109 protein-coding genes (2 of these 109 cut by a window edge) are annotated in these 113,661 nt (G+C 58.0%); 44 read left to right on the top strand and 65 right to left on the bottom strand.

Annotated features, from left to right (window positions below; all coding sequences use genetic code 11):
• The 6 genes in view from ACP7BE_RS10125 to ACP7BE_RS10100 are tightly spaced (at most 15 nt apart) and all read right to left on the bottom strand, a layout consistent with a single transcriptional unit that may run on beyond the window.
• A protein-coding gene (locus tag ACP7BE_RS10125; protein ID WP_338660614.1) for a sigma-54-dependent transcriptional regulator crosses the window boundary here: on the bottom strand, positions 1–971 show its 5' portion. 421 nt of this gene lie to the left of the window's left edge; only the first 971 of its 1,392 coding nucleotides appear in the window; its start codon is at positions 969–971; its stop codon lies beyond the left edge, outside the window.
• Complete coding sequence (locus ACP7BE_RS10120; RefSeq protein WP_095001420.1) at positions 968–2,728, bottom strand: sensor histidine kinase; 1,761 nt, start codon at positions 2,726–2,728, stop codon at positions 968–970. Before ACP7BE_RS10120 ends, ACP7BE_RS10125 begins: the two co-directional genes overlap by 4 nt.
• Positions 2,728–3,852: a GNAT family N-acetyltransferase gene (locus tag ACP7BE_RS10115; protein WP_095019470.1), complete on the bottom strand. Its 1,125-nt coding sequence runs from the start codon at positions 3,850–3,852 to the stop codon at positions 2,728–2,730. Before ACP7BE_RS10115 ends, ACP7BE_RS10120 begins: the two co-directional genes overlap by 1 nt.
• A gap of 15 nt (positions 3,853–3,867) precedes the next feature.
• On the bottom strand, positions 3,868–4,734 hold the full coding sequence (locus ACP7BE_RS10110; protein ID WP_095001418.1) for an alpha/beta hydrolase: 867 nt from the start codon (positions 4,732–4,734) through the stop codon (positions 3,868–3,870).
• Positions 4,731–6,125: an aspartate aminotransferase family protein gene (locus ACP7BE_RS10105; protein ID WP_426105716.1), complete on the bottom strand. Its 1,395-nt coding sequence runs from the start codon at positions 6,123–6,125 to the stop codon at positions 4,731–4,733. The genes ACP7BE_RS10110 and ACP7BE_RS10105 overlap by 4 nt, the downstream gene beginning before the upstream one ends.
• Positions 6,118–6,813: an MtnX-like HAD-IB family phosphatase gene (locus ACP7BE_RS10100; RefSeq protein ID WP_095031948.1), complete on the bottom strand. Its 696-nt coding sequence runs from the start codon at positions 6,811–6,813 to the stop codon at positions 6,118–6,120. Before ACP7BE_RS10100 ends, ACP7BE_RS10105 begins: the two co-directional genes overlap by 8 nt.
• Positions 6,814–7,041: 228 nt before the next feature.
• Between ACP7BE_RS10100 and ACP7BE_RS10095 the strand changes: the two genes are divergently transcribed.
• A complete protein-coding gene (locus ACP7BE_RS10095) occupies positions 7,042–7,806 on the top strand; it encodes a MipA/OmpV family protein (protein WP_095001415.1) in 765 nt (254 codons plus the stop codon).
• A 62-nt stretch (positions 7,807–7,868) separates the two neighbouring features.
• On the opposite strand, the gene ACP7BE_RS10090 is transcribed toward ACP7BE_RS10095, so the two are convergent.
• The 14 genes from ACP7BE_RS10090 to ACP7BE_RS10025 form a co-directional block, all read right to left on the bottom strand.
• Entirely contained in the window at positions 7,869–8,288 is a 420-nt protein-coding gene (locus tag ACP7BE_RS10090) for a transporter (RefSeq protein WP_095038558.1), read from the bottom strand.
• Between the two features lie 11 nt (positions 8,289–8,299).
• Entirely contained in the window at positions 8,300–8,674 is a 375-nt protein-coding gene (locus ACP7BE_RS10085) for an EamA family transporter (RefSeq protein ID WP_095001413.1), read from the bottom strand.
• Positions 8,665–9,591, bottom strand: a complete 927-nt coding sequence (locus ACP7BE_RS10080) for an arginase (protein ID WP_426105713.1) — start codon at positions 9,589–9,591, stop codon at positions 8,665–8,667. Before ACP7BE_RS10080 ends, ACP7BE_RS10085 begins: the two co-directional genes overlap by 10 nt.
• Positions 9,592–9,770: 179 nt before the next feature.
• Complete coding sequence (locus ACP7BE_RS10075; RefSeq protein WP_169844883.1) at positions 9,771–10,097, bottom strand: GlpM family protein; 327 nt, start codon at positions 10,095–10,097, stop codon at positions 9,771–9,773.
• Between the two features lie 8 nt (positions 10,098–10,105).
• Positions 10,106–11,431: a sigma-54-dependent transcriptional regulator gene (locus tag ACP7BE_RS10070; RefSeq protein ID WP_095001411.1), complete on the bottom strand. Its 1,326-nt coding sequence runs from the start codon at positions 11,429–11,431 to the stop codon at positions 10,106–10,108.
• On the bottom strand, positions 11,428–13,332 hold the full coding sequence (locus ACP7BE_RS10065; RefSeq protein ID WP_095001410.1) for a sensor histidine kinase: 1,905 nt from the start codon (positions 13,330–13,332) through the stop codon (positions 11,428–11,430). Before ACP7BE_RS10065 ends, ACP7BE_RS10070 begins: the two co-directional genes overlap by 4 nt.
• A gap of 168 nt (positions 13,333–13,500) precedes the next feature.
• On the bottom strand, positions 13,501–14,235 hold the full coding sequence (locus tag ACP7BE_RS10060; protein WP_016779681.1) for an amino acid ABC transporter ATP-binding protein: 735 nt from the start codon (positions 14,233–14,235) through the stop codon (positions 13,501–13,503).
• Positions 14,232–14,906, bottom strand: a complete 675-nt coding sequence (locus tag ACP7BE_RS10055; protein ID WP_019823564.1) for an amino acid ABC transporter permease — start codon at positions 14,904–14,906, stop codon at positions 14,232–14,234. The genes ACP7BE_RS10060 and ACP7BE_RS10055 overlap by 4 nt, the downstream gene beginning before the upstream one ends.
• A complete protein-coding gene (locus ACP7BE_RS10050; protein WP_016779683.1) occupies positions 14,906–15,652 on the bottom strand; it encodes an amino acid ABC transporter permease in 747 nt (248 codons plus the stop codon). Before ACP7BE_RS10050 ends, ACP7BE_RS10055 begins: the two co-directional genes overlap by 1 nt.
• Before the next feature lie 202 nt (positions 15,653–15,854).
• The gene (locus ACP7BE_RS10045; protein ID WP_095001409.1) at positions 15,855–16,784 is read right to left on the bottom strand and encodes a glutamate/aspartate ABC transporter substrate-binding protein; all 930 of its coding nucleotides are present in this window, start codon (positions 16,782–16,784) and stop codon (positions 15,855–15,857) included.
• Positions 16,785–17,113: 329 nt separating this feature from the next.
• A complete protein-coding gene (gene glpD / locus ACP7BE_RS10040; protein ID WP_150629285.1) occupies positions 17,114–18,652 on the bottom strand; it encodes a glycerol-3-phosphate dehydrogenase in 1,539 nt (512 codons plus the stop codon).
• Between the two features lie 286 nt (positions 18,653–18,938).
• A complete protein-coding gene (locus ACP7BE_RS10035; protein ID WP_019823558.1) occupies positions 18,939–19,694 on the bottom strand; it encodes a DeoR family transcriptional regulator in 756 nt (251 codons plus the stop codon).
• A gap of 124 nt (positions 19,695–19,818) precedes the next feature.
• The gene (gene glpK / locus ACP7BE_RS10030) at positions 19,819–21,324 is read right to left on the bottom strand and encodes a glycerol kinase GlpK (RefSeq protein ID WP_095001407.1); all 1,506 of its coding nucleotides are present in this window, start codon (positions 21,322–21,324) and stop codon (positions 19,819–19,821) included.
• An 89-nt stretch (positions 21,325–21,413) separates the two neighbouring features.
• Complete coding sequence (locus ACP7BE_RS10025; RefSeq protein ID WP_095001406.1) at positions 21,414–22,265, bottom strand: MIP/aquaporin family protein; 852 nt, start codon at positions 22,263–22,265, stop codon at positions 21,414–21,416.
• 370 nt (positions 22,266–22,635) lie between these two features.
• Here ACP7BE_RS10025 and ybaK point away from each other — a divergent pair, with 370 nt between their 5' ends.
• Positions 22,636–23,106, top strand: a complete 471-nt coding sequence (ybaK, locus tag ACP7BE_RS10020; RefSeq protein WP_426105707.1) for a Cys-tRNA(Pro) deacylase — start codon at positions 22,636–22,638, stop codon at positions 23,104–23,106.
• Between the two features lie 16 nt (positions 23,107–23,122).
• Here the strand turns inward: ybaK and ACP7BE_RS10015 are convergent, their stop codons facing one another.
• Both ACP7BE_RS10015 and argF read right to left on the bottom strand, forming a co-directional pair.
• On the bottom strand, positions 23,123–24,232 hold the full coding sequence (locus ACP7BE_RS10015) for an ABC transporter ATP-binding protein (RefSeq protein WP_095001404.1): 1,110 nt from the start codon (positions 24,230–24,232) through the stop codon (positions 23,123–23,125).
• Entirely contained in the window at positions 24,229–25,149 is a 921-nt protein-coding gene (gene argF, locus ACP7BE_RS10010) for an ornithine carbamoyltransferase (protein ID WP_095019465.1), read from the bottom strand. Before argF ends, ACP7BE_RS10015 begins: the two co-directional genes overlap by 4 nt.
• A 511-nt stretch (positions 25,150–25,660) precedes the next feature.
• Between argF and grxD the strand changes: the two genes are divergently transcribed.
• Positions 25,661–26,002, top strand: a complete 342-nt coding sequence (grxD, locus tag ACP7BE_RS10005) for a Grx4 family monothiol glutaredoxin (RefSeq protein WP_016779691.1) — start codon at positions 25,661–25,663, stop codon at positions 26,000–26,002.
• A gap of 91 nt (positions 26,003–26,093) precedes the next feature.
• On the opposite strand, the gene bfr is transcribed toward grxD, so the two are convergent.
• Both bfr and ACP7BE_RS09995 read right to left on the bottom strand, forming a co-directional pair.
• On the bottom strand, positions 26,094–26,564 hold the full coding sequence (gene bfr, locus ACP7BE_RS10000; protein WP_016779692.1) for a bacterioferritin: 471 nt from the start codon (positions 26,562–26,564) through the stop codon (positions 26,094–26,096).
• A gap of 198 nt (positions 26,565–26,762) precedes the next feature.
• Positions 26,763–26,981, bottom strand: a complete 219-nt coding sequence (locus ACP7BE_RS09995; protein ID WP_016779693.1) for a bacterioferritin-associated ferredoxin — start codon at positions 26,979–26,981, stop codon at positions 26,763–26,765.
• Between the two features lie 278 nt (positions 26,982–27,259).
• Between ACP7BE_RS09995 and ACP7BE_RS09990 the strand changes: the two genes are divergently transcribed.
• Positions 27,260–27,862 (top strand): peroxiredoxin, encoded by a 603-nt coding sequence (locus tag ACP7BE_RS09990; protein ID WP_095001402.1) that lies wholly within the window; start codon positions 27,260–27,262, stop codon positions 27,860–27,862.
• Positions 27,863–27,939: 77 nt separating this feature from the next.
• On the opposite strand, the gene rnt is transcribed toward ACP7BE_RS09990, so the two are convergent.
• Both rnt and pyrC read right to left on the bottom strand, forming a co-directional pair.
• Positions 27,940–28,614 carry a ribonuclease T gene (gene rnt, locus ACP7BE_RS09985; protein ID WP_016779695.1) on the bottom strand — a complete coding sequence of 225 codons (675 nt, stop codon included), beginning with the start codon at positions 28,612–28,614 and terminating at the stop codon, positions 27,940–27,942.
• Positions 28,611–29,657 (bottom strand): dihydroorotase, encoded by a 1,047-nt coding sequence (pyrC, locus tag ACP7BE_RS09980; protein ID WP_095001401.1) that lies wholly within the window; start codon positions 29,655–29,657, stop codon positions 28,611–28,613. The genes rnt and pyrC overlap by 4 nt, the downstream gene beginning before the upstream one ends.
• 155 nt (positions 29,658–29,812) lie before the next feature.
• Between pyrC and ACP7BE_RS09975 the strand changes: the two genes are divergently transcribed.
• Both ACP7BE_RS09975 and ACP7BE_RS09970 read left to right on the top strand, forming a co-directional pair.
• Positions 29,813–30,718: a flagellar protein MotY gene (locus tag ACP7BE_RS09975; RefSeq protein WP_095001400.1), complete on the top strand. Its 906-nt coding sequence runs from the start codon at positions 29,813–29,815 to the stop codon at positions 30,716–30,718.
• A gap of 127 nt (positions 30,719–30,845) precedes the next feature.
• A complete protein-coding gene (locus ACP7BE_RS09970; RefSeq protein ID WP_016779698.1) occupies positions 30,846–32,063 on the top strand; it encodes an argininosuccinate synthase in 1,218 nt (405 codons plus the stop codon).
• Between the two features lie 57 nt (positions 32,064–32,120).
• On the opposite strand, the gene ACP7BE_RS09965 is transcribed toward ACP7BE_RS09970, so the two are convergent.
• Positions 32,121–32,912, bottom strand: a complete 792-nt coding sequence (locus tag ACP7BE_RS09965; protein WP_141228152.1) for a hypothetical protein — start codon at positions 32,910–32,912, stop codon at positions 32,121–32,123.
• A gap of 992 nt (positions 32,913–33,904) precedes the next feature.
• Here ACP7BE_RS09965 and ACP7BE_RS09960 point away from each other — a divergent pair.
• Positions 33,905–34,531 (top strand): response regulator transcription factor, encoded by a 627-nt coding sequence (locus ACP7BE_RS09960; protein WP_095002959.1) that lies wholly within the window; start codon positions 33,905–33,907, stop codon positions 34,529–34,531.
• A gap of 85 nt (positions 34,532–34,616) precedes the next feature.
• Here ACP7BE_RS09960 and ACP7BE_RS09955 read toward each other — a convergent pair whose 3' ends face one another.
• The 4 genes from ACP7BE_RS09955 to metG all read right to left on the bottom strand — a co-directional run bounded on the left by ACP7BE_RS09955 (position 34,617) and on the right by metG (position 38,851).
• Positions 34,617–34,799: a PA3496 family putative envelope integrity protein gene (locus ACP7BE_RS09955; protein ID WP_016779702.1), complete on the bottom strand. Its 183-nt coding sequence runs from the start codon at positions 34,797–34,799 to the stop codon at positions 34,617–34,619.
• A gap of 106 nt (positions 34,800–34,905) precedes the next feature.
• Positions 34,906–35,544: an endonuclease III gene (gene nth / locus ACP7BE_RS09950; protein WP_095002960.1), complete on the bottom strand. Its 639-nt coding sequence runs from the start codon at positions 35,542–35,544 to the stop codon at positions 34,906–34,908.
• Between the two features lie 58 nt (positions 35,545–35,602).
• Entirely contained in the window at positions 35,603–36,595 is a 993-nt protein-coding gene (gene rsxB, locus ACP7BE_RS09945) for an electron transport complex subunit RsxB (RefSeq protein ID WP_426105700.1), read from the bottom strand.
• A 204-nt stretch (positions 36,596–36,799) separates the two neighbouring features.
• A complete protein-coding gene (gene metG / locus ACP7BE_RS09940) occupies positions 36,800–38,851 on the bottom strand; it encodes a methionine--tRNA ligase (RefSeq protein ID WP_095019461.1) in 2,052 nt (683 codons plus the stop codon).
• Positions 38,852–39,032: 181 nt separating this feature from the next.
• Between metG and apbC the strand changes: the two genes are divergently transcribed.
• Positions 39,033–40,127, top strand: a complete 1,095-nt coding sequence (gene apbC, locus ACP7BE_RS09935) for an iron-sulfur cluster carrier protein ApbC (RefSeq protein ID WP_095002963.1) — start codon at positions 39,033–39,035, stop codon at positions 40,125–40,127.
• A gap of 198 nt (positions 40,128–40,325) precedes the next feature.
• On the opposite strand, the gene ACP7BE_RS09930 is transcribed toward apbC, so the two are convergent.
• Positions 40,326–40,535: a cold-shock protein gene (locus ACP7BE_RS09930; protein ID WP_002554837.1), complete on the bottom strand. Its 210-nt coding sequence runs from the start codon at positions 40,533–40,535 to the stop codon at positions 40,326–40,328.
• A 352-nt stretch (positions 40,536–40,887) separates the two neighbouring features.
• Here ACP7BE_RS09930 and dcd point away from each other — a divergent pair, with 352 nt between their 5' ends.
• Both dcd and ACP7BE_RS09920 read left to right on the top strand, forming a co-directional pair.
• A complete protein-coding gene (gene dcd / locus ACP7BE_RS09925) occupies positions 40,888–41,454 on the top strand; it encodes a dCTP deaminase (RefSeq protein WP_016779707.1) in 567 nt (188 codons plus the stop codon).
• Positions 41,455–41,547: 93 nt separating this feature from the next.
• Positions 41,548–41,754, top strand: a complete 207-nt coding sequence (locus ACP7BE_RS09920) for a hypothetical protein (RefSeq protein WP_095002964.1) — start codon at positions 41,548–41,550, stop codon at positions 41,752–41,754.
• 12 nt (positions 41,755–41,766) lie between these two features.
• Here the strand turns inward: ACP7BE_RS09920 and ACP7BE_RS09915 are convergent, their stop codons facing one another.
• The 7 genes from ACP7BE_RS09915 to ACP7BE_RS09885 all read right to left on the bottom strand — a co-directional run bounded on the left by ACP7BE_RS09915 (position 41,767) and on the right by ACP7BE_RS09885 (position 48,144).
• Complete coding sequence (locus ACP7BE_RS09915) at positions 41,767–42,888, bottom strand: succinylglutamate desuccinylase/aspartoacylase family protein (RefSeq protein WP_426105696.1); 1,122 nt, start codon at positions 42,886–42,888, stop codon at positions 41,767–41,769.
• Positions 42,889–43,053: 165 nt separating this feature from the next.
• The gene (locus ACP7BE_RS09910) at positions 43,054–45,516 is read right to left on the bottom strand and encodes a penicillin acylase family protein (RefSeq protein WP_426105694.1); all 2,463 of its coding nucleotides are present in this window, start codon (positions 45,514–45,516) and stop codon (positions 43,054–43,056) included.
• 80 nt (positions 45,517–45,596) lie between these two features.
• Positions 45,597–46,238 carry a glutathione binding-like protein gene (locus ACP7BE_RS09905; protein WP_095002967.1) on the bottom strand — a complete coding sequence of 214 codons (642 nt, stop codon included), beginning with the start codon at positions 46,236–46,238 and terminating at the stop codon, positions 45,597–45,599.
• A gap of 202 nt (positions 46,239–46,440) precedes the next feature.
• Positions 46,441–46,650: an SEC-C metal-binding domain-containing protein gene (locus tag ACP7BE_RS09900; protein ID WP_086795965.1), complete on the bottom strand. Its 210-nt coding sequence runs from the start codon at positions 46,648–46,650 to the stop codon at positions 46,441–46,443.
• A gap of 7 nt (positions 46,651–46,657) precedes the next feature.
• A complete protein-coding gene (locus ACP7BE_RS09895; RefSeq protein ID WP_095002968.1) occupies positions 46,658–47,143 on the bottom strand; it encodes an LEA type 2 family protein in 486 nt (161 codons plus the stop codon).
• A gap of 22 nt (positions 47,144–47,165) precedes the next feature.
• Positions 47,166–47,642, bottom strand: a complete 477-nt coding sequence (locus ACP7BE_RS09890; protein ID WP_426105691.1) for a YchJ family protein — start codon at positions 47,640–47,642, stop codon at positions 47,166–47,168.
• 4 nt (positions 47,643–47,646) lie between these two features.
• Positions 47,647–48,144 (bottom strand): DUF6231 family protein, encoded by a 498-nt coding sequence (locus tag ACP7BE_RS09885; protein WP_095019457.1) that lies wholly within the window; start codon positions 48,142–48,144, stop codon positions 47,647–47,649.
• Positions 48,145–48,301: 157 nt separating this feature from the next.
• Between ACP7BE_RS09885 and ACP7BE_RS09880 the strand changes: the two genes are divergently transcribed.
• The 3 genes from ACP7BE_RS09880 to ACP7BE_RS09870 all read left to right on the top strand — a co-directional run bounded on the left by ACP7BE_RS09880 (position 48,302) and on the right by ACP7BE_RS09870 (position 50,150).
• Positions 48,302–48,994 carry an OmpA family protein gene (locus ACP7BE_RS09880; RefSeq protein WP_095002971.1) on the top strand — a complete coding sequence of 231 codons (693 nt, stop codon included), beginning with the start codon at positions 48,302–48,304 and terminating at the stop codon, positions 48,992–48,994.
• 126 nt (positions 48,995–49,120) lie between these two features.
• Positions 49,121–49,399, top strand: a complete 279-nt coding sequence (locus ACP7BE_RS09875; protein WP_315262324.1) for a DUF1145 domain-containing protein — start codon at positions 49,121–49,123, stop codon at positions 49,397–49,399.
• A complete protein-coding gene (locus ACP7BE_RS09870) occupies positions 49,392–50,150 on the top strand; it encodes a hypothetical protein (protein ID WP_095002973.1) in 759 nt (252 codons plus the stop codon). Before ACP7BE_RS09875 ends, ACP7BE_RS09870 begins: the two co-directional genes overlap by 8 nt.
• Before the next feature lie 744 nt (positions 50,151–50,894).
• On the opposite strand, the gene ACP7BE_RS09865 is transcribed toward ACP7BE_RS09870, so the two are convergent.
• Positions 50,895–51,359 (bottom strand): CopD family protein, encoded by a 465-nt coding sequence (locus ACP7BE_RS09865; protein ID WP_095002974.1) that lies wholly within the window; start codon positions 51,357–51,359, stop codon positions 50,895–50,897.
• Between the two features lie 98 nt (positions 51,360–51,457).
• On the opposite strand from ACP7BE_RS09865, the gene dinG reads away from it, so the two are divergent.
• The 7 genes from dinG (at position 51,458) to ACP7BE_RS09830 (ending at position 61,350) form a co-directional block, all read left to right on the top strand.
• Positions 51,458–53,602, top strand: coding sequence for an ATP-dependent DNA helicase DinG (gene dinG, locus ACP7BE_RS09860; protein WP_095002975.1), 2,145 nt, complete (start codon positions 51,458–51,460; stop codon positions 53,600–53,602).
• A gap of 95 nt (positions 53,603–53,697) precedes the next feature.
• Positions 53,698–56,049: a beta-galactosidase gene (locus tag ACP7BE_RS09855; RefSeq protein ID WP_426105687.1), complete on the top strand. Its 2,352-nt coding sequence runs from the start codon at positions 53,698–53,700 to the stop codon at positions 56,047–56,049.
• A gap of 113 nt (positions 56,050–56,162) precedes the next feature.
• Positions 56,163–57,308 (top strand): serine hydrolase domain-containing protein, encoded by a 1,146-nt coding sequence (locus ACP7BE_RS09850; protein ID WP_426105685.1) that lies wholly within the window; start codon positions 56,163–56,165, stop codon positions 57,306–57,308.
• Positions 57,309–57,649: 341 nt separating this feature from the next.
• Positions 57,650–58,795 (top strand): serine hydrolase domain-containing protein, encoded by a 1,146-nt coding sequence (locus ACP7BE_RS09845; RefSeq protein ID WP_095020407.1) that lies wholly within the window; start codon positions 57,650–57,652, stop codon positions 58,793–58,795.
• 110 nt (positions 58,796–58,905) lie between these two features.
• Positions 58,906–60,024, top strand: coding sequence for an OmpA family protein (locus tag ACP7BE_RS09840; protein ID WP_095002979.1), 1,119 nt, complete (start codon positions 58,906–58,908; stop codon positions 60,022–60,024).
• Between the two features lie 23 nt (positions 60,025–60,047).
• The gene (pdxH, locus tag ACP7BE_RS09835) at positions 60,048–60,695 is read left to right on the top strand and encodes a pyridoxamine 5'-phosphate oxidase (RefSeq protein ID WP_095002980.1); all 648 of its coding nucleotides are present in this window, start codon (positions 60,048–60,050) and stop codon (positions 60,693–60,695) included.
• Between the two features lie 190 nt (positions 60,696–60,885).
• Positions 60,886–61,350, top strand: a complete 465-nt coding sequence (locus ACP7BE_RS09830) for a glycine zipper 2TM domain-containing protein (RefSeq protein ID WP_095002981.1) — start codon at positions 60,886–60,888, stop codon at positions 61,348–61,350.
• Between the two features lie 73 nt (positions 61,351–61,423).
• Here ACP7BE_RS09830 and ACP7BE_RS09825 read toward each other — a convergent pair whose 3' ends face one another.
• From ACP7BE_RS09825 to ACP7BE_RS09805, 5 genes are all read right to left on the bottom strand, one after another.
• Positions 61,424–62,023, bottom strand: coding sequence for a hypothetical protein (locus ACP7BE_RS09825; RefSeq protein ID WP_095002982.1), 600 nt, complete (start codon positions 62,021–62,023; stop codon positions 61,424–61,426).
• Between the two features lie 74 nt (positions 62,024–62,097).
• Positions 62,098–63,276, bottom strand: a complete 1,179-nt coding sequence (nhaA, locus tag ACP7BE_RS09820) for a Na+/H+ antiporter NhaA (RefSeq protein ID WP_095002983.1) — start codon at positions 63,274–63,276, stop codon at positions 62,098–62,100.
• 358 nt (positions 63,277–63,634) lie between these two features.
• Positions 63,635–65,245, bottom strand: a complete 1,611-nt coding sequence (locus tag ACP7BE_RS09815; protein WP_095002984.1) for an NAD(P)/FAD-dependent oxidoreductase — start codon at positions 65,243–65,245, stop codon at positions 63,635–63,637.
• A gap of 90 nt (positions 65,246–65,335) precedes the next feature.
• Positions 65,336–66,007, bottom strand: a complete 672-nt coding sequence (locus ACP7BE_RS09810; protein WP_191623812.1) for a COG3650 family protein — start codon at positions 66,005–66,007, stop codon at positions 65,336–65,338.
• A 60-nt stretch (positions 66,008–66,067) separates the two neighbouring features.
• Entirely contained in the window at positions 66,068–66,667 is a 600-nt protein-coding gene (locus ACP7BE_RS09805) for a short chain dehydrogenase (protein WP_095002986.1), read from the bottom strand.
• 104 nt (positions 66,668–66,771) lie between these two features.
• Here ACP7BE_RS09805 and ACP7BE_RS09800 point away from each other — a divergent pair, with 104 nt between their 5' ends.
• Entirely contained in the window at positions 66,772–67,680 is a 909-nt protein-coding gene (locus ACP7BE_RS09800; RefSeq protein ID WP_095002987.1) for a LysR family transcriptional regulator, read from the top strand.
• Here ACP7BE_RS09800 and ACP7BE_RS09795 read toward each other — a convergent pair.
• The 9 genes from ACP7BE_RS09795 to ACP7BE_RS09755 form a co-directional block, all read right to left on the bottom strand.
• On the bottom strand, positions 67,677–68,180 hold the full coding sequence (locus tag ACP7BE_RS09795) for a DoxX family protein (protein WP_095002988.1): 504 nt from the start codon (positions 68,178–68,180) through the stop codon (positions 67,677–67,679). The two genes, ACP7BE_RS09800 and ACP7BE_RS09795, sit on opposite strands and share 4 nt — an antisense overlap.
• Positions 68,177–68,950: a putative DNA-binding domain-containing protein gene (locus ACP7BE_RS09790; RefSeq protein ID WP_426105679.1), complete on the bottom strand. Its 774-nt coding sequence runs from the start codon at positions 68,948–68,950 to the stop codon at positions 68,177–68,179. Before ACP7BE_RS09790 ends, ACP7BE_RS09795 begins: the two co-directional genes overlap by 4 nt.
• A complete protein-coding gene (locus tag ACP7BE_RS09785; protein WP_095002990.1) occupies positions 68,947–69,825 on the bottom strand; it encodes a DUF692 domain-containing protein in 879 nt (292 codons plus the stop codon). Before ACP7BE_RS09785 ends, ACP7BE_RS09790 begins: the two co-directional genes overlap by 4 nt.
• A 22-nt stretch (positions 69,826–69,847) precedes the next feature.
• Positions 69,848–70,150 (bottom strand): BufA1 family periplasmic bufferin-type metallophore, encoded by a 303-nt coding sequence (locus tag ACP7BE_RS09780; protein ID WP_095002991.1) that lies wholly within the window; start codon positions 70,148–70,150, stop codon positions 69,848–69,850.
• 294 nt (positions 70,151–70,444) lie between these two features.
• On the bottom strand, positions 70,445–71,146 hold the full coding sequence (locus ACP7BE_RS09775) for an ABC transporter ATP-binding protein (protein ID WP_095002992.1): 702 nt from the start codon (positions 71,144–71,146) through the stop codon (positions 70,445–70,447).
• A gap of 1 nt (position 71,147) precedes the next feature.
• Positions 71,148–71,915: a high-affinity branched-chain amino acid ABC transporter ATP-binding protein LivG gene (gene livG, locus ACP7BE_RS09770; RefSeq protein WP_095002993.1), complete on the bottom strand. Its 768-nt coding sequence runs from the start codon at positions 71,913–71,915 to the stop codon at positions 71,148–71,150.
• A complete protein-coding gene (locus tag ACP7BE_RS09765; RefSeq protein WP_426105676.1) occupies positions 71,912–73,168 on the bottom strand; it encodes a high-affinity branched-chain amino acid ABC transporter permease LivM in 1,257 nt (418 codons plus the stop codon). The genes livG and ACP7BE_RS09765 overlap by 4 nt, the downstream gene beginning before the upstream one ends.
• Complete coding sequence (livH, locus tag ACP7BE_RS09760) at positions 73,165–74,088, bottom strand: high-affinity branched-chain amino acid ABC transporter permease LivH (protein ID WP_016779736.1); 924 nt, start codon at positions 74,086–74,088, stop codon at positions 73,165–73,167. The genes ACP7BE_RS09765 and livH overlap by 4 nt, the downstream gene beginning before the upstream one ends.
• Positions 74,089–74,337: 249 nt before the next feature.
• Positions 74,338–75,465 carry a branched-chain amino acid ABC transporter substrate-binding protein gene (locus tag ACP7BE_RS09755; protein WP_095002995.1) on the bottom strand — a complete coding sequence of 376 codons (1,128 nt, stop codon included), beginning with the start codon at positions 75,463–75,465 and terminating at the stop codon, positions 74,338–74,340.
• 360 nt (positions 75,466–75,825) lie between these two features.
• Here ACP7BE_RS09755 and ACP7BE_RS09750 point away from each other — a divergent pair, with 360 nt between their 5' ends.
• Positions 75,826–76,131 (top strand): DUF2288 domain-containing protein, encoded by a 306-nt coding sequence (locus ACP7BE_RS09750; protein WP_095002996.1) that lies wholly within the window; start codon positions 75,826–75,828, stop codon positions 76,129–76,131.
• 155 nt (positions 76,132–76,286) lie between these two features.
• Here the strand turns inward: ACP7BE_RS09750 and ACP7BE_RS09745 are convergent, their stop codons facing one another.
• On the bottom strand, positions 76,287–78,275 hold the full coding sequence (locus ACP7BE_RS09745) for a putative bifunctional diguanylate cyclase/phosphodiesterase (RefSeq protein ID WP_426105673.1): 1,989 nt from the start codon (positions 78,273–78,275) through the stop codon (positions 76,287–76,289).
• Positions 78,276–78,537: 262 nt separating this feature from the next.
• On the bottom strand, positions 78,538–81,384 hold the full coding sequence (rapA, locus tag ACP7BE_RS09740) for an RNA polymerase-associated protein RapA (protein ID WP_095002998.1): 2,847 nt from the start codon (positions 81,382–81,384) through the stop codon (positions 78,538–78,540).
• Positions 81,385–81,556: 172 nt separating this feature from the next.
• Between rapA and ACP7BE_RS09735 the strand changes: the two genes are divergently transcribed.
• The 3 genes from ACP7BE_RS09735 to ccoM all read left to right on the top strand — a co-directional run bounded on the left by ACP7BE_RS09735 (position 81,557) and on the right by ccoM (position 82,370).
• A complete protein-coding gene (locus ACP7BE_RS09735; protein ID WP_095002999.1) occupies positions 81,557–81,871 on the top strand; it encodes an aspartate-semialdehyde dehydrogenase in 315 nt (104 codons plus the stop codon).
• A 79-nt stretch (positions 81,872–81,950) separates the two neighbouring features.
• Complete coding sequence (locus ACP7BE_RS09730) at positions 81,951–82,112, top strand: hypothetical protein (RefSeq protein ID WP_095003000.1); 162 nt, start codon at positions 81,951–81,953, stop codon at positions 82,110–82,112.
• A gap of 147 nt (positions 82,113–82,259) precedes the next feature.
• The gene (gene ccoM, locus ACP7BE_RS09725; RefSeq protein ID WP_016779744.1) at positions 82,260–82,370 is read left to right on the top strand and encodes a cytochrome c oxidase subunit CcoM; all 111 of its coding nucleotides are present in this window, start codon (positions 82,260–82,262) and stop codon (positions 82,368–82,370) included.
• 255 nt (positions 82,371–82,625) lie between these two features.
• On the opposite strand, the gene ACP7BE_RS09720 is transcribed toward ccoM, so the two are convergent.
• Together ACP7BE_RS09720 and ACP7BE_RS09715 are read right to left on the bottom strand one after the other, a co-directional pair.
• A complete protein-coding gene (locus ACP7BE_RS09720) occupies positions 82,626–84,098 on the bottom strand; it encodes an inorganic phosphate transporter (protein ID WP_095003001.1) in 1,473 nt (490 codons plus the stop codon).
• A 352-nt stretch (positions 84,099–84,450) separates the two neighbouring features.
• Complete coding sequence (locus ACP7BE_RS09715; protein WP_095003002.1) at positions 84,451–84,651, bottom strand: hypothetical protein; 201 nt, start codon at positions 84,649–84,651, stop codon at positions 84,451–84,453.
• Between the two features lie 701 nt (positions 84,652–85,352).
• Between ACP7BE_RS09715 and pcaR the strand changes: the two genes are divergently transcribed.
• The 9 genes from pcaR (at position 85,353) to pcaC (ending at position 94,834) form a co-directional block, all read left to right on the top strand.
• On the top strand, positions 85,353–86,195 hold the full coding sequence (gene pcaR / locus ACP7BE_RS09710; RefSeq protein ID WP_095003003.1) for a pca regulon transcriptional regulator PcaR: 843 nt from the start codon (positions 85,353–85,355) through the stop codon (positions 86,193–86,195).
• Positions 86,196–86,460: 265 nt separating this feature from the next.
• Positions 86,461–87,807, top strand: coding sequence for an MFS transporter (locus ACP7BE_RS09705; RefSeq protein WP_426105667.1), 1,347 nt, complete (start codon positions 86,461–86,463; stop codon positions 87,805–87,807).
• Between the two features lie 156 nt (positions 87,808–87,963).
• Positions 87,964–88,821: a CoA transferase subunit A gene (locus tag ACP7BE_RS09700; protein ID WP_150628633.1), complete on the top strand. Its 858-nt coding sequence runs from the start codon at positions 87,964–87,966 to the stop codon at positions 88,819–88,821.
• On the top strand, positions 88,818–89,600 hold the full coding sequence (locus tag ACP7BE_RS09695; RefSeq protein ID WP_169916892.1) for a CoA-transferase subunit beta: 783 nt from the start codon (positions 88,818–88,820) through the stop codon (positions 89,598–89,600). The genes ACP7BE_RS09700 and ACP7BE_RS09695 overlap by 4 nt, the downstream gene beginning before the upstream one ends.
• A complete protein-coding gene (gene pcaF / locus ACP7BE_RS09690; RefSeq protein WP_170943755.1) occupies positions 89,597–90,802 on the top strand; it encodes a 3-oxoadipyl-CoA thiolase in 1,206 nt (401 codons plus the stop codon). The genes ACP7BE_RS09695 and pcaF overlap by 4 nt, the downstream gene beginning before the upstream one ends.
• A gap of 134 nt (positions 90,803–90,936) precedes the next feature.
• On the top strand, positions 90,937–92,229 hold the full coding sequence (locus ACP7BE_RS09685) for an MFS family transporter (RefSeq protein ID WP_016779752.1): 1,293 nt from the start codon (positions 90,937–90,939) through the stop codon (positions 92,227–92,229).
• Between the two features lie 46 nt (positions 92,230–92,275).
• Positions 92,276–93,628 carry a 3-carboxy-cis,cis-muconate cycloisomerase gene (locus ACP7BE_RS09680; RefSeq protein ID WP_095003007.1) on the top strand — a complete coding sequence of 451 codons (1,353 nt, stop codon included), beginning with the start codon at positions 92,276–92,278 and terminating at the stop codon, positions 93,626–93,628.
• An 11-nt stretch (positions 93,629–93,639) separates the two neighbouring features.
• Positions 93,640–94,431, top strand: coding sequence for a 3-oxoadipate enol-lactonase (gene pcaD, locus ACP7BE_RS09675; RefSeq protein ID WP_426105664.1), 792 nt, complete (start codon positions 93,640–93,642; stop codon positions 94,429–94,431).
• 10 nt (positions 94,432–94,441) lie between these two features.
• A complete protein-coding gene (gene pcaC / locus ACP7BE_RS09670; protein ID WP_095003009.1) occupies positions 94,442–94,834 on the top strand; it encodes a 4-carboxymuconolactone decarboxylase in 393 nt (130 codons plus the stop codon).
• Positions 94,835–94,916: 82 nt separating this feature from the next.
• On the opposite strand, the gene ACP7BE_RS09665 is transcribed toward pcaC, so the two are convergent.
• From ACP7BE_RS09665 to ACP7BE_RS09655, 3 genes are read right to left on the bottom strand one after another with little or no spacing between them, the layout of a single operon-like run.
• Complete coding sequence (locus tag ACP7BE_RS09665; protein WP_016779756.1) at positions 94,917–96,368, bottom strand: AdeC/AdeK/OprM family multidrug efflux complex outer membrane factor; 1,452 nt, start codon at positions 96,366–96,368, stop codon at positions 94,917–94,919.
• Positions 96,365–99,526: an efflux RND transporter permease subunit gene (locus tag ACP7BE_RS09660; RefSeq protein ID WP_095003010.1), complete on the bottom strand. Its 3,162-nt coding sequence runs from the start codon at positions 99,524–99,526 to the stop codon at positions 96,365–96,367. The genes ACP7BE_RS09665 and ACP7BE_RS09660 overlap by 4 nt, the downstream gene beginning before the upstream one ends.
• A gap of 3 nt (positions 99,527–99,529) precedes the next feature.
• The gene (locus tag ACP7BE_RS09655; protein ID WP_095003011.1) at positions 99,530–100,681 is read right to left on the bottom strand and encodes an efflux RND transporter periplasmic adaptor subunit; all 1,152 of its coding nucleotides are present in this window, start codon (positions 100,679–100,681) and stop codon (positions 99,530–99,532) included.
• Positions 100,682–100,946: 265 nt separating this feature from the next.
• Here ACP7BE_RS09655 and ACP7BE_RS09650 point away from each other — a divergent pair, with 265 nt between their 5' ends.
• From ACP7BE_RS09650 to ACP7BE_RS09640, 3 genes are all read left to right on the top strand, one after another.
• A complete protein-coding gene (locus ACP7BE_RS09650) occupies positions 100,947–101,603 on the top strand; it encodes a TetR family transcriptional regulator (protein WP_095003031.1) in 657 nt (218 codons plus the stop codon).
• 393 nt (positions 101,604–101,996) lie between these two features.
• Positions 101,997–102,695, top strand: a complete 699-nt coding sequence (locus ACP7BE_RS09645; RefSeq protein ID WP_095020417.1) for a CoA transferase subunit A — start codon at positions 101,997–101,999, stop codon at positions 102,693–102,695.
• Between the two features lie 2 nt (positions 102,696–102,697).
• A complete protein-coding gene (locus tag ACP7BE_RS09640; RefSeq protein WP_095003013.1) occupies positions 102,698–103,327 on the top strand; it encodes a CoA transferase subunit B in 630 nt (209 codons plus the stop codon).
• Between the two features lie 135 nt (positions 103,328–103,462).
• Here ACP7BE_RS09640 and fdxA read toward each other — a convergent pair whose 3' ends face one another.
• Positions 103,463–103,786 carry a ferredoxin FdxA gene (fdxA, locus tag ACP7BE_RS09635; protein WP_016779762.1) on the bottom strand — a complete coding sequence of 108 codons (324 nt, stop codon included), beginning with the start codon at positions 103,784–103,786 and terminating at the stop codon, positions 103,463–103,465.
• A 129-nt stretch (positions 103,787–103,915) separates the two neighbouring features.
• On the bottom strand, positions 103,916–106,495 hold the full coding sequence (gene mutS / locus ACP7BE_RS09630; protein ID WP_095003014.1) for a DNA mismatch repair protein MutS: 2,580 nt from the start codon (positions 106,493–106,495) through the stop codon (positions 103,916–103,918).
• Between the two features lie 188 nt (positions 106,496–106,683).
• On the opposite strand from mutS, the gene ACP7BE_RS09625 reads away from it, so the two are divergent.
• From ACP7BE_RS09625 to recX, 5 genes are all read left to right on the top strand, one after another.
• Positions 106,684–107,409, top strand: coding sequence for a LexA family transcriptional regulator (locus tag ACP7BE_RS09625; protein ID WP_426105659.1), 726 nt, complete (start codon positions 106,684–106,686; stop codon positions 107,407–107,409).
• A 280-nt stretch (positions 107,410–107,689) separates the two neighbouring features.
• Positions 107,690–108,034 carry a phage holin family protein gene (locus tag ACP7BE_RS09620; RefSeq protein ID WP_095003016.1) on the top strand — a complete coding sequence of 115 codons (345 nt, stop codon included), beginning with the start codon at positions 107,690–107,692 and terminating at the stop codon, positions 108,032–108,034.
• Between the two features lie 22 nt (positions 108,035–108,056).
• Entirely contained in the window at positions 108,057–108,587 is a 531-nt protein-coding gene (locus tag ACP7BE_RS09615; RefSeq protein ID WP_186348334.1) for a CinA family protein, read from the top strand.
• A gap of 83 nt (positions 108,588–108,670) precedes the next feature.
• The gene (gene recA, locus ACP7BE_RS09610; protein ID WP_016779767.1) at positions 108,671–109,777 is read left to right on the top strand and encodes a recombinase RecA; all 1,107 of its coding nucleotides are present in this window, start codon (positions 108,671–108,673) and stop codon (positions 109,775–109,777) included.
• Between the two features lie 8 nt (positions 109,778–109,785).
• On the top strand, positions 109,786–110,253 hold the full coding sequence (recX, locus tag ACP7BE_RS09605) for a recombination regulator RecX (RefSeq protein ID WP_095003018.1): 468 nt from the start codon (positions 109,786–109,788) through the stop codon (positions 110,251–110,253).
• 167 nt (positions 110,254–110,420) lie between these two features.
• On the opposite strand, the gene ACP7BE_RS09600 is transcribed toward recX, so the two are convergent.
• Complete coding sequence (locus ACP7BE_RS09600; protein WP_095003019.1) at positions 110,421–111,536, bottom strand: TIGR00730 family Rossman fold protein; 1,116 nt, start codon at positions 111,534–111,536, stop codon at positions 110,421–110,423.
• A gap of 207 nt (positions 111,537–111,743) precedes the next feature.
• Positions 111,744–112,154: a PA3611 family quorum-sensing-regulated virulence factor gene (locus ACP7BE_RS09595; protein WP_095003020.1), complete on the bottom strand. Its 411-nt coding sequence runs from the start codon at positions 112,152–112,154 to the stop codon at positions 111,744–111,746.
• A gap of 207 nt (positions 112,155–112,361) precedes the next feature.
• Here ACP7BE_RS09595 and ACP7BE_RS09590 point away from each other — a divergent pair, with 207 nt between their 5' ends.
• Both ACP7BE_RS09590 and erdR read left to right on the top strand, forming a co-directional pair.
• A complete protein-coding gene (locus ACP7BE_RS09590; protein ID WP_095003021.1) occupies positions 112,362–113,117 on the top strand; it encodes a tRNA-uridine aminocarboxypropyltransferase in 756 nt (251 codons plus the stop codon).
• Between the two features lie 303 nt (positions 113,118–113,420).
• Positions 113,421–113,661, top strand: the 5' portion of a protein-coding gene (erdR, locus tag ACP7BE_RS09585) for a response regulator transcription factor ErdR (RefSeq protein ID WP_095003022.1). The gene runs 410 nt beyond the window's last position; the window shows 241 of its 651 coding nt (coding positions 1–241); its start codon is at positions 113,421–113,423; the stop codon falls past the right edge of the window.

The raw sequence follows: 113,661 nt of genomic DNA, 5'->3' as shown, positions 1-113,661 counted from the left end.
AGCGAGGCGATGTCTTCAACGCGTTCGCGCAACGCGGGCAGCGGAATCGGGAAGACGTTCAGGCGGTAATACAAGTCTTCGCGAAACTCCTTGTTGGCTACGGCTTGCAGCAGGTTTTTGTTGGTCGCGGCGATGACCCGCACATCCACCTTGCGCTCTCGCGGATCCCCCACTGGCTCGATCACCCGTTCTTGCAGCGCCCGCAGGATTTTTGCCTGCAAGGCCAGGGGCATATCGCCCACTTCATCGAGAAACAGGGTGCCCTTGTCGGCCTGCATAAAGCGCCCGACCCTGTCTGCTACGGCGCCGGTAAACGCGCCTTTGCGGTGGCCGAACATCTCGCTTTCAAGCAGCCCCTCAGGAATCGCCGCACAGTTGACCGCGACAAAGGGTTTGTCGGCGCGGCTGCCGTGTTTGTGGATGGCGCGGGCGACCATCTCTTTGCCGGTACCGCTTTCGCCAGTCAGCAGGATCGTGGCGTTGCTCTCGCGTACCGAGTCGATGGCCTGCAGCACCCGGCGAAAGCTTGGGCTGTCGCCAATCAGGCTGTCGATGTGCTGGTGCTCGTCCAGCTCGGCGCGCATGCGCGCGTTGTCGCGCAAAATGTCGCGAAACTGCAGGGCTTTGCTGACCGTAATATCCAGCTCGTCGATATCAAAGGGCTTGGCGATGTAATCGTAGGCGCCGTTACGTATGGACTGTACGGCGTTTTTTACCGTGCTGTAGGCGGTCATTACAATCACTGGCAGGTTCGGGTAACGCTGTTTGATCTCGGCCAGTAACTGCGGGCCGTCCATGCCGGGCATGCGCCAGTCGCTGATCACCAGGTCGATATCTTCCTGCTCCAGAACTTCAAGTGCCTGCAGGCCGTTGCTGGCAGTGAAGACCTGAATCCGGTTCTGGCTCAGTGCCGAGCTGAGCAAGTCGCAGAGTTTGGGCTCATCGTCGACCACCAGCACGTTATGACTCATGTTTCATCCCCTCCGTGGGCCGGAATGTACAGGTTGAAGGTGGCACCGACGTCTTTCTCGCTGATGCATTCTATGCGTCCGTCGTGGCTGTCCATGATGGAGAACACTTTGGCCAGGCCCAGCCCCGTGCCTGAGGCTTTGGTCGTCACAAAGGGCGTGAAAATACGCTCAAGCATATCGGGTGCGATTCCTTCTCCGGTATCAGCAATGCCTATTACTGTGTAGTCCTCTTCGCGGGAAATGCGTACGGTCAGGCATCCGCCCTCAGGCATGGCGTCGATGGCGTTGATGATCAGGTTCAGGCACGCCTGTTTGAGTTGTCCGGCATCGGCGTACAGGGTCGCACCGGGCGCCTGATCGTCGATGTGGGCATCAATAGTGTGGCTTTCCAGCTCCGGTTTGCAGAAACCCAGAATGTCTTCGACCAGAGGCCGCGCCAGCTGCGGCGCACGCACGGGGGCGCTGGGCTTGGCGAATTCGAGAAACTCGGTGATCAGGTCGTTGATGCGGGTCACCTCGCTGACCACGTACTCCAGATGGCGCTTGTCGGTTTCACCCAGATCGGCCCGGCGGTGCAACAGTTGGGTCGCGGTTTTGATAATGCCCAGCGGATTGCGGATTTCGTGGGCCAGGCCCATAGCCACCTCGCCCAGGGCATGCAGGCGGTCGCGGCGACGCAATTGGGCTTCGAGATGATGCAGCTCGCCCAGTCGTGCGGTCATATGGTTGAAGGTGCTGCTCAGCTCGGCCAGTTCGTCGTTGCCCGACACCGCCACGCGTTGGTTGTAGTCCCCGGCAGTGACGGCGCGTACCCCTTCGGAGAGGTCGCGCAACGGCCGGGTAAGGCGTTCGGAAACCAGCCAGCCGACGGTCAGCGACAGTACCGAGCCGACCAGGAAGATCAACGCGAACAGGTTGCTCTGGTTGACCAGCCCCACCAGGCTGCTATGGCGCAGCAGGCCACTGTAGATCACCCCTTGCAGCTCACCGGTGTCGTTAAGGATGGGCCAGTACAAGCCGCTGTAGCGGCTGGTGAATTGTTCGCTGGGCTGACGGGTTTCCCGCAGGGTTTGTTCGATGGCGCCGGGCACCATCAGCTGGCGGTCTTCGAAACGCTGGCTGGAGAATATCTCGGCAAAGCCTGCCGTATTGGACAGGTACAAACGCAAGTCGAGGGAGTGCACGTCGGCCACGCTGGTCAGAAAGCTGCTGTCCATATAGGTAGCCACCAGCAGCTGATAGTTCACTCCATCCTGGCTGGTGGCAAAGGTCGAGACTACGGTGCCGGTTGGCACACCGCCGACATTGATAGTTTGCAGTACAGCGTTGGGGCTCAGGCTGATCTGGTCGACAATGGTGTCGCTGGCGGTACTGAAAATCACTTTGTGGTCGCTGTCACGGATCAGCGCGACCACGTCTATGCCCATGGCTTCGGCGATATCGGCAGTCAGCCGGTCATGGCGGATGGCCTTGCTGGAGGACGGCGGGTGGGCGTGTTGGAGAAGCAGCTTGGCGGCGCGGGCGTTGTCCGCGAGGATTTCGCTGATCTCGTCCTTGACGATTTTGGTCGACTCCTGCAGCCAGACCCGTACGTTACTGTCGAAAATCTGCGACAGGGTGGTCGCTGCCAGTTCGGCAGCAATCATGGTCGGGATCACGCTGACCAGCCAGAACGCCAGCACCAGTTTGCGCTGTACGGTCCAGCGCGACACTTTGAAGGGTTGTGGCTGGCGCGGTGTTTTGGGCGTGGTGGGCATTAGTACTCGCTTATCGCAGCCGCCAGTGCCGGGTCGTGGCGGTCAGGGCGAATGAACAGTTTGACCAGTTTGAGTGCGTTATTGATCAGCCAGTTGCGATGCCGGAAAAACAGCGTATTGCTTTGAAAGGTGCAGCCCAGACGAATCTTGCTCGCGTAGCCGGCCTGACCGCATTCGTACAGGGCAATATTGTGACGTATGCAGTAATCGACATTCACCAGCCAACTCCTGAAGTACAGATTGTAGTCACGGGTGAGCTCAAGGTCGTGACCAAAAAACTTGTCGATCAGACGGTGTTCGTCAATCAACACCAGATTGAACGCCACCAGTTGATCGTCGAGCCAGTACAAAACGCACACTGCCCGGTCGCCGAGTTGTTGGAGGATACCGGTGAAATAGGTCGCTGGTAAGCGCTCCAGTTGCAGATCACTGCGCGCCAGGCTGGCCTCGTACAGGCGCATGATTTCAGGCAAGACGTCGTCAATTGCGTTGCGCCATTCCACCCGTGGGCCAGGCGTACGCAGTTTGCGGCGCATGTCTTTGCGGGTGGACTTGCCCAGCGAGCCAAGGTAGCCGTCCACTGACCCAAAGGGCACGGGCAGCGTCGCGCTGGGCAAGCCGGGCATGGCCTGAAAGTCCGCCGCCTTGCAACTGTGCGCCCAGTCAGCGTCATGGCTGGGGACGTCCTTGACGGCAATCAGGCCGATACCCAGGCGGGCTGCATCGGTCTGGGCCAGGGTCAGCAACCGGGCGAGCAGGGCAGGGCGCTGCGCCGCCTGTACATGACTGGCCGTTCCCGCACTGCATTGTTCGGTCACCGGTGAGCCGATGGCGTAAAGCTTTAGCTGCACCAACCCCGGGAGTGCGCGATTGAGTTTTTCGGTAAAGCGTTTGCCGATGCCCTGGACCGTGGTGTCGAGGCGATAGCACGTGGTGAACGCAGTCGCTGCGGCAATCAGGGTGGAACCTTCGAACAGCGTCAGGTAACGCCATGCAAAGCCTTCAATCCCGGCTTTTTCGACGGCCATAATGTAATCCCAATCCTCCAGGGCATCTGGAAAACAGTCATTCCAGGCTTCACGGTCGATTGCCTGAATGGATGAAAAGACTTGGGCTGTAATCATGGGGCGTCCTTGGGCTCAGGCCTGCTTGAGGTACTCGACAGGGACCGGTGCCGTGCGGCTGTTTTTCTTGATAAAGGCGTCACTCAGTTCGATCACGCGGCGGTATTGCAGGTCGACGGTGATCATGTGATAGCAGTTGTCGAGCAGCACCTTGGTCACCGGCCCGCCCAGATGGCGTTCGACGTAATCGGCGTTCCAGCGGCTGGTGATATCGTCTTCAATGGAGTGCAGCACCAGGGCTTTGGTGGTGATCGAAGGCATGCGTTTTTTCACCACGGCATTCATCCGGTGCAGTTCACGCACGGTGATCCCTTCCATCGTCAACAACCCGGCATTGCTGCTTTCGCCGGCTTTCATCTGGCGCTCGACAATGGCCCTCAGGCGCTGGTTTTTAATACCGTAGGGCGGCTTTTCCTCAAAGCTGCACAGGTGCACACCAAAGGGGATCTTCATCAGCAGCGGGGTCATAAAGGCCAGCTTGTTGATGCTCCAGCCGTCATAGCGCAAGGTCGTGGAGTACATCAACAGCCCGGCGACCTGGCCCGGGTGTTCGGAGGCCAGGTACATCGACATTACCGCACCCATCGACAGCCCGCCGACGAACACCTGCTGGTGGCGCTGGCGGATCCCGGCAAAGGTCTTGCGCACGCCTTCATACCAGTCCAGCCAGCCGGTGGCCTGCAGGTCGCTGTTGTCACCGCAGTGCCCGGCCAGGGTGGGGACGTACACCGTGCACGTCCCGTCTTTTGCCAGCCCCTGGGCAACCCGACGCAACTCCGTCGGGGTGCCGGTAAGGCCGTGGATCAACAAGACCCCGACCTCACCCGTGCCGAGAACGAAACCGGTGTTGCCTTCGCCCAGATCGATCTCTGCCCCGTTCACCGTTTCATGGCCCGAGCCAGCAGGCGATCGAGCAGGGCGATGCCCAGGTCGATTTCGGCGTAGCTGATTTCCAGCGACGGCGCCAGGGTGATAACGTTCTTGTAGTAGCCGCCCACGTCGAGAATCAGACCCAGACGTTTGCCGTCGATTTCGATATCCCCCTTCATGCCTTCCTCAACCATGAAGTCGAGAGTGGCCTTGTCCGGGGTAAAACCGTCCGGGCCGCAGATTTCGCAGCGCAGGGCCAGGCCCAGGCCGTCGACGTCACCGATGATCGGGTAGCGTTTTTGCAGATCTTGCAGGCCGTCGAGGAAGTACTTGCCCTTGGCCATGACCATCGCGCCATAGTCGACTTCGCTGGTCATCTTGAACATTTCCAGGCCCACCGCAGTACCCAGCGGGTTGGAGGCGAAGGTGGAGTGGGTCGAGCCCGGCGGGAATACCTTGGGGTTGATCAGCTCTTCACGGGCCCAGATGCCGCCCAGCGGGTTGAGGCCGTTGGTCAGTGCCTTGCCGAACACGATGACGTCGGGTTTGACGTCGAAGTGTTCGATCGACCACAGCTTGCCAGTGCGCCAAAAGCCCATCTGGATTTCGTCAACCACCATGAGAATGCCGTGCTGATCCAGTACGTGCTTGAGCTCGCTGTAGAAGTTCATCGGCGGGATCACATAGCCGCCGGTGCCCTGGATCGGCTCGACGTAGAACGCGGCATATTCGCTCTGGCCGACTTTCGGGTCCCACACGCCGTTGTATTCGGTCTCGAAAAGACGGGCGAACTGTTGCACGCAGTGGCTGCCGTGCTCTTCCTTGGTCATGCCTTTTGGCCCGCGGAAGTGGTACGGGAACGGGATGAAGTTGGCGCGTTCGCCAAAGTGGCCGTAACGGCGACGGTAGCGGTAGCTCGAGGTGATCGATGAGGCGCCCAGGGTGCGGCCGTGGTAACCGCCCTCGAAGGCGAACATCAGGCTTTTGCCGTTGCTGGCGTTACGCACCACCTTCAGCGAGTCTTCGATGGATTGCGAGCCGCCGACGTTGAAGTGCACACGACCGTCGAGGCCGAACTTGTTTTTAGCGTCGACTGCAATGCGCTCCGACAGCTCGATCTTGCCCTTGTGCAGATACTGGCTGGCGATCTGCGGCAGGGTGTCGATCTGTTGCTTGAGGGCGTTGTTCAGGCGCGGGTTGGAATAACCGAAGTTGACTGCCGAGTACCACATTTGCAGGTCGAGGTAGGCCTGGTCTTCGGTGTCCCACACGTAGGAGCCTTCGCAGCGGCTAAAAATGCGCGGTGGTTCGATGTAGTGAACGGTGTCGCCGTACGAGCAGTACTTGGCTTCTTTTTCCAGAAGAATCTGGTCTTCAGGGGTAGCGATTCGAATATCAGACATGATTGAAGAGTTCCTGCTGTTCACGAGAATAGTGGGGCGCGTTGGCGGCATGGCTCGGCAGTTTGGCGAGCAGGGCCGGGAGTTCGGCAAAGGAGTCAAATCGTGCGTACGGGATACCGTTGCGCTCGCAGTGGTCGGCCAGGCTGTCCCTGGCAAAGACGAAATCGGCGCCAGAGGCCACGCACATGTCGGAGCGGCCATCGCCAATCACCAGCACGCGTTTGCCGTCGGGGGCGGATTTGCACTTGCAGTTGCCCGAGGCGGCACGGCAGGCGTCGCTGGAATAAGGGAAGTCGATGCGCCAGCTGTTCTGGTCGACCTGACGCAGGCGGTTGGCCAGGATCGGCAACAGGCTTACGTAGTTACGGGCCAGAATGCGGGCGATGGCTTGTTCGATGCCGTCACTGACGACCTCGATGGAGGCGCCAAGACCGATGACGTGGTCGACGAAGTCGGGGAAGTCAGGGTCAATCTCAACGCTGTCGAAATAGGCCAGCAGCTCGGCAGGCGTGGCTTTGACCAGCGACAGCTGGCGGCTCAGGCATTCACGCGAACCGATGTCACCCTGCAACCATTGGTCTTCGATCGCTTCCCAGCTGGGGTCGGCGAAACGTTGAAGAATGTTGTCGATGACGTCGGTACGGGTAATGGTCCCGTCGAAATCACACACGATATGCCATTGCATCATCTGCATTGTCCTGTCGAAAAGGCGCGCTTTTTGCGCTTGCCAGAGGACATAGCATTGACTGTGCCAACTATTGAAAGCCCCGTGGGCTGGGGGTTTGCGCGGATTTGACGGTGACTTTCGGGTTTGGAACTACAATTTTTGTAGCTTGCTACAAACAACATGAGTGCTTGCGCAGGCCGCGCTAAAAAGGGATTGATGCGCGCATAGAACCTCTATGGAACCCTCGTGATGAAAACTCCGGTCTGTGCTTTTTTGCTGCTCACTTTGTTGGGCGTCAGCGCGGCTGCCCATGCCGCAGACGGCCCCAGTGGGGAAGTGGGCATGGGGATTGGCTATCAGCCGTATGATCCAAGCGCCAGCCGCTACCAGACAGTGCCATTGCCGTATTTTGATGTGGACTGGGGCGATGTCAGCCTCAATACCGATGACGGCCTGACCTGGAGTGCTTTCAAGGCCGACGGCTGGAGCGCAGGGCCCGTGCTCAACTATGTGTCGGGACGCAATGCCAACGGTTCGCTGCGGGGCCTGCGCGATGTTTCAGACATGGCCATGTTCGGCGGCTTTGTGCAGTACAGCCCGGCTGACTTCTGGCGTGTCTACGCACAGCTCGGGCAGGCGGTGGGTGGTGCAGGCGGTCAAGGCGGGGTGCTGGGTCAGGTCGGGGGCGAGTTGGGTTACCCGCTGGGGCTGGGGATTATCGGCAGCAGCCAGTTGGCGGTGCACTTTGCTGATGGTCGGCAGATGTCGACCTTTTTTGGCGTAAGTGACAGCGAGGCGCAGGCGTCAGGGATTTCCGCGTACAAGGCCAGTGGCGGCCTCCAGAATGTTACCTTGACCCAGAATTTCGAGTTTCCGCTGACCGCGAACTGGTCGCTGGTGACCAGTGCCAGCTGGACACGCCTGCTGAGGGCGGCGGCGGACAGCAGCATCGTACGCGAGCAGGGCAATGTGAATCAGGGCGCGGTGCAGACGGCGGTCAGTTACAAATTCTGAAGCGGCCCTCCCAACCCTCTCCCGGAAAGAGAGGGTTGGGCTAAGGGAAAGCAGGCAGTGACTCAATGTTCCGGTTCACCATCGGCCAGCAGCGCAATCCCGCCGACAATCACCGCCACGCCTGCCCAGTGCAGTGCGCTGATTTGCTCGCCAAGGCCCAGCCAGGAGCCCATCAGCACCCCGACAAATACCAGTGAACTCAGGGGAAACGCCAGCGACAGGCTGCTGCGGCGCAATATCAGCATCCAGACAAAAAACGCGCCGAAATAACAGGCAATGGCCACCCATACTCCCGGGTTGAGCAGCACGGCCTGGAGCCACTGCAGGGTGAAGTCCATCTGTCCCAATTGATCGCCACCGATTTTGGTGGCTATTTGCCCTGCGCTCTCGAGGGCAATCAACAAGGCCCACAGCACAATCGTGCCCAAACGCCCGTGCAGCCAGCCGTTATCCGGGATTTTTAACCCGTCAGTGTTTGCCATTGCTCAACTCCTCAAGCTGCGGTGATGCAGACCAGCATCACTCCAAGGGTAATAACCAGGGTGCCCATCCAGCGCCGACGGCTGACGTGTTCGCCCAGGAACACCTTGCCGGCGAATACCACACCGCAATACGCCAGCGCAGCGGCCGGGAATAGCAAGCTCAAGGGTGCCCTGGACAGGGCCTCCAGCCAGACGAAGAACTCAATCACGTAAGCACCGACCCCAGCCCACAGCATCGGTGCACTAAATACCTGACCCCAGAAGGCATTCAGGCGAAAACCACCCTCCAGTTCCGGCAAGCGGTCCAGGCCGATTTTGAAACACAGCTGGCCGATAACATCGAGCACAATGGAAAACGCCACCAGCGCAATTACGATCAAGGACATGGGAACAGCTCCTCGAATAAATGGATCAGCGCTTCATTGGTGGTTGAGTTGCGCAGCAGATCGCTTTCACTCCAGCGCCCAGGTGCTGGCTGGTCCGATCGGGCCTCCCAGCGTTTGAGCACATTGCGGTGCGCAGCCCTGGCAAACTCACCGCAAACATCAATACCCAATACCCGCTTGCTGGTGGCCAGGGCACGAAGGGCGTGAAGCAAGTGGGTCAGGCGCATACCACCCTGATCCCAGTTGGTGGCGGCGTCTTCGCTGGCAAGCACGTCTTTGTCCACGGTAATCCAGATCGCTTCGGTGGGCAGGCTGAGGATCAGCTCCTGGAGAAAGGCCGGCCAGTCCTGGTCGGCCAGGTTGCGCCAGTGCAACAGGTTCTCGTGCTGCTCGTGCCCTGCGCCGTCGCCGATTCGGCCCCAGACCTTGGTGGGGGCATGCTGCCAGGGGAATAGTTGCAAATCGCCACGGCACAGGGCCCCGAGATTTGCGCCCTTGAACTGCGGGTTTTGCAGGTCGTCACTGCAGGGGCCGAGGGTGACGATGCGTTTGATGTTCGGCAGCTTCAAGGCGCGGTTGACCCACGAACCGCAATGGCGGCGGGGGGCAAAGCGTACCCAGTCAGGATGGTTGTCGAAGTGGATCAGGGTGATCGGTTCGGGCAAGTCCGCGAGCAAGGCCGGAGTCAGGTGGTGATAGTCGCCGGAGCCTATAAAAAAGATTTCTGGCCGCTGCGTGGAGCGTTTCGGCCGTTGTTGCAGGCGTTCAGCGAAGCGCCGGTAATTGCGTTCGGTGGACCACAGACGCAGTTGCGGCCCCAGTTCCAGCAAGTCCAGGCGTGTGGCACGACCGTCGGTCAGACGTTGCTTAATCGGTGCTTGTGAGGTCAGGCTGTGATCAAGATCGAGAATATTCAAAGTGTGATTTACCCCATGTCATCGCCGCCGATCCAGGCAGGGCGGGCTTTAAGGGGTAAATGCAAGGGGCGGGCCAAACGACTTGGCCTGTGGGGGCCGGGGTTGCCAGCGAGGTTGTCACTGCTGTTTATCTGGCAAACCGCGTCATGTGTATTGCGAGCAAGCCCGCTCCCATCGTTTCAGTGCAGGCGTACCCAAACGCTGACCAGCACGGTCGCGGCCATCAGCCAGGCTACGGCGGCCAGCGCCAGCGAGGCTTCAAGGCGCATGCGATCGACCAGCACGTACAGGGCAGCGAGGTACACGAAGTAAGGAATGATCGACCACATGCCGAACACAATGGTGGTTTTCAGGTCGTCCACCGAGCGGCCTTTGCCGACGATGTAGTGGGCGATAAGGGCAAAGGTCGGAAACAGCGGCACAAGCCCTGCGATGTAGTAGTTTTTGGTTTTGGCCAGCATGGCCAGAATGATCACCACTCCAGCGCCCAGTGCAGCTTTGAGAATCAGATCCATCAGTGCGCGAGCCCGTATTTTTTGACTTTATCAAAGAGGGTGGTCTTGGCCATGCCCAGTTCCTGGCTGGCCTGGGTCAGGTTGCCGCCGCTGCGTTGCAGGGCATCGTTGAGCAGGTTGCGTTCGAACGCTTCCACCGCCTCGGAAAACCCCAGCCCCTGTGCTGCATTGCTCCCCGGCTTTTTGAACGCCGGAAGGCCCAGGGCAAAACGTTCGGCCACGTTGCGCAGTTCCCGCACATTGCCCGGCCAGTCATGGCTCATCAGGCTGGACAGGGTCTGGTTATCCAGCTCCGGGGCCGCACGGTCGAAACGCAGTGATGATTGCTGCAGGAAGTATTCAAACAATTGCAGGATGTCTTCGCGGCGTTCGCGCAAAGGAGGCAGCTCAAGTGTGACCACGTTCAGGCGGTAGTACAGGTCGCTGCGAAACTGGCTGGCCTTGCTCAGTTGGTCGAGGTCGGATTTGGTCGCCGCGATAACCCGGCAGTCCACATCGATGCTCTGGTTGGAGCCCAGGCGCTCCAGAGTGCGCTCCTGCAAAACCCGCAGCAGTTTGATCTGCAGGTTGAGCGGCATGCTTTCCACTTCGTCGAGAAACAGCGTGCCGCCATGGGCGTGTTCGATTTTGCCGATACGGCGTTTGCCTGCCCCGGTAAAGGCGTTGGCTTCGTGGCCGAAAATTTCGCTTTCAAACAGGTTTTCCGGCAGTCCACCACAATTGAGGGCGACAAACTGCTGGGGCTGGCGGCGGCTGAAGTCGTGCAGGCAGCGGGCGACCAGCTCCTTGCCGGTACCGGTTTCACCTTCAATCAGCACGTTGGCTGAAGTATCGGCGACGTTGGCTATCAGTTCGCGCAACTGCTGCATGGCCGGCGAGCGGCCGATGATGCGTCCTTCAAGTGAATCACGCTCGGCAAGCTGGCGGCGCAGCGACCAGACTTCCCGCGCCAGGCTGCGCTGCTCCAGCGCACGACGGGCCACATCAACCAGGCGTTCGGGGGAGAAGGGTTTCTCCATAAAGTCATAGGCACCGTCACGCATGGCGCCCACGGCCATGGAAATATCGCCATGCCCGGTAATCAATACCACCGGCAGGGTGCGGTCGCGGGCCTTGAGGTGCTTGAGCAGTTCAAGACCATCCATTCCGGGCAGGCGGATATCACTGATGACGATACCCGGGAAGTTGTCGCCTACCAGCGCCAGCGCCTGTTCGGCACTGCTGACGCCTTCGCTGCGAATATCTTCGAGCGCCAGCGCCTGCTGGCAGCCGAGCAGAACATGGGGATCGTCTTCAACAATCAGGACCGTCAGGTCGTTATTCATGGCGTGTCGGCCTTAGCAGGTTGTACCAGCGGCAAAAGAAGGACAAATGCGACACCACCGGTGACCGGGAACTCGACACTGAGGCTGCCGCCGGCAGCAGCGGCCAGGCTGGCCGACAGGGTCAGGCCAAGGCCTAGACCCTGTTCGCCGGGTTTGGTGGTGAAGAAGGGTTCAAAGAGATGTTTGCGTGCTTCTGGCTCGATCCCGGGACCGTTATCGCGCACGCACAGACGGTATTTGGCGTCGTTGGGCTCGCCCGTCAGCCACAGTTGCGGTTGTGTCGCCTGACCTTGCATGGCGTCCAGGGCATTGCCAATCAGGTTGACCAGAATTTGCTCAAGTCGGGTTTGATCAATCTTGAGCGCCACCTCCGTGAAGTCTCGATGCAGTTGCACCCCTGATTCTTCCATGCGGCTGGCGAGCAGTTGCAGGGCGGCGTCAACGGCCTTGCCCAGGCAGGCCTGGCCATGATCGTCACCGCGGCGGGCGAAGGAGCGCAGGTTGGCGGTGATGCGGCCCATTCGGTCGACCAGATTGTTGATGGTGCCGAGGTTGTCCGCGGCGACCTTGAGATCACCGCGTTCAAGAAAGCGCACGGTATTGCCCGACAGCGTGCGCAAGGCCGCCAGCGGCTGGTTCAGTTCATGGGCGATGCTGGTGGACATCTGCCCGATGGCCGCCAGCTTGCCCGCCTGTACCAGTTCATCCTGGGCACGGCGCAGGGTGTCTTCGGCCTGGCGCCGCTCGCGTATCTGCCCTTTGAGCCGTTCGTTGCTGGCCCGCAGGTGGGTGGTGCGCTCGGTGATCTTGCGCTCCAGCTGGTTGTTGGCCTCTTGCAGGGCTTCCCGTGCAGCCAGTCGGGTGGCTATCACTTTGCGTCGCTCATTCCAGGCAATCAGCAAAAAGGCCAGCAAGGCAAATGCCACCGCCACCAGCATTCCCTGGTTCGCCGCTTCACGGCGCAGGTCTTGCAATGGCGTGAGCAGGGTGATGTCCCAGGGGGTGTCGTTAAGCCTGCGGGTTTGCGCCAGGTAGCTGACTTCCTGGTGGTCGGTCACCACATCGTTACTGCTGGCGAAGGTGACTTTTTCTACGCCTTCGGCGAGGTTTTCCCGCTCCAGCGGTTCCAGCTCGTTGAGCGGCCACCAGTAGTACTGCAGGCTGCGGGCCAGGCGCTCCTTGGTGTCGGCACTGAGCGGGTGGATGGACTTGAGCCGCCGGGTAGGGTCGCTGGACAGGATGATAATGCCGTTCTCGTCGCTGACGTAGGCTTCGAGACGGGCGCGTTGCCAGCGCTCCTCAAGGGCTTCGAGGCGGACTTTGATCACGGCCACGCCAATGATCTTGCCCTGCTCTTCCAGGCCGTGGGCGAGGTAGTAGCCGGGTTCACCCGAGGTACTGCCAATGCCGTAGAAGCGGCCGGGCTGGCCGCGTACGGCATCCTGAAAATAGGCGCGAAATGACAGGTCCTCGCCCAGATAACTGTCGGTATCCCGCCAGTTGCTGGTAGCCATCACGCGGCCGGTGGTGTCGAGCACATAGATGGCCCGGCTGCGGCTGCGGCGGTTCAGGCCTTCGAGGTATTGATTGACGGTGACCCGGTTCTGCACGGAGGGGTCGGCGAGCAATCGCGAAACGCTGGATTCCAGCTCCAGCAGGCTGGGCAGGTAAGTGTATTTGCCCAGCTCACTTTCAACGGTACGGGCATGCAGTTCCAGTTGGCGTTCGCCGGTTTCGCTCAGGGTACGAATACCGAAGTGTTCACTGATGCGATAGCCCGCGTAGCCCAGGCCGATCGTCAACAGGATGATCAGCAGAGGCAGCAGGAAATGACGGAGCAGGCGAGGTTTCACGGCAAGTGAGGGCGGAGCACCGCGATAAAGAGTGGGGTCGCATTTCATCACAGATGCCTTGGGTCAACCACTGCGCAGTGGTTGACCGTTCACGTAGATCCACTGTGGGAGCGGGCTTGCTCGCGATGGGAGCGGCGCGGTTCATCAGTTAACCAGGATCGCTGCCATCGCGAGCAAGCCAGCTCCCACCCAAGCCGGTGGGAGCTGAACGGGTGTTTAGTGCTGCAGGATCTTGGCGAGGAAGTGCTGGGCACGCTCGGAGCGGGCCGATACATCACCGAAAAACTCTTCTTTCTCACAGTCTTCGACGATTTTGCCCTGATCCATAAAGATCACCCGGTTGGCGACCTTGCGGGCAAAACCCATTTCGTGGGTCACGCACATCATGGTCATGCCTTCGTTGGCCAACTGCACCATGACATCGAGCACTTCGTTGACCATTTCCGGGTCAAGGGCCGAGGTCGGTTCATCAAACAGCATGACGATCGGGTCCATGGCCAGGGCGCGGGCAATCGCCACACGTTGTTGTTGCCCGCCGGAAAGCTGGCCGGGGTGCTTGTGGGCATGGGCCGACAGGCCGACGCGTTCCAGAAGCTCAAGGCCTTTTTTGGTGGCTTCAGCCTTGCTGCGGCCCAATACCTTGACCTGGGCAATGGTCAGGTTTTCGGTGATGGTCATGTGCGGGAACAGTTCGAAGTGCTGGAACACCATGCCAACCCGCGAACGCAGCTTCGGCAGGTTGGTCTTCGGGTCGGCAATGGAGGTGCCGTCAACCACGATGTCACCTTTCTGGAACGGTTCAAGGGCGTTGACGCACTTGATCAGGGTCGACTTGCCCGAGCCCGACGGGCCACAGACAACGACCACTTCGCCTTTTTTGACTTCAGTACTGCAATCGGTCAGTACCTGGAAGTCCCCGTACCACTTGTTGATGTTCTTGATCGAGATCATACGGCAAACCTTTTTTGCAGACGCTTGACCAGCAGCGAGGCGGAAAAGCTGATGATGAAATACACCAGACCGGCGAAGATCAGGAACTCATTGGAGCGGCCGATGATGTCGCCACTGGAACGCGAGGCATTGAGGAAATCCACCAGGCCAACCGTGTAGACCAGAGAGGTGTCCTGGAACAGGATAATGCTCTGTTGCAGCAGCAGCGGGGTCATTTTACGAAAGGCCTGGGGCAGGATGATCAGGCGCATGGCCTGGCCGTAGCTCATGCCCAGGGCCTTGGCTGCACCCATTTGCCCCTTGGGGATGGCCTGCACGCCTGCTCGCACGATTTCGCAGAAGTAGGCTGCTTCGAACATGACGAAGGCTACCAGGCACGACTCGAACGCCCCGATCGGGGTGTCCTTGCCGGTGATCCAGCGCAGCACGAACGGCACCGCCAGGTAGAACCAGGTAATCACCAGCAGTAGCGGGATGGAGCGGAAGTAGTTCACGTAAGCGCCGGCCAGGTTGGCCATCCACTTGCTTGACGATAAACGCATCAGGGCCAGCACGGTGCCCAGGGCCACACCACCGACAACGCCCATGACCATCAGCTTGAGGGTCATGATCATGCCGTTCCACAGGCCCGGCAGGGCGGGGACAATCCCGCTGAAATCGAAGAAGTCCATTATTTGCCCCCCAGAGACATGAGACCGGGTACGGCTACTTTTTTCTCGATCAGGCGCATCAACAGCATCAGGCTCATGTTCAGGGTGAAGTAGATCAACGTGGCCAGGGTGAAGGCTTCAAACAGGTTGGCGGAAAACTCGGCCGTCTGTTTGGTTTGTGCCAGCAGTTCCATCAAACCGATCAGCGAGGCCACGGACGAGTTCTTGAACACGTTGAGGAATTCGGAGGTGAGCGGTGGAATGATGATCCGGTAGGCCTGTGGCAGCAGCACGTTCCAGTAGATCTGCGCCATGCTGAAACCCATGGCGCGAGCCGCTGCTTCCTGGCCCCGTGGCAGGGCTTCGATACCGGTACGTACCTGTTCGCAAACACGTGCGGCGGTAAACAGGCCCAGGCACACGACAACGCTCAGATAAGCCGAAGTGGTCGGGTTGAGGTCCTGCTTGTACCATTCCTGCAGGTTGGGCGGCAGCAGATCGGGCACCAGGAAGTACCAGATAAACAGCTGCACCAGCAGCGGAACGTTACGGAAGATTTCTACGTATACCGTGGCAATGCCCGCGATAAAGCGGTTCGGCAGGGTGCGCATCACGCCCAGCAGCGAACCCAGGATCAGCGCGACAATCCAGGCGACAACAGCGATAGCGATGGTCCAGCCCAGGCCGGAAATAAACCAGTCGAGATATGTCTCGCTGCCTACGCCGGTGGACTTGAAGAACACGCTCCAGTCCCAATTGTAATTCATGCAGGGTCTCCCCTCAGATGGGTCTATAAACAAGCACTTGCTTCAGGGAATCCGTTCTCACCCGGCAGGGTCGCCGGGCACACTTAGCCCGCTCGATAACCGGCGGGTCGAGTGCTCTCTAATGCAATAAGAAGCTTAGTCCAAAGGTGGTCGACACCCCCGGGCGCAATGGCTTGCGCCCGGGGGTTTCAGCCGGCTGAAATCAGGATTTCTTTTCTTCAGCCGGTTTGTCGTCTGCTGCCTTGTCGGTAGGGGTGGCAATCAACGCTTTGAGCTCATCGCTCATCGGGAACATCAGGTTCAGGCCTTTTGGTGGAATTGGCGACTCGAACCAGGTTTTGTAGGTGTCGTTGATCTTGCCCGACTTGTAGTAGGCAACGATGGCGTCATCCACGGCCTTTTTGAATTCCGGATCGCCTTTACGCAGCATGCAGCCGTAGATTTCGTAAGACTGTGGAGTGCCGGTCACGGCCCAGTCTGTAGGCTTCTTGGCTTTGGCCATTTCACCGGCCAGCAGGGCGTCGTCCATCATGAAAGCAACAGCACGGCCCGACTCCAGCATGTTGAAGGCTTCGCCGTGGTCTTTTGCCGAGATCACGTTCATGCCCATCTGCTTGTCGGCGTTCATCGCCTTGAGGATGCGCTCGGAGGTGGTACCAGCAGTGGTCACGACGTTTTTGCCTTTCAGGTCAGCGAAGTCCTTGTAAGGCGAGTCCTTTTTGGACAGCAGGCGCGTACCGATTTCGAAGATGCCGACCGAGAAGTCGACTTGCTGTTGGCGTTCAACGTTGTTGGTGGTGGAACCACACTCAACGTCAACGGTGCCGTTCTGCACCAGCGGGATACGGGTCTGGGAGGTAACGAGGTTGTACTTGACCTTCAGGTCCGGCATGTCGAGCTGTTTTTTCAGCCCTTCAACGATAGCCAGTTGCACATCATGGGAGTAGCCAACCGGTTTGCCGGAAGCGTCCGCGATGTAGGAGAACGGAATGGAGGAGTCACGATGCCCAAGGGTGATGGTGCCGGATTCTTTGATTTTCTTCAGTGTGCCGGTCAATTCGGCTGCAAAAACTGGAGTGCTAATCAGAGCTGCAGCAATTGCTGCGCCCAAAAGTTGCGGAACGATGCGCATCGATGTTTCCTCGACATTGTTTTTTTTATTGAGCCCGTTTGCAGGCCCTTTTTTACTCAGAACGTCTCAACAGGCTAAACGCTCTGTTTAAGCATTCGGCTTAGAGTGTAGAGCATGAGTCGTGCCAGCCCTGGCATTAAAGTCTAACCTGCTGATTTATAACGATTTAAAGTTTTATGTCGGGACTTCGGTGGCATGCAGATGCCCGGAAAGCCGAATCATTGGGGGGGAGTGCGTTCGGAAAACCGAATGAAAGGCAGGCAGTGCGGGGGGGGAGGAGCGAAGGCCCGTGCAAGCTGACTCGCTCCCACGGGCCATCTAAACGCGAATTAAGCGGCCTGAACCTTGCGGTGTTTCAGGCCAAGGGTGGTCATGTACTGGCTCAGGTGGGCCTGTTCCTCGGCCGTGGTGAACAACCCAAGCTTGGTGCGGCGCCACAGGATGTCCTGTGCCTCCAGTGCCCATTCCTGGTTGCACAGGTAATCAACCTCACGGCTGTAAAGGCCGCTGCCGATATGCTCGCCCATGTCGCTCAGGCCTTGTGCACCTTCGAGCAAGCTCCAGGAGCGGTTGCCATAGGTGATTGCCCAGCGCTTGGCAATTGCGGCATCCAGCCAGCTGTATTTGCTGACCAGGGCCTCGCTCAGGGCTTTTGGCGTGGTCATGCCTTCGCCGCCGGGTAATGTCGCGCTGGCGGTCCAGCTCGGCTTGATCTGGGTGAAGTAGGGTGTCAGCTGTGCCATGGCCGATTCGGCCAGCTTGCGATAGGTGGTCAGTTTGCCGCCAAATACCGATAGAAGCGGGGCCTCGCCCGCTGCGCCAGACAATGCCAGGGTGTAGTCGCGGGTCACGGCAGAAGGGTTGTCGGACTCGTCATTGCACAGCGGGCGCACGCCGGAGTAGGTGCGCAGAATGTCGCTGCGGCTTACTTGCTGCTTGAAGTGGGCGTTAACCACATTAAGCAGGTAGTCGGTTTCTTCTTCGGTAATGCTGACCTTGGCCGGATCGCCGGTGTATTCGCGGTCAGTGGTGCCGATGATGGTGAACTGGTCCATGTACGGAATGGTGAACACAATCCGCTGGTCTTCGTTCTGCAGGATGAAGGCATTTGGCGCGTCATACAGCTTGGGCACAATCAGGTGGCTACCCTGGATCAGGCGGATGCCGTAAGGCGAGTCCAGCTTGAGGTCGTCCTTGATGAATTTGGCGACCCAGGGGCCGGCGGCATTGACCAGGGCCTTGCTGCGGATCGAAAACAGGCTGCCATCTGCACGTTCCAGGTTCAACTCCCACAAGCCCTTGTTACGGCGCGCACCGACGCAACGGGTCTGGGTGTGAACATGGGCGCCTTTTTCCCGCGCGGCCATGGCGTTGAGCACTACCAGGCGCGCGTCGTCGACCCAGCAATCGGAGTATTCAAAGCCTTTGGTGATTTCTGCTTTAAGGGGGCTGTTGGCACCGAACTTGAGGCTGGTTGAACCAGCCAGTTTTTCACGCTTGCCCAAATGGTCATACAGGAACAGGCCGGCACGGATCATCCACGCCGGGCGCAGGTGCGGTCGGTGCGGCAATACGAAACGCATCGGTTTAACGATATGCGGGGCTTTGGCCAGCAGCACTTCGCGTTCGGCCAGCGCTTCGCGCACCAGGCGGAACTCGTAATGTTCGAGGTAGCGCAGGCCACCGTGGATCAGCTTGCTGCTGGCAGAGGACGTGTGGCTGGCAAGATCGTCCTTTTCGCAAAGGAACACCGAGAGGCCGCGCCCGGCTGCATCTGCCGCAATCCCGACACCATTGATTCCACCACCAATAACGGCGATGTCGTAAACCTCAGCGAGGGGAGTGGCAGGCAAGGTGGTCAGGGGCATGGGTTGGCCTCGCGTTCTTTACGCATATTTGAATTCGAACATTAATGTTCATTTGCGAAAATATTAGCGGATAAAGGCGCGCGCAGCCAGCACCCTTCGATTGAAAAAACTCATCGAAGGGCGTCGAAAGGAAGAATTTCGAACATTTTAGTGTAGGGCAATGATTCTGCGGGAGCAGGCATTGCTCGCAATGCAGGCGCTGCGGCTCACCTGTCAGGTTGCGGTGATGCCATCGCGAGCAAGCCCGCCCCACAGCATCTGAACCCGCATCACTATCTGAGTGCGGTTACACCACTTCCAGACGAATTTTGTTCTGGGCCAGCAGTTGCGCCAGCTCCGGCACGGGCGGCTGGTCGGTGACCAGGCAATCGATCAAGGTGATCGGGCCCAGGCGGACCATTGCATTGCGGCCGAACTTGCTGGAGTCCGCTGCCAGGATAGTTTGTCGGGCATTGGCGATAATCGCCTGGGATACGCGTACTTCCTGATAGTCAAAGTCCAGCAAGCTGCCGTCAGAATCGATACCGCTGATACCAACCAAGGCGAAGTCGAACTTGAACTGGTTGATAAAGTCGACGCTGGCCTGACCGACGATGCCACCATCGCGGCGCACATTGCCGCCGGCGATCAGTACTTCGAAGTCGTCTTTTGCGCTCAGGATCGACGCAACATGCAGGTTGTTGGTGATGATTTTCAGGTGATTGTGGTTGAGCAGCGCCCGGGCAATCGACTCGGTGGTGGTGCCGATATTGATGAAAATCGAGGCGTGATCGGGAATCTGGGCGGCAATGGCTTCGCCAATGCGGCGCTTTTCATCGCGCATCTGGTCGGCCCGCATGGCGTAGGCGGTGTTCTCTACACTGGAGTCATAGGCGGCGCCACCGTGGTAGCGGCGCAACAGGTCGGCTTCTGCCAACTGGTTGATGTCACGGCGAATGGTCTGCGGCGTGACGACGAACAACTGAGCCATTTCCTCGATGCTGACATAACCGCGCTCGCGTACGAGTTCGAGGATCTGCTGTTGGCGTGGAGGCAGATTCATGGAGTTTCCTTTGGGCGGCGAAGCAAATTCACCCATGATGCCGCAGGAAAGCGTCGTCTGCTACTCGCAGGTGCCTCAAGCAACTGCGGGCGCCATAGGCGCCCGCAGATGTAATTGCCCGTACTTAGTTGCTTTCTTCGTGAGGTTCCCAGTCGCGGGTACGGCTTACGGCTTTTTTCCAGCCGGCATAGAGCTTCTCTTTGCAGCTTTCGTCCAGTGCAGGTTCGAACTCGCGCTCGATCACCGCCTTGCCGCGCAGTTCATCCAGGCTGCCCCAGAAGCCGCAAGCCAGACCCGCCAGGTAGGCAGCGCCCAAGGCCGTGGTTTCACGCATTTGCGGGCGTTCAACCTGGGTGCCGAGGATGTCGGCCTGAAACTGCATCAGGAAGTTGTTGGCTACGGCACCACCGTCTACACGCAGGGCTTTGAGGCGTTCGCCGGAGTCCTGTTGCATAGCGTCCAGTACGTCCCGTGTCTGGTAGGCAATCGACTCCAGCGCAGCACGAATGATGTGGTCTACGCGTACACCGCGAGTAAGGCCGAACAGTGCGCCACGGGCATACGGGTCCCAGTAGGGGGCACCGAGGCCGGTGAAGGCAGGCACCAGATACACGCCATTGCTGTCTTTGACTTTATTGGCGAAGTATTCGGTGTCGTGGGCGTCGTTGATGATCTTCAGTTCGTCACGCAGCCATTGCACGGTGGAACCACCGTTGAACACGGCGCCTTCCAGGGCGTAGGCCACTTCGCCGCGGGGGCCGCAGGCGATGGTGGTCAGCATGCCGTGGGTCGACTTCACGGCGTTGGCGCCGGTGTTCATCAGCAGGAAGCAGCCGGTGCCGTAGGTGTTCTTGGCCTGGCCGGGCTCGACGCACATCTGGCCAAACAGCGCGGCCTGTTGGTCGCCGGCAATGCCGCCGATGGCGATACCGCTTTTGGTGCGGCCGTAGATTTCTGAAGACGACTTCACTTCAGGCAACATTTCGCGCGGGATATCCAGCACCTCCAGCATCTTGGCATCCCACTCCAGAGTGTGGATGTTAAAGAGCATGGTGCGCGAGGCGTTGGTGTAATCGGTAACGTGGGTTTTGCCGCCGGTAAATTTCCAGATCAGCCAGCTGTCGATGGTGCCAAACAGCAGTTCGCCTTTGCGCGCCCGTTCGCGGCTGCCTTCGACGTTGTCGAGGATCCACTTCAGTTTGGTGCCGGAGAAGTACGGGTCGGTCACCAGGCCGGTGGTGTCGCTGATGTATTGCTCGTGACCGTCGCGTTTGAGCTGCTCGCAGATCTCGGTGCTGCGACGGCATTGCCAGACGATGGCGTTGTAGATCGGGCGGCCGCTTTCTTTGTCCCAGACCACCGTGGTTTCGCGCTGGTTGGTAATGCCGATGGCGGCAACCTGGTCATGATGCAGGCCGGCCTGGGCCAGGGCCTCAACCATCACGGCGCTCTGGGTGGCAAAAATCTCCATCGGGTCGTGTTCGACCCAGCCCGGTTGCGGGTAATGCTGTTGGAACTCACGTTGTGCTGTGCACACCACGTTGGCGTCACGATCGAAGATGATCGCTCGCGAACTGGTGGTGCCTTGGTCCAGCGCAATGATGTAGTTCTTATTCTGAGTGTCGGTCATTTGTTAGTGCCTTGCAGAATGAGGGAGGTTGCGGGCGCGAGACAGGTAACGGGCAGTAGGTCTCGTGCGCCCCGTTTCATCAGTCGGTATCAGGATGCCTGGGTCTTTGCAGGCGCAGCGGCTTGGGTAACCGCATCTGCCGGGGCAATGTCAGGCAAGTGCCGGGCAATCATCCCGCGATAAATGGCAGCGCCCAGACAGGCACCTACGATGGGTGCAAAAATGGGAATCAGGAAATACGGGATATCGCGCCCGCCGGTGAACGAGACGTCCCCCCAGCCAGCGAAGAAAGTCATCAGCTTGGGCCCGAAATCACGCGCAGGGTTCATCGCAAAACCGGTCAATGGGCCCATCGAGCTGCCAATGACGGCGATCAGCAAGCCGATCAGCAGGGGGGCCAATGGGCCACGGGGCAAGCCGTTTTTGTCGTCGGTCAGGGCCATGATTACGCCCATAAGGATAGCGGTTATCACAAGCTCGACGAGGAAGGCCTGCAGCGTTGTCAGCGAAGGGTGCGGGTAGGTCGAGAATACCGAGGCCAATTCCAGGCTGGCCTGGCTGCCACGTACCATCTGGTGGGCTTGTTCGTAATCGAAGAACAGGTTGCTGTAGAGCGTGTAAACCAACGCCGCTGCGCAAAAGGCCCCTGCGATCTGGGCGAGGATATAGAAAGGCAGTTTACGTTTTTCAAAATCGGTGAACAGGCACAGCGCAATGCTGACCGCCGGGTTCAGGTGTGCGCCGGAAACGCCCGCTGTCAGATAAATCGCCATGCTGACGCCAATGCCCCAGATGATGCTGATTTCCCATAGGCCAAAACTTGCGCCCGCGACCTTGAGAGCCGCAACACAGCCGGTACCGAAGAATATCAAAAGTGCGGTGCCGAGAAACTCGGCCAGGCACTGGCCTGAAAGTGTGGGGTGCTGCGATGCAGTCGACATGTAAAACCTCGTTATTGTTGTTTTTTGACGTCGTCAATCAGGGTGGCAGTGCGCCTGAGCCTGGACCGGGAACTGCGTATTTGTGTTTTACGCTGTCAGGCTGAGTCGTGTGAGTATATTCAGATTCGAAAAAATATAGACAAGAAACACTGCTGTCAAAGGTCGAAAGTGAACGGGTATTCACATTCTGACTTCAGATGAGTGCTTTGGTATTGGTTTTTATGTAAACAAAGACTACGAATTGAGAGGGGTAAAGGTAACTTTTTAGCTACATGCTGGGTCTGTAACCTCGGTTTCAGCGCCTTTTTACGGGGTAATAGCCTAAAATCGGCCATCGTATTTCTTTCTCCTCTGCAAAACTGGAGCTGTCATGACGCCTGCACTGGACCTGCTGAAAAAAGTTCGCGCCGAACATCGGGTACACAGCTATGAACACGACCCCAAGGCGGCATCCTACGGCCTGGAGGCCGCAGAAAAGCTTGGCCTGGAGCCTGCGCAAGTGTTCAAGACGCTGTTGGCCAGCAGTGAAAAGGGCGAGTTGCTGGTTGCCGTCGTACCGGTCGTCGGAAGTCTTGATTTGAAAGCGCTGGCTCAGGCAGCGGCGGTGAAGAAAGTCGAAATGGCGGACCCGGCGGCGGCTCAGCGCTCCACAGGTTATCTGCTTGGCGGGATCAGCCCGTTGGGGCAAAAGAAGCGCCTGCGTACTTTTATTGATAAAAGTGCCGAGGGTTTTTCGACTATTTTTGTCAGCGCCGGACGACGCGGGCTGGAGGTGGAACTGGCGCCTGCGGTGCTGGCAGAGCACACGCAAGCGAAGTTCGCAGAAGTAGGCAGGGCGTAAGCGCTGCCACAGGTTTTTAGTGCGCTGTGCTGAAACGCCTTACACCTGATTCGGATTGCGGGATTTGCGCCGCTATGCTGCCGCTGGTTTGAAACATCACCAGGTGTTCGGCGGCAACGCGAATGCCCACTTCAGCGCCAGGCAAGTGGTCGGCATGACTCGGGAAGATCGACTCCAGCTGGCTGCCTGTCGGCAGTTGCAGGCGATAAAGGGTCGATGCGCCGAGGAATGTCTTGCCGATGATCCGCGCCTTCAAATCGCTGTCCGGTGCGTAGACGATATCGTCCGGGCGCAGCAATACATCCACTGCACCGCCCGTTGGCCAGGTATACGCACGGTTGCCACGCAAGACACCCAGCTCGGTTTGTACCGATTCAGGTGTCAGCAACTGGCCGCGAATAAAGTAGCCCTGACCGATAAAGCTCGCCACAAAGGGCGTCTGAGGTTCGTGGTAGAGGTTGTAAGGGGTGTCCCACTGTTCAAGGCGGCCTTCCTTGAACACGCCAACATGATCGCTGACAGCGAAGGCTTCTTCCTGATCGTGTGTCACCAAAATCGCACTGGTGCCACGGGCTTTCAGGATATCGCGCACCTCGTGGCTGAGCTTGCGGCGCAGCTCGCCATCCAGATTGGAGAATGGCTCATCCAGCAACAGCAGTTGCGGCTCGGGTGCCAGGGCGCGGGCCAGGGCAACGCGTTGCTGCTGACCACCTGATAACTCGTGCGCAAAGCGTTTGCCCAGGTTTTTAAGGTTGACCAGCTCAAGCAGCTCTTCGGTCACACGGTCTTTGTTCGGGTGCTTGCGAATGCCGAAGGCAATGTTGTCGGCCACGCTCAGGTGCGGGAACAGGGCGTAGTCCTGAAACACCATACCAATACGACGTTTCTCGGGTGCCAAGGTGAAGCCGGCGCTGGAGATCACTTCGCCTGCCAGCCTGATTTCACCCTGGTGTACCGGTTCGAACCCGGCAATAGCGCGCAATGTCGTGGTTTTGCCGCACCCCGAAGAGCCCAGCAAGCAGCCGATATCACCGGCATTGAGATGCAGGTTGAGGTTTTGCACCACGCTCTGGCCCTGATACCCACAGGCCAGATCACGAAGGTTTAGCAATAGCGGCTGACTCATGCGGATTGGTACGCCGGTTGGACAAGGAATTCGAGCAGCGCTTTTTGCGCATGCAGGCGGTTTTCGGCCTGATCCCAGGCCACGGAGCGAGGGTCGTCCAGCAGGTCGACGCTGATCTCTTCGCCGCGATGAGCAGGCAGGCAGTGCATGAACAGCACGTCATCGGCCGCCAGGTCGAGCAGGGCACGGTTGACCTGATACGGGGCAAACAGTTCGAGGCGCTTGGCCGTTTCGTCTTCCTGACCCATTGATGTCCATACGTCGGTGCTCACCAGATGGGCGCCAATCACGGCATCACGCGGGTCGCGAACGATGGTAACGCGTTCGCCTGCCAGCGCCACGAACTCGGGGTTGGGCTCATAGCCTTCGGGGCAGGCAACACGCAGGTTGAAGTCAAACTGGATAGCCGCTTCTATATAGCTGTTGCACATGTTGTTGCCGTCACCAATCCAGGCCACGGTCTTGCCCTTGATCGATCCGCGATGCTCAAGAAAGGTCTGCATGTCAGCCAGCAGCTGGCATGGGTGCAGGTCGTCCGACAGGCCATTGATAACCGGTACGCGGGAATTGGCCGCAAACTCGGTCAGGGTGCTGTGGGCGAAGGTGCGGATCATGACGGCGTCAAGCATGCGTGACATGACGATGGCGCAGTCGCCTATCGGTTCGCCACGACCCAGTTGGGTATCTCGTGGTGACAGAAAAATGGCCTGGCCACCGAGCTGGATCATGCCAGCTTCAAATGACAGGCGGGTGCGGGTCGATGATTTTTCGAAAATCATGCCCAGTACGCGACCTTTCAAGGGTTCGAACAGAACGCTGCGCTGGCGCAGGTCCTTAAGCTCGATGCCGCGGCGAATCACGCTGACTAGCTCTTCGGGAGTGCAATCCATCAGGGAGAGAAAGTGCCTTGCGCTCATCATTAACTACCTTTTTTTGCAACGATCGCAGATGCTCAAGGCCGGGGTTTTCGGAAAAACGGGCGAGACCTGCGGCGAAAGCCGCACGGGGCGACGAAATAGGGGAAGGCGCGATCTTATAAGGAAATGTCGCGTCTTGCCAATAAGGGTCATATGTATAGAGGTTTGAGCGGGTCTTGCGCTGCATGAGCCACATCAGGCGGTTTGCCTTACCTCAGCTGCCCATTTGTACACTGCCGTGGCGTAGCTTGGCAATTGCGAGGGGGGGCGAGGTCGTCGTATTTGTCATCGCTGGCGAGGAGCGACGGCTGCGATGGCGTTGGCAGCATTCCTGTCATGAGGCGGGCTTTAACTGCTCGCAGCCATCGTTTCTCGGCAGGGACAACAAGCTTTGTGGAGGGAGCAGGGGCATACTATTGTCTGTCGGGGAGACCGAGCGTCGCGCTCGGCTTTCCGTTACAATGCGCCACCGTGCCGACATCTGCGTCGGAAAGTTCAGCCGAGGTGCTCCATGGATATCATCGAAACTATTAAAGACCAGATTGCCAACAACACCATTCTGCTCTACATGAAAGGCTCCCCGAATGCCCCGCAGTGCGGCTTTTCGGCTAAAGCTGCTCAGGCAGTCATGGGGTGTGGCGAGAAGTTCGCTTACGTGGACATCCTCCAGAATCCTGAAATTCGTGCCAATCTGCCAAAGTACGCCAACTGGCCAACTTTCCCGCAATTGTGGGTAGGTGGCGAGCTGGTTGGCGGTAGCGACATCATGGCTGAAATGGCCGCTGATGGTTCTTTGCAGGCTTTGATCAAAGAAGCTGTCGAGAAAGCCGCAGCAAACAAGACTGAAGCCTGATATCAGTCGCGTCGTGACAGTTGTTTTGTCGCACGCATAAAAAAGCCCCGCCTCTGTGATAAACAAGGCGGGGCTTTTTAATGGGTGTTAGTTACTCACCCATTTGCGATTGCAGGTAATTCTCAATACCCACTTTGTCGATCAGGCCCAACTGAGTTTCCAGCCAGTCGATATGTTCTTCTTCCGACTCAAGAATATCTTCGAGCATTTCCCGGCTGCCAAAGTCACCAACTACTTCACAATGCGCAATGGCGGCCTTGAGGTCGGCGTGGCCAGTCTTCTCGATGCGCAGGTCACACTCCAGCATTTCCTTGGTGTGCTCGCCGATATGCAGCTTGCCCAAGTCCTGTACGTTTGGCAGGCCTTCCAGGAACAGGATGCGTTTAATCAGTTTGTCCGCGTGTTTCATCTCGTCGATGGACTCGTGGTACTCATGCGCGCCCAACTTCTCCAGGCCCCAATCCTGATACATGCGTGCATGCAGGAAGTATTGGTTGATTGCGACCAGTTCGTTGCCGAGAATTTTGTTGAGGTGCTGAATAACCGAAATGTCGCCTTTCATGGCTGGGGCCTGCCTTAATTAACTGTATATAGGGCAGAGTTTGATCCGCACCTTGCAGACTGTCAAACCTAAGTATTTGAATAATAAATGAAAATTAATCGGAATAAGAATGTTTGTGTTCCGCGTCTTGGGCCTAAGCACTTGAATTCTGGGCATAAAAAAACCGGACGCTATGTCCGGTTCTTTGGAATTGGTTAATCAGGCGACTGAAAATTCTGCCGGGAAACTCATGACAGCCTGGCTGGCTTGCAGCGAGGAAAGGGTTTCACGAACCACTTGCTTGGCCAGACAGGCACATTTGCCACATTGGCTGGCAACACCTGTCGCTTCACGCACTTCACGGTAACTGCAGCAACCGTCGTAGATTGCGTCGCGGATTTTTCCATCGGTGACGCCAGTGCAAAGGCAAACGTACATAAATAAGAACCATCGCTGGTTGGGATTCAATGCCAAGGATCTTAATGTTAACGAGAATGATTGTCAAAGTACCTTGAGTCTCAATTGAGGGTCTCAGGCACTGTGCTGACGAACGGTTCTTTTGAGCGCTTTCGGGCGGGTGAAAAAGGGTGCCTGCCAGTTCCGACGAGCGGTGTATGATGACCGGTCTTTTTACCCGGGAGCTGATTGCCTGGCGTCGTTTTCAACGGCTGCCCAATCAGGTTCTGTTTTTCACGCTGCACACCAGGAGATATCCAATGAGCGTACTCGTAGGCAAACAAGCCCCTGACTTCACCGTCGCCGCCGTACTTGGCACTGGCGAAATCGTTGACAGCTTCACGCTGTCCTCCGCCATCAAAGGCAAATATGGCCTGGTGTTCTTCTACCCACTGGACTTCACTTTCGTATGCCCGTCCGAGCTGATCGCACTGGATCACCGTATTCCTGAGTTCCAGGCGCGCAATGTTGAAGTGGTTGCGGTGTCCATCGACTCCCATTTCACCCACAACGCATGGCGCAACACGCCAGTGAACAATGGCGGCATCGGCCAGGTGAAATACACCATGGCTGCCGACATCAATCACGCCATCTGCAAGGCCTACGACGTTGAAACCGAAGGCGGCGTGGCTCTGCGCGGCGCGTTCCTGATCGACGACAAAGGCGTTGTGCGCTCGCAGATCGTCAACGACCTGCCACTGGGCCGCAACATGGACGAGCTGCTGCGTCTGGTTGACGCCCTGCAATTCCACGAAGAGCACGGCGAAGTTTGCCCGGCCAACTGGAAAAAAGGCGACAAGGGCATGACCGCTTCGACTGCAGGTGTTGCGGCTTACCTGACTGAAAATGCTGACCAGCTGTAATCGTCAGTTTCAGGCATAAAAAAACCGGACCCAGTGTCCGGTTTTTTTATGGTGCGCTGTAAGCCTTTACGACAGGATCAGTCGTTGAAGTCTTTCCAGCCGCCCATTTGTTTCCAGCTGTTGACGATGCCACAGAACAACTCGGCGGTTTTCTCGGTGTCGTAACGGGCCGAGTGTGCTTCACGCCCATCAAAGTCGATGTCGGCGGCCTGGCAGGCTTTTGCCAGGACGGTCTGGCCATAGGCCAGGCCAGCAAGGGTCGCGGTGTCAAAGCTCGAGAACGGGTGGAAAGGGTTGCGCTTCATGTCCAGGCGCGCGACAGCGGCGTTGAGGAAGCCCAGGTCGAAGCTGCTGTTATGCCCCACCAGAATGGCGCGTTTGCAGCCATTGGCCTTCAGGGCCTTGCGCACACCGCGGAAGATATCGGTCAGGGCTGTTTCTTCACTGACGGCCATGCGCAGTGGGTGATCGAGCTTGATACCGGTGAATTCCAGTGCAGCGGCTTCGATATTGGCGCCTTCAAACGGCTCGACACGGTGGAAATAGGTGTGTTCGGGGAACACAAAGCCTCTTTCGTCCATGCCGATCGTTACGGCAGCAATTTCCAGCAATGCATCAGTAGCACTGTTGAAACCGCCGGTTTCAACATCGATTACGACCGGCAGATAACCGCGAAAGCGCTCTGCCATCGGGTGGCGTGGACCACCGCCATGGCCGCCTTCGTGTTCGTCATCATAATGGTCGTCACTCACAGCTGTTCCTCCAGCAGGCGCCAGCGCAGAGTTTCACCGGCGCGCAGCGGAATTACGGTCAGCTCGCCGAAAGGCAGGCTGGTTGGGGCGGTCCACTCCTGGCGAACCAGGGTGATCTGTTCGTTGCTGGCGGGCAAGCCGTAGAAGCGCGGGCCGTTAAGGCTGGCAAAGGCTTCCAGCTTGTCGAGCGCATTGCGCTGTTCGAACGCTTCGGCGTACATCTCGATGGCCGCATAGGCGGTATAACACCCGGCGCAACCGCACGCCGCTTCCTTGGCGTGCTGGGCGTGAGGTGCCGAGTCAGTGCCCAGGAAAAACTTCTCGCTGCCGCTGGTGGCCGCATCCAGCAGGGCTTCCTGATGGGTGTTGCGCTTGAGGATCGGCAGGCAATAAAAGTGCGGGCGAATGCCGCCAACCAGCATGTGATTGCGGTTGTACAACAGGTGATGAGCGGTAATGGTTGCGCCGACGTTGGCTGAAGCCTCGTTGACGAACTGCACCGCATCCGCGGTGGTGATGTGCTCAAACACGACTTTCAGCGTCGGGAAACGATCTACGACGCGGCGCATATGCTCGTCGATGAAGATCTTTTCGCGGTCAAAGACGTCTACGCCGGCTCGGGTGACTTCACCGTGGATCAGCAAAGGCATGCCGACCTCGGCCATGACTTCCAGAACCGGGAAGATCGCGTCGATACTGGTTACACCGGAGTCGGAGTTGGTCGTTGCCCCGGCCGGATACAGCTTGGCTGCATGGACGAATCCGCTGGCCTTGGCCGTGCGAATGTCTTCTGGCTGGGTACGATCGGTGAGGTACAGCACCATCAGCGGCTCGAAGCGGCTGCCAGCGGGGCGTGCAGCCAGGATGCGCTGGCGATAGGCGTCGGCCTCGGCGGCATTGCGCACCGGGGGTACCAGGTTGGGCATGATGATGGCGCGGCCAAAAGTGCGCGCTACATCCGCGACAGTGTGAGGCAACACAGCACCATCGCGAAGATGTATATGCCAGTCGTCGGGACGCAGCAGGGTCAGGCGGTCAGACATTGGGGATTCCAGGCGGGTCGAACTGAGGTGAATGCTACCGGAAAAGACTCTGGCAGGCACTCGCTATCAAGTTTTGTGATTGCTGACCGATATCTGATGAGCATGCCGTAAATCTGTGGCCTGTTTTTTTGCCGTGCAAGCCTGTGGAGCCTCCCGTGCGCCAGCGTTATTTCATCCTGCTCAGTATGTTTGCCAGCCTGCCAGCCATGGCTCTGACTTTTCAGACGCGGCTGGAGAATATCGAGTGGAAAGTGGAAGGTGACAAATTCGAATGCCGTCTGATTCAGCCGATTACCGATTTTGGTTCGGGTGCTTTTGTAAGGCGTGCAGGAGAACAGGCTGTATTTCGTCTTAATGCCTACAACTCAATGTTGGGCGAGGGCTCTGCCAAGCTGTTGGCCGCCGCTGCGCCCTGGCAACCGGGCCGTGGTGATATTGACCTGGGCTCGGTGCGTATTGGCCGTGGACAGGTGCTTTTCAACAGTTCCCAGGCGCAGGCCGCCAACTTGTTTCGAGGCTTGATTGAGGGGCGCAGCCCCTTGATAAGGCATTATTCTCGTGAGGGCAATGTCTCTGAAGTACGCCTGCTCCCTGTCAGGTTTCGCCAGGCTTACGGCGACTACGAGGCCTGTACCGCAAAGCTTTTACCGAAAAACTTTGAGCAGGTCAGACAAAGCCAGATCGGTTTCCCTGGCGGGGGGATCGAACTGGACGCGGTGGCCCGGGTCAACTTGCAAGTCATGGTCGAATACTTGAAGGCAGACCCTACAGTCAATCACGTCATCCTCGACGGTTATTCCGATAATCAGGGCAATCGCTTGACCAATCGTGAGCTGTCGCGGCGCCGGGCATTGGCGGTAATGGAGTATTTCAAGCAGAACGGCCTGCAGGAGTCGCAGATCACGGTGCGATTCCATGGTGAGCAATACCCCTTGGCGGCGAATACCAGTCGGGTAAACCGGGCGAAAAATCGCCGGGTAAGCGTCCGCCTGGAACGGCTCCCTGTGCCTGAAAAAGCTGCGCCATCTGTAGGTCCCAGCAATCCAGCGGCTATTTCCTGAAGCAACGGTCTCGTCGCGTCTTTGATATAAACTGTCGCTTTGTCGTCTTAAGCTGTCGCGCCTCTGTAAATTCATGGCTGTGGGCGGTAGACTGTTCGGCTTTTCGAACAACCCGTGGAGTGATGGCATGGCGGACGTAAACAAGGTCGTTCTGGCTTATTCGGGCGGCCTGGACACTTCGGTGATCCTGAAGTGGCTGCAGGATACTTATAACTGTGAAGTCGTAACCTTTACCGCTGACCTGGGTCAGGGTGAAGAGGTCGAACCTGCACGTGCCAAGGCGCAAGCCATGGGCGTCAAGGAAATCTACATTGATGACCTGCGCGAAGAGTTTGTTCGTGACTTCGTTTTCCCGATGTTCCGCGCCAACACCGTTTACGAAGGCGAGTACCTGCTGGGTACTTCCATTGCTCGTCCGCTGATTGCCAAACGCCTGATTGAAATCGCCAATGAAACGGGCGCCGATGCCATTTCCCACGGTGCAACGGGTAAAGGTAACGACCAGGTTCGCTTTGAGCTGGGTGCCTATGCCTTGAAGCCAGGGGTGAAGGTTATTGCTCCTTGGCGTGAGTGGGACTTGCTCTCCCGTGAAAAGCTGATGGATTACGCTGAAAAGCATGCAATCCCGATCGAGCGTCACGGCAAGAAAAAATCCCCGTACTCGATGGATGCCAACTTGCTGCATATCTCCTACGAAGGTGGTGTGCTCGAAGATACCTGGACTGAGCACGAAGAAGACATGTGGAAGTGGACCGTCTCTCCGGAGAACGCTCCTGACAAGCCGCAGTACCTGGAACTGACCTACCGTAATGGCGACATCGTTGCGCTGGACGGTGTTGAGATGACACCTGCGACTGTTCTGGCAACGTTGAACCGCATTGGTGGCGAACACGGTATCGGCCGTCTGGATATCGTCGAAAACCGTTATGTTGGCATGAAGTCCCGTGGTTGCTACGAAACCCCGGGCGGCACCATCATGTTGCGTGCTCACCGCGCCATTGAATCGATTACTCTGGATCGTGAAGTTGCTCACTTGAAAGACGAGTTGATGCCAAAGTACGCCAGCCTGATCTACACCGGTTACTGGTGGAGCCCTGAGCGCATCATGCTGCAACAGATGATTGATGCTTCGCAGGTTCACGTTAACGGTGTTGTTCGCCTCAAGCTGTACAAAGGCAACGTGATTGTTACCGGTCGCAAGTCTGACGAGTCGTTGTTTGATGCCAACATCGCAACCTTTGAAGAGGATGGCGGTGCTTACAATCAGGCCGATGCTGCCGGCTTCATCAAGTTGAATGCATTGCGCATGCGTATTGCTGCAAATAAAGGGCGCAAGTTGTTCTGATACAGCTCGCCTGGTAAAGCCCCAGCCAATTGGCTGGGGCTTTTTTTTGCCTGCAATTCAGGTATTTGTTTGGGGGCGGGGTGAGTTAAGCAGGGTGAATCTGTGTGCGTCGGTGTTGTAGCTGATAATGGTTGTATGGTTGATGGATGACGTATGTTTGAAGTTGTCGATGGCCAGTCGAAGAGTTTCCTGAGGGATACTGGAGTGCTGGTTGGTAAGCAGTAGCAGTACAGCATGTCTGGGGGGCGTGTTTTTATATTTGCGGGTTGCTTTGTAATAGATATGTAATACCTCTTCGGCAGTGCCTTTATGAGGGGAGAGCAAGTGCAGGTGGTTCAGGTCCATAAGATGAAGTGTTTTTAAATCTGAGCCCTCTCTCCATGCATGACTCTTGGCAAAGAATGTTGCGTGCGCTCTTTCGGGGGGTGGAAACGGGGGAGGGTCGACGTGGTGGACTCTTTGGCCTTGAAGGAAGATGTTATGGGGTCTGTATAAGCTGTACGGGGAGCCTGAAGGGCAGGCGGGTATAAATAGTTGTGCGGATGTACTTGTGCTTGCAAATGAATTGCCTTGCTTCAGGCAAGGGCCAGTCGGCTGAGAGAACCCTTCCGGAGTGTTCTCGGCTTTGGATAAGTCAGCGGGGGTATAAAGTGTTTTGTTATTGAAGTTTAAGGTCAGGAAAAACAACGTGATCAGAAGTGATGGGAAAACAATCAGGAACCATACGTATATTTTTTGATGCTCACTGTCGATATAAGGGAGAGAGACTGCAGCGGACGCTTCCGTCAGCATTGAAAAAACAGCGATAACGGTAAGTGGGTGGTTGATTTTTATGGTGTTTTTTATCATGAAAGTGCCTTTTGGTAAAAGTCGGAATGATAAGGAAGAAGGCGCTTCTTGGCGGTGTATGGCCAGCTTGGAGTATCTGTGCAGGGTCAATGTAAGTCGGGTGATTGGTTCAGCGCTTTCTTCAGGGAGTTGCTAGCGTTTTTTAAAATTAGTCGTGTTTTTTTTAAGGCGCAAATCAATTGCATGAGATTGTGTCGCGCCTGGCTGGCGGAATTTATCGATTTCTTGAATAAGAGGTTTGTTTTTGTAGGGGGGCTGTCGTTATCAGGTCGGACCTTGTTAAAGGGCGTTAAGTGTTTTTTGTAAAGGGTGTAAGGTTTTTAGTCAGTGACTGATTTGAATGATAAGTCTGAGAGGGAGTTGTAGGTGGGTGAACGTATCTATCGAATATTTATTTTTATCTTGGTTGGGTTTGCCTGGGCGAACGTCTTGCCGTTATTTTAGCGTGATTTAATGCTTTAGGTGTTTTCCTAATGATTTGTAGTCCGATTCTGTAAGCATGAAATTGTAATATTTTCCCTTGGAAAAATAGTAGATTTAATTTGAATGAACATTGAGATTTGTCACTGTGTTTTTTGTGGTTTTTAATGTGGGTGGGGCATTTTATTTGGGCGGCAGGCCATGGGGGTGGGGTATGTAGTTGGATTGTCAGGCTGTTTGGTCAGATTTTTGAATGTGTTTTATATCTGGTTTTTTGAATGTGTCTTAAGTGGGTACGATTTCGTTATCTGTGTGAAAGTGTTGCAGTTCTATGTTGGGTTTTTATTTTAATTCTCGGCGCTTTCTTGAGTTTCGGTCTTCCCATGTCTGGCAGCTTGTGACGAAAGTGTGTGGGGGGCGTTTCAATGGGCGATATCTGTAGGGTTGATCTCCAATATTTGTAGGAAATGTCTTTGGTTGTTGATGCTTGAGGGGGTGCTATGCCCAGTTTGTTGCGACTAGGCTATGGTGCTGGTTCTGAAAATTCGAACAGCGATAAATTGGAATGGCCCATGAATAAAGTGCTGATCGTGGATGATCATCCTGTAATTCGTCTTGCTGTGCGTATGCTCATGGAACGACATGGCTACGAGGTTATTGCAGAGACGGATAATGGTGTGGATGCTTTGCAGCTTACGCGTGAATATGCGCCTGATATCGTAATTCTGGATATTGGAATACCTAGGCTTGACGGGCTTGAAGTTATAGCGCGGTTGTCCACACCGGCAGTGCCTATCAAGGTGCTGGTGTTGACTTCACAAGCCCCGGGTCACTTTTCCATGCGTTGCATGCAAGCCGGTGCAGCCGGTTATGTATGCAAGCAGCAGGACTTGACTGAACTGTTGAGTGCAATCAAGGCCGTACTGTCTGGCTACAGTTATTTCCCGAATCAAGCCTTGCACTCAGTACGTTCAAGCTTGGGGAATGCCAGTGAGGCAGATATGGTCAATCGCCTTTCTGGGCGAGAAATGATGGTGTTGCAGCAGTTGGCACGTGGAAAGAGTAACAAGGAAATTGCGGATGGCATGTTTTTGAGCAATAAAACGGTGAGCACCTACAAAACGCGCCTTTTATTGAAGCTTAATGCCCGTTCACTTGTAGATTTGATTGAGCTGGCACAGCGCAATGGCCTGGTGTGAAGAGAGGGGCTTGAAGATGTAATACCCCAAGCCCCCTGAGCAAAAGCCTCCACAACAGGAGGCTTTTGATGCCGTATCTCCGGGATTACAGGTCGTATCCATAATCTTCCAGCTCTTTTCTGAGCCGTTTTTCTTCCAGCAGTGCGTCAATGGTGCGGCGTTTGGCCAGATTGGTTTTAGCGACCTCGACAACAGGCTCTACGACTTCGTCCGAATCGACGACTGCGAAATCTTCCTCTACTTCCAGTTCTTCTTTGCCAGTGCTCATTCAATTCACTCCAGGCTAAGACAGCTAATGGCGCCCCTTATAGCGATAATCGCTCGTTGGGTAAAAAAGATTTTCTCAATCGATCAGCCCATAGAACGCCTATCACTCAATCATCAGAGGTTTTTTCCTTGAAATCGCACAGGTCTTCTATGCGACAACTGCCGCACCGAGGCTTGCGCGCCTGGCACACGTAGCGCCCGTGCAGGATAAGCCAGTGATGGGCGTCCAGCAGGTAGGGTTTTGGTACGTACTTCATGAGGTTTTTTTCGACCTCCACCACGTTTTTGCCAGGGGCAATACCGGTTCGGTTGCTGACCCTGAAAATATGGGTGTCTACAGCCATTGTCAGTTGCCGGAAAGCTGTATTGAGCACAACGTTTGCCGTTTTACGACCTACCCCGGGCAGTGCTTCAAGCTCTTCTCGGGTCTGTGGGACCTGGCTGCCATGGCGCTCAATCAATAAACGGCAGGTTTCGATCACGTTCTTGGCCTTGCTGTTATACAGGCCAATGGTCTTGATGTAGTGCGACAGTCCTTCCACTCCCAGAGCGTAGATGGCTTCTGGTGTGTTGGCGACCGGAAACAGTTTGGCCATTGCCTTGTTAACGCTGACGTCAGTGGCCTGTGCAGACAGGATCACGGCGATAAGCAGTTCAAAAGGCGATGAATAGGCCAGTTCGGTTTTAGGTTCAGGGTTGTCTTCGTGAAACCGGCGAAATATTTCAAGGCGCTTTACGGCGTTCATGGTTAAAAACGTTCCTGAAGAGCAGTCCGATAAACGGTGGGGCGCTTATATGGTTTTTTCAAGTCTTGCCCGGATCCAGCGCATTGAGTGCGGATTCTGCCTGAGTGACAGCGTCAGCCAAAAGTGTCAGCTCGGTGCCGGACACCTCTTGGCTCATGGCTTTTTTAAGTTCGGCGCGGCGCATGGCCAGCTGGATTTTTGCCCGTTTGAGTTCGGCAGTATTGGCTATCGGTGCGGGTGTGGCGGCCAGGGGCATTGACTCCAGTTGAGCCAGTGCCTGCTGCGCGGATTCAAACTGCTGTTGCAGAATAACCAGCTGAGATTGCTGCTGTGCGGTTGGCGGATGCCCGAAGGCCTTCAACGATTTGTTCAATTGCGCGCGGGCCATGGCCAGAGTGACCTTGGCTTTTTTAAGTGCGGCGTCATTGAGGCTGCCTGATGCTGCCCCGGGGAAATCCGTTTGCGTGCCGCTGAGGGTTGCTGCAGGCGGGCGCTGGGCACGGGCAAGGCGTTCAGCTTGCCTGTGCAGCTCTTCGTGGCGCAGGCGTTCGTCGCGCGACTCGAAGCGCTTGCGGGCATGCTCGCGTTTCTGGTTACGGGCGTTGAACTGCTCTTCATTCTGAGCGAGGCCGCCGACGATCGGGATGACATTGGCAGGCAGCGGGTGCATTTCGATGCAGTCCACCGGGCATGGCGCAACGCAGAGATCGCAACCGGTGCATTCATCGATAATCACGGTGTGCATCAGTTTGGCGGCGCCAAGAATGGCATCGATCGGGCAGGCCTGAATGCATTTGGTGCAGCCGATGCATTCGGCTTCGCGAATATAGGCCACTTGCGGTGGGGCCTGGCCGCGATCGGTATCCAGTTGCAGTACGGGAACCCTGAGCAAGCTGGCCAGTGCAGCAATGGTTTCGGCACCGCCAGGCGGGCACTTGTTGATTGCCTCGCCTTGAGCAATACCTTGCGCATAGGGTTTGCAGCCAGGATGGCCGCATTTCCCGCATTGAGTTTGCGGCAGTAAAGCATCAATACGTTGAATCAGGCTCATGGTGTGATCAGTCCAGCTACAGCGGGTCGCATCTGGGCGACGCTCAACATGCGCAGAGATAAATAGGGGCGTGACGGTCAAGCGTGGGTGCAAGATCGTTCAGCTCGGTAAAGACGGCTGATTATCCGGCATGACGGGAGGGGCGGCTACTGATGAACAGCGTCTGGTGGCCTGCAGGCCACCAGACGGTGCAAAGGGGCAGTGTTACTTGATGCGCTGACCTGGCTTGGCGCCGCTGTCCGGGCTGAGCAGGTAAATTTCTTCACCGCCAGGGCCGGCAGCCATCACCATGCCTTCAGATATGCCAAAGCGCATTTTGCGTGGCTTCAGGTTGGCGATCATCATGGTCAGACGACCTTCAAGCTCGGCCGGGTTCGGGTAGGCGCTCTTGATTCCCGAAAACACGTTGCGTTGCTCGTCGCCAATATCCAGGGTCAGGCGCAGCAGCTTGTCGGCACCTTCAACCGCTTCGGCCTTGAGAATCAGCGCGACGCGCAAGTCCACGGCAGCGAAGGTATCGAACTCGATTTCTGCGGCCAGCGGCTCCTTGACCAGTTCGCCGTTGCCCTGTGGTGCAGCGCTGCCGGTGTCGGTCTGGCTGGCGACCAGGTCTTCTTTCGAAGCATCGGTCATGGCCTGGACCTTGACCGGGTCGATACGGGTCAGCAATGGCTTGAATGCGTTCAATTGGTGGTTGGCCAGCAACACCTGGTGATCGTTCCAGGTCAGGGGGTCGACATTCAGGAATGCCTCTGCATCGGCAGCCAAAACTGGCAGGACCGGCTTGAGGAAGATGATCAGCTGGCGGAAGAGGTTGATGCCCAGTGCGCAGACCGCCTGAACTTCAGCTTGCTTGCCTTCAACTTTGGCCATTGCCCAAGGAGCCTTGTCAGCGATCCAGGCGTTGGCACGGTCGGCCAACGCCATGATTTCACGCATGGCACGGGCGAAGTCACGGGCTTCATAGGCCTCGGCAATGCTGGGTGCGGCGGCCAGGAACGCTTCGGTCAGTTCGGGAGCAGCATTGCCCTCGACCATCACACCGGCGTTACCCTTGTGAATAAAGCCTGCACAACGACTGGCGATATTGACCACTTTGCCGACAAGGTCCGAGTTGACCTTCTGTACGAAGTCTTCCAGGTTCAGGTCCAGGTCATCAACCCCGCGACCCAGCTTGGAGGCGTAGTAGTAGCGCAGGTATTCCGGTGCCAGGTGGTCCAGGTAGGTGCGGGCCTTGATAAAGGTGCCGCGGGATTTGGACATCTTCTGGCCGTTGACGGTCAGGTAACCGTGAACGTTGATGGCAGTAGGCTTGCGATAGCCTGCGCCTTCGAGCATGGCTGGCCAGAACAGGGCGTGGAAGTTAACGATGTCCTTGCCGATAAAATGGTACAGCTCGGCGGTGGAGTCCTTGGCCCAGTACGCGTCGAAGTCCAGATCCGGACGGCGGGCGCAGAGGTTCTTGAAACTGGCCATGTAGCCGATTGGTGCGTCCAGCCATACATAGAAGTACTTGCCTGGCGCGTCCGGGATCTCGAAGCCGAAGTACGGCGCATCGCGGGAGATATCCCACTGTTGCAGGCCGGTATCCAGCCATTCGGCGATCTTGTTGGCTACAGCATCCTGCAGGGCGCCGCTGCGGGTCCAGCTTTTGAGCATGGCATCGAAGTCGGGCAGCTTGAAGAAGAAATGCTCGGAATCCTTGAGCACCGGAGTGGCGCCGGAGATGGCGGACTTGGGATTCTTCAGATCGGTTGGCGCGTAGGTGGCGCCGCATTTTTCGCAGTTGTCGCCGTACTGATCGTCAGTGCCGCATTTAGGGCAGGTGCCCTTGATGAAGCGGTCGGCCAGGAACATTTTCTTTTCCGGGTCGAAGTACTGGGTGATCGAGCGGGTAGCGATATGCCCGGCTTCGCGCAGCTTGATGTAGATCGCACTCGACAGCTCACGGTTTTCTTCGGCGTGGGTCGAGTGGAAGTTGTCGAAATCGACGAGGAACTCGGCAAAGTCGGCGCTGTGTTCAGCCTGGACATTGGCGATCAGTTGCTCGGGGGTGATGCCTTCTTTCTCGGCGCGCAACATGATGGCCGAGCCGTGGGCATCGTCTGCGCAGACATAAGTGCACTGATTGCCGCGAAGTTTCTGGAAGCGCACCCACATATCAGTCTGGATGTACTCAAGCATATGGCCAAGGTGAATTGAACCATTGGCATAGGGCAGGGCGCTGGTGACTAAGATATTGCGTGGCTCGGACATGGGGCTCGGCTACTTGATGAGACGGTGGTCGGCCACTATAAAGCGCCGGGCAATATATTTCACCCCGTGCTGGCGTATCTGATCGTTTGTGCTGTTTTTGAGCGGTTCAAAAGCCTGCTGCCGGTGGTTTATTACAGGTACGATAGCGGCCTGTTTTACTCAGTCTTTACGGGAGTTGCCCATGAGCGCAGTTAATCGCGCAGCGGTGGAGGCCGTCCTTCGCCAATACACCGACCCTTATCTGAATCAGGATCCGGTCAGTGCCGGATGCATCCGCAACATAGAGGTTCAGGGTGAGCGCGTCAGTGTTCAGCTTGAACTGGGTTATGCCGCCGGTCTGTTCAAGGGTGGCTGGGCGCAGATCCTGCAAACCGCCATCGAAAACATGGATGGCGTGACCTCGGCCAAGGTCGAGATCAACTGCGTGATTGCGGCGCACAAGGCGCAGGCGCAAATCCCGGGCCTGGCCAATGTGAAGAACATTGTGGCCGTGGCTTCCGGCAAGGGCGGTGTCGGCAAGTCCACCACCGCAGCCAACCTGGCACTGGCGCTGGCCCGTGAAGGTGCGCGGGTGGGGATTCTGGACGCGGATATTTATGGTCCGAGCCAGGGCGTGATGTTTGGCATCGCTGAAGGTACGCGGCCGAAGATTCGTGATCAGAAGTGGTTCGTGCCCATCGAAGCCCATGGCGTTGAAGTCATGTCGATGGCCTTTTTGACTGACGACAACACGCCGATGGTGTGGCGCGGTCCGATGGTGTCGGGTGCGTTGCTGCAGCTGGTGACACAAACGGCCTGGAATGACCTTGATTACCTGGTCATTGATATGCCACCGGGTACCGGCGATATCCAGCTGACCCTGGCACAGAAAGTCCCGGTGACCGGGTCGGTGATTGTGACCACGCCGCAGGATCTGGCTTTGCTGGATGCACGCAAGGGTGTCGAGATGTTCCGCAAGGTCAACATTCCGGTGCTGGGTGTCGTGGAGAACATGGCGGTACACATTTGCTCGAACTGTGGTCACGCAGAGCATCTGTTCGGTGAGGGTGGGGGGGAGAAGCTGGCAACGCAATATGGCGTTGAGGTGCTGGCCTCGCTGCCGCTGTCGATGGAAATCCGCGAGCAGGCCGACAATGGCAAGCCAACAGCGGTGGCTGACCCCAACAGCCCGGTTGCCTTGATCTATCAGGAGCTGGCCCGACAGGTGGGCGCGCGTATTGTCCTGCATGAAGCGGCTTCGCAGGCTATGCCGACCATTACGACCACTGACGACTGAATTGCGATGCAATACCTGTAGTCGCTGACGAGGTACGAGGCTGCGATAAGGCCCCCAGGGCCTTCAGAAATTGGGGCCGCTATGCAGCCCATCGCCGCCTCGTGCCTCGTAAGCGACTACAAAATCGTGCCTGGGTTTATTACGGGCATAAAAAAACCCCGCTTTTAAGGGCGGGGTTTTTTACTGGATCAGTACAAGTTAGATAACTTGAACTTCCTCAGCTTGCATGCCTTTCTGACCGCGAGTAGCGATGAAAGAAACCTGTTGGCCTTCTTTCAGGCTTTTGAAGCCGTCGGATTGGATTGCTTTGAAGTGAACAAACAGGTCGTCACCGGATTGTGGAGTGATGAAGCCGAAGCCTTTTTCATCGTTGAACCACTTAACGGTACCAGTTTGGCGATTAGACATGGTGTAACTCCTTGAACAAAGATAACTGCGACGCAGGAAAAGCCCTGGCCGAGACTGAGTGCAAAGAGCAGGAAAAATTCTTGGAGATGGTTGGATCGAAATTCAACATATCGTGTAGAGATTCTCAGTGACACAAGCAACACAGTGGCGCCACCTTAACGCTTTTTTCCGAACGTGCAAAGGGTCTTTGCGAAGGATTATCCAAAAACGTGACTGACGGTTGCCCTCACACCCTGTATTCAGGGGATCTCAAGCTAATTTCGATATTTTTTCCCCAGATTTTTGAACAGGGCCTTGGGGGGCGGTAAGATGCCCAACAGAATTTTCTACCTCGCTATTCAGGACACCCGCCATGAGCATCAAACCAGACAAGTGGATTCGCCGCATGGCGCAAGAGCACGGCATGATCGAACCTTTCGTCGAGCGTCAGGTGCGTGAAGAAGGCGAGAACCGTCTGATCTCCTACGGCGTTTCGAGCTACGGCTATGACGTTCGTTGCGCAAACGAGTTCAAGGTCTTCACCAATATCAACTCGGCGACCGTTGATCCAAAAAATTTCGACGCGGGCAGCTTTGTCGATGTCACCAGCGACGTTTGCATCATCCCGCCCAACTCCTTCGCCCTGGCACGCACCGTTGAGTACTTCCGTATTCCGCGCAATGTGCTGACCATCTGCCTGGGTAAAAGTACCTACGCGCGTTGCGGCATCATTGTTAACGTGACGCCACTTGAGCCCGAGTGGGAAGGTCATGTGACCCTGGAGTTTTCCAACACCACGACATTGCCGGCCAAGATCTACGCCAATGAAGGCGTGGCACAAATGCTGTTCTTCGAATCTGACGAAGAGTGTGAAGTGTCGTACAAGGACCGTGGCGGCAAGTATCAGGGCCAGCGCGGCGTGACCTTGCCTCGCACCTGACGAACAGAGGGAATTCTTGAGCGCAAATGCACTCTATTGAGTGTATTTCCGGTTACGCATCCAGCGAGCCGGATCATCGCTCAGGAGTGCCTTATGAAGATTGATCCGAGTATCCGCGCCCAACTGGCAAACCTCGAGCCCAATCAGGTCGGGCTGCTGGCCTGGTCTCTGCTGGCCTTTCCACAGCTGCATGCAGGTGGCATCCCCGGCCAGCCTGACCCGGACAGCCCGCAACCAATCGAACCCGAACCGGGCGTGCCAACGCTGCCTGACGAGCCTCCGCCTGCGCCGGTTGCCTGATCCGGTAGTGGCTCAAGGCGATAGCAGATAACCGCTACGATAGGCTTCGCGGCCTGCCACGTGGGCAATCACCATGCCTGCGGTGGCCATTCGCCGCTGAGAGCGGGCATACAGCAAACCTGCGCTGGCGCAGTAAACCGGTGTGAGCTTGTCGCTGATGGGGTCAATGATCTCGGCAATCAACTGGCCAGCGCACAGATACTCCCCCGGCCTGGCATTGAACACCAGCAGCCCGCCTGCCGGTGTTGCCACGGGCTCTACACCGGCCAAAGGGGTGGCGGGGTAGAGAAGGGGTGGCAAAGGCACGGATTCTCCGTCAATCGCGCCAAAATCGATCAGATAATCAATCAGCGCCTGGCAGTCGTGCCCTGCATGGCTGTGGTTCACATCTGCCAGGCCGCGTAATTCCAGGGTTACGGAAAAGCTGCCCTGGGGAATCGCATAGCAATGACCGAAACGCTGCTGTAGTTGCCACCACAGCAGGGTGAAGCACTCATCGAACGACAACCCGCCGGAGTCCGTTGCCAGCAGGCTGGCTTGAGCGCCGAGGTGGCGCGCCAGCGGTTCGACCTGCGGCCAGGCTTCAGGCGTGGTGTACAGGTGGGGTACGGCCTCATAGTCGCAGTGCAGGTCCAGCACCATATCGGCATCGCAGGCCAGCGTTTGCAGGGTCAGGCGCTGGGAGTGCAACTGCGTTGTCGGCACTTGCGCTGACAGCAGTTCGCGCAAGCGACGGCGGATTAACTGCAGGTTCTGTGCGGGATCATCGCTGAGCTGGCCTTCAAGCTCATCACCAATCTGCGTGCTCAGGTCCAGGAAGTTACGATTGAAGTTCTGCCCGCTTTGCAGCTCGTAACGCCCCAGCGGGATATCCATCAAGACCTGCTCAAGGCCAGCCGGGTTGGCCACTGGTACCACGACTATCTCAAAGAGCAACCGTCCCGCCACCTCAAGCTCTGTAAGGCGCTGCTTGAGGTGCCAGGCGACCAGCATCCCGGGCAATTCATCCGCGTGCAGTGAGGCCTGAATATAGATCTTGCCTCGGGGCTGGGCAGGCCCGTAATGAAAACTGTGAATAAGCCGTTCAGTGCCCGGGACAGGTGCCAGCAAAGGATGAATTTGATGTCGCTGCATGGAGACGTCCTTGTGAGCCAAGTTCAGATGGCCAGACAGTAGCGCTGTGCCAGTCGCCCCAATCGAAGCATATTATGGGCGACATACAAATGAAAAATTGCACCTTTTACTCAGCATATGCCCTCTCCCGGCTTTGTGCATGAGAGGGCAGGCTGTGGCTCTCGGTTACTTGCCCGGAACCAGGGTCAGACGGGTCTTGCCGTAGGTCTTGTCGAAGTTCTGCGGCTGCATCGGGAAGCTGATGTACTGCCCTTTGAGCCACGGATCGATACCGTCGGTGTAGTGCGGGCTGGCCGGGTTACTCGATTGCCCGGTGCTGTTTTGCGCCATCATCGGTTCGACCTGGCCGAAGTCGATGATCATGCGCATGGCCGGTATCTGCGTCACCTCGAAGTTTGCGCCTGCGAGGTGGTAGGCCGCCGTATTGAGGGTCGTATGATCGCCGCCTGCCATAACGGGGGCGCGAACAGTCTGGCCGTTGGCATTGCGCCATACGTACTGATGCAGCTTGCCCCACTGCCATGCTTTGTGATCGTTACCCATCAGGCTGTCACCGGTGCTGATCGCCCCGGCCAGGCTGCGGGCCAGAATGGCCGGTTTGTCTTCTTTTTGCGTGGTGCGGCTATCGTCCCAGAAAGGACTGTCTTCGCGGCCCAGCAAGTGATCGGCTACCGCCGGGTAAGACAGGTTGCTGTTGGCCACAAATGCCTGCCAGCTGGCGCTGTTCTCGGGGCCCAGTTCATCCAGGAAGATCTGCCGGGTGCTTTCCTGCAAAAACAGTTCGTACACTGCCGCATCGGCCGAGTTGGCGCCGAGCTTGCCGTCAAATGCCATCAGCCGACCAAGAGCTTCGCGGGCTTTGGCCTGTTCTGGCGCGGGCAATGCCGCGATCGCCTGTTTCAGAGGCTGTGCCATGCCGGGGGCGCTGAACATGGTTTTCAGCTTGGCTGCGAACAGCGTGGTCTGGTCGTACTGCATGGCTATCATGCTGCGGGCGTCCTGTTTGCCACTGCCTGCCAGTTGCGCAAGGCGTTCGCTGCGCTCAGGTGACAGCCACGAGTTGGACAGTTGCATGCCGTAGCCATAGGCGGCCGTACGCTGGTTGGCGGTACCCAGCCAGCCCTGGGTCGGGTCCTGGTCGTAGGGGTGCAGCATCGGGTCGGCGTAACCTTCCCAATCGTAGCGGCCATCCCAGCCCGGCGACGGGAACAGGCCAAGCCCTTCACGGCGGTTGGGGTAGAGCCCGGTCACTTGCCAGCCGATATGGTTGGCGTCGGCATACAGCAGGTTCAGCGCCACAGCGCGGATTTCACGGCTGGCATCCGAGGCTTTTTCGCTGTTCTGGGCACGGGACAGGTCAAAAAATGCGTCGAGGGTTTTGTCGCCCTGCAAGTCCGGGATTTGCAGGGCAAGGCCCAGGCTACTGTTCAGGGCATTGGGGCTGCCCAGGGTGCTGTTGAGCAAAGGCCCGTGGCGGGTTTCGTAAATCACTTCGCGAATCGGACGCTGACCTTTGACGAAAAAGGTTTCGTTGCGCACCGTCGCCGGTAGCCACTTGCCGTTCGCCATGTAGTACAGGCTACTGCCCTGGCGTTTGAGCTTCTCCAGGAACACATCCTGGTTGTCGCCCATGGCCATGCTCATACCCCATGCCACCTTGCCGTTGAACCCGGCAAACAGGGTCGGCAAGCCCGCAATGGTTGCCCCGGCAGCCTGGTATTTGGGGGCGCGAATCTGCACGTAGTTCCAGGCCGAAGGCACGCCTATGGGTTGATGGATATCGTTGGCCAGCAGGCTCTTGCCACTACGGCTGCGCTGCGGGCCAATGGCCCAGTCGCTGGATGCCGTGACACCTGGCAGGCTCAGTTGCTTCACCTGTTCAAGGGCCTGGGACACGCCGCTCAAGCCTTGCAACTGGCTGCCCAGGGCCAGGCCCTTGAGCTTGTCGGCTTCGCTGCTGGGCAGGGCTTCGTTGGGATAGGTTGGCATCAGCCAGGGCAGTTTGTCGGTGCCGACTTTTTGCGTAAGGGCCAGGGCGTTGAGTTCTTCTTGCAGGTTGACCGACATGCCGAAGTTCAACAGGCTGAAAATCAGCGCCGAGTCCTCGGGTTTCCAGTACTCGACCTTGTAGCTGGCCTGCGCCAGATCGGCCGGCAATTTGTCGCGGTAGCGGAACAGGTAGGCGTTGACTCCGCGAGCGTAGACTTCGAAAAACTTTTTAAGTCGCGGTGAGGCGCTTTTATAAAGCTCGTCAGCGTTCTTTTTCAGATTGACGGTGCGCATCAACCGGTCGCTTTGCAGTGCATCAACGCCGTTGAGCTCGGCCAAGCGGCCTTGGGCCAGCAAGCGCAAACGCACCATCTGGCTGATTCGGTCACCGGCATGCACATAACCCAGGGTGAACAGGGCGTCATGGAAGCTGCTGCTTTCGATCAGCGGCATGCCCTGGATGTTGCGGCGTACCGACACGTTCTGTGCAAGGCCCTTGAGCGGTTGCACGCCAGAGGCTGGCACCAGGCTTTCAGTGGCATGGTTGTTTATCTGGCAACCGGCCAGGCCCAGCAGGCTGACCATTGCCGCGGCAACGCCGAACCGGGGTAGTAAAGAAGTAAAGGCTGGCGAGGCCATGGCAAAGCTCCTGCGGGGGTGGTGTCATCGAAAGCCGCTACGTTAGTGAGGCCGATGACACCGTGCAAGCGCTATATGCACTACTTTGGCGGGTTGATTTTATCCACCAGTGCGTAGGCACGTTCTGTAGCCGGGCGCGCCTTGACTCGCTGGAACCAGGCCTTCAGGGCCGGGAAATCATCCAGGTTCTGCCCCTGCCATTCATGGGGCACGATCCACGGGTAAATCGCCATGTCGGCGATGCTGTATTCGTCACCCGCAACAAACTCGCGGCCTTCCAGCTGTTTGTTCAATACGCGATACAAACGGGCCGTCTCTTCGGTGTAGCGTTTGATCGCATACGGGATTTTTTCCGGTGCGAAGCGGTTGAAGTGATGATTTTGCCCGGCCATTGGCCCCAGGCCACCCATTTGCCAGAACAGCCATTGCAGGGCCATTTGCCGGCCGCGCAGGTCCTTTGGCAAAAATTGCCCGGTTTTTTCCGCGAGGTACAGCAGGATCGCGCCGGACTCGAACAAGGACAGTGGCTCGCCCCCGTCGGCCGGTGCCTGATCAACAATGGCTGGGATGCGGTTATTCGGGGCTATCTTCAAAAAGTCCGGAGCAAACTGTTCGTTCTTGCCGATATTGATCGGATGAACCTTGTAGGGCAGGCCAGCTTCTTCAAGAAACAATGAGACTTTGTGGCCGTTGGGAGTGGTCCAGTAATAAAGATCGATCATGAAGGGCTCCAGAAGGGAATGTTCACCCAGCACCTGACGACCATCAGAGGCGGTCATCGACTGTGGGCTGTCAGTTTTACCCCCAAAAGCGCGTCGGATGAAAGCAGGTCATGGTTTGTGACGCACTTTTTCATAAAGCAAAAACTCAAACGCCGCACAGGACACTGGACCCTGTGCGGCGTTTGCAAAGCGTCCCGAGGGATCAGGCGCCGTGGCACTTCTTGAATTTCTTGCTGCTGCCGCACGGGCAGGGATCGTTGCGGCCAACGTCTTTCAGCTCGTTGCGCACAGGCTCTTGAGGTGCATGGCCGCAATGCGGGCCATGTACATGACCGTGATCGTGGTCATGGGTGTGGCCATGATCATGATCGTGGTTGCAGTCGGGGCCATGAACGTGGGGTTGTTGGGTCATTGCTCAATCACTCTGGAATAAAATCGCCGGGGATTATCTCGCCTTTGCGCGTCAGGTGCACGTCGTAACCGTAGAACAGCCCGGTTTGCAGTGTGCCCTCGAGTCGGTAGGGGATGGGCTGGTCGGGTGTTTCAAGCAAATTGACCAGCGGGCGCACCTGCGGCCAGAGGTTGGTACGCACCGGTATCACGTACATGGCGCTGCTGTTGGGTTGCACGCTGAACCAGTGTTCGTTCTCACCTTCGGTCAGCTTGATGGTGCCCAGATACACGGCATAGCTCAGGCCGCGTACGGTCAGTGTCGAGTCATTGGGGTTGTCGACCCGAAAATGCAGCCTGAAGCGCTGCTCCAGCAGCTTGGCCTGCACCAGTTCGACTTTTTCCAGATGCACGTCCGGGTCCTTGTCGCCTGAGTCGAACCAGGAGGTGCATCCCGATACCATCAGCAGCATGGCCAGGGCGATTGTTTTTATTGTTCGGGCCCGCACGTCCATTGTTTAACCCTCAGAGTCCAGCCTATTGACCGAAAAAACCGGCACAGCATTTTTTGAACTTCAGCCCGCTGGCGCATGGGCAAGCGTCGTTGCGCCCGACCTTGAGCGGTACGGTGGGGTCGATGAAGTACCAGCGCCCGGCGCTTTGCACAAAGGATGAGCGCTCGCGGTGGCTGTGCTCACCATTGGCGTGGTGCCAGCGTGCAGTAAAGGTCACAAAGGCGTGTTCCGGTTGGCCGCCGAACACTTCGCTGCTTTCAACGGTCAAGCCCAGCCAGGTGCTCTGCGCGCTCCAGTCGGCAATGGACTGGCGATCCAGCCCGGCTTGCTGCACAGGCAGGGTGGTGCTGACCAGGTAGTCGACAAGCCCCAATACATAGGCGCTGTAGCGTGAGCGCATCAGGGTTTCGGCGCTCGGGGCCGGGTGGCCGTCATGATAGTGCCCGCAGCAGGCTTCCAGCAGGTTGCCGCTGCCGCAGGGGCAAATGGATGTGCTCATCGGGTTACCACCAATACTTGCCAAAGTTTTCCGGGTTTGCCCAAAACCTGGCGTTTAGCCAGTCGGGTACTTGTTTGTATTCGCGCAAGTCGTAAGTAAAGAGCGTCAGGACTTGCTCGTCACGCTGAAACCTCTCATTGCTTTGTAAAGCAAGGGCGTAAAAGTCGGTTTCTTTCCAATTGCAGGCTGTGAGATCCGCCAGCACGGCAATGCGACTGGCATTGAGGTTGCGAATGCCGCCCAGCAATTGCAGCCCGCTGTTTTTGGGCAGGTGCTCCAGGCAGTCGATCACCAGTGCCAGGTCAAAGCGTTGCGCTGCCAGGTCTTCGGGCAACGGGCCAGGCGCTGCTCGGGCCACCTGCGCGCCGGGGTGCGCAGCCTCGAAGGCGGCCAGTGCCGGGAAACTGCTGGCCCCGACCACGAGCAGGCGTTGTGGCGCATAACGATCCAGCAAGGCCGCCAGCGCTTGCTGGGGTGTACGTGTAGAAATACCGGGCGTCATCGAAGGTCCTCACTTAGAGCGTCCAAGACTAGCCTGCGCAAGCCGCGCGGCCTAGTGGGCTGTTGCCGCTACTGTCACTTTGCTGGCGCATACCCTGAGCGCAGTCTTTACTTTGCCTTGCATCGGCCAAACGCCGACCCTCAGGAGAGACCCTTTTATGAGCATCATAAGAACAGCAGTACCTCTGGTTGTTCTCACCGGCGTATTAACGGGCTGTGCCGGGTTGCAAAAAACTGACTGGCCCACCTGTGCTGCAGTCGGCGGTGTGGGCGGGGCGGCCTTGGGTGCAATAAAAAGCTCGGCCTGGGCGGGGGGTGGTGCCGTATTCGGTGCGGGCATGGCCGCGGCTTACTGTTGGGTACACGGTGACGGCGATGCGGATGGCGACGGTGTTCCGGACAGTCGCGACAAGTGCCCTGATACGCCCCAAGGCGTGAAAGTCGATGCTGCGGGCTGCCCGATTGTGGCCGTCGTGGTGGTTGAAGAAGTGGTGGTCGTCAAGCAAGAGGCCATTGTAGTACGTGATGTGAATTTCGAATTCAACTCTGCCCGGTTGACTGCGGCGGACAAGGAAAAGCTCAATATCATAGCCGCGCGCCTGAAAAAAGACGCCGCCAACGCCCAGTTGAAGGTCACAGGGTATACCGACAGTGTGGGCAATGAGGCCTACAACCTGAAACTGTCCAAGGCACGGGCGCAGTCGGTGGTTGAGTACTTGATCGACAGCGGTGTACCGCGCAGCCAGTTTGTTTCCGTGGAGGGAGCCGGTGAGTCGAACCCTGTGGCCAGCAATCAGACCCCTGAGGGCCGCGCCCAAAACAGACGTACCGAGATTCTGATCATTCGTTAACCCTTGGTATCGCCGCGGTTTTGCCCGGGCCAGTCGAAGTTGCGGCGAATCTTTTTATGACGGTCTATGGCGTCCTGCTTGTACAAGCCGTTAATGTGCGCCAAAGAACATGCTAAAGGCGGATGTATGAGGGTGCTTTGGGGGCTGGGTAAAGCATTGACACTGATAGTTTGGGCCTTGGTGCTGAGTAATCTGTACCAGCCCTTGGTCTACCCGTTCGATGTGCTGATCAACCTTGTTGGCAGCCTGTTGGTGCTGACCCATGTGCTTGAGGTGCTCTTGTTCAAAGGTCGCCTGCAAGGCCGCCGCCATCCCTGGCGTGATCGCCTGTTGATTCTTGTGTTTGGAATTTTTCACGCACATACCCTTCCTGCCTCCCGCGAACGAGATGCCAGCCATGCGTAAGTTATGTTTGTTGGCTGCCTTGTGCAGCCCTTTTGCTCAGGCCGAGGTCGTCTCGGTCGAGGCCAACTCGATGATGCGCCTGCCCGCTAACGTCAGTGTATTGCGCCTGGAAAAGCTCGATGTTGCTGACTACGGGACGTTATTGATTCCAGCGGGGATCACCCAGGTCGATATCGACCAACTGCAGCTGGGTCGTGAAGCACGCATCACTATCGTTCCTGCCGAGCACGGCATCGCGCTGCGGGTGGCGCGTGCCGAACTGGGCGAGGGCAGCCAGATCAATGCCCGTGGCGCCACCGGTACCTTTGAAAAGCCTGCGCGGCCAGCCCGGGACCTGAGCCTGCGGATTGAGTCACTGCAAGCGCCGCAACTGTCCATTGATGCCCGTGGCGGTACGGGAGCGCCGGGTTTTGCCGGGCTTGATGGCGGTAATGGCGAAGAGCCAGGCTGTACTTGGGGCGCGGCGGGCTCCGGAGCCAATGGCGACAATGGAGGTAACGGGCAACCGGGTGCGGCCGGCGGGCAGGTGCGGGTTGAGCTGCCGCGTGACTACCCGGCCGAACAAGTCCGTGTGCGGGTTGACGGCGGTACGGGCGGCAAGCCCGGCGAGGCCGGACGGGCTGGCGCAGGCGGCAAAGCCAAGGGCTGTGTGGTGTATCGCACCGATGGCGGCAAGTCCGGCAAGCCGGGCCTGGCCGGGCAGCCGGGGGAAGCGGGTACGGCAGGTGCTGTGACTATCCAGCGGTTGTAACCTGTGCACGGCACGCAATATCCGCTGAGGCGCTAAGCGCAGATTGCGCAACACATTCACTCCAAACAGGCCGGCCGGTCGGCCGCCTCGGGGGCGCTGTGCTTTTGATCTGCCTGCCCTCCCGGGAGGGCGAGTGGAGGTTCTGTGGAGTGGGTCGACCGGCATGGATGCCGGGAGAGCCGCGATGGGCCATGGATGGCCCGTGGCGGCGTGCCCACGGAACAGGACCGGAGCGAGTGAACCTGAGCGCAGCGAAGGCCGTACGATGGGCCGCAAGCGCTTTGGTTACTTTGCCGCTTTTGCAAAGTGACTCGCTGTAAGAGCGAAACCAATATTTCAGTTAGACGCAAATGCCGGATATGTAACCGGTGGATCAGTTGATTTGCGGCACAGCTACGTATAAATAAACGACGTGCCTGTCGCCAATCAGGCGCGTGCTGCTTCAGTGCGTTACCAGCGTGTCCAGCAACTTGTCGACATAACCCTTGGCCAGCTTTGCAGCGATGGGCCGAGACTATTCCCCGATTTTAAGCGGCGCAAGCGAACGGGATTTTCTAGGAAGTTTCACGGAAACGAAAACGAAACGTCGTACGAAACGCCTGATATTAAAGGCCAAATGCCTTGCTGTCGTCGTCGCAAACACTGCAAACACGAACCCTCTGATACCCCGTAATTAAATGGTTGTACGACTGCTGCGCAGCCGGACGCCGCCTCGTTCCTTCGGCAGCTACACCCATCCGGCTTTTAAAAAGTCGGCCGAGCCGCCGCAATTGCCACCAACACCAGCCCCACAATCAGATTGCACCCTACCAGCCGGCGAATTTTCCCCATTACCGCTGCCCCGTCAGCCCAAGCCTGGGCTTCGACAGCCTTGCGCAACTCAGGCAACTGCAGCGATTGAATGCGGATAAATAACGCCACCATCACGATGTACAAGCCCATCATGATCTGCACATAGCGCGGCGCCGTTTCAAAACCGTTGAAGCGCATTTGCAGAAGACCTACACCGCTTATCGGCAAAATCACCACTGCGATCCACACCCATACAAAAAAACGTTGGAACACCTCTACCCACAGTTTTAACCGCGCCGGGCCTTCAAGGGCCGTGACAGCCGCCGGGCGCAGGATCATCCAGGCGAAAAACATGCCGCCCACCCAGATCAGGGCGGCCAGTACATGCAGGCTGTAGGCGAGGGCAAAGGCGGTCATTGGGGTACTCCGTTCGGCGCGGGATGAATTAGCGGGGTATGATAGCGGTCATTCGAACCACTGAAAATTTATCCAGCGTTTCTTGCGCCCGAAGAACCATGATTAGTACCGAACTCAAAACTCAGATCCAGGGCGCTTACTCGCGTTTTCTCGAATCCAAGAGCCTCAAGCCGCGTTACGGTCAGCGTCTGATGATCGCTGAAGTGGCCAAGGTGCTGGGCGATATCGACACCGACGAAGAAAACCACCGCAGTGGCGACCCGGCTGTGGTCGCCGTAGAAGCGGGCACCGGTACCGGCAAAACCGTGGCTTACTGCCTGGCCGCCATTCCTGTGGCCAAGGCCGCGGGCAAGCGCCTGGTGGTTGCCACGGCAACGGTCGCCCTGCAGGAGCAGATCGTCTACAAGGACCTCCCGGACCTGATGCGCAACAGCGGGCTGAACTTCAGCTTTGCCCTGGCCAAGGGCCGTGGCCGCTATATGTGCCTGTCCAAGCTCGACATGCTGCTGCAAGAGGGCCACGCGCAAACCGCGACGGCGCAGCTGTTCGAGGAAGAAGGCTTCAAGATCGAAGTCGATGAGGCCAGCCAGAAGCTGTTCACCAGCATGATCGAAAAGCTGGCTGGCAATAAGTGGGATGGCGACCGCGACAGCTGGCCCCAGGCCCTTGAAGACCAGGACTGGGCGCGCCTGACCACCGATCACAGCCAGTGCACCAACCGTCATTGCCCCAACTTCGGCCAGTGCGCTTTCTACAAGGCCCGGGAAGGCATGAGCAAGGTGGACGTGATCGTCACCAACCACGACATGGTGCTCGCCGACCTCGCGTTGGGCGGGGGCGCGGTATTGCCTGACCCCCGTGACACGGTCTATGTGTTTGACGAAGGCCATCACCTGCCGGACAAGGCCATTGGCCATTTTGCCCACTACACCCGTTTGCGCTCCACCGCCGACTGGCTGGAGCAAACCGCCAAGAACCTTACCAAACTGTTGGCCCAACACCCGTTGCCCGGCGACCTGGGGCGTTTGCTGGAGCAAGTGCCGGAGCTGGCCAAAGAAATCAAGGCCCAGCAACAGTTCATGTTCACTGCCTGCGAGCAGATCGCCGACTTTAAAGTCGGCGAAGAGCCCGAGGGTCGCGAGCGTCCGCGCCATCGCTTTATTGGCGGCCTGATTCCCGATCACATGCGTGAAATGGGCATCGAGTTGAAAAAAGGATTCTCGCGTCTGACCGACCTGTTCACCCGTCTTACCGAGATTCTCAAGGACGGCATGGATGGCGAGGTCAATATCGGCATCACCAGCAACCAGGCCGAGGAATGGTACCCGCTGTTTGGCAGCCTGCTGTCCCGGGCTCAGGGTAACTGGGAGCTATGGACCGCGTTCACCGTCGAGGACCCTGAAGACAACCCGCCCATGGCGCGCTGGCTGACCCTGGCTGAAAGCGGTTCGCTGTTTGATATCGAGGTCAACGCCAGCCCCATCCTGGCCGCCGAGATGCTGCGTCGCAACCTGTGGAACGTGGCCTATGGGGTACTCGTGACCTCCGCCACCCTGACAGCACTGGGCACCTTCGACCGTTTCCGCATGCGTGCCGGCCTGCCCAAAACAGCCGTGACGGCGGTGGTGCCCAGCCCTTTCCATCATGCTGATGCCGGTGTGTTGCGAGTGCCTGACCTCAAAGCCGACCCCCGTGACGCTACGGCTCATACGGCGGCGATCATTCGTGACTTGCCCGCGCTGGTCGAAGGCTCGCGGGGCACGCTGGTGCTGTTTTCATCACGCAAGCAGATGCAGGACGTATTCGACGGCCTGGAGCGCGACTGGCGCAAGCAAGTGTTTATCCAGGGTAACCTGTCCAAACAGGAAACCCTCAACAAGCACAAGGCGCGGGTCGATGGCGGGGACTCCAGTGTGTTGTTTGGCCTGGCCAGTTTTGCCGAAGGCGTGGATTTGCCTGGTGCCTACTGCGAGCACGTGGTGATCGCCAAAATACCGTTTTCGGTACCCGATGATCCGGTCGAAGCGGCCCTGGCCGAGTGGATCGAGGCCCGGGGTGGCAACCCCTTCATGGAGATATCCGTGCCTGATGCCTCGCTCAAGCTGGTTCAGGCTTGCGGGCGTTTGCTGCGTACCGAACAGGATCGCGGCACCATCACCTTGCTGGACCGGCGCCTGGTCACCCAGCGCTATGGCAAGGCGATTCTGAATGCACTGCCGCCGTTCAGGCGCGAAATTTCTTAAGCGCGGGTCGGCGTTATCGTCGACTTTGCTGTCTATGCTTTGACTTTCACCACCTCACAGGCCGATTTTCGGCCGTTTGGGAGAACCAGATCCATATGATTCGCCGTTCGCTGTCTGCTGTTTTTGCGTTGCTGGTCACGACTCCGCTGTTGGCGGCGCCTGCTGGCCAACAAACCCTGTTCAATTTCGTTCGCCCTGCCGATGTGGTGCAAGTGGCGACTACGGATGCGATCTTGCCGCAATACAATGCGGAGCAAACAGCCGAAGGCGAAGTGCTGCGCCGCGTCACCTTCAACCCGGCCGTCGCGCCCAGCCTGCGTTTGACTCCGCAAACCGGGGTATGGGACTGGTCGCAGTCGGGGATGATGACCCTGCGCATCCAGAACGCCATGAACTGGGCACTTACGCTGGACGTGACCGTGCAAAGCAGCAACGGCAAAACCCTGACCAGCCGTGTCGACCTGCCTGCCGACCCGGCGCAAACCCTGTTGTTGCCGCTAAAAGCCAATTCTCCCCACAGCCAGGGCATGCGCGCCGGCCCACCGATGCCGATGACGCTGGATGGCCAGCGCATTCTGCTGGCCAGCAGCCAGGGCGAAATCGATCTGAGCCAGGTGGTGTCGGTAAGTCTGTCGATTGCGCAACCGAGCGTCGCGCAGAGCATCCTGCTGGAGCGCTTCGGCGTGCAGGACGGCACAGGCGTAATCAAGGCCGTGTACGGCGCGATCGTCGACGGCTACGGCCAGTCGACCCGCGCCAAATGGCCGGAGCGTGTTGCCAATGACGAACAGCTCAAGGGCGCCGCCGCAAAAGAACAGCAGCAACTCAAAGGCTGGCTGGCCGGGCGTGCCGACCAGGACAAGTACGGCGGCTGGCTGAAGGGCGCGGGGTTTGAGGCAACCGGGTTTTTCCGCACAGAAAAGCGCAATGGCCGCTGGAACCTGATCACCCCTGAAGGTCACCCGTTTTACTCGCTGGGCCTAAATGCCGTAACGGCCAACGACAGCCAGACCTATGTTGCCGGCCGTGAGTGGATGTTTACCGATTTGCCCCAAGATGGCACTCCTCTGGCCAGTTTTTACGGCAATGCGAACAACAACAGCGGCAACGCCTCGACCCAGGGCAGGGGCTTTGACGCCGGGCGCTGGTACAACTTTTATGCCGCCAACCTGCAGCGCATCTACGGTGAACCCTGCGTAACGGCTAAAACTGAACCGGATAGCGCACCGGTGAGCCCTTGTGCACCTCCAGCCTTTGATGCCAAGCGTTGGCAGGCCCGCACCCTGGATCGCCTGCAAGCCTGGGGCTTCAACACCATCGGCAACTGGAGCGACCCCGAACTGGGCCTCAACGATCGCGTGCCCTACACCCTGCCGCTGTCGATTGTGGGGGACTACACCAGCATCAGTACCGGCACCGACTGGTGGGGTGGCATGCCCGACCCGTTTGACCCGCGCTTTGCCATGGCCACCGAGCGCGCCGTGGCCATTGCCGCTCGCGATCATCGCGATGATCCATGGTTGATCGGTTACTTTGCCGACAACGAACTGGCCTGGGCTGGTCCGGGTAATGACCCGAAATCCCGTTATGCATTGGCCCTAGGCACTTTGCGCATGACCACGGATGTACCCGCCAAGCGGGCCTTCCTCAAGCAGCTGCGTGACAAATACCGCAACCAGCAGGGTCTTTCCAAGGCCTGGGGTATTGAAATTCCGGCCTGGGAGCTGATGGAGGACCCGGGTTTTGAAGGGCCTTTGCCCAACGCCGAGCACCCGCAAATCGAGGCGGATTATCAGTATTTCCAGAAAGTCTTTGCTGACACCTACTTCAAGACCATTTCCGACTCGCTCAAATGGCATGCTCCAAACCACTTGCTGCTCGGCGGACGGTTTGCCGTCAGTACGCCAGAGGCCGTGGCGTCCTGTGCCAAATACTGCGATGTACTGAGCTTCAACTTCTACACCCTGCAACCGCAAGACGGCTATGACTTCGGCAAACTGCGCGAACTGGACAAGCCGGTAATGATCACCGAGTTCAACTTCGGCTCCCGTGACCGTGGCCCGTTCTGGGGCGGCGTCACTGAAGTGGCCAACGAAGAAGCCCGTGGCCCGGCTTACAGCAAGTTCCTCAAACAGGCGGTGGCAGAACCGTCGATTGTTGGCGTGCACTGGTTCCAGTACCTGGACCAGCCGGTCACAGGCCGGTTGCTCGACGGCGAAAACGGCCACTTTGGCATGATCGGTATCACCGATTTGCCGTTTACCGGTTTTGTCGACAGCGTGCGCAAGGCCAACCTGCAGGCCCTTGGCCAGTTGGGCCAGGAGGCCGCCAAGGCCCAGGCCGAAGCCGAAAAAGCCGTCAAGGCGCCTGTGCATGCAACCGATGATGGCAGCGGCGGACGCTCTGGCGCGGGGCATGCAGGTGGGCACTCGGGCAAGGGGCACTGATTTTTCCTGCCCGATGGGCGGCGATGTATTTCGTCGCCCAGTAGGGGTTTCTTCCTTTTCAATTCCCACTTTAAAACTAAGGTCTTGCATTCCAACTGAATGGAGACTTCGAAATGGAAGCGAAAGGGAAGTGTGCAAGTGGGTTCGAAGCCGTTCAGGAAGCCTTTGAGGCGATCTTCGATGATCCTCAGGAGCGAGGAGCCGGTGTTTGTGTGCAGGTGGGCGGCGAAACCGTTGTCGACTTATGGGCGGGTGTGGCGGATCTGGAGGGCGAGCAGCCCTGGAACCACGACACATTGGTCAACACCTATTGTTGTATCAAACCCTTCACCGCCATCGCGGCACTGATGCTGGTGGAAGAGGGCAAGCTCGAGCTGGATCAGACGGTTGCCCACTATTGGCCGGAGTTTTCCCAGGGCGGCAAGGAGCGCATCACCTTGCGCCAGGTGTTGTGCCATACCTCAGGTATCCCGGCGCTGCGTTTGTCCAGCCGCACGCCCATTATGTACGACTGGGATGCAATGGCCGAAGTCGTCGCGGCAGAACCCTTGTGGTGGGAACCGGGAACCAGTGTCGGTTATGGCGCCACCACCTATGGCTGGATCCTTGGCGAGCTGGTTCGATGGGCCGATGGTCGCGACCCCTGTACCTTTATCCACGAGCGAATCTGCGAGCCCAACGACCTTGAAGTTCATATGGGCGTTGATGCCGAGCACTTTCACCGCATTGCCTTTTTCGAGCGCGCTGAAGGGCGAACGGGTGATAACTACGCCCAGGACTTGCGTGCCGTGATGGTCAGTGAGCCTGAGCATGTCGCGACCCTTGCATTTACCAATCCCGCCATGGGATCACGGCAAACGGCTGACCCGCGCTGGTGGGCCTATCGCCATCCCGGCGTAAATGCCCACGGTACCGCCCATGGCCTGGCCGGGTTTTACAGTGCGCTGCTGGGCGGGCGCCTGGTGGGGCCTGAGCTGCTCGCAGAGTTCACCCGCGAGCACAGTAACGATATGGACCGCACGCTGCTGCGGCCCATGCGTTATGGCCTGGGTTGCATGATGGAGCAGCCGGCGGACCCGGGAGCCTCCCATCGGATGGGGCCAAAGGCATTCGGGCATGTGGGGCTGGGCGGGCCAATCTCCTTTGCCGACCCTGAGCGGGAGGTGAGCTTCGGCTTTGTCACCACCACCATGGGCAGCCATGTGCTGATGGACCCGCGGGTGCAGAAGCTTGCGCCTTTGGTCTACGCCGCGCTGTAGACACACCCTAAGTAGCAGCTGCCGAAGGAACGAGGCTGCGTTCGGCGGCAAAGCCGTCGCGAAATCAGACCCTGCGGTATGTCAGTTATACCCGCAAGTCAGGTTTTACGACGGCTGCGCCGCCGGACGCAGCCTCGCTCCGCGAGTCAGCTGCGACGAGATTTTTGCCATGGGTGTTTTGCCTTTTTTCACAAAAAAAACACGCCCTTGCTGATACTTTGCCCGCCGACTCAACAGCGCACAAAAATTGTGTGCTCAGAGCGCTTTGCTCTGTTTCAAAATCTTACTGGTGCTGGAACAATGCACGCCTTGTAGAGCCATGCTTGATCCAGGAGGTCCGGGTGCAGATTCAGGGTTTTCACGACCTTAACTTCGAAGCAGTACGCGAGGCGTTTGCCGATCTTTTCAATGATCCGCAAGAGCGCGGCGCGGCGTTGTGCATCCAGATCGGTGGCGAAACCGTTCTCGACCTGTGGGCCGGTACCGCTGACAAGGACGGCGAGCAGCCGTGGCACACAGACACCATTGCCAATCTGTTTTCGTGCACTAAACCTTTTACCGCTGTCACGGCGTTGCAACTGGTCGAAGAGGGCAAGCTGGAGCTGGATGTGCCAGTGGCCCGCTATTGGCCCGAGTTCGCTGCTGCCGGCAAAGAGTCCATCACGTTGCGTCAGCTCCTGAGCCATCGCGCGGGTTTGCCGGCCTTGCGCGAATTGATGCCGGCCGAGGCGCTGTATGAATGGCAAACCATGGTCGATGCACTGGCCGCCGAAACCCCCTGGTGGACGCCGGGCGAAGGGCACGGCTATGCCGCGATCACCTATGGCTGGCTGGTGGGCGAGCTGATTCGCCGCGCCGATGGCCGCAGTGCGGGCCAGTCAATCATGGCGCGGACGGCCAGGCCGCTGGGGCTGGACTTCCATGTCGGGCTGGGTGACGAAGAGTTTTACCGGGTGGCCCATGTTGCCCGCAGCAAGGGCAATATGGGGGATGCGGCTGCGCAGCGCCTGTTGAAGGCCATGATGAATGAGCCTTCATCCATGAGTACGCGGGCATTCACCAATCCACCGTCTATTATGACAAGTACCAACAAACCCGAATGGCGCCGAATGGAGCAGCCAGCGGCCAATGGGCATGGTAATGCCCGTAGCCTGGCCGGTTTTTATAGCGGTTTGCTGGACGGCAGCCTGCTTGAAGCCGAAATGCTGGAGCAACTGACCCGCGAGCACAGCGTCGGCGAGGATAAAACCTTGCGCACGCAAACCCGTTTTGGGCTGGGGTGCATGCTGGATCAGCCAAGCGTGCCCAACGCGACGTTTGGCCTTGGGCCAAAAGCTTTCGGTCATCCCGGGGCTGGGGGGTCGACCGGCTTTGCCGACCCGGATCGCGAGGTGGCCTTTGGATTTGTGACCAATACCCTTGGGCCCAATATATTGATGGATCCCCGGGCGCAAAAACTGGTTAGAGTACTGGCTGAGTGCCTGTAAGCAGGATTTGTAGGCCATAGGTCGGAACTCGGTAGCTTTTCTGTTTTCAATACGTTTTTTATAGTGGGCTTAGTGCCTCTTTAATTCTTAATTCATTGTGTGGATATTCAATGTCATCTAATAAGACCCTCGCTCTGGCTCTTTGCCTGGCTATTACCGGTTGCGCACAAACTCCACAGAATGACGCCGAAGGTGGCCACAAATGGTGGCAGTTGGGCTCGTCCGACCAGGCGTCGACTCCTGCGGATAAAACTGCCACTGTTGCGGCCAAGCCAGCAGACAGCAAAACAACGCCACCGGTAACCAAAACTGCCACCGCCCCAGCGGTCGCAGCCAAAGACAGCGGTTCCAGCTGGTGGCCTTTTGGCTCTGACTCGGCGAAAAAAGACACCCCGGTTGAAAAGGACAAAAAAGTAGCCGTCACCGCCGCGCCTGCCTCTGCAGCAGCCTCTTCGAAAAACTGGTGGTGGCCGTTTGATAGCGATGCCAAAGACGCCAAAACTTCGCCGGTTGGCGTGATCCCGATGCCGGATCCGAAAATTACCCAGGCCTGGCTGGACGAATATGAGCCCCGCCTGCGTACTGCAATCAAGGACACCAACCTGCAACTGGAGCGTCGCGAGAATCTGCTGATTATCGTGGCTTCGGCTGACAGTTCGTTCAAGGCCACCCGCCCGGACTTGCTGATGCCGTCCATGCTTGGCCCGTTTACCCGAGTGGCCAAAGTGGTTGAAGGCGACCCAAAAACCGCCGTGCTGGTGCTGGGGCATGCCGACTCTTCGGGCGCAATGGCGGCCAATACCCGTCTGAGCCTGGACCGTGCCAAATCGGTGGCAGCGATCTTCCGTATGAGCGGTTTGCAAGGTAACCGCCTGACCTTGCGTGGCATGGGTTCGGTGATGCCTCGCGCAGCCAACGACAGCAACGAAGGTCGCGCCCTGAACCGTCGGGTTGAAATCCTGATGACCCCGCAAGCCACCATGGTTGCCCTGGTCAGCAAATACAGCCAGCCAGTCCTCACCCCGGCCGAGCTGGTTGCGGTGCAGCCAGCTGTTGCTCCTTCTGTGGCCAAAAAGAATGCAGCACCGGCCAAGAAAGGCGTCGTAGCCAAAAAGGCTGCGCCGGCCAAAAAAGCGGCCAAGCCAGCGCCAGCAAAAAAGCCGGTTGTCGCTAAAGCCAAAGCTGTTGCGGACAAGAAAGTTGCCGCCAACGATCAGGCCAAGAACTGACTGATTCAAGGAAGGATGGGGGCATGACTCAAGCACTGGCGGATATGCGACGTGACTACACCCGTGACGGGCTGGCCGAGGCTCAGGCCCCGGCCGAGCCTTTCGCGCTGTTTCATCAGTGGTTCGGCGATGCGGTGAAAACCGAGCAGCCACCGGTCGAGGCCAATGCCATGACCCTGGCCACGGTGGACGCCCGCGGGCGGCCGCATTGTCGGGTGTTGTTGCTCAAGGGGCTGGATGAACAGGGTTTTACCTTTTTCACCAACTACACCAGTGCCAAGGGCCAGCAGTTGGCCGAGCGCCCGTTCGCGGCCATGACCTTTTTCTGGCCAACCCTCGAGCGTCAGGTACGCATCGAGGGTCAGGTGGTCAAGGTCACTGCGCAAGAATCCGATGCCTACTATCAGGTTCGCCCCCTGGGCAGCCGGATCGGGGCCTGGGCCTCGCCGCAAAGCCAGGTGATTGCTGATCGCGATGAACTGGTCGAGCTGCTCAAAGCCACCGAGGCGCGCTTCAGTGACAGCCAGCCCCATTGCCCCGAGCACTGGGGCGGTTATCGCTTGCTGCCCGAGCGCATCGAGTTCTGGCAGGGGCGCCCGAGTCGCCTGCACGATCGCCTCAACTATCGGCGTGAGGGGGCAGACTGGGTGCGTGAGCGCCTGGCACCCTGAAGGCACCCTCTACAGCAAGGCGCGCAATGCAAACCGGCTATTTCGCGCTACTCTTTGCGAAGTCTTGTGTGGGCAAACAGCGCTATTGTTACTGTACAGACGCTGAATAAAGCCCTTTTATCCGCCCTGTGCCGTGACAGGTTACCGGCTGCGGAGTTTAATGAATCCCTGTTATTTTGGAGTTGATCCCATGCGTAAGTCCGTTCTGTTGGTTGCAGCATTCTCTACCATGACTGTTTTGTTGGGCGGCTGCACATCGAGCTTGACCGGCGACACCTACTCGCGCGACGAAGCCCGACGTGTACAGACCGTTCGTATGGGCACCATCGTTGCCCTGCGTCCTGTGCAAATTGAAGGCACCAAGACCCCGATCGGCGCTGCGACTGGCGCTATCGTGGGTGGTGTAGGCGGCAGCGCCATCGGTGGCGGTCGTGGCAGCATCGTCACCGCAGTGATCGGCGCCGTGGCCGGTGGTTTGCTGGGCTCGGCAGCCGAGTCGGGCCTGACCAAGACCCAGGGTGTGGAAATCACCGTGCGTGAAGACGACGGCAGCACCCGTGCTTACGTTCAGCAGGTTGAGCCTAACCAGGTATTCCGTACCGGTGAGCGCGTGCGCATCATGACCGTTGACGGTACCAGCCGCGTTACCCAGTAAAACAGGCGACAGCGTAAAAACAAAACCCCGGCCAGTGCGAACTGGCCGGGGTTTTTTATGGCTGTAAAGCAGCTCAGGACGAGTGCTTGAATGCCTGCTCGGCCCCAGACAGCGTTATGGCGATATGGTCCAGCAAGCGTTCTGCCGTGTACTTGGGCATACAGCTGAAGGCCATCACCACCGCCAGCCCCAGTGTCAGGGCAGGTCGAGGGACGTGACTGACGTTGTACTGCCTGAGGCTGAACACAAATACGCAGGCGGCGACAGAGCCTATCAGCGCTCCGGCGATGGCTTCCGGCAAAGGGTGGATGGTGAGGGCGACGTAATTGATGGCGAACCACCAGGTCGCCAGCAACCCGACCCCGAGTGCAGGCCAGCGCAAGCGCTGATCAAGCTGTTGGCACAGCAGGTTGAGCAACACGGTGAAGACCAGGCAAGCATTCATGGCGTGGCCGCTGAATACGGCAATGCCCAGGTCATGCAGGCCAACGCCCCAGCCCTTGAACAGGATCTTGCTGACGCCCACCACCAGGTAGGCAGTCACCAGCACGCCCAACCACAGCAAAGCGATTTTTCTGGATGCGCCCAGCCATAACCAGGCAGCAATCACCAGCGCTGCCGGGAACATCACGGTGATGCCGGCGTATTGCACAATCTGCATTTTATCGACCACGTTTCTCTCTTTTGGTTGTTCACTCAGGCGGGCTGTGTCTCTGTGAGAGCCAGCCTGAGTGAGCAACATCAGGGTTACGCCACCGGCTGTTTACGGCTAAAGAACAGCGTAACACCATAGCCGATCAGTGCTGCGAGGATCGAGCCGGTAAGGATGCCCATACGGTCCATGCCTACATAATCGCTGCCTGCAACGAACGCTAGTGAGCCCACAAACAGGCTCATGGTGAAGCCGATGCCGCACAGGATGGCCACGCCAAACACCTGGCCCCAGTTGGCGCCTGCCGGCAGCGCGGCCATGCCGGTCTTGATGGCGATCCAGGTCAGGCCGAACACGCCAAGGGTTTTGCCAATCAGCAAGCCTGCGGCAATGCCCATAGGCACATGGCTGACAAAACTGTGCAGGCTGACACCCGCCAGTGATACACCCGCATTGGCGAAGGCAAACAACGGCAGAATCGCGTAAGCCACCCAGGGATGCAGGGCATGCTCGATGCTCATCAGCGGTGAAGTTTCTGAGTTCTTGGTGCGCAGCGGAATGCAGAACGCCAGCGTTACACCTGCCAATGTGGCATGCACACCGCTTTTGAGTACGCACACCCAGAGGATCAGGCCGACGATCATATAAGGTGCGACCTTGATCACTCCCATGCGGTTCATGGCAATCAGCGCGATCAGGCATGCCGCAGCCAGCAGCAGGGACACACCCGACAGCTCGCTGGAGTAGAACACCGCAATCACGATGATTGCCCCCAGGTCATCGATGATCGCCAGGGTCATCAGGAACAGCTTCAGCGACACCGGTACACGCTTGCCGAGCAGGGCCAGCACGCCGAGGGCAAAGGCGATGTCGGTGGCCATGGGGATGGCCCAGCCGCCGAGAGCGTCCGGGTAATCCTTGTTGATGAACCAGTAGATCAGCGCCGGTACCACCATGCCGCCGATTGCCGCCGCGCCGGGCAGCACCACCTGTGAGGGTTTGGACAGCTGGCCTTCAAGCAGTTCGCGTTTGACCTCAAGGCCGATCAGCAGAAAAAACAAGGCCATCAGGCCATCGTTGATCCACAGCAGCGACGGTTTGGCAATTTGCAGGGCGCCGATTTGCACCGCTACCGGCACGTCCAGGAAGGCCGTGTAGTAATGGGAAAGCGGTGAGTTATTGACGATCAGAGCCAGAGCGGCCGCGGCAATCAACAGCAGACCGCTGGCAGCTTCCAACTGAAAGAACCGAGTGAAAGTGCTACGCAGAGGCAAGGTCGCTCTCCATCAATTAGGTAATAAGGTGCGACACCCTAACCTGTGGGGTTAGTGGTTAAAACAAAAACTATATTCTTTTTTGTTATAAGCAACGGCGTGCTCACACACCGCTCAAGAGCCTAGCAGTTGTGTGTCAAATTGAGTCTGATTTGTGCCTGTGAAGGCTGTAGGAAATAGACCAGCTTTGCTGGTTTTTCAGCAAGGATCCCGCCTGAAGAAGGAGAAGGCGGTGGCTGTGTGGGAGCGGGCTTGCTCGCGATACAGGCGCTACGGTCTGCCTGGCAAACCGTGGTGAATGCATCGCGAGCAAGCCCGCTCCTACATGTCAGGGCTGCAGCCCCTACCGAGTCAAAACCTAGGCTTCGATACCCAGAATGTCGCGCGCTACAGCTTCGGCAATACGGATACCGTCGACACCTGCCGACAGAATCCCGCCAGCGTAGCCAGCGCCTTCGCCTGCCGGGAACAAGCCCTTGACGTTAAGGCTCTGCATCGACGCATCACGGGTCATGCGCAGCGGCGACGAGGTACGGGTTTCGATGCCGGTGAGAATGGCATCATGCATCGAGAAGCCCTTGATCTGCTTCTCGAACGCCGGCAGTGCTTCACGGATGGCTTCAATGGCGAAGTCCGGCAGGGCCAGGGCCAAGTCACCCAAAGACACACCCGGCTTATAGGATGGCTCGACGCTGCCCAGGGCCGTGGACGGTTTGCCCGCAATAAAGTCGCCCACCAGTTGCGCCGGGGCTTCATAGTTGCTGCCGCCCAGCACATAGGCGTGGGATTCGAGGCGTTCTTGCAGCTCGATGCCGGCCAACGGACCACCCGGGTAGTCTTCAGGCGTAATGCCGACCACGATGCCCGAGTTGGCATTGCGTTCGTTACGCGAATACTGGCTCATGCCGTTGGTCACAACACGGCCCGGTTCGCTGGTTGCCGCAACCACGGTGCCACCCGGGCACATGCAGAAGCTGTACACCGAGCGACCGTTTTTGGCGTGGTGCACCAGTTTGTAATCGGCAGCGCCCAGCTTCGGGTGGCCGGCATACTTGCCCAGGCGCGCACTGTCGATCAGCGACTGCGGGTGCTCGATACGGAAACCTACCGAGAACGGCTTGGCTTCCATATACACGCCACGATCGTGGAGCATGCGGAAGGTGTCCCGGGCGCTATGGCCCAGCGCCATGATCACGTGGCGAGCATTCAGTTGCTCGCCATCTGCCAGGATCACACCGGTCAGTTGACCGTTGTCGATCAGCACATCAGTCACGCGTTGTTGAAAACGCACTTCGCCGCCCAGCGCGATGATCTGCTGGCGCATATTTTCGACCACACCGGTCAGGCGGAACGTACCGATATGCGGCTTGCTGACATAGAGGATCTCGTCCGGCGCGCCGGCCTTGACGAACTCGTGCAGCACCTTGCGGCCGTGGTGTTTCGGGTCCTTGATCTGGCTGTAGAGCTTGCCGTCCGAGAACGTACCGGCACCGCCTTCGCCAAACTGCACATTGGACTCGGGGTTGAGTACGTTTTTACGCCACAGGCCCCAGGTGTCCTTGGTGCGCTGGCGCACTTCGGTACCACGTTCAAGAATGATCGGCTTGAAACCCATTTGTGCCAGCAGCAGCCCGGCGAAAATACCGCAGGGGCCGAAGCCGACCACAATCGGACGCTCGGTCAAGTCCTGGGGTGCCTGGCCGACGACCTTGTAACTGACGTCCGGCGCTGGATTGACGTTACGATCGTCGGCGAACTTGAGCAGCAGCGGCGCTTCATCGCGCACACTCACATCGATGGTGTAGATGAAGCACAGTTCGGACGATTTTTTACGCGCATCGTAGCTGCGCTTGAACAAGGTGAAATCGACCAGGTCATCACTTTCGATGCCCAGGCGCTGCAGGATGGCAGGGCGCAGGTCTTCATCGGGATGGTCGATCGGCAGCTTGAGTTCGGTGATTCGTAACATTGACAGTGTCCAGTATCGGGGGCCAGGTAAACCCTGGCAGAACCGCTAATTGTAAGCTGCTTCGGGGCAATATGCGGCAACAGTTATCGGTTAGTCGTTACGGGCGCCACCAAAATAGCCGCAGCCGCGCTGGACCTGACCGTTGATCCGTAGCTCGGCGCTCAGATGTTGCACGCTGCCATTGGCACTGTCGGTGCAGCGTTGTGGGGCCACCCACAGCTCGATGCGCTGATTGTTGGCCTCGGTGGACAGGGAGAAGCGGCCATCGCCGACCTGTTCTTCAACGTAGGGCAGCGCCAGGTCGGGCTGGCCTTCGCGCTTGAGCACCATGCCCTTGCCCCCGGCTTGCACTTCCCAGGCCGGGCCATTGCCGTTGGCGTGCACGGTCACCTGCTTGAAGTTGGGATCCTGGCAGGCGCTGTTGCTGCGCTCCAGGCGGTAGAGTTGCTGCAACTCGACTTCACCGTCTGTACCGGCTGTTGTGCTGGCGCTAAAACGGCCGCGGATATCGGCGAACAACTTGCCCGGTTTATTGGGCATGTAGGTCGCGTCCTGCACCAGCGTGGTGTCGGCGCTGTCACGAACTACATAGCGCTGTTGGCCGACGCAGGGTTGAAACACCCATTGATCATTGGCCGATACCAGCTCGCCCTGCAGGCGGGTTTGACCTGCGGTGGTGTCGGCAGGTTTGCTGCTGAACATCTGGCAACCGGCAAACACGGGCAGCAAGGCGAACAAAGCTAAGGAACGGGCAAAACGCATCATGGGCACTCCTGAAGGGTGTCGCCACGTTACTCAGCCTCGCGATGCATCACAAGTGATTCAACCTACGGTGAATGTCTGCCCGGTTTGCAAGCCTTCCACGCTTTTGGCGTAAGCCAGGGCCACATCGGCGCCCGATACAGGCTTGAAGCCGCGAAAGTACGGGGCGTATTTGTCCATCGCTTCTTCCAGGACCGTAGGGCTCACCGAGTTGACCCGCAGGCCCCGTGGCAACTCAATGGCGGCTGCTTTTACAAAACCGTCAAGTGCCGCGTTGACCAGCGCCGCCGAACTGCCGGTACGGATCGGCTCGCGGTTGATAACGCCGCTGGTGAAGGTGAACGAGGCCCCGTCGTTGGCAAACTCGCGGCCAATCAGCAGCAGATTGACCTGGCCCATCAACTTGTCCTGCAAACCGAGGGCGAAGTCGCTTTCGCTCATGTCAGCCAGTGCGGCGAACGTGACGTTACCGGCGGCACAGATCAGCGCATCGAAGCGCCCGGTTTGCGCGAAGAGTTGGCGGATTGATTCACTGTCGCTGATATCGACCTGATAATCCCCGCTTTTTCGACCAATTTCTACGATCTCATGGCGCGGTGACAACTCGCGGCGAATGGCTGAACCGATGGTGCCGTGAGCGCCGATCAAAAGGATTTTCATGTTGTGTGCCTTTGTGGATGACGTGAGTGCTCAGTCTAGTGGTGCTTTTTAAGTGGGATAAGCGCACTAATAGGCAACCTTTGGTTTTCATATGGAAACAATCCATGAGTGAAATGGATGATCTGGCTGCGTTCGCGGTCTTGATCGACGCTGGCAGTTTTACCTTGGCCGCCCAGCAACTGGGCTGCAGCAAGGGGCAGTTGTCCAAGCGTATCAGCCAGCTTGAGGCGCAGTTTTCGGTGGTGTTGCTGCATCGCACCACCCGGCGCTTGAGCCTTACGGCGGCTGGCGCGGCACTACTGCCACAAGCCCAGGCGCTGGTGGTGCAAGTGGAGCGGGCACGTCAGGCACTTGCCCGGCTAAAGGATGATGTTGCAGGCCCGGTACGCATGACCGTGCCCGTATCCCTGGGCGAGACCTTCTTTGATTCGCTGTTGCTGGAGTTTTCCCGCGAATACCCGCAGGTGCAGATCGAGCTGGAGCTCAACAACAGCTATCGCGATATGGTGCGGGAAGGGTTTGATCTGGCGATACGCTCGCAGGTTGCCAGCCATGAACGGCTGGTGGCCAAGCAGGTGCTTAACTGGCACGAGATCACCTGCGCCAGCCCTGCCTATCTTGAGCAATACGGCGAGCCGGTTACGCCGCAAGAACTGGTCGAGCACCGCTGTCTGCTTAACAGCCACTACAGCGGTCGTGAGGAGTGGCACTACCACCGCCAGCATGAACTGCAACGAGTGCGGGTCTCGGGGTCGTTTGCCAGCAATCACTACAGTCTGCTGAAAAAAGCGGCCGTGATCGGTGCCGGCATCGCCCGCTTGCCCTCGTACATGCTTGGCTGCGAGTTGGCTGATGGGCGCCTGCGTGGCTTGTTGCGTGACTATCAAACGCGCAGCAACCCCATGTATCTGGTTCACCCTTATCAAGGCGGTTTGCCCAGGCGTACTCAGGTATTGGCGGATTTCCTGGTGGGCTGGTTCCAGAGTAATGGTGAGGCCATTGACCTGCTTTAACGAAAACGCTGTGCAATCAGATGATCAATCGACAGCGCACCCGGGCCCTTGGCCATCAAGTACAACAAGACCGCGATCCAGGTGCCGTGAGTCGGGTAGGCATCAGGGTATACGAACAGCTGGATGGTCATGCTCATGGCCAGCAGTGCCAGCGCCGAGAACCGGGTGGCCAAGCCCAGCAGGATCAGCACCGGGAAAACATGCTCGCTGAAGGCGGCAGCGTGAGCAGCCACCTCGGGGGAGAGTAGCGGGACTTTGTATTCCGTACTGAACAAGTACAGCGCAGAGTCAGACAGATGCGGCATACCGAGTTGAAAGGTGCCTTCAACCAGATCGATTGCCAAACCTTCAACCTTGGTCTGGCCTGATTTCCAGAACACCGCCGCAATGGAAAAGCGTGCGACAAAGGCGATCAGTGTGTCGGGTATGCAGTGCAACAGCCCGATTGCGCCTCCGATCCAGCGCTGTAGCAGGCCGGGGCTTATTGTTTGAGTATTCATGGCGAGGCCTCGAGGGCGGGTTGTAAGCCGGTGATGGTGTTATTGCTAATCAACAGTGCCAGGGCCTGGCCCAGGTTAAAGTCTGGGTCGGCTTCCAGGGCATGGGCCGCGGCCAACCCCAGGGCATTCCCCGCTTTGAGCAAGTGCACAAATACTGCGCACCCTGAGCTGACCGTGAATACCTCCACGCGCAATTCATTGCGTATTACCAGGACGCTTTGTGGTTGGCGCGTGTCCAGTCCCTGTATCTGTCCCTGGCGTTGGTGCGCCGCCCACAAGGACGCGATGGCGTAGGGTGAATGCAGCGATGCGACACCGGGGTGCAGTTGCAGGTGTAAATGGGGCAGCCCCTCGGGGCTGTTGAGCGCCTGAGCCAGCAGCCCGGGGTTTACGGCGCACACGTCTGCGGCGTGAAAGGCCTGCACACACAAACGCTCAAGGCGAGCCACGTCCGCCAGGTAGGGCACGCTTCTGGCGGGTGCAAAGGCATTGATAAAACCGGCGAACTGGCTGCCATAGGCGCTCATGACCGGGCTGTCGGGTGGGTGTTTTTGAATAAATATCTGCGCCATGGCCTGAAAAAAGGCCTCACCCACCAATTGCGCAACAACGGGATAGCTGGTGGCCAGCGCGTTGATCAGTCCGCTTTGCACATTGTTGCGATATACCGCGAAACGGCGGTCAATGTCGCCGTTGTAGCAGGCAATGCCTGTGGGGGCGGGCGTGTGTGGATTGAGCAATGCTTCACTGAATGTTTCTTGTAGTTTCATGGCTGCACCTGTGCGCTGAACAGGTAGCGGTCAGCTAAGCGGGCTTCCTGAAGCAGTTCGGTGAGAGGGGGCAGATGATTGTCGCGTTCGATCAGGGTGGCCATCGGGCCAATTCGGTCCAGTACTTGCTGGTACAGCGCCCATACCGCTTGATCGACAGGTGCGCCGTGGTTATCGATCAGCAAGCGTTGACCCAGGCTGTCTGCTTCTTCAGCAAAACCCGCCAGATGAACCTCACCTACGGCCTGAAGGGGCAAGGCATCGAGATAGACAACAGGATCGCGGGCGTGGTTGATGCATGACACATACACATTGTTTACATCCAGCAAAAGGCCACAGCCGGTACGGCTTATGACTTCCTGAATAAAACCGGCTTCGTCGAATTGGGCCTCGTCGAACTCGATATAGGTCGCGGGGTTTTCCAGCAGTATCTGGCGCTTCAACACATCCTGTGCCTGGTCCATATGCGCGCATACCCGGTGCAGCGTGGCGGTGTCATAGCGCAAAGGCAGCAGATCATTGAGGAATAATGGCCCGTGGGAGGACCATGCCAGATGTTCGGAAAACATCTGCGGCTGGTAACGCTCGAGCAATAGGCTCAGGCGGCGCAAGTGTTCGGTATTGAGCGGGCTTTCGCCGCCAATCGACAGGCCAACGCCATGAATTGACAGCGGGTAATGTTCGCGGATCAAGCCCAGGTAATGGTGGAAAGGGCCGCCAGCTACCATGAAGTTCTCGGCATGCACTTCAAAGAACCCGATGTCTGGGCGGCTCGCAAGTACATCCACAAAGTGCTCGGCCTTGAGCCCCAGCCCCGCACGAGGCGGGAGCCGGGGCGCACGAGGCGCGATAAGCGAAGCAAGCGGGCTGTGCATTATCAACACTCGGCGGCGCGGATCAGGACTTGCCTTTGTAGGCAGCCAGTTGGCCAAAGCCGGTTGGTGAGGTGTTGCTGGCGGTTTTTTCGCAGGTCCCTTTTGGGACGAGTTTCCAGGCATTGGCCTGATGATCGGTTTTGGCGGAGCCAGCACAGGTAGTGCCAGCGCCGGCGGCGCAATCGTTATGCCCTTTCATGGCAACCCCGAAGCACTTCTCCATGTCGTCGGCAGCCTGAGCGGGCAGGGCGGCAATACTCAGAGCCGACCCCAGAGCAAGAGCCAGGGCTGCGGCAGACAAGGTGCGGGTGGTTTGGTTTTTCATGGTGACTCTCCAGAAATTCCGGTAGCGATTGCTGCCGGGTTACCCAACTAGAGAGGCAAGGGGGGGCGTTGTTACAACTGATCTGAATTATTTTTATGTAGCCGATCGCAGCCTTTGCTCCTCGTCAGCGGCTACAGGAAAAACGTAAACCTGTGGGAACGAGCCTGCTCGCGAACGACCTTCGCGAGCAGGCTCGCTCCCACAATAGGGCTAGATATACAACAGAGTTTCGACAGCTTATGCGTCGTTTAACAAGAAACGGCCCCGAAGGGCCGTTGTGTGTCGCAGGCAGGTTTAGCCGCCCAGGTAGGCGTCACGCACTTTCGGATCGTTGAGCAATTGCTCGCCAGTGCCTTGCATCACCACCCGGCCGTTTTCCAGCACATAGGCACGGTCAGCAATTTTCAGTGCCTGGTTGGCGTTCTGCTCCACCAGAAACACCGTTACACCCTCATTGCGCAGCTGTTCGATGATATCGAAAATCTGCTGAATGATGATCGGTGCCAACCCCAGTGATGGCTCATCAAGCAACAACAGCTTGGGTTTGCTCATCAACGCACGGCCAATGGCAAGCATTTGCTGTTCGCCACCGGACATGGTGCCACCGCGTTGGGTAAAGCGTTCCTTCAAGCGCGGGAACAGGTGCAGAACCTTGTCCATTTGCTCCTCGTATTCCCGTTTTTCGGTAAAGAACCCGCCCATGGCCAGGTTTTCTTCCACGGTCAAACGAGCAAACACCCGACGCCCTTCAGGTACAACGGCGATGCTTTTGCGCATGATCTGGGCCGAGCTCAACCCCACCAGTTCTTCACCCAGGTAGCGAATGCTGCCGCTATGAGCCTGAGGCGAGCCGCACAGGGTCATCATCAGGGTCGACTTGCCGGCACCGTTGGCGCCGATCAGGGTCACAATCTCACCCTGGCGCACCTCTACATTGACGCTGTGCAGGGCCTGGATCTTGCCGTAAAAGGTCGAAACGTTTTCGAATTGCAGCATTTTACGCTTCCCCCAAATAGGCTTTGATCACTTCAGGGTTGTCGCGGATCTGTTCCGGCGTCCCGTCAGCCAAAGGCGTGCCCTGGTTGATCACCACGATATGGTCGGAAATGCTCATGACCAGTTTCATGTCGTGCTCGATCAACAGCACGGTGGCGTTGTGCTCATTGCGCAATACGCTGATCAGCGCCTTGAGGTCTTCGGTTTCCTTGGGGTTCAGGCCTGCAGCCGGTTCGTCGAGCATCAGGATGCGCGGGCGCGTCATCATGCAACGGGCGATTTCCAGGCGTCGCTGCTGCCCGTAGGCCAGGGTGCCCGCCGGGCGGTTGGCGAACTCGGTCAGGTTGACCTTGTCGAGCCAGTACGCGGCGTAGTCCATGGCATCACGTTCGCTTTTGCGAAATGACGGGGTCTTGAACAGGCCCGACAGGAAGTTGGTGTTGAGGTGGCGATGCTGGGCAATCAGCAGGTTCTCAACCGCGGTCATGTCCTTGAACAGGCGCACGTTCTGGAAAGTGCGGACCACGCCTTTGCGCGCGATCTCATGACCCGGCAGGCCTTCGATCGACTCGCCATCGAGGACGATGCTGCCCGCAGACGGTTTGTAAAAACCGGTCAGGCAGTTGAATACGGTGGTCTTGCCGGCACCGTTAGGGCCGATCATCGACACCACCTGTTTTTCCTTGACGGTCAAGGCTACGCCGTTTACCGCCAACAGGCCGCCAAAGCGCATGCTCAGGCCGCTGACTTTCAGTAACTCGCGGCTCATTTTCGCAGCTCCAGGTGAGGACGTTGCATAGGCAGCAGACCTTGTGGACGCCAGATCATCATCAGCACCATCAGGGCTCCGAACAGCAACATGCGGTATTCGCTGAATTCACGCATCATTTCGGGCAGCAGGATCATGACCACGGCGGCCAGGATGACACCCAGTTGCGAGCCCATGCCGCCCAGTACCACGATGGCCAGGATGATCGCCGACTCAAGGAAGGTGAACGACTCAGGCGTTACCAGGCCCTGACGTGCGGCAAAGAAACTGCCAGCAAAACCCGCAAACGTAGCGCCCAGGGTGAAGGCCGACAGCTTGATCACGGTCGGATTCAGGCCCAGTGCACGGCAGGCGATTTCGTCTTCACGCAGTGCTTCCCAAGCGCGGCCGATCGGCATGCGCAGCAGGCGGTTAATGACGAACAACACCAGCAGTACCAGCACCAGCGCGATCAGGTAGAGGAAAATTACCTTGTTGATCGAGTTGTAGGCGATGCCGAAGTACTCGTGAAAGGTTTGCATGCCCTCGGCGGCGGTTCTGTCGAAGCTCAGGCCGAACAACGTTGGTTTCGGGATGTTGCTGATACCGTTTGGCCCGCCGGTGATGTCCGTCAGGTTACGCAGGAACAGGCGGATGATTTCACCGAAGCCCAGCGTCACGATGGCCAGATAGTCACCGCGCAAGCGCAACACCGGGAAACCCAGCAGGAAGCCAAAGGTAGCCGCCATCAATCCGGCCAAAGGCAGGCAGATCCAGAAGCTCAGCCCGAAGTAATGCGCGAGCAGGGCATAGGTATAGGCGCCTACGGCATAAAAGCCGACATAACCGAGGTCAAGCAGGCCAGCCAGGCCTACCACGATGTTCAGGCCCAGGCCGAGCATCACATAGATCAGGATCAGTGTGGCGATATCCACTGCACCACGAGAACCGTAGAACGGCCAGATCAATGCCACAAAGACCAGACCGAGAATGATCCAGCGTTGAGTGCTGGGCAGGGTCAGGAAGTTGGTGGCCTTGGTGGGCACTTTCGGCAGGCTGGGGGAGTTTCTCCAGGCTGTGGTCAGTTGCTGGTTGAACAACACGCGCACAAACATCAGCAAGGAGCAGATCGCGATCACGCTCAGGGTAAAGGTGCTGGTGTTGTGAACTTCGATGTTGATCCCGACGATAGTCAGTTTCAGGCCGAGTACCGGGTAGGCGACGGCCCAGACCAACAGGGCGCTGAAGAGCGCCGACTTAAGATTCCTAGTCATACTTTTTCAATCTCCGGACGCCCCAGAATGCCGGTCGGACGGAACAGCAGCACCAGTACCAGCAAGCCAAAAGCCACAACGTCTTTGTACTGGTCGCCGAAAATATCGGCACCGAAGGCTTCAGCCACACCCAGCACCAGGCCACCGAGCATCGCGCCAGGAATGCTGCCAATGCCACCCAGTACCGCTGCGGTAAAGGCTTTGAGACCTACCAGGAAACCCGCGTTGGGGTTGATCACGCCGTATTGCACGCTGATCAGCACCGCAGCAACAGCGGCCAGGGCAGCACCGATCACGAAGGTCAGCGCAATAACGTTGTTGGTGTTGATACCCAACAGGTTGGCCATCTTCATGTCTTCGGCGCAGGCGCGGCAGGCACGACCCATGCGGGAGCGTGAGATAAACAGGGTCAGGCCGAGCATGGCGAGGAAAGTGACAACGAAAACCACGATCTGCATGTAGGAGACGATAACTTCGCTGGCACCTCCAGGGCCAAAGGTGAAGCCGCCGGGGATCAGGTTGGGGATCGATTTGTCTTTGGAGTCTTGTGCCAGTAGCACGGTGTTTTGCAGGAAGATCGACATGCCGATGGCCGAAATCAGCGGGATCAGGCGGTTACTGCCACGCAATGGACGGTAGGCAACCCGTTCAATGCTGTAGCCGTAGGCGCTGGTGACCACGATGCTGGCGATAAACGCGGCAGTCAGCAGTAGCGGTACGCTGTCCAGACCCATCATGGTCAGGCCGGCGATGGCGATAAACGCAATATAGGAACCAATCATGTACACCTCGCCATGGGCGAAGTTGATCATTCCAATAATGCCGTAAACCATCGTATAGCCGATGGCGATCAGGGCATAGGTGCTGCCAACGTTGAGGCCGTTAACCAGCATTTGGAAGAAGTGATAGATGTCAGGCATTACAAAGCTCCTAAAAACCTGAGACGCATTTCACTGGTGGAGTCATTTTCCGGCCCGGGCCGTATGGGTTTTCACCCACTTGGAGCACAGGTCTTCTGCCAGCGAACCGCTGGTGACGGTTTTAAAGATTTTCAGGTGGGCAGGCTTTCGGATCACGAAAGCGCGGCCCCATTTCCATGAACCGCGGGCCTGTAAAACAAAACCCACCGCTTGAGCAGTGGGCTTGGTTTTCAGGTCAGGAACCGACCCTTACTGAGGGCTTACTTCAGTTTTTGGCTTGCCGAAGTGCCATTCGTAGACCACGAACTTGAAGTCTTCCACGTCACCCTTGGCGTCAAACTTCAGGTTACCGGTAGGCGTTTTGAACGTACCTTTGTGGATGGCTTCAGCGACTTTGGCCGGGTCTTCGCTTTTCGCCTGCTCGATACCGCCGGCAATCACTTCAACTGCGGCGTAGGCCGGGAACACGAATGGGCCGGTTGGGTCCTGCTTCTTGGCAGCGAAAGCATCAACCAGTGCCTTGTTTTCCGGATCGGCGTCGAACGCTTTTGGCAGGGTGACCAGCAGGCCTTCGGAAGCGCCCTGGGCGATTTGCGAGATGGACTCGTTGCCCACACCTTCAGGGCCCATGAACTTGGCGTTCAGGCCTTTTTCTTTGGCCTGGCGCAGGATCAGACCCAACTCAGGGTGGTAGCCGCCGTAGTAGACGAAGTCGACGTTGGCTTGCTTGAGCTTGGCGATGACCGAGGAATAGTCTTTTTCACCGGCGTTGACGCCTTCAAAGACAGCAACCTTGATGCCTTTGTCTTCGAGGGTCTTTTTAACGGCGCTGGCGATGCCTTCACCGTATTGTTGTTTGTCGTGCAATACCGCAACGACCTTGGGCTTGACGTGATCCGCGATGTAGTTACCGGCGGCAGGGCCCTGGGCGCTGTCCAGACCGATGGTGCGGAAGATCATCTTGTAGCCACGAGCGGTGATTTCCGGGCCGGTGGCGGCCGGGGTAATCATGATGATGCCTTCGTCTTCGTAAATGTCCGAAGCAGGCTGGGTGGAGCTGGAGCACAGGTGACCGACTACGTACTTGATACCGTCATTGACCACTTTGTTGGCAACGGCAACCGCTTGTTTCGGGTCGCAGGCGTCATCGTAGTCAACCGCTTCTAGTTTTTTGCCATCAACGCCGCCCTTGGCGTTGATTTGTTCGATGGCCATTTTTGCGCCAGCAAACTGCATGTCGCCGTACTGAGTCAGAGGCCCGGTTTTAGGGCCGGCAATACCGATCTTGATGGTGTCTGCGGCAAATGAATGGCTGGCGAACCCGGCCAAAACCATAGCGGCAAACAGTTTAGTAATCTGCTTCGTAGCCATCTTTATTGGTGCTCCACTCTTCTGTTGTAATTTTTATAGTCCTGGAAGCCAAGGCAGCCGGACCGGGTCTTCTTGTAGCGAAATTCCCGGTCAATTCCCCTTGCAACTGTACCGGTACAGTGTAGAGCGCCGCTTCAGCGCTTGAATAGCGTGCTGGCGAGGGAAAAAACAGAGAATGTCGCTTAAACGTAATAAAAAGACAAAATGGCGGCGGATTCATCGGTTGATAGTTATCTGAATGTTGCCATATCAACCGGTTTGACCTTGGCCTTCAGCTCTTGCCACGTTTTATTACCTGTAAAGCCGGGTTTTTCTACCGGGTATGCGGCGTTATCATGACGCCGATTTTTTTCCCCGGTGAAACCCATGAATCAAGAACCTAGCACCCTCTATGCCAAGCTGCTTGGCGAGACCTCAACAATTGAATGGAAAGCGTTGCAACCCTTCTTCGCCAAAGGGGATTTGCTGTGGGTCGAACCCGCTCTGGACTTGATCGAAGCGGCGCAGGCCGTGACTCAGGATGATGCAGAGAAAGTCGCGGCCTGGATGGCATCCGGGCTGCTTGGCAGGATGACTGAGGCGCAGGCGCTAGACGTTCTTGAGCGCGACCCTCAGCTATGGGCAGTGGTGGTTTCACCTTGGGTGATGGTCCAGGAAAGGGCGCAAAATTAAACCTGCGCACCAAGCCGGCGCATTTATTTGCACCGCTGTGAAGAGCCCGGAGTGTGTAGCTCAGTAACCCGTCTTCACGTAGTGGCAATATGCCGTAGAGAAACGCCACAGTCGCCACTGTGGCGTTTTTTTGTGCCTGGGATCTGGCTGTACCGCTATTGGTTGGTAAGTACGAAGGTGGCGTGATCGGGAGCGGGCACAGGGCGCTTGTCGAGTTGTTGAAGAATCTCTGGCAGCGCCTCAAAGGGCACAGGCCGGCTGAGCAGATAGCCCTGGATAAAGTCGCAGCCGAACTGGTTGAGAAATTCGAACTGTTGGATGGTTTCAACCCCCTCGGTGACTACTTGCAGGTGCAGGGTATGGGCCATGAGGATAATGGCCTGAACGATCTCCATGTCCTGGCTGGAGGCCGGGATGTCTTGAATAAAAGTGCGATCAATTTTCAGGGTGTTAAGCGGCAGACGCTTTAGGTAGGCCAGGGACGAATACCCGGTACCGAAATCGTCAATGGACAGGGATACACCCAGCGCACGGATCTGTCGTAACAGTTGCGAGGTGCTGCTCAGGTTGCACATCAGGGCGTTTTCTGTGACTTCCAGCTCCAGCCGGTGTGCAGCAACGCCTGATGTGCGCAGGGCGTTTTCGATTTCGTCGGCCAACTCAACCCGTACCAGATTCAGCGCCGAACAGTTAACGGCTATGCCCAGGTGCTGCCAGCCCAGGCGGGAGAGGGCGGCGAGATCATGACAGGCTTTGCGCAACACCCAATGGTCGAGCCTGGCGATCAGCCCGTTGGCCTCGGCGATGCTGATAAAACGATCAGGGCCGAGCAGCCCGTGTTCGGGATGCTGCCAGCGTATCAGCGCCTCCAGTTTGGCGACCCGGCCACTCTTGAGGTCGAAGATGGGCTGGTAATGCAGGGACAGCCCCTTGTCCTCGTTAAGCGCGTTGCGCAGTTCCTCTTCGATTTGCAGCTCCAGCGAGGCTCGGGTTTTCAGGCTCGGGCTGAAAAAATTGAGGTTGTTACGCCCGCTGCCCTTGGACTGGTAGAGCGCCAGGTCGGCATGCTTGAGCAGTTCGGCACTGGTGGTGCCATCATCCGGGTACACACTGATGCCAATGCTGGTGGTCATGACCATTTGGCGACCTGACAGCTCAATGGGCTCTTTGAGCTTGAGCATGATGCGCTGGGCCATGCCTTGGGCTTCATCGCGCTGGCTCAGGCTGAACAGGATGCAGAACTCGTCTCCGCCAAAGCGTGCAACAACGTCATCGTGGCTGCGGGTAGCGAGCTTGATGCGGGTGGCGATTGTCTTGAGCAATTCGTCCCCGGCATCGTGACCCAGGCTGTCGTTGATGCGTTTGAAGTGGTCAATGTCGAGAAACATTACCGCAAGCCTGGTGTTCCTGGTGGCGCAGTCGATGAGTTTTTCAGCAAACAGCTGATTGAAGCCGCGACGGTTGATCAGATTGGTCAGCGGGTCGTAGTGGGCCACTTGCTGCAAGGATGCGCGCGCCTGGTCGAGCTGGCTGAGCAGGGCATTGACGCGGCGCAGGTCGTGCTCCTTGAGTTGTAGTTTCTTGTCGACAATCGTGGCGCTGATGCAACTGCCAATCAGCAACAGGGTGATCACGGCCAGCACAAGGGCCGGCTGCCAGTTATTGCTGCCTGCATCCGAATTGCCAGCCAGTGTATTGCCAATGAGCAAGTGAGTGCTGAGCAGGCCGCCAGCAGCAAGCATGCACAGGGCATATTTGAATAACTGATGGAGCAGGTGGCTGTTTGGGCGCCAGGCTGTAGTGTTGTCGAGGGTTTGCACAATAATCAGGGCAATCAGCAATGAGCCAAGCGCGATAACAACGCCGTAGCGAGCTTCGAGCGGGGAGTCAAAGGCCAGGATGCAGATGCTGTGCATCGCCCAGATGCCGATGGTCAGGCAAGCGACAGCTATCCATCGCCAAATGGTTCTTGCCGCAGTTTTTTCGGCATTGGCTGCGCGGTCGAGCAGATTCAGCGTGGCCACGCAGGCAGTACAGGCAACGAGCCAGGCGAGAAACAGCAGATAGGGGTTATAGCCGCCGATCAACAGCAGTTGCCCGTTTTCTGCGGATTCGGCCAAAAGTTGCAACCCCGGACTTTCCATTGCACGCCTCGGCGATCCAGATGCGCTAGTCGTTGGGTGCTAGCTTGAGATCGAGTATAGAAGCTGGATTGGCAGTGACAGGGGTGATGGCAAAATGATGGTTATCATTTTGTTATTAGGGCGGGGGTTTATAGTTAGTTACGTTAGATCGGGACTGTCAGAAATGTGGGAGCGGGCTTGCTCGCGATAGGATTAACGCGGTGATTCAGTTTCACCTCATTGATCCTATCGCGAGCAAGCCCGCTCCCACAGCTCATGGGTTTTAACCCGCTACCAGAACCCGAATGGCTTCAAGGCGCAGGGCGGCTTTCTCAAGCATGGCCAGGCTTTGTTCGCGCTGCTTGCGCAGGGCAATCAGTTCGCTCTCGCGCACGCTCGGGTTGACAGCCTGCAGGGCAGTCAGGCGGGCCAGTTCTTCTTCCGTGTCGGCTGCCAGACGGCGCTGGGCTTCGGCCACGCGTTCCGCATGACGTGGCGCGATTTTGGCTTCGCCTGCGTTGATTTTAGGCGTCAGTTGGTCGCGCTGGGCCTGGACGAACTTGTTGGCGCTGGCGCGGGGTACGCTTTCCAGCTGTTCGTTCAAGGTGTCGAAGGCCACGCGCGACGACAGGTCGTTGCCATTGGCATCGAGCAGGCAGCGCAGGGCGGCAGGCGGCAGGTAGCGGCCCAGTTGCAGGGAGCGCGGAGCAACCACTTCACTGACGTAAATCAGCTCGAGCAGGACGGTACCCGGCTTGAGGGCCTTGTTCTTGATCAGGGCGACGGCGGTGTTGCCCATCGAACCCGACAGCACCAGGTCCATGCCGCCTTGCACCATCGGGTGCTCCCAGGTGATGAACTGCATGTCTTCGCGCGACAGGGCCTGCTCGCGATCGTAGGTGATGGTCACGCCTTCGTCGTCACCCAGGGGGAAGCTGGCGTCGAGCATTTTTTCGCTGGGCTTGAGGATCAGCGCGTTTTCCGAGTGGTCTTCGCTGTCGATGCCAAAGGCGTTGAACAGGGTTTCCATGTAGATCGGCAGGGTGAACTGATCGTCTTGCTCAAGGATCGCCTCAACCAGTGCTTCACCTTCACCCGAACCACCGGAGTTAAGCTCCAGCAAACGGTCGCGGCCGGTGTGCAGCTCTTGCTCCAGGCGCTCACGTTCAACCCGGGCTTCGTCGATCAGTGCTTGCCACTCTTGGTCGTCCGCAGCTTCCAGCAATGGCAGCAAACGAGGACCGAACTGGTGTTGCAGGGCGTTACCGGTCGGGCAGGTGTTGAGGAAAGCGTTCAGCGCTTCGTGGTACCACTGGAACAGGCGCTGTTGCGGGCTGGTCTCAAGGTACGGTACGTGCAGTTCGATCACGTGCTTCTGGCCGATCCGGTCCAGACGGCCAATCCGCTGCTCCAGCAAATCCGGGTGGGCCGGCAGGTCGAACAGCACCAGGTGGTGGGCAAACTGGAAGTTACGGCCTTCACTGCCGATTTCGGAACAGATCAACACCTGAGCGCCGAACTCTTCGTCAGCGAAGTAGGCCGCAGCGCGGTCACGCTCAAGAATGTTCATGCCTTCGTGGAAGACCGTTGCAGGAATACCGGAACGCACGCGCAGGGCGTCTTCCAGATCCATCGCGGTTTCGGCGTGGGCGCAGATCACCAGCACCTTGGTGCGCTTGAGCATTTTCAGGGTGTCGATCAGCCATTCGACCCGCGGGTCGAAGTTCCACCAACGCTCTTCATCGCTGGCGTCCGGCTGGGCCTGGAAGCTGACTTCAGGGTACAGCTCGGCGTGTTCGCCCAACGGCAGCTCAAGGTATTCGGCCGGGCACGGCAGCGGGTAGGCATGCAGTTTGCGCTCCGGGAAGCCCTGGATCGCGGCGCGGGTATTACGGAACAGCACGCGGCCGGTGCCGTGGCGGTCAAGCAGTTCGCGCACCAGGCGGGCGCTGGCCTCGGCATCGCCAGCATTGACGGCGGCCAGCAGGGTATCGCCTTCGGCGCCGAGGAAACCGTGGATGGTTTTATGGGCTTCAGGGGACAGGCTGCCTTTATCCAGCAGTTCCTGTACGGCCTGAGCCACCGGGCGGTAGTTTTCGCTTTCGGCGCGGAAGGCGGCCAGGTCGTGGAAGCGGTTCGGGTCCAGCAGGCGCAAGCGCGCAAAGTGGCTGTCCTGGCCCAGTTGTTCCGGGGTTGCAGTGAGCAGCAGCACGCCCGGGATCACGCCGGCGAGTTGTTCAACCAGGCCGTACTCGGGGCTGACGTTGTCTTCGTGCCACACCAGGTGGTGAGCTTCGTCGACTACCAGCAGGTCCCAGTCGGCATCAAACAGCGCTGCCTGGGCCTTGGGATCGTCCACCAGCCATTCCAGGGCAACCAGGGCCAGCTGGCAGTCTTCGAACGGGTTGCTGGCGTCGCTTTCGATAAAGCGCTCTTCGTCGAACAACGCCACTTCAAGATTGAAGCGTCGACGCATCTCGACCAGCCATTGGTGCTGCAGGTTTTCCGGGACTACGATCAATACACGGTTGGCGCGGCCACTGAGCAGCTGGCGGTGGATCACCAGACCGGCTTCGATGGTTTTGCCCAGGCCCACTTCGTCGGCCAGCAAAACCCGAGGGGCGATGCGGTCGGCGACTTCGCGGGCGATATGCAGTTGGTGCGCAATAGGTTGCGCACGTACGCCACCCAGGCCCCACAGCGGCGATTGCAGCTGGCGGCTGGTGTGTTCGAGGGTGTGGTAGCGCAGGGAGAACCAGGACAGCGGGTCGATTTGCCCGGCAAACAGACGGTCACTGGCCAGACGGAACTGGATAAAGTTCGACAGTTGGGTCTCTGGCAGGGTGACGGCTTCGTTTCGCTCGTTGAGGCCGTGGTAGACCATCAGGCCGTCAACGTCCTCAACTTCGCGCACGGTCATCTTCCAGCCTTCGAAGTGGATGATGGTGTCACCCGGCGAGAACCGTACGCGCGTGAGCGGTGCGTTGCGCAGCGAATATTGGCGGGTTTCGCCAGTGGCCGGATAGAGCACGGTCAGCAAGCGACCGTCCTGTGCCAGAACGGTGCCCAAACCTAGCTCTGCTTCGCTGTCACTAATCCAGCGTTGCCCCGGTTGATACTGCTGCGCCATGCTGCCTGACTCCCGCTTTGAAAAAGCCGAGTATATTAACGGATCAAGGGCCTCAGTCCAAAGGACTCTCAAAAAAAGCTGTCCGGTTTGCCAGGGTGTCAGCCCGGTTATCGACCAATGGTTCACGATTGCCGGTTCGCGCAAATAGCCAGAAGACAGGAGAACAATCACCATGCTGCCGTCCATTTTGCCCCTTGGCGCAGTACCGGTTACCTCCGGGCAGGATCCGGTTCGCCCGCGCCCGGACATTCCGCCTGTGGTGCCGGCCCAGGCCAGCTCCAGCGAAAGTGCCATTGACCTCAAGCACAGCGATGCCGACCAGGCCACTTTATTGTTGCGTGAGGAGCAACGGCGTCAGCAGGAACAGCGCCGCCGCGAATCCCGGGAGCAGGGGAGTACGCTCCCGCAGGTGGTTGACGAGGTGCCGGTTGAACCCTTGGCCGATGGCATGCAGCGCCAGGGTGTGTGGGTTGATATCAAGGTCTAGGTGGTTTTTTCTGGTCAGGGCCGAATGTGCATCGCATTATTGGCGTACTGAAACATACTGACAGTGGTCTGATTTGCTTATGAGCCAAGACACCAAGCTGGTTGACCTGGGCGCCGAGCGCGCCAAACGGGTACATGACCTCAATGAAAAGCGCCTGAACGAAGTGCGCAAGGCGTTCGAACAGGCAATGCCGTTGGCAAAAACGGCGAAAAAGCCGAAGAAAAAACCGAAAAAGCGCTGAACTGCCGCGTTTTCGATGATCTGCGTCAACTAACCCCCTCAACTGCCGGCTGGCCGTGGGTCACTATTGATCCCGGTCAAGTTGTGCGCCTGCGTGTCTGGTTAATCTAGCTTCAACAGACACACAAACAGAGCGCAGGAGGCCGTCATGTTTCTCGATAATGTGGTTATCGCCGGAGTACTTACTGTCGGCCTCATGGTTTTGTTTTTCGCCGGTCTGGGCATTTTTATCTGGAAAGACTCGCAGAAGCGCAAATAGCGCCGGGTCTTTCCATTGCATGAGCACGCAAGGCATTTTGGGCGACTTCGGTCGCCTATTTTTTTGCCTGTAATAAATGGGACTTGCCCGAATGCGGTGGGAGCGGGCTTGCTCGCGATGCAGGCAACGCGGTCTGTCAGGCAAACTGAGTCGATGCCATCGCGGGCAAGCCCGCTCCCACAGGGTCTGCATAATGACCGGGCATAAAAAAAGGTACGACCCGTGCGGGTCGTACCTTTTTTGTGCGGCGCGCTATCAGGCGAGGACTTTGGAAGCCAGCCAGAACAGCGTTGCAGACAGTGCAATGGTAGCCGGCAAGGTCAGCACCCACGCCATCAGGATGGTTTTGATCGTACCGCCCTGCAGGCCGCTTTTGTTGGCGACCATGGTACCTGCCACGCCCGACGACAGAATGTGCGTCGTCGATACCGGGAGGGAGAAGATATTGGCCATGCCGATGGCGAAAGCCGTGGTGATTTGAGCGGCCATGCCCTGAGCATAGGTCATGCCCTGCTTGCCGATCTTCTCGCCGATGGTTTTAACCACACGCTTCCAGCCCACCATGGTGCCCAGGCCCAGGGCCAGGGCTACAGCCAGGATCACCCAGAACGGTGCGTATTCGGTGGTGGCGGTCAGGTCTTTGCGCAGTTTCTCGAGGTCCGCTTTTTCGCGGGAATCAAGCACTGGCAATTTGCTGACTTTCTTCGCGGTGTCATCCAGGCAAAGCAGGTAGCGGCGGATCTCGATACGCTTTTCAGCCGGGATCGAGTGGTAGTCCGCTACACCTTTGAGCGAGCTCAACAGGGCTGCGATGGTCGGTTCGGTCTGCTGCGGATTGCAGCTGAACTGATCCGGCAGGTCGCCCTTGACGCTTTTGCCCAGGGCCAGGAATTCGGTCAGCGAAGCGTTGTTGCGCTCGTAGAACTGGCTCAGGTGCAAGGTGGCGTCGCGGGTGCGTTCGATCTGATAGGTGGTGCTGTTCAGATCCAGAACGAAAGCGCTTGGCACGATGCCGATCAATACCAGCATGATCAGGCCGATGCCTTTCTGGCCATCGTTGGAGCCGTGCACGAAACTGACTGCCATGGCCGAAATCACCAGCACCAGTCGGTTCCAGAACGGCGGGTGCTTCTTGTCATCCAGCTTGCGGCGCTGCTCAGGGGTCTTGTGCATCTTGGACCCCGGACGCCACCACTTCAGGCCGACCAGTACCAGGCCCGCTACCACGAAACCGGCGATTGGCGAGAACACCAGCGAGGCACCAATATCGATAGCCTTCTGCCAGTTAACCCCGTCACTCACCGGGATGCCGCTGATCAGGGCGTTGGCCAGGCCGACACCGAGGATCGAACCGATCAGGGTGTGTGAGCTTGAGGCAGGAATGCCGAAATACCAGGTGCCAAGGTTCCAGGTGATGGCCGCAGCGAGCAACGAGAACACCATGGCCAGGCCATGTCCGGTGTTTACGTTGACCAGCAGCTCAACCGGCAGCAGGTGGACGATGGCATAGGCCACGCCAACCCCGCCCAGCAACACGCCGAGGAAATTGAACACACCGGAAAAGAACACCGCCAGGTGAGGCGGCATGGCTTTGGTGTAGATGACAGTCGCTACCGCGTTTGCGGTGTCATGAAAGCCGTTGATGAACTCAAACGCGAGAACAAAGGCTAGGGCGAAGAAGAGGCTGATAAGAACCCAGGCGTCCAATCCGCTTAATAGATCGATCATGAAGGTTTTCTGACACGGTCATAAAGGGGGGCGGATTATGCCAGAAAACCCCGCTAATCAATGCACTAGCTGCCCGTTGGTAACATCTATAAATGAAAAAACCTGTAAGAATCCATCGCGAGCTGGCGTAGGCAATTCCCTTCAAGCCACTGATACCAAAGGCTATAGGGCTTTTCCAGGGGCATACGCACGCTGTGGCGCAGGTCTGATTTGGATAGATGAAATTTCTTAAATCAGAGGGGCCGACGCTGCTGGTTCAGGTTCTGATATAGCAAACAGCCATACCCGCTCATGCAAATGGCGAGCACGCAAGAGGCAGCAGGGGCTGTTCTGGTACGTTTTCAGGTGCGGGTCAGGGCTCTTCGGCCTTGAGCTCTTTTTCGATCTTCTGGATTTCTTGAGTGAACGCCTGGTCGAGCAGACTGGCCCGTTTGCGCCAGGGTTTGCGTCCGGGCTCGGGTTTGGCCGCGTAGGTGGTCACTTCACCACCGTAAAGATCCTTGAATCGTTGTTCCTGTCGCTCAAGTTCTGCGCGCAGTTCGTCTTTTGTCACTGTCTTACCTAATTGAGTTGAGTTTGAACCTGGTGAATCACCGTGCAGGGAGGTTGATTCATATGACGAATGACAGGCAATAAGACAAAGGCCTATAAATAACGTCATGCTTACATACACCACGCTATGCACTCGGCCACGTCATTTACAGAAACATGAGCGTCGCCGTCTCAAGTGTTCACCCCCGGGTGAAACTACACACGATGCAATTGCCGGCAAGCTGCACGTAGCAATCGAACGCAACGCTCTGGTTGGATCCAATCGGCTGTACGGGCTTGACCTTGTACTCTCAATAACTTGCGCGTTCTCAATAGCTGAGAAGTGCCTCTACTATCGCTGAATAACTTCCTGCGCGTCAACTTCCTGTCGTGACATGTGTTATGAATATTTGTGAATTAGCCTGCGCTTTGCACGCGTGACTCTATTTGATTCGCTGCCGGGTAGTTGGCCATCAAGTTGTTTAAGGCCAGAGCTGAACTTGACCTGAATACATATTAATCAGACGTTTTCTATCATTGAGCGGACGCGCCTGATTGTAATAAAGCCCAGGTTAAAAAAATGTCATCCAACTAAAATGATTCAAGATCGTACAAAATCATGTGTACATTACCTCGCTGCAGCACTGATTGCGATTATCGACTAGCGGTTCGATAATCGCCCGGCATGCCATAACTATAAATAGCTGAAGCTGGGGGTTGGGAATGAATGATCGACTGCACAATGCCGTTGCCAGTATCGCGCCACCGATTGTGGCGTCGCCGGCCAAGCGTATTCAGGCGTTTACCGGTGATCCTGACTTCATGTCGTCGTTGGCCCGTGGCCTGGCGGTGGTGCAGGCGTTTCAGGAGCGCAAGCGGCATCTGACCATCGCGCAGATCAGCCACCGCACGGAAATCCCCCGGGCGGCGGTGCGCCGTTGTTTGTACACCCTGATCAAGCTGGGCTATGCGACCACTGACGGGCGTACCTACTCCCTGTTGCCCAAAGTGTTGACGCTGGGCCATGCCTATCTGTCGTCCACGCCGCTGGCCGTGTCGGCTCAGCCTTATCTGGACCGCATGAGCGAGCAATTGCACGAGGCGTGCAACATGGCGACGCTCGAAGGCGATGACATCCTCTACATCGCCCGTTCGGCTACTACGCAGCGGCTGATTTCGGTTGATCTGTCGGTTGGCGGCCGCCTGCCCGCCTACTGCACTTCGATGGGGCGCATTCTGTTGGCGGCGCTGGACGACGTGACCCTGCACGAATACCTGGCCCACGGTGAGTTCCAGGCCAAGACCAGTCGTACCCTGCACACCCGCGAAGCACTGCTGGAGTGTTTGCAACTGGTGCGTGAGCAGGGCTGGTGTGTGGTCGACCAGGAACTGGAACAAGGCCTGCGTTCGATTGCCGTGCCGGTCTACGACGCTTCCGGGCAAGTGCTTGCCGCCCTGAATGTCAGCACCCACGCAGGAAGGGTCACACGCACGGAGCTGGAGCAGCGCTTTTTGCCGATCATGCTCAACGCCAGCCGCGAGCTGAGCACCCAGTTGTTTAGTTGATGGGTGAAAACTAAGCGTTCGATAAACGCACAGTTAAGCGTTTATCGAATTGCATGGCGGCAGTGGGCTGATTAATGTCGGCTCAGCGCTGCCTTGCCGGGCAGGCCAAATAATAATGAGAAGAGGCCAAACGCCATGACACTCCCCCTGACGCTGCCACTGCGCAGTCGCCCGCAGCCCTTCTGATCCCCCGATAACTATTAATGTGAGCCGCTGGCCCCTGGCCGGTTTTCGTTCGCCCTGGTTTTTGACCGGTATAAAAATAATGAATTCACCCCAGTCTTCTGTCGGCAACTGCCTCGATGTGCAGTCCTTTATCAACGCCCAACCCCTGTCGCGCTACCAGTGGCGCGTGGTGATCCTGTGTTTTCTGATTGTCTTCCTCGATGGCCTGGACACAGCGGCCATGGGCTTTATTGCGCCTGCCCTGTCCCAGGACTGGGGGATTGACCGCGCCAGCCTTGGTCCCGTGATGAGCGCCGCGCTGATCGGCATGGTGTTTGGTGCCCTGGGCTCTGGACCCTTGGCGGACCGCTTTGGCCGCAAGGTGGTGCTGGTGTCGGCGGTGCTGGTGTTTGGTGGCTTCAGTCTGGCCTCGGCCTACGCCAGCAACGTTGACCAACTGCTGGTACTGCGCTTTTTAACCGGGCTTGGCCTGGGGGCCGGCATGCCTAATGCCACTACCTTGCTTTCGGAATACACCCCCGAACGCCACAAGTCTTTGCTGGTAACCAGCATGTTTTGCGGCTTTAACCTCGGCATGGCGGGCGGCGGGTTTATCTCTGCCAAGTTGATCCCGATGTATGGCTGGCACAGCCTGTTGTTGATTGGCGGCGTGCTGCCGCTGATTCTTGCCGTGGTATTGCTGTTCTGGTTACCGGAGTCGGCGCGCTACCTGGTGGTGCGCAACCGCAGTGTTGAGCGTATTCGCAAGACCCTTGCCCCGATCGACCCTGCCCAGGTGGCCCAGGCGTCAAGCTTCAGCGTGCCGGAGCAGAATACCGTCAAGGCGCGCAACGTCTTTGCAGTGATCTTTTCCGGCACTTACAGCACCGGCACCCTGTTGCTGTGGCTCACCTACTTTATGGGCCTGGTGATCGTTTATCTGTTGACCAGCTGGCTGCCGACGCTGATGCGTGACAGCGGCGCAAGCATGGAGCAGGCGGCATTTATTGGCGCTCTGTTCCAGTTCGGCGGGGTGTTGAGTGCAGTGGGGGTGGGTTGGGCGATGGACCGGTTCAACCCGCACAAAGTGATCGGCATTTTCTACCTGCTGGCCGGGGTGTTTGCCTACGCGGTTGGTCAGAGCCTGGGCAATATCACCGTGCTGGCAACTCTGGTGCTGGTGGCCGGTATGTGCGTCAACGGTGCGCAATCGGCGATGCCGTCGCTGGCCGCACGTTTTTATCCGACCCAGGGGCGGGCCACCGGTGTGTCATGGATGCTCGGCATCGGTCGCTTCGGTGCCATTCTGGGGGCGTGGATGGGCGCGACCCTGCTGGGTCTGGGCTGGAACTTCGAGCAGGTGCTGACCGCGCTGGTGATTCCTGCTGCCCTGGCAACCACGGCAGTGCTTGTCAAAGGCATGGTCAGCCACGCTGATGCAACCTGATAGGCAGCCTGCTAACTATGTGTTCGATTAGCGAACACATAGTCGATTATCGGATTGTTTGGGCCAAAGCTGCGGCTTAATCTGCTGAGCATCCGGTGTCGCCCTGGCGCACCTTCTTCAACCGCAGTGGCCTACAAAAAACGGGAGCTACCCCAGATGGCAGACATCATTTCGTTACACGACGCGGTGAAACAATTTGTGAGCGATGGTGACACCGTTGCCCTTGAAGGTTTCACCCACCTGATCCCGACTGCAGCGGGTCATGAAATCATCCGTCAGGGCAAGAAAGACCTGACTCTGGTGCGGATGACGCCTGATCTGGTGTACGACCAGTTGATCGGTGCCGGTTGTGCACGAAAGTTGATCTTTTCCTGGGGTGGCAACCCTGGCGTTGGTTCCCTGCACCGTTTGCGCGATGCCGTCGAGAAACAGTGGCCACAGCCGCTGGAAATCGAAGAGCACAGCCACGCCGACCTGGCCAATGCCTACGTTGCGGGTGCCTCGGGCCTGCCATTTGCGGTGCTGCGTGCATACGCAGGGTCTGATTTACCCAAGGTCAACCCGCTGATCAAGACCGTCACTTGCCCGTTTACTGGCGAAGTACTGGCCGCAGTACCGGCGGTGCGCCCGGATGTCACGGTGATTCACGCGCAAAAGGCCGACCGCAAGGGCAACGTGCTGCTGTGGGGCATCCTGGGGGTGCAGAAAGAAGCAGCGCTGGCAGCCAAGCGCTGCATCGTGACGGTTGAAGAAGTCGTCGACGACCTGCAAGCGCCGATGAATGCCTGCGTCCTGCCAACCTGGGCCTTGAGCGCAGTGTGTCATGTGCCGGGTGGGGCGCACCCTTCCTACGCTCATGGTTATACCGAACGCGATAACCGTTTCTATCAAGCGTGGGACCCGATTGCCCGCGACCGTGAGACCTTTACTGCCTGGATCAATGAATACATCCACGGCACTGCGAATTTCAGTGAGTTCCAGGCCAAGCTGGCCCGCGCTTCGGAGGCTAAATAATGACCTACACCACCAATGAAATGATGACCGTTGCGGCGGCCCGCCGTTTGAAAAACGGTTCGGTGTGTTTTGTCGGCATTGGCTTGCCTTCCAAGGCGGCTAACCTGGCGCGTCTGACCTCGTCTCCGGATGTGGTGCTGATCTACGAGTCCGGCCCGATTGGGGCCAAGCCTGATGTGTTGCCGCTGTCGATTGGTGACGGTGAACTGGCCGAAACGGCTGACACCGTAGTCTCCACCAGTGAAATCTTCCGTTACTGGCTGCAGGGCGGTCGGGTCGATGTCGGCTTTTTGGGCGCAGCCCAGGTCGACCGTTTCGGCAATATCAACACCACAGTGGTCGGTGACTACCACCAGCCAAAAGTGCGCCTGCCAGGTGCCGGTGGCGCGCCGGAAATCGCCGGTTCGGCGAAAAGCGTGCTGATCATCCTCAAGCAGTCGGCCCGCTCTTTTGTCGACAAACTGGACTTCATCACCTCGGTGGGCCACGGTGAAGGCGGCGACTCGCGCAAGCGTCTGGGCCTTCCGGGTGCCGGGCCGGTGGGCATCATTACCGATCTGTGCACCATGGAACCTGAAGAACAGACCAACGAATTTGTAGTCACTGCCCTGCATCCGGGCGTGACCCGCGAGCAAGTCATTGCTGCCACCGGCTGGGCCATTCGCTTTGCCGATAATGTGGCGCAAACAGCGGCCCCGACCGACGTCGAACTCAGCGCCTTGCGTGACCTGGAAGCGCGCACCGCACTGGCCCACGGTCAGGCTCCGGGAGAAGCATGATGCGCGAAGTCTTTATCTGTGACGCGATTCGTACCCCTATCGGCCGTTTTGGCGGTGGCCTGGCAGGCATGCGCGCCGATGATCTGGCGGCAGCGCCGATCAAGGCGCTGATCGAACGCAACCCGAATGTGAACTGGAACGAAGTCGACGAAGTATTTTTCGGCTGCGCCAACCAGGCCGGTGAAGACAACCGCAACGTGGCGCGCATGGCCGCCTTGCTGGCCGGGCTGTCGGACACCATTCCCGGCGTGACCCTCAACCGCCTGTGTGCCTCGGGTATGGATGCCATTGGCACCGCGTTCCGCGCCATTGCCAGCGGCGAGATGGAACTGGCGATTGCCGGTGGCGTCGAGTCCATGTCGCGGGCGCCGTTTGTGATGGGCAAGGCCGATGCCGCGTTCTCGCGCAACATGAAACTGGAGGACACCACCATTGGCTGGCGCTTTATCAACCCGCTGATGAAAGCCCAATACGGTGTCGACCCGATGCCACAGACGGCGGACAACGTGGCCGACGAGTACAAGATTTCCCGCGCCGATCAGGACGCTTTCGCCCTGCGCAGCCAGCAACGGACTGCTGCTGCCCAGGCCGCAGGCTACTTTGCCGAAGAAATCGTGCCGGTGCGTATTGCCCATAAAAAAGGTGAGACGGTGGTTGAGCACGACGAGCATCCGCGTGCCGATACCAGCCTGGAAACCCTGGGCAAACTCAAGCCGGTCAACGGCCCGGACAAGACCGTCACTGCGGGCAATGCCTCGGGGGTCAACGATGGCGCCGCGGCGATGATCCTGGCATCGGCCGAGGCGGTCAAACGCCATGGCCTGACCGCTCGCGGTCGGGTTCTGGGCATGGCCAGCGCCGGTGTTGCGCCCCGTGTAATGGGCATTGGCCCGGTACCGGCGGTGCGTAAGCTGGTGGAGCGCCTGGGGTTGGCGGTGAGTGATTTTGACGTGATCGAACTCAACGAAGCCTTCGCCAGCCAGGGCCTGGCCGTTTTACGCGAGCTGGGCCTGGCTGACGATGCGCCGCAGGTAAACCCCAATGGCGGGGCAATTGCCCTGGGTCACCCCCTGGGCATGAGCGGTGCTCGCATCGTCATGACCGCCTTGCATCAGCTGGAAAAAACCGGTGGCAAGAAAGGCCTGGCGACCATGTGCGTGGGCGTTGGGCAGGGTCTGGCATTGGCTATTGAACGGGTCTGATAGCGCTCAATACTGCCTCTGTGGGAGCGAGCCCGCTCGCTCCCACGGCCTCAGTCGTTCGGCTTATTGCGGTGATGGCGCGAGATGTTGCAATGTGTGTCTGATTGCAACTAAAACCTGATGAGTAAATAAAGATGACAACAGCAACTCACTACACAGGAGAGGAGCGCAAAAAAAGGATTTTTGCGATTGTCGGTGCATCCTCCGGCAACCTGGTCGAATGGTTCGACTTTTACGTTTACGCCTTCTGTGCGATCTACTTCGCTCCCGCTTTCTTCCCCTCCGATGACCCTACGGTGCAGTTGCTGAACACGGCCGGTGTGTTTGCGGCGGGTTTTTTGATGCGCCCCATAGGTGGCTGGCTGTTTGGCCGGGTGGCTGACAAGCACGGGCGAAAGAATTCCATGATGATCTCGGTGCTGATGATGTGCGCCGGCTCACTGGTTATTGCCTTCTTGCCGACCTACGCCTCGATCGGCGCCTGGGCCCCGGCCTTGTTGCTGATGGCACGGCTGTTCCAGGGCCTGTCCGTAGGGGGTGAATACGGCACCACTGCGACCTATATGAGTGAAGTGGCACTCAAGGGCCAGCGCGGCTTCTTTGCTTCCTTCCAGTATGTAACGCTGATCGGCGGGCAACTGCTGGCGGTGCTGGTGGTGGTGATTCTTCAGCAGTTTCTGTCAGAAGACGAACTGCGGGCCTGGGGCTGGCGCATCCCCTTTGTGATCGGTGCCATTGCGGCGCTGATTTCGTTGTTGCTGCGTCGCACCCTGAAAGAAACCACCAGCGCCGAAACCCGCCAGGACAAGGACGCCGGTAGTGTTAGGGCGTTGTTCCGTGACCATAAAGCGGCGTTTATTACCGTGCTGGGTTACACCGCAGGCGGCTCGCTGATTTTCTACACCTTTACCACCTACATGCAGAAATACCTGGTCAACACCGCCGGTATGCACGCCAAGACCGCCAGTTACATCATGACCGGGGCGCTGTTCCTTTATATGTGCATGCAGCCGCTGTTCGGCATGCTGGCGGACAAGATCGGCCGGCGTAACAACATGCTCTGGTTTGGTGCGCTGGGTACGCTGTGTACCGTGCCGATCCTGTTGACCCTGAAAACCATCAGCAGTCCCTTCCTGGCCTTTGTCCTGATTACCCTGGCGCTGGCGATTGTCAGCTTCTACACCTCGATCAGCGGCCTGGTCAAAGCCGAGATGTTCCCGCCGCAGGTACGGGCGCTGGGTGTTGGCCTGGCCTATGCCGTGGCTAACGCAATCTTTGGTGGTTCTGCGGAATACGTGGCACTGGGCCTCAAGTCCATGGGCATGGAAAACAGCTTCTACTGGTATGTGACGGTGATGATGGCCATCGCGTTCCTGTTCAGCTTCCGTTTGCCCAAGCAGCCCAAGTACCTGCACCACGATTTGTGATGTGCCCGCGCGCCCGGCTGTGGCGCGCGCTTTCTAAGGAAGGTTTATGAGTGATCAGCTGTTCGATGCGTACTTTACCGCCGAGGCCATGAAGCAAGTGTTTTGCGATCATGGCCGGGTACAGGCCATGCTCGACGTCGAAGCGGCGCTGGCCCGGGCACAAGCCCGGGTCGGGGTGATTCCTCACTCTGCGCTTGCACCGATTACCGCGGCCTGTCGCGCACAACTCTACGATTTTGAAGCGCTGGGCCTGGCGATCGCCAGTGCCGGCAACTCTGCGATCCCGCTGGTAAAGGCCCTGGGCAAACAAATTGCCAGCAGCGCGCCCGAAGCGGAACGTTATGTGCATTTGGGGGCCACCAGCCAGGACGTGATGGACAGCGGTCTGGTCCTGCAATTGCGCGCCGCTCTGGATTTGATCGAGCGTGACATGACGCAGCTGGCGGATGTGCTCGCCGCGCAGGCTCAGCGCTATGCCACAACGCCTTTGGCCGGGCGCACCTGGCTGCAGCAGGCTACTCCGGTGACCTTGGGCATGAAAATCGCCAGCTGGCTGGGGGCCGTGACCCGTAGCCGCCAGCGTCTGCACGAGCTCAAACCGCGTTTACTGTGCCTGCAGTTTGGCGGTGCTTCCGGCACCCTGGCCGCCCTTGGCGATCAGGCCATGCCGGTGGCACAGGCGTTGGCTGATGAACTGGGCCTGAGTCTGCCTGAGCAACCCTGGCATACCCAGCGTGATCGTCTGGTGGAATTTGCCGCAGTTCTGGGCCTGATCGCCGGTGGCCTGGGCAAAATCGGTCGGGATATCAGCCTGCTGATGCAGACCGAGGCGGCGGAAGTGTTCGAGCCGTCGGCGCCGGGCAAGGGCGGCTCGTCGACCATGCCGCACAAGCGCAACCCGGTTGGGTCTGCGGTATTGATCGGTGCCGCAACGCGGGTGCCGGGCCTGCTGAGCATTTTGTTCAGCGCCATGCCTCAGGAGCACGAGCGCAGCCTGGGCTTATGGCATGCCGAATGGGAAACCCTCCCCGAGATTTGTTGCGTGGTGTCCGGCGCGCTGGTACAGGCGTTGAATATTGCCCGTGGGCTGGAAGTGGACAGTGAGCGCATGGCGCGCAACCTCGATCTGACCCACGGGCTGGTGCTGGCTGAAGCAGTAAGCATTGTGCTGGCGCAGCGGGTAGGGCGCGAAACCGCGCATCATCTGCTGGAGCAGTGTTGCAAGCGGGCCGTGGCCGAAAAGCGCCATTTACGTGGGGTGCTGGGCGAAGAGCCGCAAATCACCGCGCACCTCAGCGCGCAGGAACTGGATCGCCTGCTCGATCCGGCCCATTACCTTGGTCAGGCGACGACGTGGGTCGAGCGTGCGCGGGCTGAACATTTTGCGTTGGTCCTCTAAAGGAGAAACTCGTGGGACGTGTACAACTCGCTGAAGGTGAACTCAACTACCGCCTGGACGGCCCGCAAGGTGCACCGGTGCTGGTGCTGTCCAATTCCCTGGGCACTGATCTGGGGATGTGGGACACGCAGATTGCGGCGTTCGCCGAGCACTTCCAGGTATTGCGCTACGACACCCGGGGTCATGGCCAGGCGTTGGTGACCGAAGGACCGTATAGCATTGAACAACTGGGCGGAGATGTTTTGGCGCTGCTGGATGCGCTGCATATCGAGCGCGCGCATTTTTGCGGGTTGTCGATGGGTGGACTGATTGGCCAGTGGCTGGGGATCCATGCCGGTTCGCGGCTGCACAAGCTGGTGGTGTGCAACACGGCTGCCAAAATTGGCGAGCCTGCGGTCTGGAATCCGCGCATCGAGATGGTTTTGCGTGAGGGTGCTGCGGCGATGGCGGGGTTGCGTGATGCCTCCATTGCCCGCTGGTTTACCGCGGACTTCGCCCAGGCCAATCCCGGGCAGGCCAAGCGCATCACCGATATGCTGGCGGCCACTTCGCCCCAGGGCTATGCCGCCAATTGTGCTGCTGTGCGTGATGCAGATTTTCGCGATCAGTTGGGTGCAATCGAAGTGCCCATGCTGGTGATCGCGGGCACTGAAGATGCCGTCACGCCGCCTGCGGGCAGCCACTTCATTCAGGAGCATGTGCGTGGCGCGCAGTACGCCGAGTTTTACGCCGCGCACCTGTCCAACGTGCAGGCAGGCGATGCTTTCAGCCAGCGCGTGCTGCAATTTTTGCAGGCAAGCTAAGGAGTTTTTTGTGGACGAGAAACAACGTTACGACGAGGGCATGCAAGTACGCCGTGCGGTGCTGGGTGATGCCCATGTGGATCGTAGCCTCAATGCCCTGACCGAGTTCAACAGCGAGTTCCAGGAAATGATCACCCGCCACGCCTGGGGTGATATCTGGACTCGTCCGGGGTTGGCGCGCCATACCCGTAGCCTGATTACCATCGCGATGCTGATCGGCATGAACCGCAATGAAGAGCTGAAACTGCATCTGCGCGCTGCGGCCAACAATGGCGTGACCCGGGCCGAGATCAAGGAAGTGATCATGCAGAGTGCTATCTATTGCGGGATTCCGGCGGCCAATGCGACGTTTCATCTGGCTGAATCGGTGTGGGATGAATTGGGGGTTGAGTCGCGGGAGTAACAGCGGCTACAGATCAATCTGCATCCCTAGCCTGAAACAACAAACCCGCCATAAGGCGGGTTTGTTGTTTAACCGATACGCATCAAGCCTTGGGTGGCTGATCCGAAACCGGGCGGTTTTGCCCGGTCTGTTCGTACCAGCCGCCACCCAGCGCCTTGTACAGCGTGACTTCACTGGTCAGTTGCGAAAGACGGTCGGTGATCAACGATTGCTGCGCGCTGAACAACGAGCGCTGGGCATCGAGGAAGGTCAGGTTGCTGTCGATGCCAATCCGATAACGACGCTCGGCCAAACGGTAGTAATCCTGGTTGGCGTTGACGAAGTCGGTTTGCGCCTGCAACTGCTGGTTGTAGGTTTGACGCGCTGCCAGACCGTCAGAAACTTCCTGGAAGGCGGTCTGGATTGTTTTCTCGTACTGGGAAACGGTGATCTCTTTCTGGATTTTTGCGTAGTCCAGGCTGGCGCGCAAAGCCCCTGCGTTAAAGATCGGCAAGTTGATTTGCGGTGAGAACAGCCAGGTGCCCGAGCCGCCCTTGAACAGCCCCGACAGGTCAGGGCTCAAGGTCCCGGCATTGGCCGTGAGGCTGATGCTCGGGAAAAACGCTGCCCGCGCCGCGCCGATGTTGGCGTTGGCGGCCAGCAACTTGTGCTCGGCTTCAAGGATGTCCGGACGACGTTGCAGCAAGTCCGATGGCAAGCCAGCCGGTACTTCGCTCAACAGGTCGGCTGCCAGCGGTTGGGCTGCCGGCAGGTTGTCCGGGATGGTGCTGCCCAGCAACAGCGCGAGGCTGTTCTGATCTTGCGCCACCTGACGGGTGTAGCGGGCCAGCTGCACCTTGGCGTTTTCCACCGAGGTACGCGACTGGCTGACTTCAAGGGCCGAGGCCACACCGACTTCATTGCTGCGCAAAGTGAGCTTGTAGCTCTCATCGAACGCCTTGAGGGTGTCTTCGGTGAGCTTGAGCAGCTCTTTGTCAGCCTGCCAGGTCAGGTAGGCATTGGCGACGCTGGCCACCAGACTGATCTGGGTGCTGCGTCGGGCTTCTTCGGTTGCAAAGTAGTTCTGCAACGCCTGATCGCTCAGGCTGCGAACCCGGCCGAACAGGTCCAGCTCGTATGCACTGACCCCAAGGGTCGCCGAATAAGAACTGGTGATGCTCGACTCGCCGGTTTGCGACATGTTGGCCGGAGTACGTTGACGGCTACCGCTGCCAGAGGCCGAAACCGCCGGGAACAGATCGGCGCGCTGGATGCGGTACTGCGCGGCATAGGCGTCGATGTTCAACGCCGCGACGCGCAGGTCGCGGTTGTTGACCAGAGCCGTCTGGATCAGCTGCTGCAGCGCCGGGTCATGGAAAAACTGACGCCAGCCCTGTTCCGCAGCGGCCTTGCTGGCCGCCTCGGTTGGCGAGTAGGCCGGGCCTTGCGGGTATTGCGCCGCTACCGGCGCTTCAGGGCGCTGGTAGTCGGGGATCAGCGAGCAGCCGCCGAGCGTAAACGCTGCAACAGCTACTGCGAGAAGCGACTTGCTCATTGGCCAGCCTCTTGGTTTGGAGTTTTAGTCAGATCCACTTTCTTTTCCGTGTCTTTATTCTTGCCGCCGCCAATGGACGATACGGCCACAAAGAACAGCGGTACCCAGAACACGGCCAGTACGGTGGCGGTGATCATGCCACCGATAACACCGGTACCAATAGCGTGCTGGCTGCCCGAGCCTGCGCCCGTGGAGATGGCCAGTGGAACCACACCCAGTACGAAGGCCAGGGAGGTCATGATGATCGGACGCAGACGCATGCGGCACGCCTCGATCGCGGCATCCACCAGGCTACGTCCCTGCTCATGCAGTTCCTTGGCAAACTCGACGATCAGAATGGCGTTTTTCGAGGCCAGACCGATGGTCGTAAGCAAGCCCACCTGGAAGTACACGTCGTTGGACAACCCGCGCAGGCTGGTGGCCATAAGCGCACCAATGATCCCCAGCGGTACGACCAGCATCACCGCAATCGGGATCGACCAGCTTTCGTACAGTGCTGCAAGGCACAGGAATACCATCAGCAAGGAAATAGCGTACAGGGCAGGCGCTTGCGAACCTGACAGACGTTCCTCGTAAGACAGCCCCGTCCAGGAAATACCTACACCCGCTGGCAACTTCTTGGCCAGGGCTTCGACCTCAGCCATGGCTTGACCGCTGGTATAGCCCGGAGCCGGAGCGCCGAGAATTTCCATCGCTTCTACGCCGTTGTAACGCGACAGCTTGGGTGGGCCGTAGATCCACTCGCCCTTGGCGAAGGCCGAGAACGGCACCATGGTTCCTTGATCGTTACGCACGTACCATTTCTTCAGGTCTTCGGGGTTCATCCGCGAGTCAGCTTCGCCTTGCAGGAATACCTTTTTGACTCGACCGTGGTCGATGAAGTCGTTGACATAACTGGCACCGAGACCAATGGACAGGGTGTTGTTGATGTCCGAAATGCTCAGGCCCAGGGCGCGAGCGGCCTCATCGTCGATCAGCAGCTTGTATTGCGGTTCATCGTTCAGACCGTTCGGACGTACGCCCGCCAGGATCTTGCTTTGAGCCGCCATCCCCAGGAACTGATTGCGTGCAGCCATCAGTTTCTCGTGGCCAATGCCGGAGCGGTCTTGCAGGTACACGTCGAAACCGGTGGCGTTACCCAGTTCCATTACAGCAGGCGGGGCAAAAGCGAACACCATTGCATCGCGGTAGCTGGAGAACACTTTCTGCGCCCGTGCAGCCAGTGCAAATACACTGTTGTCGGAATCGCGCTCGCCCCACGGCTTGAGCATGATGAACGCCAGGCCGGAGCTCTGGCCACGGCCGGCGAAGTTGAAGCCGTTTACGGTAAACACCGAAGACACAGCGTCCGACTCATCGGCCAGCAGGTATTCGCGCATCCGGTCGATCACTTGCTGAGTGCGCTCTGCAGTGGTGCCTGCCGGTGTTTGAACCTGTGCAAACAGTACGCCCTGGTCTTCTTCCGGGAGGAAGGAGGTAGGGATACGGGTAAACAGGAACACCATGCCAACCACAATCAGCACATAAGCCAGCAGGTACGGAGCCTTGTGCCGCAGAATGCTGCCGACACCTTTTTCATAGCGTTTCACGCCATTGTCGAAGGTCCGGTTGAACCAGCCGAAGAAACCGCGCTTGTTCTCGCCGTGATCACCCTTCTGGATTGGCTTGAGCATGGTGGCGCACAGGGCCGGGGTGAAGATCAGGGCAACCAGTACCGACAGGCCCATCGCCGAAACGATAGTGATCGAGAACTGGCGATAGATCACACCCGTGGAGCCGCTGAAGAAGGCCATCGGCAGCAATACCGCCGACAACACCAACGCAATACCTACCAGGGCACCCTGGATCTGCTCCATGGATTTCTTGGTGGCTTCCTTGGGCGGCAGTCCTTCTTCGGACATGACCCGCTCAACGTTTTCAACCACCACGATCGCATCGTCCACCAGCAAGCCGATGGCCAGTACCATACCGAACATGGTCAGGGTGTTGATGCTGAAGCCTGCAGCGGCCAGGATCCCGAAGGTACCCAGCAGTACAACCGGTACTGTCATCGTGGTGATGATGGTGGCGCGGAAGTTTTGCAGGAACAGGAACATCACCAGGAACACCAGTACAACCGCTTCGACCAGGGTGTGCACCACACCTTCGATCGATGCCGAAACCACAGGCGTGGTGTCGTACGGGTAAACGACTTTCATACCTTCCGGGAAGAAGGGTTCCAGGCCGTTGATGGTTTCACGCAATGCCTTTGCCGTGTCCAGAGCGTTGGAGCCCGGGGCCAGCTTGATCGCGATACCCGATGCCGGTTTGCCGTTGAATTGTGCGCTGACGCTGTAGTTCTCACCACCCAGGGCAACATCTGCGACATCGCTCAGGCGTACCTGGGAGCCGTCGGTGTTGACCTTGAGCAGGATCTTCTTGAACTCTTCAGCCGTTTGCAGACGGGTTTTGCCGATGATGGTCGCGTTCAGCTCTTGACCCTTGACGGCAGGCAGGCCGCCCAGTTGCCCGGAGGACACCTGAACGTTCTGTGCGCTGATGGCCGATTTAACGTCCACCGGAGTCAGGTTGTATTTGTTCAGCTTGACCGGGTCGAGCCAGATACGCATGGCGTACTGGGCGCCGAACACCTGGAAGTCGCCCACACCTTCGGTACGGGAGATCGGGTCCTGCATGTTGGAAACGATGTAGTTGGACAGGTCGTCCTTGTTCATGCTGCCGTTTTCAGACACCACGCCAATAACCATCAGGAAGTTTTTCACTGCCTTGGTTACACGGATACCTTGCTGCTGTACCTCTTGCGGTAGCAGGGGGGTCGCCAGGTTGAGCTTGTTCTGTACCTGGACCTGTGCGGTGTCAGGGTCAGTGCCTTGCTCGAATGTGGCGGTGATGCTCATGCTGCCGTCGGAGTTACTTTCCGATGACACATAGCGCAGGTGGTCGATACCGTTGAGCTGTTGCTCGATCACCTGAACCACGGTGTCCTGCACGGTTTGCGCCGAAGCGCCCGGGTAGGTCACGGAGATCGAAATGGCCGGTGGTGCAATGCTCGGGTACTGGTTGATCGGCAACTTCAGGATCGATAGAGCCCCGACCAGCATGATCACCAGGGCTATAACCCAGGCGAAAATCGGACGGTCGATAAAAAATTTCGACATGGTTTATTCCCCTTTACTGCCTGCAGCTTTTTCTGTTGCCGGGGCAGATGCCGGGGTTTCGCCTTGTGGCTTGTCCATGATCTTGACTTCAATGCCAGGCTTGATGAATTGCAGGCCATCAGTAATCAGACGGTCGCCAGGGTTCAGGCCTTTCTCAACCAGCCAGTTGCTGCCAACGGTGCGCGAAGCTTGCAGTACACGCAGCTCAACCTTGTTGTCCGGTCCAACGATCATTGCAGTCGGTTGGCCCTTGAGGTTGTGGGTCACGCCGATTTGCGGTGCCAGGATCGCATTGCTGTCGATGCCTGCTTCCAGCTGCGCGTGGACAAACATGCCCGGCAACAGGGTTTCGTCAGGGTTAGGGAATACGGCGCGCAGGGTGACGGAACCGGTGGTTTCATCAACCGAGACTTCGGCGAACTCAAGGCGACCTTCCTGGCCGTACTCGCTGCCGTCAGGCAGGGTCAGCTTGACCTTGGCGGCGTTTTCACCGGCCTTCTTCAAACGGCCACTGGCCAGGTCACGGCGCAGTTCGAGCATTTCTACCGAGGACTGGGTCACGTCAACATAGATCGGGTCCAGTTGGGTGATCACGGCCAATGCATTGGCCTGGCCACTGGTGACCAGTGCACCTTCGGTGTACAGCGAGCGACCGATGCGGCCGGTCAGCGGCGCCAGCACCTTGGTGTAGCGCAGGTTAACCTGGGCGGTGTTCAGCGCGGCTTCTGCTTCCAGGCGGGCGGCTTCGGCGTTGTCGTATTCCTGACGGCTTACGGCTTGCTCGGCGACCAGTTGCTTGTAGCGCTGAGCCAGTGATTTTGCCGATTGCAGGGTGGCGCGGGCGCTGAGTACGGCGCTTTCATAGATCGCCGGATCGATTTGATAGAGCTGCTGGCCGATCTTGACGTCACTGCCTTCTTTAAAGAAGCGCTTGAGGATGATGCCGTTTACCTGCGGGCGTACTTCTGCCGAACGATATGACGCGGTGCGGCCAGGCAGATCGGTGGTCAAGGTAAATGGCTGGGTTTTCAGCGTGACAACGCCGACCTGAGGGATTTGCGGGGCAGGTGCTGCCTCTTCCTTTTTGCATCCGCTGAGCAGCGAAGCAAGGGCGATGGCAGCAACCAGAGCGGTAACAGCTGGCTTGAATTGCATGAAGATCCTCGGGTCAGGCACGCGAAAGCGCACAAGAATAGTGGAAGGGTAAAGAAAGCTGTTCCGGGTGGATAAATAGCTTGCTAAGTAATATACTTACATTCGTGTCTGTTTGTAAATAGTGGGACGCTGTCTCGCCAAGCCTTACAGCGCCATTTTTCATGCGTGTAGTAGACCGGGATAAGGCATAACAAGCGCCACCCGATGTTGGTCCGGGCAAGTGACCGTAGAGGCCCGGATCCTTCTGATTGAGGTTTTTATTGCCATGGTGCGTCGTACCAAAGAAGAAGCTCTTGAGACCCGGAGCAAAATCCTCGAAGCGGCCGAACAGGCCTTCTATGAGCGCGGGGTTGCCCGCACGACGCTGGCTGATATCGCCACACTGGCGGGTGTCACCCGTGGTGCCATTTACTGGCACTTCAGCAACAAGGCCGAGTTGGTTCAAGCCATGCTCGACAGCTTGAATGAGCCTCTGGATGAAATGGCCAGGGCAAGCGAAAGCGAGAACGAAGTCGACCCGCTTGGCTGCATGCGCCAATTGCTGATTCACTTGTTTCGCCAGGTTGCCATTGACCCAAAAACCCGGCGTATCAATGAAATTTTGTTCCATAAGTGCGAATTCACTGACGAAATGTGTGATTTACGGGCTCAACGCCAGATGGCGATGCTCGATTGCAACAGCAGGATCGAGCTGGCCCTGAGCAATGCCATTCATCGTCAACAGCTCCCTGAAAATCTGGATGTTCGCCGTGCTGCCATCTGCCTGCATGCCTATATCGACGGAATACTCGGACAATGGCTGCTGGTTCCCGACAGCTTTGACCTGTACACACACGCGCAATCCTGGGTCGATACGGGGCTGGACATGCTGCGCACAAGCCCAGCTTTAAGAAACTCCGGCAATATCCGAGAGGGAGTCTAGTAGGCTCAAGCAATAAGGCGAGTGAAGATTTTGCCCTTTGGGCCATTTGATGGCAGATGGCATTTATATACGTCTGGCCCGCGGGTTTAAAGTTAGCGAGCTAAGTATTTTGTAGCTAAATTGTTATCGTTTAGTTAAACGTCCCACAGCCAGATGTAATTAATCCTAAGCGATTGCGGATTAAGGATTACTGAACGGCGGCATCTTTCTCGGTTATTTTTTCCAATCAACCCTTCCTGCCTTGGCTTCCCCTACACTTGAGCAACGCTTTGGCCTCAGGCCAGAGCTGCCAGCAACGGGGGAGCGGGCAACTGCCAGGCTGTTTTCCTCTCCCGACTGAAGCAAACAGACTGCGACGGTGTGGTGTGTCGTGGACAATTCGAGGAATAACAAGTGAACAAGATTTACTCGAGTGCTGAATCCGCTTTGCAAGGCCTGGTCGAAGACGGCATGACCCTGGCTGTAGGCGGTTTTGGCTTGTGCGGTATCCCCGAAGCGCTGATCGCGGCTTTGCGCGATACCGGCAAGCGCGAGCTGACGGTGATCAGCAATAACGCCGGGGTTGACGGATTTGGTCTGGGGCAACTGCTGGAAACGCGCCAGATTCGCAAAATGATTTCTTCCTATGTTGGCGAGAACAAAGAGTTCGAGCGCCAGTACCTGGCGGGCGAGCTGGAGCTTGAGTTCACCCCGCAAGGTACCCTTGCGGAAAAGCTGCGGGCGGGCGGGGCGGGTATCCCGGCGTTCTTTACCAAGACTGGCTACGGCACGCTGGTAGCTGAAGGCAAGGAAACCCGGGAGTTCGATGGCGAGTGGTATGTCATGGAGCGTTCACTGCGCGCCGATGTAGCCCTGGTCAAGGCCTGGAAGGCCGATACCTCTGGCAACCTGCTATTCAATAAAACGGCACGCAACTTCAACCCTTTGGCGGCCATGGCGGCCAAGGTGTGTGTGGTGGAAGTGGAAGAGATTGTCGAGGTTGGCGAGATCGAGCCCGATCAGGTGCATTTGCCCGGGATTTACGTACAACGGCTGGTGCTCAACGCTGCGCCGGAAAAACGTATTGAACATCGCACTGTGCGGAGCGCCTGACCATGGCCTGGACTCGTGAAGAAATGGCGCATCGTGCCGCCCAAGAACTGCAGGACGGTTTCTACGTCAACCTGGGTATCGGTTTGCCCACCCTGGTGGCGAACTACATTCCTGAAGGTATGGATGTGTGGTTGCAAAGCGAAAATGGCCTGCTGGGCATTGGTCCGTTTCCGACTGACGATGAGGTCGATGCCGACCTGATCAACGCCGGCAAGCAAACCATCACGACTTTGCCGGGGAGCAGCTTCTTCAACAGTGCCGATTCGTTCGCGATGATTCGTGGCGGTCATATCAACTTGTCGATTCTGGGGGCGATGCAGGTGTCCGAGAAGGGCGACCTGGCCAACTGGATGATCCCCGGCAAGATGGTCAAGGGCATGGGCGGGGCGATGGATCTGGTAGCCGGGGTCAAGCGCGTTGTCGTGCTGATGGAGCACACGGCCAAGGGCGGCGTCCATAAACTGCTCAAGCAGTGTGATCTGCCGCTGACGGGCGTGGCCGTGGTCGACCGGATTATCACCGACCTGGCCGTGCTGGATGTGACCGGGCAAGGACTCAAGCTGGTGGAACTGGCGCCGGGAGTCACCCGCGAGCAGCTTCAAGAGGCCACGGGCTGCGCAATCAACGGTTAGGAGCCAAGCCTCTGGTAGCAAGTGCCGTAGAAACGAGGCTGCTGCTACGCAGACGGCTGCCTTCTAGTTTTAAAGTGTTTTCGCCGGGTCAAATACGCAAAAAGCCCCAAAAGGGGCTTTTTGCTTAAACGTGAATCAGCGTTCCAGGTCGACGATCTTGCCTGGTTTGCCATCCCACTCGGCCGCGTCCGGCAGAGGGTCTTTGCGTTCAGTGATATTTGGCCAGATTTCAGCCAGCTCGACGTTCAACTGAATGAAATTCTCCATGCCGGCAGGCACTTCATCTTCAGAGAAGATCGCCTGTGCAGGGCATTCAGGCTCACAAAGCGCGCAGTCAATGCACTCATCCGGGTGAATCACCAGGAAGTTCGGGCCTTCGTAAAAGCAGTCCACCGGACAGACTTCTACGCAGTCGGTGTACTTGCACTTGATGCAGTTGTCGGTGACGACGAAGGTCATTTCTAATTCTCTCCTCAGGCGGCGGCAGCGAAGCCCTTCCAGAACGGGTTCGCCGGGTTCGGGAGTGATATCTAAAGACCAGGCTAAAAGGTCAGTAGCATCCCGAACCGCGCGCGATTCTAGCAGCTTTTAAAGGCGTGTCTTTAATGTGTAGAGCAAATCGAGCGCTTTACGTGGCGTCATGTTGTCCAGATCGGCCCTGGAAAGGTCATCCAGCACCGGGTGCGGCAGGCTGGCAAACAGGTCGCTTTGTTGTGGCGCAGGCTTTTTGCCAGGCTTCGCAAGTGGTACTTCATGGGGCAGGCTGGTGGTCTCCAGGCGGCTCAAATGCTCGCGGGCACGGCTGATGACTTCACTCGGTACCCCCGCCAGTTGCGCCACGGCCAGGCCATAACTCTGGCTGGCCGGGCCCGGCAGAACATGGTGCAGGAACACGATACGTTCATTGTGCTCGGTTGCGCTCAAATGCACGTTGGCGACCAGCGGTTCACTTTCGGGCAGTACCGTCAGTTCGAAGTAGTGCGTGGCAAACAAGGTGTAGGCGCGCAACTGGGCCAGACGTTCTGCTGCAGCCCAGGCCAGGGACAGGCCGTCAAAGGTACTGGTGCCACGACCCACTTCGTCCATCAGCACCAGGCTGCGTTCGGTGGCGTTGTGCAAAATATTGGCGGTTTCGCTCATCTCGACCATAAAGGTCGAACGGCCACCTGCCAGGTCATCACTGGAACCGATCCGGGTAAAAATCCGGTCAACCAGCGACAGCTCGCAACTGGCTGCTGGCACAAAACTGCCGATATGGGCCAGCAATACGATCAATGCAGTCTGGCGCATATAAGTCGACTTACCGCCCATGTTAGGACCGGTAATCACCAGCATGCGGGTGTTGTCATCCAGCCCCAGGTCGTTGGCCACAAACGGCGTAGTCAGCACTTGCTCGACCACCGGGTGGCGACCCTGGCTGATGCGCATGCACGGCTCTTCAACAAAGCGCGGGCAGTTCAGGTCCAGGTTCAGCGCACGCTCGGCCAGGTTGCTCAGCACATCCAGCTCGGCCAGGGCGGCGGCGGTGTCCTGCAGCGGTGCGAGGTGGCCGATCATCTCTTCGAGCAATGCCTCATAGAGCATTTTCTCACGAGCCAGGGCACGGCTCTTGGCCGACAGGGCCTTGTCTTCGAAGGCTTTCAGCTCAGGGGTGATAAAGCGTTCGGCGCCTTTGAGCGTCTGGCGGCGGATGTAATCGGCCGGAGCCTGTTCGGCCTGTTTGCTTGGCAGCTCGATAAAGTAGCCGTGGACCCGGTTGTAACCGACCTTGAGGTTGGACAGGCCGGTGCGGGCTTTTTCTCGGGCTTCCAGGTCAATCAGGAACTGGCCGGCGTTTTCGCTCAGTGCCTGCAACTCGTCCAGCTCGGCGTCATAGCCGGTTTTAAGCACGCCGCCATCGCGGATCACCGCGGGTGGGTTGTCATTGATGGCTTTTTCCAGCAGTGCGCCCAGTTCGGGGTAGGTGCTGGTGATCGTGGCCAGTTGCTGCAAGTGCGGCGCTTCGAGGCCAAGCATGGCGTCTTGCAGTTCCGGCAGCGCGTTCAAGGCATCACGCAGGCGGGCCAGGTCGCGGGGGCGCGCGTTGCGCAGGCCGATACGGGCCAGGATCCGCTCCAGGTCACCGATTTCCTTGAGCTGTGGCTGCAGCTTTTCAAAGCGATAGCCATCGAGCAGGCAGGTAATTGAAGACTGGCGCGCCAGCAGCACGCTCAAATCGCGCAACGGACGGTTCAACCAGCGGGTCAGCAAGCGGCTGCCCATCGAGGTCTGGCAACGGTCGACCACTGATTGCAGGGTATTGTCGCGACCGCCGGCCAAGTTGGTGTCCAGCTCCAGGTTGCGGCGGCTGGCGCCATCGAGCACCACGGTGTCGTCCAGGCGCTCATGGCGCAGGCTGCGCAAGTGGGGCAGGGCCGTGCGCTGGGTTTCCTTGGCATAGCTGAGCAGGCAGCCTGCAGCGCCGATGGCCAGGGTCAGGTTTTCGCAGCCAAAGCCTTTTAGATCCTGGGTTGAGAACTGCTGGCACAGGCTTTTCAGGGCCGAGTCACGCTCAAAGTCCCACGGCGCACGGCGACGAACGCCACGACGTTTTTCCGCTGGCAGGCCTTGTGGCCAGTCATCCGGGATCATCAGCTCAACCGGGTTGATGCGCTCAAGCTCTGCCAGCAGGTTTTCCCAGCCCTTGATCTCCAGCACCGAGAAGTTGCCACTGGTGATATCCAGCACGGCGAGGCCAAACAGACGCTCATCGCCCAGCACCGCGGCAATCAGGTTGTCGCGGCGCTCATCCATCAGCGCCTCGTCACTGACGGTGCCCGGGGTGATGATGCGTACGACCTGACGCTCAACCGGGCCTTTGCTGGTGGCCGGGTCGCCGACCTGCTCGCAGATCACTACCGACTCCCCCAGCTTGACCAGCTTGGCCAGGTAACCTTCGGCCGCATGGTAAGGGATCCCGCACATCGGAATCGCCTGCCCGGCAGACTGGCCACGTGCCGTGAGGGTGATGTCCAGCAGTTTGGCGGCTTTCTTCGCGTCTTCGTAGAAGATTTCGTAGAAATCGCCCATGCGATAAAACATCAGCTGGTCAGGGTGCTGGTTCTTCAGGCGCCAGTACTGCTGCATCATCGGGGTATGGCTGGACAGGTCGGAAGTATTTTTACTCATCAGGACTTAGGCGGATTCGTTCAGAAGTGGGGGAAAGGCAGGCCGTGGCCTGAGGTTTTCGCAATGGGCGCAAGGTTAACATGTCAGCCCCTTGCATCTACAGGTGCGCACCGGGCGCGCTGACTGGCTGCTATAAATAGAAGAAATAGCATTTGCCATCAATAAACACGGCCAGCACTATTGCCGCCATGTCAAAACGAACTGTTTCAACCGTCCTTAAAGAGCTGCTGGCCCGGCACGGTATCAGCGCGATGGCGCTTCACCGCAGTACGGGAGTACCGCAACCTACGTTGTCGCGAATATTGAGCGGCAAAATTGCCGATCCTTCCGACAGGCATATCTCCAAAATCGCCGAGTATTTCCACATCAGCACCGATCGCTTGCGCGGCCGGGACGATGTACGTGCGTCTGAAATCGAGCTACGTCACCCAGAGCTGCATGATATTTGCCTGTGGGATGACGACACCCCGGTGGCGGACGATGAAGTGTCCATTCCATTTTTGCGTCAGGTTGAACTGGCCGCCGGCTCAGGGCGCTTTGCCATTGAGGAGAGCGAACGCGCCAGGTTGCGTTTCGGCAAGCGCAGCCTGCGCCATAACGGCGTGGAGTTCGATCAGGCCAAGTGCGTGACCGTACGCGGCGACAGCATGCTGCCAGTCCTGCGCGATGGCGCAACGGTGGGAGTCAATGCGGGCAAGCGTACCCTTGACGAAGTGGTTGATGGCGACCTGTATGCGGTCAATCACAATGGCCAGTTGCGGGTGAAACAGGTGTATCGCCTGGCGGGCGGTATTCGTTTGCGCAGTTTCAATCGCGACGAGTTCCCGGATGAGGACTACGCCTACAACGATCTCGAGGATGAACAACTGGTCATTCTTGGTCATGTGTTCTGGTGGGGCATGTACGCCCGCTAACCATAAGTCTTGGAACACCCTGTGGGAGCGAGCCTGCTCGCGAATCAGCTTTCGCGAGCAGTATTTTCACCCAACCAACAGACAATTCTCACCGTATTTGCAGGTCTTGGCCGACTTGTTGAAATTGTCCGAATAAATATATGCACTGGTGCATTGACTGTATATCCATACATGCATAGTCTTTATTCCATTGCGGCCAACGATGGATCTCAGGCAGGGGTATGACGTTTCAGCCAGACCGGAAATTGGCGCTTATCAATAAGGACACAGGAGTGATCACATGATGAATGAACCGCAAGTCTTACTGGAAATGCCGGTTTTACTGGTCATCCTCCTTGCCTTGGTAGGCGGCGTTTTTGGCGAGATGTGGCGGGCAGACAAGGACGGCACCAGCGGATGGCCACTGATGCGGCGCCTGGCGTTGCGTTCGGGCGCGTGCGTGGTGTGCGGTGTCTCGACCTTTATGCTGCTGTACTCGGCCGGGATGTCGATTCTGGCCGCAGGGGCCCTGGGTTGCCTGACCGCACTGGCCGGTGCAGATGCGGCAATCAGCCTGTACCAGCGCTGGGCCGCGAAGCGGCTCGGGGTAGACGCTGCGCCCGGTGACTCGCGGATCGAGCCGTAACAGGCGCTTTTTGGTGTAGGTTATGGCGCAGACCCGCCATCAGGAGAGGACAGTGGATCAAATATCTCAACTTGCGTCTGAACTCGGGCTGCTGTTAAAGGCTCTCAATGCCCAGGTGACAACCGCCGAGTCCTGCACCGGTGGCGGCATTGCCGAGGCCATCACCCGTATTGCCGGCAGCTCCGCGTGGTTTGAGGCAGGGTTTGTGACCTACTCCAACCAGCAAAAGACCCGGCAACTGGAGGTTCCCGAGCCTTTATTCACCCGGGTGGGGGCCGTCAGCCGCGAGGTGGTCGAGGCGATGGTGCAGGGTGCGCAGGGCCAAAGCGGGGCGCGATTTGCCGTGGCGGTCAGTGGTGTGGCCGGGCCGGGGGGCGGTTCGCCCGAGAAGCCGGTCGGCACCGTGTGGCTGGCGTGGGGCGCCGGCGACGAGGTATCCAGCGAGCGCAGGCACTTTGCGGGCAACCGCGATGAGGTGCGCCGGCAAACCGTGATTGCCGCTCTGGAAGGTTTAATACGCCGAACGGTACGAGAAATAAAAAATCAGGGGTAGGCGATCCTCTAACCCTGTGGAATAATACTGGCTACTTATACAGTTATCGGCCGTCGGGCCTTATTGATTACGAGAGGACTTTAATGGACGACAACAAGAAGAAAGCCTTGGCTGCGGCCCTGGGTCAGATCGAACGTCAATTCGGCAAGGGAGCCGTGATGCTGATGGGCGACCAGGAGCGTCAGGCCGTGCCGGCGATCTCCACCGGCTCGTTGGGTCTGGACATCGCACTGGGCATTGGCGGTCTGCCAAAAGGCCGTATTGTTGAAATCTACGGCCCTGAGTCGTCGGGTAAAACCACCTTGACCCTGTCCGTGATTGCACAGGCGCAAAAGGCCGGTGCTACCTGCGCCTTCGTCGATGCCGAGCACGCCCTTGATCCTGAGTACGCTGCCAAACTGGGCGTAAACGTTGATGACCTGCTGGTTTCACAGCCTGACACCGGCGAACAGGCACTGGAAATCACCGATATGCTGGTGCGTTCCAATGCGGTTGACGTGATCATCATCGACTCCGTTGCTGCACTGACGCCAAAAGCTGAAATCGAAGGCGACATGGGCGATACCCACGTTGGCCTGCAAGCCCGTCTGATGTCGCAAGCGCTGCGTAAAATCACCGGTAACATCAAGAACGCCAACTGCCTGGTTATCTTCATCAACCAGATCCGCATGAAAATCGGCGTGATGTTCGGCAGCCCTGAAACCACCACCGGTGGTAACGCACTGAAGTTCTACGCTTCGGTACGTCTGGATATCCGCCGCACCGGCGCCGTAAAAGAAGGCGATGTGGTGGTGGGTAGCGAAACCCGCGTGAAAGTGGTCAAGAACAAGGTGGCACCACCGTTCCGTCAGGCTGAATTCCAGATCCTGTACGGCAAGGGTATCTACCTGAACGGTGAAATGATTGACCTGGGCGTACTGCATGGCTTTGTTGAAAAAGCTGGCGCCTGGTACAGCTACAACGGCAGCAAAATCGGTCAGGGCAAGGCCAACTCCGCCAAGTTCCTGGACGATAACCCGGACATCAAGGATGCGCTGGAGAAGCAGCTGCGTGAGAAGTTGCTCGGGCCAAAAACCGATGCCGAACTGGCAGAACTGAAAGTCATGCCAAAAATGAGCAAGGCTGCCAAAGAAGCTGCAGCGCTGGCTGAAGCCGAAGAAATGGAAAACGCCACCGACGGCGATAACTGATCACTGCCATGATTGCCGTCCTGGATACCCCCGTCGCGGTGCGACGGACTGCAATGGACCTGCTCGCGCGACGCGAGCACGGTCGAGTCGAGCTGACGCGCAAGTTGCGTCAGCGCGGCGCTTGCCCCGACATGATCGACGCTGCCCTTGACCGTTTGACGGAAGAGGGGCTGTTGTCCGAGTCTCGTTACCTTGAAAGCTATATCAACTACCGTGCCGGTTCCGGTTATGGCCCTTTGCGAATTCGTGAAGAGCTTGGTCAGCGTGGGCTGGTGCGTGGAGATATAGAGGAGGCGTTGCGAGAATGCGGTTTCGACTGGCAAGAGCGACTGGAAGAGACCTGGCGCCGCAAGTTTTCCGGTCAGTTGCCTGCTGATGCAAAAGAGCGTGCCCGCCAGGGGCGCTTTTTGAGCTACCGCGGTTACCCGCTTGAAATGATCGGCCGCCTGTTAAGCGGCCGGGAGTTTGATGACTGACGCTGTTTGCGCTCGTACCCTGTAAGGTTCGGATTCAGTGGGCGCCACAAAACCTGTGGGAGCAGGCTTGCCTGCGAAGGCAGCAATGCGGTTTGCCTGCCAGATCGTGCTGCCTGCATCGCGAGCAAGCCCGCTCCCACAGTACCAGCCCACTTACCAATTCCGGCTTAATCAGCCAGCGACTCGTGCATCTGCGCCGTAGGCGCATTATCAGTTGCAGCCCAGTTTTGCGGCAGGTTGATAAAATCGACCAGTTCGCGCAGCCGTCCCTGATTGCGCCCGCTAAACGCAAAGCCCAGGCAGGTCAGGTGGTTGAGTTTTGGGTCGTCATGTTCAAAGTGGCAGTATTGCTCTTGATGGAAGCCATCACTCAGGCAGATATCGGCAAACGCCTGCTGTATCTCCTTGAGTGCCTGCACACTGACCGGCCGCTTCATGCGGATCACAAAAGTTTTGTTCAACCAGCGGCTTGAATGGAAGTTGCTGTAGAACTGGTTGATTTCAGCAAGGGCCTCTTCGGCGCTATGCACCAGGCGCATCAACTTCAAATCGTTGGGCAGGATGTACTGGTTGGCTTCCAGCTGGTTGTGAATAAAGTCCAGCGCCCCCTGCCAGAACTTGCCCCCCGGCACATCCAGTAAAACTACCGGCACCAACGGGGTTTTGCCCGTTTGCATCAGGGTCACTACTTCCAGCACTTCATCCAGCGTGCCAAAACCGCCCGGGCACATCACCAGAGCATCTGCTTCCTTGGTGAAAAACAGTTTGCGGGTAAAGAAAAAGTGAAACGCCAGAACATTGGGCGTGCCATTGATGGTGGGGTTGGCCCGTTGCTCGAACGGCAGGGTGATATTGAACCCCAAACTGTGAGCCAGGCCTGCACCTTCATGGGCGGCAGCCATGATGCCAGCGCCGCCGCCGGTAATGACCATCATGTCGGACTTGGCCAGCACGCTGCCCATTTCCCGTGCCAGGGCATAGAGCGGGTGTTCTACCGGGGTTCTGGCCGAGCCGAAGACCGTGACTTTGCGACGGCCCTTGAACTGCTCCAGGGTGCGAAAGGTTTTTTCCAGTTCGCGAATGGCTTGCAGGGTGATCTTGGCATTCCAGCGATCAAGGTCGTCATGGGCCATGCGCAATACGGTCAGCAGCATCTCGCGGTAAAGCGCCCGGTTAGGGCTGTCGGGTGCAACCCGCTGCAGTTGCTCGTCCACTTCTTGTGCAAGCTCAAGACCCTGCTCCTGGAAAAACAGCGTCAGGGAGTCATTGGATTGATCAGGCATGTATTTCTCCTTCTACGCAACATCCTTGAAAACGCCGCAACCTGAGCAGGCGCTGAGACACTGAGTGTCACAATGATGCTTCGATGATGGTCCTGAGATGTCTTGACTGGCAATAGCTAATTGCCTGACATACATGAAGTTTAGCGGAAGGAGGCAGGGCTGCAGAGCGGGGTCATACGCCGTACGGGGTACGGCGTGGCGGGGGATTTACTTTTTGCGCTGACAGTTTTCAGCGCGGAAATCCTGGATCAGGACCGGGCTGTTGGTTTTGTACTCCCTGAAGCTGTAGCGCAGCGTGGCGCCTTGAGCCATCAGGGTACGGAAACCTGCATTGCTGCACACGCTGCGACCCAGTTGCGGCACGGTCTCTTCTGGGTTGGAGCGCATCTGGGCGGCCAGTGTCGGGCTGGCTTCCAGGTTGTTGATCAGCACAGTGCCGTCTACCGTAAAGCCTTTATCCAGCAGGTCTGCATTGATTGCTCGCGGTTTGCCTTCATTACTTTTCTCTGCAACCTTGAGCAAGGTTTTGTTCAGCTCAAAATCCTTGAGAGAGGCTGCGTGTGCGGCCAGAGGCAGTGCAAGCATTAGAGCGACGGTCGGAATGATATGGCGCAGCATGAATCTCTCCTGATTTCAGTGACGCAGACTTGGACAGGCCATATATCTGTGCGTTCAGTGGCGCGGGAGTATAGGTCAGCATAGCCATGCAGGAAATGCCAAAGGTCATGGAATCGCGCCTCTGGTAAACTTGGCTCCTTTCTATTGTGAATCCGTTTATGCGCCAATTCTGGCGAATGGACGCTTGGCGCCTTTAAAGTAAAAATCATGACCCTGACGACCTTTTCCCCGAATGCTGTAGCCCGTTTACGAGACGAGCGTGAAGAGGAGAGCACCAAGCCCTACCTGGCCCGCGGCTCGCGGGCTCCGCGTTGCCATACCTGCCGTGTGATCGAAAGCCACTGCCTGTGCAGCTGGCGACCCCGGGTCGAGACACGTTCGGGGGTGTGTCTGGTCATGACTAAAAAGGAAGTGTTCAAGCCCAGCAATACCGGCTGGTTGATCGCGGATGTGGTCAAAGACAATTTTGCCTTTATCTGGTCACGCACTGAAACCGACGAAGCCTTGCTGGCGTTGCTGGCCGATCCACAATGGCAGCCGTATCTGGTGTTTCCCGGCGAGTACGTCGCGCCTGAGCGGGTAACGCACACGGTGGATCTGGACAGCAGCAAGCGTCCGTTGTTTATTCTGCTGGATGCCACCTGGACCGAAGCACGCAAGATTTTCCGCAAAAGCCCGTACTTCGACACCTTGCCGATTTTGAGCCTGCTGCCTGAGCGGCTTTCGCGTTACCGCTTGCGCCGCTCTACCCGCAGCGAGCATCTGTGTACCGCGGAAGTTGCCAGCCTGTGTCTTGAACTTGCCGGTGACTCCCAGGCCTCAAGTGCGCTGGATGCCTACTTCGATGTCTTCAGTCAGCATTATCTGGATGCCAAGAACCAGTTGCCGATCAATGAGTCCAGCGCAGCGCACCAGGAACTGGGCGTTTTTGTAAAAGACCTTCCCCAGAATCGGGCTCAATAGACTAAAGAAGTAGCGCTACAATTTTCCAACAGATGTAAGCGCGCAGCATGGCGGGTTTTTCGATGATGGCGCTCTAAGGGGTTCTACGTGGACCCGGGTGTCAGGTTTTCAGCTTGACCACCCTTGTTTCGCTGGGCATGCTTGGCGCCGATTCGGCTATCGCAGCTGTCAAAACACTTATATTTGCCGACGTTTCGCGTAAATCGCGCCCTTTGACGCACAGTCTTTGAGCTTTTGCTCGAGTTGCCTTAGCGAGTGCTGGAATTGATCAGTGCTCGCCTGAAAAACGGGATCATTTAAACAATGGCCACATACGAAATCCTGATTGCCGACGACCATCCACTGTTTCGCAGTGCCCTGCACCAGGCCGTGAGCCTGGGTCTGGGCTCTGATGTTCGCCTGGTAGAGGTCGCCAGTATTGCCGAGCTTGAAGCACAGCTGGCGGTAAAGGCAGATTGGGATCTGGTACTGCTCGATTTGAACATGCCGGGTGCTTACGGTTTCTCCGGCCTGGTGTTGTTACGTGGCCAATACCCGCAAATTC

The organism is Pseudomonas sp. TWR1-1-3 (assembly GCF_049896805.1).
Lineage (GTDB): Bacteria > Pseudomonadota > Gammaproteobacteria > Pseudomonadales > Pseudomonadaceae > Aquipseudomonas > Aquipseudomonas bubulae.
Note: the sequence above shows the minus strand (reverse complement) of the source record. Positions and strands in the feature narration are given on the sequence as shown.

Coding starts and splice junctions, on each gene's coding strand:
- ACP7BE_RS10120 (WP_095001420.1), bottom strand. CDS start 2,728: ATGCCCACCACGCCCAAAACACCGCGCCAGCCACAACCCTTCAAAGTG.
- ACP7BE_RS10115 (WP_095019470.1), bottom strand. CDS start 3,852: ATGATTACAGCCCAAGTCTTTTCATCCATTCAGGCAATCGACCGTGAA.
- ACP7BE_RS10105 (WP_426105716.1), bottom strand. CDS start 6,125: ATGTCTGATATTCGAATCGCTACCCCTGAAGACCAGATTCTTCTGGAA.
- ACP7BE_RS10100 (WP_095031948.1), bottom strand. CDS start 6,813: ATGATGCAATGGCATATCGTGTGTGATTTCGACGGGACCATTACCCGT.
- ACP7BE_RS10095 (WP_095001415.1), top strand. CDS start 7,042: ATGAAAACTCCGGTCTGTGCTTTTTTGCTGCTCACTTTGTTGGGCGTC.
- ACP7BE_RS10090 (WP_095038558.1), bottom strand. CDS start 8,288: ATGGCAAACACTGACGGGTTAAAAATCCCGGATAACGGCTGGCTGCAC.
- ACP7BE_RS10085 (WP_095001413.1), bottom strand. CDS start 8,674: ATGTCCTTGATCGTAATTGCGCTGGTGGCGTTTTCCATTGTGCTCGAT.
- ACP7BE_RS10070 (WP_095001411.1), bottom strand. CDS start 11,431: ATGAATAACGACCTGACGGTCCTGATTGTTGAAGACGATCCCCATGTT.
- ACP7BE_RS10065 (WP_095001410.1), bottom strand. CDS start 13,332: ATGAAATGCGACCCCACTCTTTATCGCGGTGCTCCGCCCTCACTTGCC.
- ACP7BE_RS10060 (WP_016779681.1), bottom strand. CDS start 14,235: ATGATCTCGATCAAGAACATCAACAAGTGGTACGGGGACTTCCAGGTA.
- ACP7BE_RS10055 (WP_019823564.1), bottom strand. CDS start 14,906: ATGGACTTCTTCGATTTCAGCGGGATTGTCCCCGCCCTGCCGGGCCTG.
- ACP7BE_RS10050 (WP_016779683.1), bottom strand. CDS start 15,652: ATGAATTACAATTGGGACTGGAGCGTGTTCTTCAAGTCCACCGGCGTA.
- ACP7BE_RS10045 (WP_095001409.1), bottom strand. CDS start 16,784: ATGCGCATCGTTCCGCAACTTTTGGGCGCAGCAATTGCTGCAGCTCTG.
- glpD (WP_150629285.1), bottom strand. CDS start 18,652: ATGCCCCTGACCACCTTGCCTGCCACTCCCCTCGCTGAGGTTTACGAC.
- ACP7BE_RS10035 (WP_019823558.1), bottom strand. CDS start 19,694: ATGAATCTGCCTCCACGCCAACAGCAGATCCTCGAACTCGTACGCGAG.
- glpK (WP_095001407.1), bottom strand. CDS start 21,324: ATGACCGACACTCAGAATAAGAACTACATCATTGCGCTGGACCAAGGC.
- ACP7BE_RS10025 (WP_095001406.1), bottom strand. CDS start 22,265: ATGTCGACTGCATCGCAGCACCCCACACTTTCAGGCCAGTGCCTGGCC.
- ybaK (WP_426105707.1), top strand. CDS start 22,636: ATGACGCCTGCACTGGACCTGCTGAAAAAAGTTCGCGCCGAACATCGG.
- ACP7BE_RS10015 (WP_095001404.1), bottom strand. CDS start 24,232: ATGAGTCAGCCGCTATTGCTAAACCTTCGTGATCTGGCCTGTGGGTAT.
- argF (WP_095019465.1), bottom strand. CDS start 25,149: ATGAGCGCAAGGCACTTTCTCTCCCTGATGGATTGCACTCCCGAAGAG.
- grxD (WP_016779691.1), top strand. CDS start 25,661: ATGGATATCATCGAAACTATTAAAGACCAGATTGCCAACAACACCATT.
- bfr (WP_016779692.1), bottom strand. CDS start 26,564: ATGAAAGGCGACATTTCGGTTATTCAGCACCTCAACAAAATTCTCGGC.
- ACP7BE_RS09995 (WP_016779693.1), bottom strand. CDS start 26,981: ATGTACGTTTGCCTTTGCACTGGCGTCACCGATGGAAAAATCCGCGAC.
- ACP7BE_RS09990 (WP_095001402.1), top strand. CDS start 27,260: ATGAGCGTACTCGTAGGCAAACAAGCCCCTGACTTCACCGTCGCCGCC.
- pyrC (WP_095001401.1), bottom strand. CDS start 29,657: ATGTCTGACCGCCTGACCCTGCTGCGTCCCGACGACTGGCATATACAT.
- ACP7BE_RS09970 (WP_016779698.1), top strand. CDS start 30,846: ATGGCGGACGTAAACAAGGTCGTTCTGGCTTATTCGGGCGGCCTGGAC.
- ACP7BE_RS09965 (WP_141228152.1), bottom strand. CDS start 32,912: ATGATAAAAAACACCATAAAAATCAACCACCCACTTACCGTTATCGCT.
- ACP7BE_RS09960 (WP_095002959.1), top strand. CDS start 33,905: ATGAATAAAGTGCTGATCGTGGATGATCATCCTGTAATTCGTCTTGCT.
- ACP7BE_RS09955 (WP_016779702.1), bottom strand. CDS start 34,799: ATGAGCACTGGCAAAGAAGAACTGGAAGTAGAGGAAGATTTCGCAGTC.
- nth (WP_095002960.1), bottom strand. CDS start 35,544: ATGAACGCCGTAAAGCGCCTTGAAATATTTCGCCGGTTTCACGAAGAC.
- rsxB (WP_426105700.1), bottom strand. CDS start 36,595: ATGAGCCTGATTCAACGTATTGATGCTTTACTGCCGCAAACTCAATGC.
- metG (WP_095019461.1), bottom strand. CDS start 38,851: ATGTCCGAGCCACGCAATATCTTAGTCACCAGCGCCCTGCCCTATGCC.
- apbC (WP_095002963.1), top strand. CDS start 39,033: ATGAGCGCAGTTAATCGCGCAGCGGTGGAGGCCGTCCTTCGCCAATAC.
- ACP7BE_RS09930 (WP_002554837.1), bottom strand. CDS start 40,535: ATGTCTAATCGCCAAACTGGTACCGTTAAGTGGTTCAACGATGAAAAA.
- dcd (WP_016779707.1), top strand. CDS start 40,888: ATGAGCATCAAACCAGACAAGTGGATTCGCCGCATGGCGCAAGAGCAC.
- ACP7BE_RS09920 (WP_095002964.1), top strand. CDS start 41,548: ATGAAGATTGATCCGAGTATCCGCGCCCAACTGGCAAACCTCGAGCCC.
- ACP7BE_RS09915 (WP_426105696.1), bottom strand. CDS start 42,888: ATGCAGCGACATCAAATTCATCCTTTGCTGGCACCTGTCCCGGGCACT.
- ACP7BE_RS09910 (WP_426105694.1), bottom strand. CDS start 45,516: ATGGCCTCGCCAGCCTTTACTTCTTTACTACCCCGGTTCGGCGTTGCC.
- ACP7BE_RS09905 (WP_095002967.1), bottom strand. CDS start 46,238: ATGATCGATCTTTATTACTGGACCACTCCCAACGGCCACAAAGTCTCA.
- ACP7BE_RS09900 (WP_086795965.1), bottom strand. CDS start 46,650: ATGACCCAACAACCCCACGTTCATGGCCCCGACTGCAACCACGATCAT.
- ACP7BE_RS09895 (WP_095002968.1), bottom strand. CDS start 47,143: ATGGACGTGCGGGCCCGAACAATAAAAACAATCGCCCTGGCCATGCTG.
- ACP7BE_RS09890 (WP_426105691.1), bottom strand. CDS start 47,642: ATGAGCACATCCATTTGCCCCTGCGGCAGCGGCAACCTGCTGGAAGCC.
- ACP7BE_RS09885 (WP_095019457.1), bottom strand. CDS start 48,144: ATGACGCCCGGTATTTCTACACGTACACCCCAGCAAGCGCTGGCGGCC.
- ACP7BE_RS09880 (WP_095002971.1), top strand. CDS start 48,302: ATGAGCATCATAAGAACAGCAGTACCTCTGGTTGTTCTCACCGGCGTA.
- ACP7BE_RS09875 (WP_315262324.1), top strand. CDS start 49,121: ATGAGGGTGCTTTGGGGGCTGGGTAAAGCATTGACACTGATAGTTTGG.
- ACP7BE_RS09870 (WP_095002973.1), top strand. CDS start 49,392: ATGCGTAAGTTATGTTTGTTGGCTGCCTTGTGCAGCCCTTTTGCTCAG.
- ACP7BE_RS09865 (WP_095002974.1), bottom strand. CDS start 51,359: ATGACCGCCTTTGCCCTCGCCTACAGCCTGCATGTACTGGCCGCCCTG.
- dinG (WP_095002975.1), top strand. CDS start 51,458: ATGATTAGTACCGAACTCAAAACTCAGATCCAGGGCGCTTACTCGCGT.
- ACP7BE_RS09855 (WP_426105687.1), top strand. CDS start 53,698: ATGATTCGCCGTTCGCTGTCTGCTGTTTTTGCGTTGCTGGTCACGACT.
- ACP7BE_RS09850 (WP_426105685.1), top strand. CDS start 56,163: ATGGAAGCGAAAGGGAAGTGTGCAAGTGGGTTCGAAGCCGTTCAGGAA.
- ACP7BE_RS09840 (WP_095002979.1), top strand. CDS start 58,906: ATGTCATCTAATAAGACCCTCGCTCTGGCTCTTTGCCTGGCTATTACC.
- pdxH (WP_095002980.1), top strand. CDS start 60,048: ATGACTCAAGCACTGGCGGATATGCGACGTGACTACACCCGTGACGGG.
- ACP7BE_RS09830 (WP_095002981.1), top strand. CDS start 60,886: ATGCGTAAGTCCGTTCTGTTGGTTGCAGCATTCTCTACCATGACTGTT.
- ACP7BE_RS09815 (WP_095002984.1), bottom strand. CDS start 65,245: ATGTTACGAATCACCGAACTCAAGCTGCCGATCGACCATCCCGATGAA.
- ACP7BE_RS09810 (WP_191623812.1), bottom strand. CDS start 66,007: ATGCGTTTTGCCCGTTCCTTAGCTTTGTTCGCCTTGCTGCCCGTGTTT.
- ACP7BE_RS09805 (WP_095002986.1), bottom strand. CDS start 66,667: ATGAAAATCCTTTTGATCGGCGCTCACGGCACCATCGGTTCAGCCATT.
- ACP7BE_RS09800 (WP_095002987.1), top strand. CDS start 66,772: ATGAGTGAAATGGATGATCTGGCTGCGTTCGCGGTCTTGATCGACGCT.
- ACP7BE_RS09795 (WP_095002988.1), bottom strand. CDS start 68,180: ATGAATACTCAAACAATAAGCCCCGGCCTGCTACAGCGCTGGATCGGA.
- ACP7BE_RS09790 (WP_426105679.1), bottom strand. CDS start 68,950: ATGAAACTACAAGAAACATTCAGTGAAGCATTGCTCAATCCACACACG.
- ACP7BE_RS09785 (WP_095002990.1), bottom strand. CDS start 69,825: ATGCACAGCCCGCTTGCTTCGCTTATCGCGCCTCGTGCGCCCCGGCTC.
- ACP7BE_RS09780 (WP_095002991.1), bottom strand. CDS start 70,150: ATGAAAAACCAAACCACCCGCACCTTGTCTGCCGCAGCCCTGGCTCTT.
- ACP7BE_RS09775 (WP_095002992.1), bottom strand. CDS start 71,146: ATGCTGCAATTCGAAAACGTTTCGACCTTTTACGGCAAGATCCAGGCC.
- livG (WP_095002993.1), bottom strand. CDS start 71,915: ATGAGCCGCGAGTTACTGAAAGTCAGCGGCCTGAGCATGCGCTTTGGC.
- ACP7BE_RS09765 (WP_426105676.1), bottom strand. CDS start 73,168: ATGACTAGGAATCTTAAGTCGGCGCTCTTCAGCGCCCTGTTGGTCTGG.
- livH (WP_016779736.1), bottom strand. CDS start 74,088: ATGCCTGACATCTATCACTTCTTCCAAATGCTGGTTAACGGCCTCAAC.
- ACP7BE_RS09750 (WP_095002996.1), top strand. CDS start 75,826: ATGAATCAAGAACCTAGCACCCTCTATGCCAAGCTGCTTGGCGAGACC.
- ACP7BE_RS09745 (WP_426105673.1), bottom strand. CDS start 78,275: ATGGAAAGTCCGGGGTTGCAACTTTTGGCCGAATCCGCAGAAAACGGG.
- rapA (WP_095002998.1), bottom strand. CDS start 81,384: ATGGCGCAGCAGTATCAACCGGGGCAACGCTGGATTAGTGACAGCGAA.
- ACP7BE_RS09735 (WP_095002999.1), top strand. CDS start 81,557: ATGCTGCCGTCCATTTTGCCCCTTGGCGCAGTACCGGTTACCTCCGGG.
- ACP7BE_RS09730 (WP_095003000.1), top strand. CDS start 81,951: ATGAGCCAAGACACCAAGCTGGTTGACCTGGGCGCCGAGCGCGCCAAA.
- ccoM (WP_016779744.1), top strand. CDS start 82,260: ATGTTTCTCGATAATGTGGTTATCGCCGGAGTACTTACTGTCGGCCTC.
- ACP7BE_RS09720 (WP_095003001.1), bottom strand. CDS start 84,098: ATGATCGATCTATTAAGCGGATTGGACGCCTGGGTTCTTATCAGCCTC.
- pcaR (WP_095003003.1), top strand. CDS start 85,353: ATGAATGATCGACTGCACAATGCCGTTGCCAGTATCGCGCCACCGATT.
- ACP7BE_RS09705 (WP_426105667.1), top strand. CDS start 86,461: ATGAATTCACCCCAGTCTTCTGTCGGCAACTGCCTCGATGTGCAGTCC.
- ACP7BE_RS09700 (WP_150628633.1), top strand. CDS start 87,964: ATGGCAGACATCATTTCGTTACACGACGCGGTGAAACAATTTGTGAGC.
- pcaF (WP_170943755.1), top strand. CDS start 89,597: ATGATGCGCGAAGTCTTTATCTGTGACGCGATTCGTACCCCTATCGGC.
- ACP7BE_RS09685 (WP_016779752.1), top strand. CDS start 90,937: ATGACAACAGCAACTCACTACACAGGAGAGGAGCGCAAAAAAAGGATT.
- ACP7BE_RS09680 (WP_095003007.1), top strand. CDS start 92,276: ATGAGTGATCAGCTGTTCGATGCGTACTTTACCGCCGAGGCCATGAAG.
- ACP7BE_RS09665 (WP_016779756.1), bottom strand. CDS start 96,368: ATGAGCAAGTCGCTTCTCGCAGTAGCTGTTGCAGCGTTTACGCTCGGC.
- ACP7BE_RS09660 (WP_095003010.1), bottom strand. CDS start 99,526: ATGTCGAAATTTTTTATCGACCGTCCGATTTTCGCCTGGGTTATAGCC.
- ACP7BE_RS09655 (WP_095003011.1), bottom strand. CDS start 100,681: ATGCAATTCAAGCCAGCTGTTACCGCTCTGGTTGCTGCCATCGCCCTT.
- ACP7BE_RS09650 (WP_095003031.1), top strand. CDS start 100,947: ATGGTGCGTCGTACCAAAGAAGAAGCTCTTGAGACCCGGAGCAAAATC.
- ACP7BE_RS09640 (WP_095003013.1), top strand. CDS start 102,698: ATGGCCTGGACTCGTGAAGAAATGGCGCATCGTGCCGCCCAAGAACTG.
- fdxA (WP_016779762.1), bottom strand. CDS start 103,786: ATGACCTTCGTCGTCACCGACAACTGCATCAAGTGCAAGTACACCGAC.
- mutS (WP_095003014.1), bottom strand. CDS start 106,495: ATGAGTAAAAATACTTCCGACCTGTCCAGCCATACCCCGATGATGCAG.
- ACP7BE_RS09625 (WP_426105659.1), top strand. CDS start 106,684: ATGTCAAAACGAACTGTTTCAACCGTCCTTAAAGAGCTGCTGGCCCGG.
- ACP7BE_RS09620 (WP_095003016.1), top strand. CDS start 107,690: ATGATGAATGAACCGCAAGTCTTACTGGAAATGCCGGTTTTACTGGTC.
- ACP7BE_RS09615 (WP_186348334.1), top strand. CDS start 108,057: ATGGCGCAGACCCGCCATCAGGAGAGGACAGTGGATCAAATATCTCAA.
- recA (WP_016779767.1), top strand. CDS start 108,671: ATGGACGACAACAAGAAGAAAGCCTTGGCTGCGGCCCTGGGTCAGATC.
- recX (WP_095003018.1), top strand. CDS start 109,786: ATGATTGCCGTCCTGGATACCCCCGTCGCGGTGCGACGGACTGCAATG.
- ACP7BE_RS09600 (WP_095003019.1), bottom strand. CDS start 111,536: ATGCCTGATCAATCCAATGACTCCCTGACGCTGTTTTTCCAGGAGCAG.
- ACP7BE_RS09595 (WP_095003020.1), bottom strand. CDS start 112,154: ATGCTGCGCCATATCATTCCGACCGTCGCTCTAATGCTTGCACTGCCT.
- ACP7BE_RS09590 (WP_095003021.1), top strand. CDS start 112,362: ATGACCCTGACGACCTTTTCCCCGAATGCTGTAGCCCGTTTACGAGAC.